At 56.8% G+C, this 113,324-nt stretch carries 113 protein-coding genes and 1 pseudogene (1 of these 114 running past the window's edge); 53 read left to right on the top strand and 61 right to left on the bottom strand.

The genetic code is table 11. The features are described from left to right. From gluQRS to U5K34_RS11670, 6 genes are all read left to right on the top strand, one after another. Window positions 1–967 carry the 3' portion of a tRNA glutamyl-Q(34) synthetase GluQRS gene (gene gluQRS / locus U5K34_RS11695; protein ID WP_322568576.1) on the top strand. It extends 17 nt beyond the left edge of the window, so the window shows 967 of its 984 coding nt (coding positions 18–984); its start codon lies off the left edge, out of view; the stop codon is at window positions 965–967. 67 nt (window positions 968–1,034) lie between these two features. After that, the gene (locus U5K34_RS11690; protein ID WP_322568575.1) at window positions 1,035–1,490 is read left to right on the top strand and encodes a hypothetical protein; all 456 of its coding nucleotides are present in this window, start codon (window positions 1,035–1,037) and stop codon (window positions 1,488–1,490) included. Between the two features lie 23 nt (window positions 1,491–1,513). After that, the gene (locus U5K34_RS11685) at window positions 1,514–2,275 is read left to right on the top strand and encodes a flagellar brake protein (protein ID WP_322568574.1); all 762 of its coding nucleotides are present in this window, start codon (window positions 1,514–1,516) and stop codon (window positions 2,273–2,275) included. Window positions 2,276–2,389: 114 nt separating this feature from the next. Next, window positions 2,390–2,629 (top strand): hypothetical protein, encoded by a 240-nt coding sequence (locus U5K34_RS11680; RefSeq protein WP_322568573.1) that lies wholly within the window; start codon window positions 2,390–2,392, stop codon window positions 2,627–2,629. A gap of 130 nt (window positions 2,630–2,759) precedes the next feature. After that, on the top strand, window positions 2,760–3,062 hold the full coding sequence (locus U5K34_RS11675) for a hypothetical protein (protein WP_322568572.1): 303 nt from the start codon (window positions 2,760–2,762) through the stop codon (window positions 3,060–3,062). A 122-nt stretch (window positions 3,063–3,184) separates the two neighbouring features. Next, entirely contained in the window at window positions 3,185–3,307 is a 123-nt protein-coding gene (locus U5K34_RS11670) for a hypothetical protein (protein ID WP_322568571.1), read from the top strand. Window positions 3,308–3,367: 60 nt separating this feature from the next. Here the strand turns inward: U5K34_RS11670 and U5K34_RS11665 are convergent, their stop codons facing one another. Next, the gene (locus tag U5K34_RS11665) at window positions 3,368–3,532 is read right to left on the bottom strand and encodes a hypothetical protein (RefSeq protein WP_310692466.1); all 165 of its coding nucleotides are present in this window, start codon (window positions 3,530–3,532) and stop codon (window positions 3,368–3,370) included. Between the two features lie 247 nt (window positions 3,533–3,779). On the opposite strand from U5K34_RS11665, the gene U5K34_RS11660 reads away from it, so the two are divergent. From U5K34_RS11660 to U5K34_RS11645, 4 genes are all read left to right on the top strand, one after another. After that, entirely contained in the window at window positions 3,780–4,097 is a 318-nt protein-coding gene (locus tag U5K34_RS11660) for a hypothetical protein (RefSeq protein WP_322568570.1), read from the top strand. 95 nt (window positions 4,098–4,192) lie between these two features. Continuing rightward, window positions 4,193–4,489 (top strand): hypothetical protein, encoded by a 297-nt coding sequence (locus tag U5K34_RS11655; RefSeq protein ID WP_322568569.1) that lies wholly within the window; start codon window positions 4,193–4,195, stop codon window positions 4,487–4,489. A gap of 43 nt (window positions 4,490–4,532) precedes the next feature. Then, on the top strand, window positions 4,533–6,485 hold the full coding sequence (gene acs, locus U5K34_RS11650) for an acetate--CoA ligase (RefSeq protein ID WP_322568568.1): 1,953 nt from the start codon (window positions 4,533–4,535) through the stop codon (window positions 6,483–6,485). A gap of 116 nt (window positions 6,486–6,601) precedes the next feature. Continuing rightward, entirely contained in the window at window positions 6,602–7,945 is a 1,344-nt protein-coding gene (locus tag U5K34_RS11645) for a YihY/virulence factor BrkB family protein (protein WP_322568567.1), read from the top strand. A 308-nt stretch (window positions 7,946–8,253) separates the two neighbouring features. On the opposite strand, the gene U5K34_RS11640 is transcribed toward U5K34_RS11645, so the two are convergent. The 9 genes from U5K34_RS11640 to U5K34_RS11600 form a co-directional block, all read right to left on the bottom strand. Beyond that, on the bottom strand, window positions 8,254–8,796 hold the full coding sequence (locus U5K34_RS11640) for a hypothetical protein (protein WP_322568566.1): 543 nt from the start codon (window positions 8,794–8,796) through the stop codon (window positions 8,254–8,256). Window positions 8,797–9,120: 324 nt separating this feature from the next. After that, window positions 9,121–11,205, bottom strand: coding sequence for a polyribonucleotide nucleotidyltransferase (gene pnp, locus U5K34_RS11635; protein ID WP_322568565.1), 2,085 nt, complete (start codon window positions 11,203–11,205; stop codon window positions 9,121–9,123). A gap of 24 nt (window positions 11,206–11,229) precedes the next feature. Beyond that, window positions 11,230–11,499 carry a 30S ribosomal protein S15 gene (rpsO, locus tag U5K34_RS11630; protein ID WP_310692457.1) on the bottom strand — a complete coding sequence of 90 codons (270 nt, stop codon included), beginning with the start codon at window positions 11,497–11,499 and terminating at the stop codon, window positions 11,230–11,232. A gap of 125 nt (window positions 11,500–11,624) precedes the next feature. Next, window positions 11,625–12,551 (bottom strand): tRNA pseudouridine(55) synthase TruB, encoded by a 927-nt coding sequence (gene truB, locus U5K34_RS11625; protein ID WP_322568564.1) that lies wholly within the window; start codon window positions 12,549–12,551, stop codon window positions 11,625–11,627. A gap of 12 nt (window positions 12,552–12,563) precedes the next feature. Then, the gene (gene rbfA, locus U5K34_RS11620) at window positions 12,564–12,935 is read right to left on the bottom strand and encodes a 30S ribosome-binding factor RbfA (protein ID WP_322568563.1); all 372 of its coding nucleotides are present in this window, start codon (window positions 12,933–12,935) and stop codon (window positions 12,564–12,566) included. Window positions 12,936–12,973: 38 nt separating this feature from the next. Continuing rightward, window positions 12,974–15,499 carry a translation initiation factor IF-2 gene (gene infB, locus U5K34_RS11615; RefSeq protein ID WP_322568562.1) on the bottom strand — a complete coding sequence of 842 codons (2,526 nt, stop codon included), beginning with the start codon at window positions 15,497–15,499 and terminating at the stop codon, window positions 12,974–12,976. Window positions 15,500–15,538: 39 nt separating this feature from the next. Beyond that, on the bottom strand, window positions 15,539–17,035 hold the full coding sequence (nusA, locus tag U5K34_RS11610; RefSeq protein WP_322568561.1) for a transcription termination factor NusA: 1,497 nt from the start codon (window positions 17,033–17,035) through the stop codon (window positions 15,539–15,541). Between the two features lie 74 nt (window positions 17,036–17,109). Next, entirely contained in the window at window positions 17,110–17,589 is a 480-nt protein-coding gene (rimP, locus tag U5K34_RS11605; RefSeq protein ID WP_322568560.1) for a ribosome maturation factor RimP, read from the bottom strand. Between the two features lie 162 nt (window positions 17,590–17,751). Beyond that, window positions 17,752–18,264: a hypothetical protein gene (locus tag U5K34_RS11600; protein ID WP_322568559.1), complete on the bottom strand. Its 513-nt coding sequence runs from the start codon at window positions 18,262–18,264 to the stop codon at window positions 17,752–17,754. 298 nt (window positions 18,265–18,562) lie between these two features. Between U5K34_RS11600 and U5K34_RS11595 the strand changes: the two genes are divergently transcribed. From U5K34_RS11595 to zwf, 3 genes are all read left to right on the top strand, one after another. Next, window positions 18,563–19,960, top strand: coding sequence for an MBL fold metallo-hydrolase (locus U5K34_RS11595; RefSeq protein WP_322568558.1), 1,398 nt, complete (start codon window positions 18,563–18,565; stop codon window positions 19,958–19,960). Between the two features lie 314 nt (window positions 19,961–20,274). Continuing rightward, a complete protein-coding gene (gene gnd, locus U5K34_RS11590; RefSeq protein ID WP_322568557.1) occupies window positions 20,275–21,183 on the top strand; it encodes a phosphogluconate dehydrogenase (NAD(+)-dependent, decarboxylating) in 909 nt (302 codons plus the stop codon). Continuing rightward, on the top strand, window positions 21,180–22,664 hold the full coding sequence (gene zwf, locus U5K34_RS11585; RefSeq protein WP_322568556.1) for a glucose-6-phosphate dehydrogenase: 1,485 nt from the start codon (window positions 21,180–21,182) through the stop codon (window positions 22,662–22,664). The genes gnd and zwf overlap by 4 nt, the downstream gene beginning before the upstream one ends. 290 nt (window positions 22,665–22,954) lie before the next feature. Here zwf and glk read toward each other — a convergent pair whose 3' ends face one another. Beyond that, on the bottom strand, window positions 22,955–23,926 hold the full coding sequence (gene glk, locus U5K34_RS11580) for a glucokinase (protein WP_322568555.1): 972 nt from the start codon (window positions 23,924–23,926) through the stop codon (window positions 22,955–22,957). Further along, the gene (gene pgl / locus U5K34_RS11575; protein WP_322568554.1) at window positions 23,923–24,654 is read right to left on the bottom strand and encodes a 6-phosphogluconolactonase; all 732 of its coding nucleotides are present in this window, start codon (window positions 24,652–24,654) and stop codon (window positions 23,923–23,925) included. The genes glk and pgl overlap by 4 nt, the downstream gene beginning before the upstream one ends. Window positions 24,655–24,740: 86 nt before the next feature. On the opposite strand from pgl, the gene U5K34_RS11570 reads away from it, so the two are divergent. Together U5K34_RS11570 and U5K34_RS11565 are read left to right on the top strand one after the other, a co-directional pair. Continuing rightward, window positions 24,741–26,003: an amylo-alpha-1,6-glucosidase gene (locus U5K34_RS11570; protein WP_322568553.1), complete on the top strand. Its 1,263-nt coding sequence runs from the start codon at window positions 24,741–24,743 to the stop codon at window positions 26,001–26,003. After that, window positions 25,996–26,865, top strand: coding sequence for an HAD-IIB family hydrolase (locus U5K34_RS11565; RefSeq protein WP_322568552.1), 870 nt, complete (start codon window positions 25,996–25,998; stop codon window positions 26,863–26,865). Before U5K34_RS11570 ends, U5K34_RS11565 begins: the two co-directional genes overlap by 8 nt. Before the next feature lie 159 nt (window positions 26,866–27,024). On the opposite strand, the gene U5K34_RS11560 is transcribed toward U5K34_RS11565, so the two are convergent. Then, the gene (locus tag U5K34_RS11560; protein WP_322568551.1) at window positions 27,025–29,187 is read right to left on the bottom strand and encodes an HAD-IIB family hydrolase; all 2,163 of its coding nucleotides are present in this window, start codon (window positions 29,185–29,187) and stop codon (window positions 27,025–27,027) included. Continuing rightward, window positions 29,184–30,095 (bottom strand): carbohydrate kinase, encoded by a 912-nt coding sequence (locus U5K34_RS11555; RefSeq protein ID WP_322568550.1) that lies wholly within the window; start codon window positions 30,093–30,095, stop codon window positions 29,184–29,186. Before U5K34_RS11555 ends, U5K34_RS11560 begins: the two co-directional genes overlap by 4 nt. A 174-nt stretch (window positions 30,096–30,269) precedes the next feature. Between U5K34_RS11555 and U5K34_RS11550 the strand changes: the two genes are divergently transcribed. Both U5K34_RS11550 and U5K34_RS11545 read left to right on the top strand, forming a co-directional pair. Continuing rightward, window positions 30,270–31,637: a glycoside hydrolase 100 family protein gene (locus U5K34_RS11550; protein WP_322568549.1), complete on the top strand. Its 1,368-nt coding sequence runs from the start codon at window positions 30,270–30,272 to the stop codon at window positions 31,635–31,637. A 73-nt stretch (window positions 31,638–31,710) separates the two neighbouring features. Further along, entirely contained in the window at window positions 31,711–32,031 is a 321-nt protein-coding gene (locus U5K34_RS11545) for a DUF2288 domain-containing protein (RefSeq protein WP_322568548.1), read from the top strand. Window positions 32,032–32,052: 21 nt separating this feature from the next. Here the strand turns inward: U5K34_RS11545 and U5K34_RS11540 are convergent, their stop codons facing one another. Together U5K34_RS11540 and U5K34_RS11535 are read right to left on the bottom strand one after the other, a co-directional pair. Beyond that, entirely contained in the window at window positions 32,053–32,475 is a 423-nt protein-coding gene (locus U5K34_RS11540; protein WP_322568547.1) for an HIT domain-containing protein, read from the bottom strand. After that, window positions 32,472–32,774 carry a GIY-YIG nuclease family protein gene (locus tag U5K34_RS11535; RefSeq protein WP_322568546.1) on the bottom strand — a complete coding sequence of 101 codons (303 nt, stop codon included), beginning with the start codon at window positions 32,772–32,774 and terminating at the stop codon, window positions 32,472–32,474. Before U5K34_RS11535 ends, U5K34_RS11540 begins: the two co-directional genes overlap by 4 nt. A gap of 56 nt (window positions 32,775–32,830) precedes the next feature. Between U5K34_RS11535 and U5K34_RS11530 the strand changes: the two genes are divergently transcribed. Next, window positions 32,831–33,868 carry a hypothetical protein gene (locus tag U5K34_RS11530; protein WP_322568545.1) on the top strand — a complete coding sequence of 346 codons (1,038 nt, stop codon included), beginning with the start codon at window positions 32,831–32,833 and terminating at the stop codon, window positions 33,866–33,868. Window positions 33,869–33,954: 86 nt separating this feature from the next. Here the strand turns inward: U5K34_RS11530 and U5K34_RS11525 are convergent. The 4 genes and pseudogenes from U5K34_RS11525 to U5K34_RS11510 form a co-directional block, all read right to left on the bottom strand. Further along, window positions 33,955–35,155: pseudogene (locus tag U5K34_RS11525) on the bottom strand (fatty acid desaturase). 34 nt (window positions 35,156–35,189) lie between these two features. Further along, the gene (locus U5K34_RS11520; protein WP_322568543.1) at window positions 35,190–36,779 is read right to left on the bottom strand and encodes a GNAT family N-acetyltransferase; all 1,590 of its coding nucleotides are present in this window, start codon (window positions 36,777–36,779) and stop codon (window positions 35,190–35,192) included. A 91-nt stretch (window positions 36,780–36,870) separates the two neighbouring features. After that, entirely contained in the window at window positions 36,871–37,344 is a 474-nt protein-coding gene (locus U5K34_RS11515; protein ID WP_322568542.1) for a hypothetical protein, read from the bottom strand. Window positions 37,345–37,530: 186 nt separating this feature from the next. Further along, window positions 37,531–37,962, bottom strand: a complete 432-nt coding sequence (locus U5K34_RS11510; RefSeq protein WP_322568541.1) for a hypothetical protein — start codon at window positions 37,960–37,962, stop codon at window positions 37,531–37,533. Between the two features lie 210 nt (window positions 37,963–38,172). On the opposite strand from U5K34_RS11510, the gene rlmKL reads away from it, so the two are divergent. Beyond that, window positions 38,173–40,359 carry a bifunctional 23S rRNA (guanine(2069)-N(7))-methyltransferase RlmK/23S rRNA (guanine(2445)-N(2))-methyltransferase RlmL gene (gene rlmKL / locus U5K34_RS11505; protein WP_322568540.1) on the top strand — a complete coding sequence of 729 codons (2,187 nt, stop codon included), beginning with the start codon at window positions 38,173–38,175 and terminating at the stop codon, window positions 40,357–40,359. 76 nt (window positions 40,360–40,435) lie between these two features. Here rlmKL and U5K34_RS11500 read toward each other — a convergent pair whose 3' ends face one another. Further along, window positions 40,436–40,849: a hypothetical protein gene (locus U5K34_RS11500; protein ID WP_322568539.1), complete on the bottom strand. Its 414-nt coding sequence runs from the start codon at window positions 40,847–40,849 to the stop codon at window positions 40,436–40,438. An 84-nt stretch (window positions 40,850–40,933) separates the two neighbouring features. On the opposite strand from U5K34_RS11500, the gene U5K34_RS11495 reads away from it, so the two are divergent. Further along, complete coding sequence (locus tag U5K34_RS11495) at window positions 40,934–42,307, top strand: nodulation protein NfeD (RefSeq protein WP_322568538.1); 1,374 nt, start codon at window positions 40,934–40,936, stop codon at window positions 42,305–42,307. Further along, complete coding sequence (locus U5K34_RS11490) at window positions 42,304–43,056, top strand: slipin family protein (RefSeq protein WP_322568537.1); 753 nt, start codon at window positions 42,304–42,306, stop codon at window positions 43,054–43,056. Before U5K34_RS11495 ends, U5K34_RS11490 begins: the two co-directional genes overlap by 4 nt. Before the next feature lie 106 nt (window positions 43,057–43,162). Here the strand turns inward: U5K34_RS11490 and U5K34_RS11485 are convergent, their stop codons facing one another. The 6 genes from U5K34_RS11485 to U5K34_RS11460 form a co-directional block, all read right to left on the bottom strand. Next, window positions 43,163–43,759, bottom strand: a complete 597-nt coding sequence (locus U5K34_RS11485; RefSeq protein ID WP_322568536.1) for a DNA-J related domain-containing protein — start codon at window positions 43,757–43,759, stop codon at window positions 43,163–43,165. A gap of 22 nt (window positions 43,760–43,781) precedes the next feature. Beyond that, a complete protein-coding gene (locus U5K34_RS11480) occupies window positions 43,782–44,120 on the bottom strand; it encodes a hypothetical protein (RefSeq protein ID WP_322568535.1) in 339 nt (112 codons plus the stop codon). A 53-nt stretch (window positions 44,121–44,173) separates the two neighbouring features. Further along, complete coding sequence (locus U5K34_RS11475) at window positions 44,174–45,073, bottom strand: PDC sensor domain-containing protein (protein WP_416224094.1); 900 nt, start codon at window positions 45,071–45,073, stop codon at window positions 44,174–44,176. Window positions 45,074–45,213: 140 nt separating this feature from the next. Next, complete coding sequence (locus U5K34_RS11470) at window positions 45,214–45,531, bottom strand: chaperone modulator CbpM (RefSeq protein WP_322568533.1); 318 nt, start codon at window positions 45,529–45,531, stop codon at window positions 45,214–45,216. A 3-nt stretch (window positions 45,532–45,534) separates the two neighbouring features. Continuing rightward, window positions 45,535–46,473: a DnaJ C-terminal domain-containing protein gene (locus U5K34_RS11465; protein WP_322568532.1), complete on the bottom strand. Its 939-nt coding sequence runs from the start codon at window positions 46,471–46,473 to the stop codon at window positions 45,535–45,537. A 264-nt stretch (window positions 46,474–46,737) separates the two neighbouring features. After that, window positions 46,738–49,056 carry a Tex family protein gene (locus U5K34_RS11460; protein ID WP_322568531.1) on the bottom strand — a complete coding sequence of 773 codons (2,319 nt, stop codon included), beginning with the start codon at window positions 49,054–49,056 and terminating at the stop codon, window positions 46,738–46,740. A gap of 407 nt (window positions 49,057–49,463) precedes the next feature. Here U5K34_RS11460 and U5K34_RS11455 point away from each other — a divergent pair, with 407 nt between their 5' ends. Next, window positions 49,464–49,670: a hypothetical protein gene (locus U5K34_RS11455; protein WP_322568530.1), complete on the top strand. Its 207-nt coding sequence runs from the start codon at window positions 49,464–49,466 to the stop codon at window positions 49,668–49,670. Window positions 49,671–49,718: 48 nt separating this feature from the next. Here U5K34_RS11455 and U5K34_RS11450 read toward each other — a convergent pair whose 3' ends face one another. The 4 genes from U5K34_RS11450 to U5K34_RS11435 all read right to left on the bottom strand — a co-directional run bounded on the left by U5K34_RS11450 (window position 49,719) and on the right by U5K34_RS11435 (window position 54,035). Beyond that, entirely contained in the window at window positions 49,719–50,663 is a 945-nt protein-coding gene (locus tag U5K34_RS11450; protein WP_322568529.1) for an aldo/keto reductase, read from the bottom strand. Between the two features lie 19 nt (window positions 50,664–50,682). Then, the gene (locus U5K34_RS11445; RefSeq protein ID WP_322568528.1) at window positions 50,683–51,888 is read right to left on the bottom strand and encodes a methionine adenosyltransferase; all 1,206 of its coding nucleotides are present in this window, start codon (window positions 51,886–51,888) and stop codon (window positions 50,683–50,685) included. A 125-nt stretch (window positions 51,889–52,013) separates the two neighbouring features. Continuing rightward, the gene (locus U5K34_RS11440) at window positions 52,014–52,967 is read right to left on the bottom strand and encodes a hypothetical protein (protein WP_322568527.1); all 954 of its coding nucleotides are present in this window, start codon (window positions 52,965–52,967) and stop codon (window positions 52,014–52,016) included. Window positions 52,968–52,982: 15 nt separating this feature from the next. Beyond that, a complete protein-coding gene (locus U5K34_RS11435; protein ID WP_322568526.1) occupies window positions 52,983–54,035 on the bottom strand; it encodes an MBL fold metallo-hydrolase in 1,053 nt (350 codons plus the stop codon). A gap of 237 nt (window positions 54,036–54,272) precedes the next feature. On the opposite strand from U5K34_RS11435, the gene U5K34_RS11430 reads away from it, so the two are divergent. From U5K34_RS11430 to U5K34_RS11410, 5 genes are all read left to right on the top strand, one after another. Next, entirely contained in the window at window positions 54,273–54,638 is a 366-nt protein-coding gene (locus tag U5K34_RS11430) for a pilin assembly protein (RefSeq protein ID WP_322568525.1), read from the top strand. Between the two features lie 95 nt (window positions 54,639–54,733). Next, on the top strand, window positions 54,734–55,396 hold the full coding sequence (locus U5K34_RS11425) for a site-2 protease family protein (RefSeq protein ID WP_322568524.1): 663 nt from the start codon (window positions 54,734–54,736) through the stop codon (window positions 55,394–55,396). Window positions 55,397–55,555: 159 nt separating this feature from the next. Beyond that, window positions 55,556–55,870 (top strand): heat shock protein HspQ, encoded by a 315-nt coding sequence (gene hspQ / locus U5K34_RS11420; RefSeq protein ID WP_416224093.1) that lies wholly within the window; start codon window positions 55,556–55,558, stop codon window positions 55,868–55,870. A 22-nt stretch (window positions 55,871–55,892) separates the two neighbouring features. Further along, window positions 55,893–56,426, top strand: a complete 534-nt coding sequence (locus tag U5K34_RS11415; protein ID WP_322568522.1) for a GNAT family N-acetyltransferase — start codon at window positions 55,893–55,895, stop codon at window positions 56,424–56,426. 119 nt (window positions 56,427–56,545) lie between these two features. Further along, on the top strand, window positions 56,546–56,932 hold the full coding sequence (locus U5K34_RS11410) for a glutathione S-transferase N-terminal domain-containing protein (RefSeq protein WP_322568521.1): 387 nt from the start codon (window positions 56,546–56,548) through the stop codon (window positions 56,930–56,932). Window positions 56,933–56,954: 22 nt separating this feature from the next. On the opposite strand, the gene U5K34_RS11405 is transcribed toward U5K34_RS11410, so the two are convergent. Next, complete coding sequence (locus U5K34_RS11405) at window positions 56,955–57,635, bottom strand: protein-L-isoaspartate(D-aspartate) O-methyltransferase (RefSeq protein WP_322568520.1); 681 nt, start codon at window positions 57,633–57,635, stop codon at window positions 56,955–56,957. A gap of 9 nt (window positions 57,636–57,644) precedes the next feature. Continuing rightward, window positions 57,645–58,898: an adenosylhomocysteinase gene (locus U5K34_RS11400; protein WP_322568519.1), complete on the bottom strand. Its 1,254-nt coding sequence runs from the start codon at window positions 58,896–58,898 to the stop codon at window positions 57,645–57,647. A gap of 146 nt (window positions 58,899–59,044) precedes the next feature. On the opposite strand from U5K34_RS11400, the gene relA reads away from it, so the two are divergent. Next, window positions 59,045–61,258, top strand: a complete 2,214-nt coding sequence (gene relA / locus U5K34_RS11395; RefSeq protein ID WP_322568518.1) for a GTP diphosphokinase — start codon at window positions 59,045–59,047, stop codon at window positions 61,256–61,258. Window positions 61,259–61,510: 252 nt separating this feature from the next. On the opposite strand, the gene U5K34_RS11390 is transcribed toward relA, so the two are convergent. The 3 genes from U5K34_RS11390 to U5K34_RS11380 are packed head-to-tail and all read right to left on the bottom strand — an operon-like array spanning window position 61,511 to window position 63,610. Continuing rightward, a complete protein-coding gene (locus U5K34_RS11390) occupies window positions 61,511–62,581 on the bottom strand; it encodes a PA0069 family radical SAM protein (protein WP_322568517.1) in 1,071 nt (356 codons plus the stop codon). A 36-nt stretch (window positions 62,582–62,617) separates the two neighbouring features. Continuing rightward, the gene (locus U5K34_RS11385; RefSeq protein WP_322568516.1) at window positions 62,618–63,118 is read right to left on the bottom strand and encodes a GNAT family N-acetyltransferase; all 501 of its coding nucleotides are present in this window, start codon (window positions 63,116–63,118) and stop codon (window positions 62,618–62,620) included. A 27-nt stretch (window positions 63,119–63,145) separates the two neighbouring features. Next, a complete protein-coding gene (locus U5K34_RS11380; protein ID WP_322568515.1) occupies window positions 63,146–63,610 on the bottom strand; it encodes a TerB family tellurite resistance protein in 465 nt (154 codons plus the stop codon). A 190-nt stretch (window positions 63,611–63,800) separates the two neighbouring features. Here U5K34_RS11380 and U5K34_RS11375 point away from each other — a divergent pair, with 190 nt between their 5' ends. Both U5K34_RS11375 and U5K34_RS11370 read left to right on the top strand, forming a co-directional pair. Beyond that, complete coding sequence (locus U5K34_RS11375; protein WP_322568514.1) at window positions 63,801–64,262, top strand: YbaK/EbsC family protein; 462 nt, start codon at window positions 63,801–63,803, stop codon at window positions 64,260–64,262. Window positions 64,263–64,672: 410 nt separating this feature from the next. Then, entirely contained in the window at window positions 64,673–64,885 is a 213-nt protein-coding gene (locus U5K34_RS11370; protein WP_322568513.1) for a DUF2892 domain-containing protein, read from the top strand. A gap of 60 nt (window positions 64,886–64,945) precedes the next feature. On the opposite strand, the gene U5K34_RS11365 is transcribed toward U5K34_RS11370, so the two are convergent. Then, window positions 64,946–65,650, bottom strand: a complete 705-nt coding sequence (locus U5K34_RS11365; RefSeq protein ID WP_322568512.1) for an SIMPL domain-containing protein — start codon at window positions 65,648–65,650, stop codon at window positions 64,946–64,948. 153 nt (window positions 65,651–65,803) lie between these two features. Here U5K34_RS11365 and U5K34_RS11360 point away from each other — a divergent pair, with 153 nt between their 5' ends. Continuing rightward, window positions 65,804–66,382 carry an NAD(P)H-dependent oxidoreductase gene (locus tag U5K34_RS11360; protein ID WP_322568511.1) on the top strand — a complete coding sequence of 193 codons (579 nt, stop codon included), beginning with the start codon at window positions 65,804–65,806 and terminating at the stop codon, window positions 66,380–66,382. 95 nt (window positions 66,383–66,477) lie between these two features. Beyond that, window positions 66,478–68,100 carry an ABC-F family ATPase gene (locus tag U5K34_RS11355; RefSeq protein ID WP_322568510.1) on the top strand — a complete coding sequence of 541 codons (1,623 nt, stop codon included), beginning with the start codon at window positions 66,478–66,480 and terminating at the stop codon, window positions 68,098–68,100. 204 nt (window positions 68,101–68,304) lie between these two features. Here the strand turns inward: U5K34_RS11355 and U5K34_RS11350 are convergent, their stop codons facing one another. From U5K34_RS11350 to U5K34_RS11310, 9 genes are all read right to left on the bottom strand, one after another. Further along, window positions 68,305–68,556, bottom strand: coding sequence for a GlsB/YeaQ/YmgE family stress response membrane protein (locus U5K34_RS11350; protein WP_322568509.1), 252 nt, complete (start codon window positions 68,554–68,556; stop codon window positions 68,305–68,307). Window positions 68,557–68,569: 13 nt separating this feature from the next. After that, window positions 68,570–68,761, bottom strand: coding sequence for a DUF3185 family protein (locus U5K34_RS11345; protein WP_416224092.1), 192 nt, complete (start codon window positions 68,759–68,761; stop codon window positions 68,570–68,572). A 158-nt stretch (window positions 68,762–68,919) separates the two neighbouring features. After that, window positions 68,920–69,162, bottom strand: a complete 243-nt coding sequence (locus U5K34_RS11340) for a hypothetical protein (RefSeq protein WP_322568507.1) — start codon at window positions 69,160–69,162, stop codon at window positions 68,920–68,922. A gap of 52 nt (window positions 69,163–69,214) precedes the next feature. Further along, entirely contained in the window at window positions 69,215–69,871 is a 657-nt protein-coding gene (locus U5K34_RS11335; protein ID WP_322568506.1) for a DUF4145 domain-containing protein, read from the bottom strand. A 95-nt stretch (window positions 69,872–69,966) separates the two neighbouring features. Then, on the bottom strand, window positions 69,967–70,395 hold the full coding sequence (locus tag U5K34_RS11330) for a hypothetical protein (RefSeq protein WP_322568505.1): 429 nt from the start codon (window positions 70,393–70,395) through the stop codon (window positions 69,967–69,969). 500 nt (window positions 70,396–70,895) lie between these two features. Further along, entirely contained in the window at window positions 70,896–71,915 is a 1,020-nt protein-coding gene (locus U5K34_RS11325; protein ID WP_322568504.1) for an IS110 family transposase, read from the bottom strand. 668 nt (window positions 71,916–72,583) lie between these two features. After that, window positions 72,584–73,276: an MnmC family methyltransferase gene (locus tag U5K34_RS11320; RefSeq protein ID WP_322568503.1), complete on the bottom strand. Its 693-nt coding sequence runs from the start codon at window positions 73,274–73,276 to the stop codon at window positions 72,584–72,586. A 43-nt stretch (window positions 73,277–73,319) separates the two neighbouring features. Continuing rightward, window positions 73,320–73,688, bottom strand: coding sequence for a YajD family HNH nuclease (locus U5K34_RS11315; protein ID WP_322568502.1), 369 nt, complete (start codon window positions 73,686–73,688; stop codon window positions 73,320–73,322). 59 nt (window positions 73,689–73,747) lie between these two features. Then, window positions 73,748–74,776: a metal-dependent hydrolase gene (locus U5K34_RS11310; protein WP_322568501.1), complete on the bottom strand. Its 1,029-nt coding sequence runs from the start codon at window positions 74,774–74,776 to the stop codon at window positions 73,748–73,750. A 72-nt stretch (window positions 74,777–74,848) separates the two neighbouring features. On the opposite strand from U5K34_RS11310, the gene U5K34_RS11305 reads away from it, so the two are divergent. After that, window positions 74,849–76,027 (top strand): NAD(P)/FAD-dependent oxidoreductase, encoded by a 1,179-nt coding sequence (locus tag U5K34_RS11305; RefSeq protein WP_416224091.1) that lies wholly within the window; start codon window positions 74,849–74,851, stop codon window positions 76,025–76,027. A 328-nt stretch (window positions 76,028–76,355) separates the two neighbouring features. Here U5K34_RS11305 and U5K34_RS11300 read toward each other — a convergent pair whose 3' ends face one another. Together U5K34_RS11300 and U5K34_RS11295 are read right to left on the bottom strand one after the other, a co-directional pair. Continuing rightward, window positions 76,356–78,878: an ABC transporter permease gene (locus U5K34_RS11300; RefSeq protein WP_322568499.1), complete on the bottom strand. Its 2,523-nt coding sequence runs from the start codon at window positions 78,876–78,878 to the stop codon at window positions 76,356–76,358. Next, window positions 78,871–79,578, bottom strand: a complete 708-nt coding sequence (locus U5K34_RS11295; protein WP_322568498.1) for an ABC transporter ATP-binding protein — start codon at window positions 79,576–79,578, stop codon at window positions 78,871–78,873. Before U5K34_RS11295 ends, U5K34_RS11300 begins: the two co-directional genes overlap by 8 nt. Between U5K34_RS11295 and U5K34_RS11290 the strand changes: the two genes are divergently transcribed. After that, complete coding sequence (locus tag U5K34_RS11290; protein ID WP_322568497.1) at window positions 79,577–80,224, top strand: arylesterase; 648 nt, start codon at window positions 79,577–79,579, stop codon at window positions 80,222–80,224. The genes U5K34_RS11295 and U5K34_RS11290 overlap by 2 nt on opposite strands. Before the next feature lie 62 nt (window positions 80,225–80,286). Further along, complete coding sequence (locus tag U5K34_RS11285) at window positions 80,287–81,258, top strand: calcium/sodium antiporter (RefSeq protein ID WP_322568496.1); 972 nt, start codon at window positions 80,287–80,289, stop codon at window positions 81,256–81,258. A 47-nt stretch (window positions 81,259–81,305) separates the two neighbouring features. Here U5K34_RS11285 and U5K34_RS11280 read toward each other — a convergent pair whose 3' ends face one another. Beyond that, a complete protein-coding gene (locus tag U5K34_RS11280) occupies window positions 81,306–82,451 on the bottom strand; it encodes a GGDEF domain-containing protein (RefSeq protein WP_322568495.1) in 1,146 nt (381 codons plus the stop codon). Between the two features lie 208 nt (window positions 82,452–82,659). Here U5K34_RS11280 and U5K34_RS11275 point away from each other — a divergent pair, with 208 nt between their 5' ends. The 3 genes from U5K34_RS11275 (at window position 82,660) to U5K34_RS11265 (ending at window position 83,708) form a co-directional block, all read left to right on the top strand. Then, on the top strand, window positions 82,660–82,920 hold the full coding sequence (locus U5K34_RS11275; protein WP_322568494.1) for a hypothetical protein: 261 nt from the start codon (window positions 82,660–82,662) through the stop codon (window positions 82,918–82,920). A 247-nt stretch (window positions 82,921–83,167) separates the two neighbouring features. Then, window positions 83,168–83,323, top strand: coding sequence for a hypothetical protein (locus tag U5K34_RS11270; RefSeq protein WP_322568493.1), 156 nt, complete (start codon window positions 83,168–83,170; stop codon window positions 83,321–83,323). Window positions 83,324–83,504: 181 nt separating this feature from the next. Next, window positions 83,505–83,708, top strand: a complete 204-nt coding sequence (locus tag U5K34_RS11265; RefSeq protein WP_322568492.1) for a hypothetical protein — start codon at window positions 83,505–83,507, stop codon at window positions 83,706–83,708. 9 nt (window positions 83,709–83,717) lie between these two features. Here the strand turns inward: U5K34_RS11265 and glgA are convergent, their stop codons facing one another. Together glgA and glgB are read right to left on the bottom strand one after the other, a co-directional pair. Further along, window positions 83,718–85,202 (bottom strand): glycogen synthase GlgA, encoded by a 1,485-nt coding sequence (glgA, locus tag U5K34_RS11260; RefSeq protein WP_322568491.1) that lies wholly within the window; start codon window positions 85,200–85,202, stop codon window positions 83,718–83,720. Continuing rightward, a complete protein-coding gene (gene glgB / locus U5K34_RS11255) occupies window positions 85,199–87,400 on the bottom strand; it encodes a 1,4-alpha-glucan branching protein GlgB (protein WP_322568490.1) in 2,202 nt (733 codons plus the stop codon). Before glgB ends, glgA begins: the two co-directional genes overlap by 4 nt. 422 nt (window positions 87,401–87,822) lie before the next feature. On the opposite strand from glgB, the gene glgC reads away from it, so the two are divergent. From glgC to malQ, 3 genes are read left to right on the top strand one after another with little or no spacing between them, the layout of a single operon-like run. Then, a complete protein-coding gene (gene glgC, locus U5K34_RS11250) occupies window positions 87,823–89,091 on the top strand; it encodes a glucose-1-phosphate adenylyltransferase (protein WP_322568489.1) in 1,269 nt (422 codons plus the stop codon). Beyond that, complete coding sequence (locus U5K34_RS11245) at window positions 89,081–90,775, top strand: glycoside hydrolase family 57 protein (protein ID WP_322568488.1); 1,695 nt, start codon at window positions 89,081–89,083, stop codon at window positions 90,773–90,775. The genes glgC and U5K34_RS11245 overlap by 11 nt, the downstream gene beginning before the upstream one ends. Continuing rightward, window positions 90,776–92,239, top strand: coding sequence for a 4-alpha-glucanotransferase (malQ, locus tag U5K34_RS11240; protein ID WP_322568487.1), 1,464 nt, complete (start codon window positions 90,776–90,778; stop codon window positions 92,237–92,239). Window positions 92,240–92,493: 254 nt separating this feature from the next. On the opposite strand, the gene glgP is transcribed toward malQ, so the two are convergent. Both glgP and U5K34_RS11230 read right to left on the bottom strand, forming a co-directional pair. Continuing rightward, window positions 92,494–95,046, bottom strand: coding sequence for an alpha-glucan family phosphorylase (glgP, locus tag U5K34_RS11235; protein WP_322568486.1), 2,553 nt, complete (start codon window positions 95,044–95,046; stop codon window positions 92,494–92,496). A 52-nt stretch (window positions 95,047–95,098) separates the two neighbouring features. Further along, window positions 95,099–96,736 carry an alpha-D-glucose phosphate-specific phosphoglucomutase gene (locus U5K34_RS11230; RefSeq protein WP_322568485.1) on the bottom strand — a complete coding sequence of 546 codons (1,638 nt, stop codon included), beginning with the start codon at window positions 96,734–96,736 and terminating at the stop codon, window positions 95,099–95,101. 381 nt (window positions 96,737–97,117) lie between these two features. Here U5K34_RS11230 and U5K34_RS11225 point away from each other — a divergent pair, with 381 nt between their 5' ends. Continuing rightward, entirely contained in the window at window positions 97,118–97,603 is a 486-nt protein-coding gene (locus tag U5K34_RS11225) for a peptidylprolyl isomerase (RefSeq protein ID WP_322568484.1), read from the top strand. A gap of 212 nt (window positions 97,604–97,815) precedes the next feature. Here U5K34_RS11225 and U5K34_RS11220 read toward each other — a convergent pair whose 3' ends face one another. The 8 genes from U5K34_RS11220 to U5K34_RS11185 form a co-directional block, all read right to left on the bottom strand. After that, the gene (locus U5K34_RS11220) at window positions 97,816–98,250 is read right to left on the bottom strand and encodes a SufE family protein (RefSeq protein WP_322568483.1); all 435 of its coding nucleotides are present in this window, start codon (window positions 98,248–98,250) and stop codon (window positions 97,816–97,818) included. Between the two features lie 24 nt (window positions 98,251–98,274). Then, on the bottom strand, window positions 98,275–98,601 hold the full coding sequence (locus U5K34_RS11215; protein ID WP_322568482.1) for an iron-sulfur cluster assembly accessory protein: 327 nt from the start codon (window positions 98,599–98,601) through the stop codon (window positions 98,275–98,277). A 15-nt stretch (window positions 98,602–98,616) separates the two neighbouring features. Then, on the bottom strand, window positions 98,617–98,997 hold the full coding sequence (locus U5K34_RS11210) for an SUF system Fe-S cluster assembly protein (protein WP_322568481.1): 381 nt from the start codon (window positions 98,995–98,997) through the stop codon (window positions 98,617–98,619). Continuing rightward, on the bottom strand, window positions 98,994–100,355 hold the full coding sequence (gene sufD, locus U5K34_RS11205; protein WP_322568480.1) for a Fe-S cluster assembly protein SufD: 1,362 nt from the start codon (window positions 100,353–100,355) through the stop codon (window positions 98,994–98,996). The genes U5K34_RS11210 and sufD overlap by 4 nt, the downstream gene beginning before the upstream one ends. Further along, window positions 100,352–101,104 carry a Fe-S cluster assembly ATPase SufC gene (sufC, locus tag U5K34_RS11200; RefSeq protein WP_322568479.1) on the bottom strand — a complete coding sequence of 251 codons (753 nt, stop codon included), beginning with the start codon at window positions 101,102–101,104 and terminating at the stop codon, window positions 100,352–100,354. Before sufC ends, sufD begins: the two co-directional genes overlap by 4 nt. Before the next feature lie 27 nt (window positions 101,105–101,131). After that, a complete protein-coding gene (gene sufB / locus U5K34_RS11195; protein WP_322568478.1) occupies window positions 101,132–102,580 on the bottom strand; it encodes a Fe-S cluster assembly protein SufB in 1,449 nt (482 codons plus the stop codon). Window positions 102,581–102,945: 365 nt separating this feature from the next. Next, complete coding sequence (locus tag U5K34_RS11190) at window positions 102,946–103,497, bottom strand: glutathione peroxidase (protein ID WP_322568477.1); 552 nt, start codon at window positions 103,495–103,497, stop codon at window positions 102,946–102,948. Next, window positions 103,494–103,790: a hypothetical protein gene (locus U5K34_RS11185; protein ID WP_322568476.1), complete on the bottom strand. Its 297-nt coding sequence runs from the start codon at window positions 103,788–103,790 to the stop codon at window positions 103,494–103,496. The genes U5K34_RS11190 and U5K34_RS11185 overlap by 4 nt, the downstream gene beginning before the upstream one ends. A 156-nt stretch (window positions 103,791–103,946) precedes the next feature. On the opposite strand from U5K34_RS11185, the gene U5K34_RS11180 reads away from it, so the two are divergent. From U5K34_RS11180 to U5K34_RS11130, 11 genes are read left to right on the top strand one after another with little or no spacing between them, the layout of a single operon-like run. Next, window positions 103,947–104,867, top strand: a complete 921-nt coding sequence (locus U5K34_RS11180; protein ID WP_322568475.1) for a MerR family transcriptional regulator — start codon at window positions 103,947–103,949, stop codon at window positions 104,865–104,867. Between the two features lie 26 nt (window positions 104,868–104,893). Continuing rightward, the gene (locus U5K34_RS11175; RefSeq protein WP_322568474.1) at window positions 104,894–105,937 is read left to right on the top strand and encodes a cyclopropane-fatty-acyl-phospholipid synthase family protein; all 1,044 of its coding nucleotides are present in this window, start codon (window positions 104,894–104,896) and stop codon (window positions 105,935–105,937) included. Window positions 105,938–105,941: 4 nt separating this feature from the next. Next, window positions 105,942–106,484 carry a DUF2878 domain-containing protein gene (locus tag U5K34_RS11170; protein ID WP_322568473.1) on the top strand — a complete coding sequence of 181 codons (543 nt, stop codon included), beginning with the start codon at window positions 105,942–105,944 and terminating at the stop codon, window positions 106,482–106,484. Next, entirely contained in the window at window positions 106,484–107,263 is a 780-nt protein-coding gene (locus tag U5K34_RS11165; protein WP_322568472.1) for a DUF1295 domain-containing protein, read from the top strand. The genes U5K34_RS11170 and U5K34_RS11165 overlap by 1 nt, the downstream gene beginning before the upstream one ends. Beyond that, on the top strand, window positions 107,260–107,907 hold the full coding sequence (locus U5K34_RS11160) for a DUF6134 family protein (RefSeq protein ID WP_322568471.1): 648 nt from the start codon (window positions 107,260–107,262) through the stop codon (window positions 107,905–107,907). The genes U5K34_RS11165 and U5K34_RS11160 overlap by 4 nt, the downstream gene beginning before the upstream one ends. Before the next feature lie 14 nt (window positions 107,908–107,921). Continuing rightward, window positions 107,922–108,491, top strand: a complete 570-nt coding sequence (locus U5K34_RS11155; RefSeq protein ID WP_322568470.1) for a lipocalin family protein — start codon at window positions 107,922–107,924, stop codon at window positions 108,489–108,491. Further along, window positions 108,484–109,473 (top strand): acyl-CoA desaturase, encoded by a 990-nt coding sequence (locus tag U5K34_RS11150; RefSeq protein WP_322568469.1) that lies wholly within the window; start codon window positions 108,484–108,486, stop codon window positions 109,471–109,473. The genes U5K34_RS11155 and U5K34_RS11150 overlap by 8 nt, the downstream gene beginning before the upstream one ends. After that, window positions 109,470–110,744 (top strand): NAD(P)/FAD-dependent oxidoreductase, encoded by a 1,275-nt coding sequence (locus U5K34_RS11145; RefSeq protein WP_322568468.1) that lies wholly within the window; start codon window positions 109,470–109,472, stop codon window positions 110,742–110,744. Before U5K34_RS11150 ends, U5K34_RS11145 begins: the two co-directional genes overlap by 4 nt. After that, complete coding sequence (locus tag U5K34_RS11140) at window positions 110,713–111,492, top strand: DUF1365 domain-containing protein (RefSeq protein ID WP_322568467.1); 780 nt, start codon at window positions 110,713–110,715, stop codon at window positions 111,490–111,492. Before U5K34_RS11145 ends, U5K34_RS11140 begins: the two co-directional genes overlap by 32 nt. Further along, the gene (locus U5K34_RS11135) at window positions 111,489–112,778 is read left to right on the top strand and encodes a cyclopropane-fatty-acyl-phospholipid synthase family protein (protein WP_322568466.1); all 1,290 of its coding nucleotides are present in this window, start codon (window positions 111,489–111,491) and stop codon (window positions 112,776–112,778) included. The genes U5K34_RS11140 and U5K34_RS11135 overlap by 4 nt, the downstream gene beginning before the upstream one ends. After that, window positions 112,775–113,167: a DUF393 domain-containing protein gene (locus U5K34_RS11130; protein WP_322568465.1), complete on the top strand. Its 393-nt coding sequence runs from the start codon at window positions 112,775–112,777 to the stop codon at window positions 113,165–113,167. Before U5K34_RS11135 ends, U5K34_RS11130 begins: the two co-directional genes overlap by 4 nt. Window positions 113,168–113,324 lie beyond the last annotated feature (157 nt).

Below are 113,324 nucleotides of genomic sequence, written 5' to 3'. Positions count from 1 at the left end.
TTTCTCTTCCCCTCGTCACTCGTCCCTCGGCCCTCGTCCCTTTTTTTATAGAGGTCGCTTCGCCCCCTCCCCCACCGGCCCGCTCCATTTTGGCTCGCTGATCGCGGCTGTGGGCAGTTATCTGCAGGCCCGGCATCAGGGTGGGCAGTGGTGGCTGCGGATCGAGGATATTGATCCGCCACGCGAGGTGGAAGGGGCGAGCGAGGCGATCATGGCGTTACTCGCCGCGTATGGCTTCGAGTGGGATGACCTCAGTTATCAAAGCCGGCGGCACTCACACTACGCCGAGGCGCTGGCGCAGTTACAACATCAACATCTCACCTATCCCTGTACCTGCACGCGGCGCCGGTTGCGCGAGCAGCAGGGGGATAACCCGGGGCCGTTGATTTATCCCGGTACCTGCCGTTCGCACCGCTTTCCCTGTACGGATCGGCATGCGATTCGCGTGCTGACGACGGATGCCGTGATCGAGTTTACCGATCGCCTGCAGGGCAAACAGATCTGCGATCTGGAAAAAGAGGTCGGCGATTTTGTCCTGCGCCGGGCCGATGGCTATATCTCCTATCAGCTGGCGGTCGCGCTGGATGATGCGGAACAGGGCATGACCGAGGTCGTGCGTGGCTGCGATTTGCTCGATTCCACACCCCGCCAGATCCACGTGCAACAGCAACTGGGCCTGGACTCGCCGCAGTATGCACATCTGCCGGTGGTACTGGGCCCGGATGGACAAAAACTGAGCAAACAAACCGGCGCCCGCCCGCTATCTCCCGAACAACCGCTTGTCCCGCTGACCCACGCCATGCAGTTTCTCGGTCATCCGGTCCCCGAAGAGCTGCAACACGGCAGTTTACAGGGGTTCTGGGACTGGGCGATCGACAACTGGGCGGCGGATCGGATCCCCCCGAACGGGACCGGCCACAACGAACCGAATGTACCTGTATCGGCAGCCGCTGGTGAATCCGGGTAAGGATTACGGCCGCCAAGCGTCTGATTTAATGTTAAAATTCCATCCGTAATGCCGATAAAGGAAACGTATGACACAAGCACAGCCCACATATCTGCAGGCCTTTCGTGGCAGCTTCACCAGCATGCTGCGCTGGCCCCAGCTGGATGCGCTCTGGCAAACCCTGCGCGAACAGGACAAGGCCTGGTATATCTATGCGGTGGGTGAACCCCCGCCGGAACAACCTGTCGATCGGGAGCAACTGGATACCTTCATCACCGAAATCGACAAATTGCTTCGCCAGGAACACGATGAGGACTATTGTGGTATTGTCTATGTCGATGAGCCCGGGGATCCGGCTTTTATAAAAATATACGATCCCAACAACCTCGGCGTATCCTGCGGGTTCAGTACCAACCCGCCATTGCCTGGCTGGGTATTGTCATTAATCAAACCGGTCGATTTGCAAACCGAACTGCCGCTACCGGGTAACCGTCGGCGCTGGTGGCAAAAACTGTTCAAAGCCCGTGAAAATGCCCACAACTAAGATAAAAATCTCGCTGTAACACTATGACCAACCATCAGGACAAACCGGGAGCCCCGGAGCAGGAACAGCGCGATAATATCGAGAATGTCGATCAGTATCTTTTGTATAGCAAGGCGGGGATTGTTCAAAAACTCCGCCAGTTAAGTAAAAGCAAGAATATGATTACCGCCCATTTCAACCAGGGAAAGTATTCATTGCTCACGCTGATTGTTGATATCCTGCCCGAGAAAAACCTGCTGGTGCTGGACTATGGTTCTGATGAAAAAGTAACCCGCAAGTTGCTCGAGGCCGAGCGCGCGGTATTCAAAACCTCCTACGAGGGTATTACGGCGCAGTTCAACGCGACCGGCTTTCAACGTGCCAAGCGCCATGGTAAACCGGCCATCGCCTGCCAGCTGCCCGACACCCTGTTATGGGTCCAGCGGCGAGAATTTTATCGTATCCGGTTACCAATGAGCTCCACCGTGACCTGTGAACTGATAAACCAGGACGAGGAGAATGTTCAGCTTCCCAGCCTGGATCTGAGTGTCGGCGGGCTGGCACTGCACCATACGGATCAGCCGATCGCGTTCGAGGAAGGCCAGATCTACGAAAACTGCACGCTGGCCATTCCCGACACCCAGCCTGTAGCGGTCAACCTGGAAATCCGCAATATCATCCCGATCGGCACCATGGAAAACGGTGGATACCGCATCGGTGCCCAGTTTCTCAACCCGGGAATGGATACCAGCAGCCTGATTCAACGTTACATCCAGACGGTGGAAACCCAGATCACCCGTAACTGAACACCCGACGCCCTTCCCTCTCAGTCAGACGATGCGGGCCAGTTTCCCGGGCCCTGAAGCTGATTCCTGACTTTAATAAGGCATCGGTAACATTGGCCCAGTCTATTCACCGGGGTGCTGTTCCTCAAGCGGCAATGGATCCTTGGCAAGCGCTTTGGCTTTGTGACACCGGGGGACATGTTCGCGAACTATTTCAAGACCGATTCGATCCGATTACTTGTTGTACTGGTCGCCCTGATCTTCTCGGTGCCCTACCTGGGTCTGCAGCTGCGCGCTTCCGGCTTCCTGTTCAACGTGCTGACCGACGGTATGCTCGGGGTCGAGGTTGGCATGTGGCTGTTGTCCGCATTGTGATACCCGGCGTGATTCAGTTCGTCTCCGGACTCGGGGTGGAAAACCCGGTCGGCGGCGCCTGGACCGCGATTGTGGTGCTGACCTACATGTTCGCCCTGATGGGGATCCAGTCCTCGCCGGCGTTCTCCATGTGGGCCTTCTCCAAAGCTTCCTGCGCGAGCATGCCACCATCCCGGCCGCCAAGAAGAAGCTGGTACCGACGGCCTGGATCATCACCCTGGTCTGGTTCTTCTTCGGCATCGGCCCGGGTGCGGTGATCGGCAACACCATCTTCGGCAACCCGAACGATCCCAGCACCTGGCTGTTTGGCATGCCCTCTATCTGGTTCTGGCAACTGCTGTGGTGGGCACTGGGCGTGTTCATGATGTGGGTACCTGGCTTACAAGATGGCAATGTCGACAGTTCCCGAGAAGGAAGTCGAAGTCCTGCATGAAGATATCGGCGATATTCATATGGACGTGGATAAACCGTAACCTTCATTACAGGCAACAGACAAAGGGAGGGCTTCAGCCCTCCCTTTTCTTTCCCCTCTCTGAAATTTGTAATACGATACTGATGCCGGAGCTGGCTGACGGGCCGAGCTGGATTACCCGCTTTCTGCACCTGCAACCGGAGAAGCCACCGACCATCGACGATCGTGCGAGATACCTGAAAGAACAGCTGGCCCTGCCCGAATAAGAACGTCAATTGTGCGATCCGGAGCAGGATAAACAGCAGCGCAGCTACAAGATGTGAGGGTCAGACGACGCCGATAATATCGACCATCAAAACGCGGATACAAAACAGCAGCGCAATCGAACCGAACAACAGATGGCCGATTTCCGTCTCGCCGCTGTCATCCCGGTAAGTCAGCCCGTGATAGGCAATCGCCGCGGTAATCAGGACAAACACCCAGTCAAGCATACCGACGTCCCCCAAGTTATTATTGTCTGGCGGTATCCATCAACCATACACCGAACCTTCGCGGGCGACCAGTCCCTGTTACCCGTCACGAAAAACCATCCGGCATTGATTAGCAAAGAGCAAAACGCTTTTCCGCCCTCGCTCAATATCGCGTGACGAATGCCTGTTCAATAACACGACGGGAATCGGTTTGGTCTTGCTTCTGCCAGTATAGTATAGTCATCTGAAACTTCCCGGGATCGATGCCATGGCGCCATCCGCCGATCCACAACTCAACGCGCTGCCATTGGCGCGTGACCTGCCCGCCGACGATCGCCGCGCCCTGTTGGCCGCGGCAAACGAGCGCCATCTCAAGGCCGGAGAAATTGTGCTTCATCAGGGTGAAACCTACATCGGCAGAATTTACCTGATCGTGACCGAAGACGAGCGGCCGCTCGGGCTGGTCTCGCAAACCGATCTGCTGCGTTCGCTGATCAGCGGCACACGGCCCGCGGCGACGCACGCACCGCCGCCGGGATTTTCGAAGTGCTGGCCGGACGCCTGGTCGACCCGAAGGCGCCTGTAAAATCACTTATTAATCAGCAGATTAGCGATAAATAATCGGCCCTGTGCCGGGTTGAAATGCTTGAAGCGCCGGGACAGTCCTGTTAAAAAGAGTGCATGAGAACCCCGCTTGCCGATACCCTGTTGCACCACCCGTTGAGCCGTCGAATCGGCTGGGTTGTGTACGCCATCGTGTTCTATATCAGTGGCGAAAGTTTCGTCATCTGGCTGCTGGAGCCGCACAATTTCAGCGGCGGCGCCCGCTGGCTGGGCGTGGCGGCTTTCCCGGCGTTGTTCATTGCCTTCTTTTTCATTCAACGCCATCTGGGCTGTGCCGGCGGTCAGTGCCCGGTGGACGGAGCCGGCACCGATCGCTCGAAAGACAGCCGCTACCAGCCGCCGCCCGGAATTTAAAATCACCGACTTTATTTCGAATAACAATTATCAGGAGTCACTCATGTCCCAAGAGAAGATATATGACATCCCCGCGGATTTCGCTGCCCAGGCCAACATCAGCGAAGCCGACTATCAGGCCATGTATCAACGCTCGATTGATGATCCGGAGGGCTTCTGGGCCGAACAGGCGGAAAAATTCCTCAGCTGGGACAAGCCCTGGGACAGGGTACTGGACTGGAGCTACGACGCCGACAACCTGTACGTCAAATGGTTCGAAGGCGGCAAACTGAATGTCGCCTACAATTGCATCGATCGTCACCTGGAGGAACGGGGCGATCAAACGGCGATCATCTGGGAAGGTGACGATCCGAACGACGCCAAACACATCACCTATCGGGAACTGCATGAACAGGTCTCCCGACTCGCCAACGTGCTGAAAGAGCGCGGCGTCAAAAAAGGCGATCGGGTCTGCATCTACATGCCCATGATTCCCGAAGCCGGCTATGCCATGCTGGCCTGTGCCCGTATCGGTGCCGTGCATTCGGTGGTGTTCGGCGGCTTCTCGCCCGAGTCACTCAAGGATCGGATCCTGGATTCCGATTGCCGGGTCGTGATCACCGCCGATGAGGGGGTGCGCGGTGGCAAGGCCGTCCCGCTCAAGGCCAATACCGACAAGGCACTGGAAGCGTGCCCGAATGTCCACACGGTCCTGACCGTGCGGCGCACCGGCGGCAAAACCGACTGGCACGAGCAACGGGACATCTGGTATCACGATGCCGTTGAAAAGGCCTCGGCGGACTGCCCGCCGGAAGAAATGGATGCCGAGGATCCCTTGTTTATTCTGTACACCTCCGGCTCCACCGGCAAACCCAAGGGCGTGTTGCACACCACTGGTGGCTATTTACTGTTTACTGCCATCACTACCAGGTACACCTTCGATCTGCACGAGGGAGACATCTACTGGTGCTCCGCCGACGTCGGCTGGATCACTGGCCACAGCTATCTGGTCTACGGACCGCTGGCCAACGGCACCACCACCCTGTTTTTCGAGGGGGTCCCCAATTATCCCGATGCCTCCCGCTTCTGGCAGGTGGTCGACAAACACCAGGTGAGTATCTTTTATACCGCCCCGACGGCAATTCGGGCCCTGATGCGCGAAGGCGATGAGCCGGTCAAAAAGACCTCGCGCCAGTCCCTGCGGCTGCTGGGCACCGTGGGCGAGCCGATCAACCCCGAGGCCTGGGAGTGGTATCACAAGGTGGTGGGCGATGGGCGCTGCCCGATCGTCGATACCTGGTGGCAGACCGAAACCGGCGGCCACCTGATCACTCCGCTGCCGGGCGCCATCCGCCTCAAGCCCGGCTCGGCCACCCGCCCCTTCTTCGGCGTCAAACCCGGCATTATCGATACCGAAACCAACCAGTTGATCGAGGGCGAAGGCGAAGCGACCGGCGCACTGGTCATTACCCAACCCTGGCCATCGCAAATGCGAACCGTCTATGGCGATCACCAGCGTTTTGTGGACACCTATTTCAAGACCTATCCCGGTTATTATTTCAGCGGTGACGGCGCCCGGCGTGACGCCGACGGCTATTACTGGATTACCGGGCGCATGGATGACGTCCTCAACGTCTCCGGCCATCGCATGGGCACCGCCGAGGTCGAATCGGCGCTGGTCCTGCATGAAAAAGTTGCCGAGGCGGCCGTGGTCGGCTATCCGCATGACATCAAGGGCCAGGGGATCTATGCCTATGTCACCACCGTCAAAGGGGTGGAACCCAGTGACGAACTCAAGGCGGAACTGCTGGATCTGGTCCGCCAGGAAATCGGCCCCATCGCCAAGCCCGATGTCATCCAGTGGGCGCCCGGCCTGCCCAAAACCCGCTCCGGCAAGATCATGCGCCGGATTCTGCGCAAGATCGCCGAAAACGATCTGGATAACCTGGGCGATACCTCAACCCTGGCCGATCCGGCCGTGGTCGATAATCTGATCGAAAACCGGGCCAACAAATAACCGGAGCACGATTATTTGAGCCCGCACCCAATCGCCGATCAATACCGGACGGATAAGCCCGGCGTCGACAGCGATTCTCTGGCACGGGCCCGTTATCGGGCCCAAAGCGGGGCACAATGAAAGCGCTGAATCAGCTTCGCAATTACCTGCTCAATACGCTCTGGGAAACCGACACCCGGCAACTGTCACCCTGGCGAGCGCGCGGTATCGGGGTGCTGCGGGTGATGTATCTGATCGGCCGGGATCTGGCCACTGGCGAGCTGAATCTGCGTGCCATGAGCCTGGTCTACACCACGCTGCTGGCGATGGTGCCCTTGCTGGCGGTCAGTTTTTCGGTCCTCAAGGGCTTTGGTGTCCACAACCAGCTGGAACCCATCCTCCTGAACCTGCTCTCGCCCCTGGGAGAACGGGGTGCCGAAGTGACCCGTCAGATCATCGATTTTGTCGAAAACGTCAAGGCCGGGGTGCTCGGATCCGTTGGCCTGATCCTGCTGTTATATACCGTGATCTCGTTGACGCAGAAAGTCGAACGGGCCTTCAATTACACCTGGCAGGTCAGTCAACACCGCTCCATGGCACGCCGCTTCAGTGACTATTTCAGTGTCATTCTGATTGGTCCCCTGCTCATCTTCGCCGCCATCAGCGTTACCGCCTCCATCTCCAGCAGCACCCTGTATACGCGCCTTGAAGACACCGCCATGATTGGCTGGTTGTTGCAAAGCTTCAACCAGACACTTCCCTATGTGCTGGTGATTCTCGCGTTTGCATTCATTTATGTGCTGGTGCCCAACACCCGCGTGCGAGTTCGCTCGGCACTGATCGGCGCTGTCGTGGCCGGTATTCTCTGGCAAACCGTTGGCTGGGGTTTTGCTGAACTGGTGGCCTCCTCGCCCCGCACCATTGCCATCTACTCGGCCTTTGCCGCATTATTTCTGTTTATCATCTGGCTCTATATCAGCTGGCTGATTCTGCTGATCGGCGCCACTATCGCCTTTTATCACCAGTATCCGGAGCGTCGCTGGCGCGAGTCCCGACATCTGCGCCTGAGCAACCGGCTCAAGGAAAAACTGGCCCTGGCGGCCATGGTGGCCATCGGGCGCCGTTATTATCAGCAACAGGCCGAATGGACCCTGCCGGAACTGGCGCATCACCTGAACCTGGTCGAGCAGAGCCTGCATCCGATTCTCGATAAACTGGTCGAGGCGCAATTGCTGGTGCGCACCGAACACGATCCGCCCCGCTATCTGCCCGGCCGCGCGCCGGAAAAACTCGGTTTATTAAGCATTATTGAGTGCATCCGCCAGGCCGATGAAGATGAGATTGCCAACCCCGGGCGCCTGCCCGCCGATCCGGTGGTCGATGAGGCTTTCGATAACTATCAGCAGGCCGCCAGCGATCAGCTCAAGCACATCAGCCTGCGCGATCTGGTCGCCGGCGAGCCAATCGACACGGATCAATAACACGCCGAAGGCATTCTACCCGGCTATAATACTCTCGCAGAGGTGCAGAGTGCGCGGAGAATGAATAAACGCGTTCAGTTTCTCTGCGCCGTGGCGTTTCTGCGAGAGAACAGCGTTTTCCTTCTGCGACACATCAGATCCAAACAGGTATAACCACCGAAACACCGAACATATTGAACCGCACTGAAAAAACGGAGAATGAATCGTCGCTGGATTCGGTGTTACATGTTCCTTGACCCCGGAAAATTCCGGAAAGGTTCTGTTTCAGTGCCGGCTGGCGGACACTCGTCCACCTGCGAATGCCTTGCCTACATGCGCAGTTCTTTCAACCGCCGATCGATCCTGGCCTGCCAGCCGGTGCCCTGGGTGAACTCGTACATGTTGCGCAAAACATCCCGCTCGGCCGGTTTGCGTACCTTGCGCAGGACGACATTGCGCCGAAAACGGGAGGTATCGGTCAGTTCATGGATGACAAATGAACCGGCAAATTTTACTTCCCCTGGCCGGACATGGATCATGTTCTGGTAGGCCGTGCGGTTATCTTTAACAAAGGTGTAATCCTTGAACCGGGAATAGACCGCGGCAATGTAATATTTACCGGGTTTAATATTCTCGACCATGAAATCGCCGTTTTCGAACACCAGCACCCGCGGTGGAATCTTGAACGGCGGCAGATAGAATTTGCCGTATTCCCGAAATTCGATTTTGGTGATCTCCTGTGGCGCCACAACGTGTCCGAACACCACGGCATTGTCCGGCGATTGCACCGGATCCGGCGGCGCCGGCAGCGCACAGCCCGCCAGCGCGCCACACAGCAACAGCAAACCGCCCAGTTTCCTCATGGCTCTCATCCTCTCTCCTCGCAGCCCGTGCCGCCCCGGGGCGGCAAACATTCACCTCTGCCAGGAAATATGCATAGACCGGGCCAACCTGGACAAGCCACCTCTTAAAGTCAGAGGAAAAAACGCAAAGGACGCAAAGACGCAGAGAGCGCAAAGAAAAAGAAAACACTAATACTTAATTTTAATATGGATTGAAGCCGCGAAAGATTCAAAGGAAGACATCTTTGCGTCCTTCGCGTCTTGGCGTTCTCTGCGTTATTCACAGAGGAATAACTACCGATAAAAAAAGGGCCCCGAAGGGCCCTTTTTTATCAAGCACTTGGCGGGTTCGGCTTACTGGCCGACGGCCTTCATGCTGAGGCGGATACGGCCCTGTTTGTCGATCTCCAGGACCTTGACCTTGACCATCTCGCCTTCCTTGAGCTTGTCGCTGACGTTCTCGACGCGCTCTTCGCAGATCTGCGAGACGTGGACCAGGCCGTCCTTGCCGGGCAGGATGGTGACAAAGGCACCGAAATCCATCAGCTTGGCGACCTTGCCTTCGTAGACCTTGCCCACTTCGACATCGGCGGTGAGTTGCTCGACCTGGCGGCGGGCTTCCTCCGCGGCGGTCTGGTCATTGGAGGCGATTTTGACCACGCCGTCATCGGTGATGTCGATGCTGGTGCCGGTCTCCTCGGTGATGGCCCGGATGGTGGCGCCGCCCTTGCCGATCACGTCGCGGATCTTGTCCGGGTTGATCTTCATGGTGATAAAGCGCGGCGCGTAGCTGGAGAGCTCCTGACGGGGCTTGTCGAGCACGGCATTCATCTTGCCCAGAATGTGCAGACGGCCTTCTTTGGCCTGGTCGAGGGCGGCCTGCATGATTTCACGGGTAATGCCGTCGATCTTGATGTCCATCTGCAGGGCGGTGACGCCGTCTTCGCTGCCAGCCACCTTGAAGTCCATGTCGCCCAGGTGATCCTCGTCCCCCAGGATGTCGGTCAGCACCGCAAACTTGTTCTCTTCCTTGATCAGGCCCATGGCGATGCCGGCCACGGGAGCCTTGAGCGGCACGCCGGCGTCCATCATGGAGAGGCTGGAGCCGCACACGGAAGCCATGGAGCTGGAGCCGTTGGACTCGGTGATCTCGGAAACGACCCGCAATGAATAGGGATACTCGTCCATATCCGGCATCACGCCCATGACGCCCCGTTTGGCGAGACGCCCGTGGCCGATTTCACGTCGACCGGGCGTGCCGGTACGGCCGGTTTCGCCCACGCAGTAGGGCGGGAAGTTATACTGCAGCATGAAGGGCTCACGATAGGTGCCTTCCAGCGCGTCAACGACCTGGGAATCGCGATCGGTCCCCAGCGTGGTCACCACCAGCGCCTGGGTTTCGCCACGGGTAAACAGGGCCGAGCCGTGGGTACGCGGCAGGACGCCGGTTTTCACGGTAATATCGCGCACGGTGCGGGTATCGCGGCCGTCGATCCGCGGCTCGCCGTTGATGATACGGCTGCGAACGACTTTTTTCTCCAGCTTGCCAATGGCGCCCTGGACATCCGATTCGCTGTAACCGCCCGCCTCGTCGGAGACCAGTTTTTCCAGGATCTCGTTGCGAATTTCACCCAGGCGATCATAACGGGCCATCTTTTCCTTGATGGTATAGGCTTCGTTGATCTTCGCCTCGCCCAGTTCGGCGACGGCCTGATGCAGAGCCTCGTTCACGGCCGGCGGCTGCCAGTCCCAGGCGGGATTACCGCCTTCGGCGGCAAAAGCCTTGATGGCATCGATCGCGGTCTGCATCTGTTCGTGACCGTACATGACGGCACCCAGCATGACCTCTTCACTGAGCAGCTGGGCCTCGGATTCCACCATCAGCACGGCGTTTTCGGTGCCGGCGACCACCAGATCCAGCTCGGAGGTTTCCAGCGCCTCGCTCCCCGGGTTCAGCAGGTAGTTACCGTCCTTGTAGCCGACGCGAGCGGCGCCGATCGGACCGTTAAACGGTACACCGGAAACCGCCAGCGCGGCCGAGGTACCCAGCAGGGCGACGATATCGGGGTTCACTTCCGGATCCAGCGAGAGGACCGTGGCGATAACCTGGACTTCGTTGGCAAAACTTTTGGGGAACAGCGGACGGATGGGGCGATCGATGAGGCGGCAGGTGAGGGTTTCGGTTTCCGACGGTCGCCCTTCTCGCTTGAGAAAGCCGCCCGGAATGCGTCCTACCGCGTAGGTTTTTTCCTGGTAATTGACCGTGAGCGGGAAAAAGTCGCGGCCTTCAACCGCCTCTTTTTGCGCCACCACTGTCACCAGCACCACCGTCTCGCCCATGCGGATTTTGACAGCGCCGGTCGCCTGGCGGGCAATTTCGCCGGTTTCCAGCGTGACGGTGTGATCCCCGTATTTGAATTCTTTTGTTGTAACTGCCATGAATTGTCCTTCTACCGGCGTGAATTACTTGCGCAGACCCAGACTGGTAATCAGCTGGCGATAACGCTCCAGATCCCGGTTTTTCAGGTAATCGAGCAATTTCCGCCGTTTGCTGACCATGCGCAGCAGCCCCTGACGGGAATGGTGATCCTGCTTGTGGGTCTTGAAGTGATCGGACAGTTCGGTAATCCGAGCAGTCAGCAACGCAACCTGGACTTCCGCGGAACCGGTATCACCGGTAGAGCGGGCATATTCGTTCACAATCGTTGACTTATGTTCGGCGCTTAAGGCCATTCGCAAGCTCCTGTTCTGCAATCATTTTACCTGAAAATCAGAGCGCGTATTTTACCCGCGCCCCGGTCGGTTATACAAGCATTCCGTGAGGAAATGCCCGCTTTTTTCGCTTTGTGGCGCCCGCCTCAGCCGGCGCCGCTCACCAGTCGCTGGGGGGCCACCCGGCCGTCACCCAGAATTCGCCCCACCCCGATAAAACGGTGCTCGTCGCCGACAAACAGGCGCACCAGACCGCTGGTCGGGGCCCGGGTGATCTGCACCGCCTGCCCCTGACGCAGGTAATAGGCCGTGTTGTCCGTCAGCACCAGCTCGGGCCAGTCATCCAGTGCCGCCTCGACCGGCAGCAGGGCCCGATCCAGGGCCGCCAGGTCGCCATTCTCGGCCCGTTGTTCCAGCTCGGACAGGGTGACCGCGTCCGCCACGGAAAAGGGGCCGGCGGCCGTGCGCCGCAGGGCCGACAGATGGGCGCCACAGCCCAGCTGGTGGCCGATATCCTCGGCCAGCGTGCGGACATACGTCCCCTTGGAACAATGCACTTCCAGCACCATCTGATCGCCCTCCAGGCTGACCAGCTCCAGGCGATGGATGGTAATCCGGCGCGGCTGCCGCTCGATTTCCTTGCCCTGATGGGCGAGCTTGTACAGCGGCTGGCCGTTGACCTTGATGGCCGAGTGCATCGGCGGGATCTGCTCAATCTCACCGAGAAACCGCGCCAGAATCGCCTCGACCTCGGCCCGGCTGTAATCCCCCACCGGCTTGCGTTCCAGTACCTCGCCCTCGGCGTCGGCACTGGTGGTGGTGACCCCCAGCTGGCAGGTGGCCAGATAGCGCTTGTCCGAATCGAGCAAAAAGCCGGAAAACTTGGTCGCCTCGCCGAAACAGAGCGGCAACAGCCCGCTGGCCAGCGGATCCAGATTGCCGGTATGGCCGGCCTTGGCGGCCTTGAACAGCCGCTTGACCTGCTGCAATGCGGCATTGGAGGTCAAGCCGATCGGTTTGTCGAGTAACAGAATGCCGTTAACGGGACGGCCTTTGGGACGACGCCTTGCCACTGACTGACTACCTCACTCGTCGCGTTGCTTGTCGGATTTGACCGCGGCATCGATCAGTTGCGACAGGGCGTTGCCCCGCGCCATGGATTCGTCGTACACGAAACGTAACGCCGGGACGGTACGCAGGGTCATGCGCCGCCCCAGTTCATGACGCAGAAAACCGCCGGCCCGGTTAAGCACATCCAGGCTGGCGGCAATATCCTGTTGTTGATCGTCGAGCACGGTAATAAAGACCTTGGCATGTGCCAGGTCGCGGGAGACCTCCACGGCGGAAACGGTCACCATGCCCAGGCGCGGATCCTGGATCTCCTGCTGAATCAGGGTCGCCAGTTCGCGCTGCATCTGTTCGCCGATACGCCGGGTGCGACTGAAGTCTTTGGCCATGAGCCTGCCGTTGGGTAATAAACGCTGTCTGTGGCGGATCAGATCTGACGAGCGACCTGGAACCGTTCATAGACTTCAATTTGATCGCCGACCTTGACGTCATTGTAGTTCTTGACGCCGATGCCGCATTCCATACCCTGCTTCACTTCGTTCACATCGTCCTTGTAACGGCGCAGGGACTCCAGTTCCCCTTCGTAAATCACCACGTTCTCGCGCAATACGCGAATCGGGTTATGCCGCTTGACCACGCCCTCGGTGACCATGCAACCGGCGATGGCGCCCAGTTTGGGGGAACGGAAGACATCCCGAACTTCGGCCAGGCCAATGATCTGTTCGCGGGTCTCGGGCGAAAGCAGACCGCTCATCGCGGCTTTCACTTCATCGATCAAATCGTAAATGACGCTGTAGTAATGCAGGTCGACCTCTTCCTCGTCGATCAGGCGCTTGGCCACCGCATCGGCACGCACGTTAAAGCCGATCAAAATCGCGTTGGAAGCCACGGCCAGGTTGACGTCAGACTCGGTAATGCCGCCCACGCCACTGGCGACGATCTTGACCTTGACCTCGTCGGTGGAAAGTTTTTCCAGCGCGTCGGTAATGGCTTCGACCGAACCCTGCACATCGCCCTTGAGCACGACGTTGACCACGCCGACCTCGCCCTCTTCCATTTGCGAGAACATGTTTTCCAGCTTGGCGGCCTGCTGACGGGCCAGTTTCACATCGCGGAATTTGCCCTGACGGTACATGGCCACTTCACGCGCCTTACGTTCGTTGGGCACAACCACCGCATCGTCACCGGCATTGGGCGTGCCGGAAAGACCCAGGATCTCGACCGGAATCGAGGGACCGGCCTCTTCCACCTGTTCGGCCTTTTCATTGAGCATGGCGCGCACGCGGCCGTACTCAAGACCGGCCAGCAGGATATCGCCCTTGCGCAGAGTACCTTTCTGAACCAGAACCGTGGCCACCGGGCCGCGCCCCTTATCCAGACGCGATTCGATCACCACGCCCTGAGCATTGCCCTCGCAGGTCGCCTTGAGTTCCTGCACTTCGGAAACCAGCAGGATCGCCTCCAGCAGTGACTCGATACCCTCGCCGGTTTCGGCGGAAACATGCACAAACATGGTATCGCCACCCCACTCCTCGGGAATGACATCCAGCTGTGCCAGTTCATTCTTGACCCGATCCGGATCGGCTTCGGGTTTATCCATCTTGTTGACCGCCACGATCAACGGCACACCGGCCGCCTTGGCGTGCTGCACGGCTTCCTTGGTCTGGGGCATAACGCCATCGTCGGCAGCGACCACCAGAATCACGATGTCCGTTGCCTGTGCACCACGGGCACGCATGGCCGTAAATGCCGCATGGCCCGGGGTATCCAGAAAGGTAATATCGCCGTTTTCCTGTTCGACATGGTAGGCGCCGATATGCTGGGTAATACCACCGGCTTCACCAGACGCCACCTTGCTGCGGCGGATGTAATCCAGCAGCGAGGTTTTGCCATGGTCGACATGGCCCATTATGGTCACAACCGGCGCACGGTGAACCGCTTCACCGACTTCATCCTCGACGACCAGATCTTCTTCAATCGCATCGGCCTTGAGCAGCTTGACGTTATGCCCCATTTCATCAACAACGAGCGCCGCGGTATCCTGATCCAGCACCTGGTTTATCGTCACCATGGAGCCCATTCCCATCATGACCTTGATGACTTCGGCCGCCTTGACGGACATCTTCTGTGCCAGTTCGGAGACGGTAATGGTTTCAGGCAGCGCCACTTCATGCACGATCGGCGCATTGGGCCGCTTAAAACCGTGCTCCCCGGATGAACCGGCTGCCGCAGGGCGCGGTTTGCCCGAGGAACGCTTGCGACGCTTGCCCGACTTGTCGGCGGTAACGTGCAACTCCTGGCGGCCGTAACGGGTAGCCCGATCCTCTTCTTCACGGGTGCGTTCCTTACCCTTTTTGGCCTTGCTCGGACGCGCGCCCGGCTTGGTTTCCTTGGCTTCCTCGGCCTGTTTGCGTGCGATCTCTTCCTGCTGCTGTTTGGCGGCGGCCGCGTCTTCTTCGGCCTTGCGCTTGGCTTCGAGTTCGACTTCGCGCGCCTTGCGTTCTTCTTCCTCGGCGCTGCGTTTGGCCTGCAGTTCCGCCTCGCGCTGCTTGGCCGCTTCCTCGGCCTGACGTCGCTCTTCTTCCAGCTTGGCCTTTTCAGCCAGCACTTTTTCGGCCTTCTCCTGTTCCTGCTCCATCACCGTACTGCGCTTGACGTAGGTCCGTTTCTTGCGCACTTCGACGGTGACTGATTTACCTTTGCTCTGCCCACCGGTCTGGCGAAGCTCGCTGGTTGACTTGCGGCTCAAGGTGATTTTTTTCGGTTCCTTGAGACCACTGCCATCCGCGCCATGTTTATTGCGCAGGAACGACAGCAATTCCATCTTTTCGGCATCCGTAATCATCGCATCAGCGTCGGACACCGGCAGGCCTGCTTCCTTGAATTGTTCCAGCAGCCGATCTACCGATATACCTACCACTTCTGCGAACTGTCGGACGGTTACATCTGCCATATACTCTCTCTCCTGCTTCCTCAGCGTTCTGGTTTGTCGTTACTGACTCTGTTCTTCGGCAAACCAGGGTTCACGCGCTTTCATAATCAGTTGCGCGGCTTTCTCTTCATCCATCTCATCAATTTCCATCAGCTCGTCGACAGATTGCTCGGCCAGATCTTCCATGCTGCAGATTCCCTTGCCGGCCAGTTTGTAGGCCAGGTTCTGATCCATACCTTCCATGTTGAGCAAGTCTTCGGCCGGCTCGGTGCTGTCGACGGTTTCCTCGCTGCTGATGGCCCGGGTCAACAGGACATCCTTGGCCCGGCCACGTAATTCTTCAGCAATCGACTCGTCGAATTCCTCAATCGCCAGCAGTTCATCCATGGGGACGTAGGCAACCTCATCAATGGTTGTGAAGCCTTCCTGTACCAGGATCGAAGCCACTTCTTCATCCACGTCCAGTGAGTGCATGAACTGTTTTTGAACCCGCTCGGATTCCTCTTCGCTCTTGGACTCCATATCCGCGACGGACATGACATTCAATGTCCAGCGGGTCAGCTCACTGGCCAGCTTGACGTTCTGGCCACCCCGACCGATGGCCTGGGACAGCTGCTCCTCGGCCACGGCGATATCCATGGTGTTGGTATCTTCATCCACTACGATGGATTCAACATCCGCCGGTGACATGGCGTTGATCACAAACTGGGCGGGGTTCTCGTCCCACAGGACTATATCGATACGCTCGCCGGACAGCTCGTTGGACACGGCCTGGACCCGCGAACCGCGCATGCCTACACAGGCACCGACCGGATCGATGCGCGAATCATTACTGCGTACCGCAATCTTGGCACGGGAGCCGGGATCGCGCGAGGCACCGAGAATATCGATCAGACCTTCACCGACTTCAGGGACTTCAATCTTGAACAGTTCAATCAAAAACTCGGGCGCGGTGCGGCTGACAAACAGCTGCGGGCCACGCGCTTCGGGACGAATCTCCTTGAGATAGCCGCGAACCCGATCACCGGGGCGTACCGATTCACGCGGAATCATGTCTTCGCGCGGGATAATCGCATCGGCGTTTCCGCCCAGGTCAAGATAGACATTGCCCCGTTCAACCCGTTTGACCACACCCATCACCAGCTGGCCGACCTTGCTTTCATATTCTTCAATAATCTGCGCGCGCTCGGCTTCGCGGACTTTCTGCACGATAACCTGTTTGGCGGTCTGGGCGGCAATACGACCGAACTCGATCGACTCGACCTCTTCCTCGACAAACTCGCCAACCTGAATATCCGGCTCTTCAACCTGGGCCGCGCTTACTGTGGTTTCGCGCTCCGGGTGCTCCATGCCATCATCTTCCACCACTTCCCAGCGACGAAAGGTTTGATAGTCACCATTGTCTCTGTCGATACTGACGCGCAGATCGACATCGGTGTTGTAACGCTTTTTGGTCGCCGTGGCCAGCGCACCCTCGATGGCGCCAAAAATGGTATCCTTCTCCACGCCTTTCTCGTTGGATACCGCATCAACCACCATCAAAATTTCTTTGTTCATAACCCGGCCTCTGAAAGCAAAATCAAATGCAAGCTAACTGTTTAAATCCGTTGTCGCTTCGTTTCACAAAGCGATTAATGACTCTGCATAATCGCATCGTAATCGGGGATCAGATTGGCTTTTTCAACCTGATCCACGTTTAATTCATACGCCTCACCAGCGTCATCGATAATCCGGACGACATTGTCATCCACGCTCTCGATACGTCCCGCCAGCTTGCGCCGCCCGTCAACCGCATGGCGCAGGCGCAGTCTGACTTTCTCACCGATAAAGCGGGTGTAATGTTCAGACGTAAACAGGGGTCGATCCAGTCCCGGCGAGGAGACCTCGAGATTATACTGCCCCCGGATCGGATCCTCGACATCCAGCACACCGCTGATCTGGTGACTGGCCTGCTCGCAATCTTCCAGGGTGATACCCTCTGGCGAATCAATAAAGACCCGAACCACTGTATGCCTGCCCTGGGACTGGTGCTCAACGCCCACCAGCTCGTAACCCAGCGCCTGTACGGCCGAGGCGATCAGTGTGGTCAGCCTGTCTGTTGCCCGTCCCATTTTTCGGTACACCCCTAAACAAAAAGTGGGCGCGAGGCCCACTTCCTGAATAACACCAAATTCGTGCCGGATTGTAACACCTTATATATAGACCCGGCAATCCTGCGGAGTGAAATTTACCGCCTTACCCCGCAGCATGCAAGGCCTGCAACTACCATCGGCTCAGGGAAATGCCGGAATGGTCGGATCGACATCACGCACATCGGCTTCGGGGTGGTGCTGTTTGACCCGCTTCGAGAGCGTTTCCACCTGTTCCACCGGCACATCGACCATCATCAACAGGCGCCCCTGTTCGATCTGGGCCCAGAAGCCCTTCAGCCGGGTATTGGGAATGTTGACCGCCACCATGGTCGAGGCAAACAGCCCGATCAGGGCCCCGCCGACGGTGATCGAGCCGACCGACCAGACCTCCAGTCCGGAAACGATATAGCCCATCATGACGGCCAGACTGCCGAGCAACACACCGGCAAAGGCCCCGACAATTGCCCCGAGCTGGGCGCCATGCACCAGATCGCTGCGCTGCAGCAGGGACGCTTCGGGCAGATCGCCCAGATCCCTATCGGAACGGGCCAGCACATGAATATGCCGCTCCTCAACTTTCGCCAGCAACAATTCGTCATGAATCGCCTGGGCCGATTTGACATCGGGAAGCACAAAATATAACCGCCTTCTCATCACTGACCTCCTTCCTCATGATTGAGGGTTGGTCGGGCCGAGGCCCGAGCGTTGGAGAAGGATATCGTCCTGTTATTTTCAGTATAGTTGACAAAAACAGTTTGAATAGTGCGATCCACCCCGCAACGGCTCAGACTGAAACGCTTCCCCGTGGCCATATGCTGACTCATCCCTTGTGGCCGACACGCCCGACAGTCGCCGCGGAACATCTCGCATTTCTACCTGTATTACAGACATCTGTTTTGCGTGTAGAGTGTCAGCACAGAACCCGGCACTGACGGCCACACAGGAGGCACGTATGGCAAGTCTGCAGTTTCTCGGGGCCATCGGCGAAGTCACCGGTTCGGCCTATCTGATACGCACCGCTCGCAGCACCCTGTTGCTCGAGTGTGGTTTGCATCAGGGCCGCGGCGCCGATCAGGCCAATGAAGCGCCCTTCGAGTTCAGCGTGGCCGAGATCGACGCGGTGGTGCTCTCGCACGCTCATCTGGATCACAGCGGCCTGTTACCCAAACTGGTGAAGGAGGGCTATCGGGGGCCAATATACATGACCCGGGCCACCCACGATCTCCTCGATATCATGCTGCACGATGCGGCCTTTTTACAGATGAAAGATACCGAATGGGAAAACAAACAGCGCCATCGTGCCGGCAAGGCCCCGCTCGAGCCGCTGTATACCGACCAGGATGTCGAGACCACACTGCAACAACGCCAGACCCTCGATTACCGGCAACGTATCCCGATTTGCCCGGATGTACAGCTTCAGTATCATGATGCCGGTCATATCCTCGGCTCGGGGATTGTGGAACTGACACTCGAGGATAGCGACCCGCCCCGGCGACTCGTCTTCTCCGGCGATCTCGGCAATATGCACCATCCATTGTTGCAGGATCCCGCGTTCCTGCAACAGGCCGATACCCTGTTGCTCGAATCCACGTACGGGGATCGCAATCATCGCGCTTACCCCAATACCGTGGAAGAATTTCATCAGGCCCTGCAGGCCGCCAGTGAGGCCGGTGGCAATGTCCTGATCCCCGCCTTCGCCGTGGGCCGCACCCAGGAGATCCTGTTCTGGCTGGGCAAGTTTTATCGCCAGGGACGCCTGCCCCAGCGTCAGATCTTTCTCGACAGCCCCATGGCGATTGCCGCCAGCGAACTCTATTTTCGCTATCTGCATCTGTTCAACGACGACGATGCCCAGGCCTTCGTCGAGACGGTCAAACATCGCTGGGAGGAGTGGTTACCCGGTCTGCGTTGTACCCGCACGGTCGAGGAGTCGATGCAGATTAACCAGATTCACGGTGGCGCGATTATCATCGCCGGCAGCGGCATGTGTACCGGCGGACGCATCAGTCACCACCTGAAAAACAATCTCTGGAAAAACAATACACATCTGATCATCGTCGGCTTTCAGGCCGCCGGGACCCCCGGCCGCGCCCTGGTCGACGGGACAGAACGGCTCAGGCTGTTCGGTCACGACGTCAGTGTCAAAGCCCATCTCCATACCCTTGGCGGGTTCAGCGCTCATGCCGACCAGCAACATCTGCTCGAGTGGGCCGGCCACTTCCAACCCCGACCGAAACTCTATCTGGTGCACGGCGAACAGGATAAACGCGAAATCCTGCAGGAACAGTTCCGCCAGCAACACGACTGGAACGCCCACCTCCCCGCCTACAAGGAAAAAATCGAACTGTAGGAAACTTCTCTCTTCTCATATCTCTGGAAATTGACGCAGAGAACGCAAAGACGCAAAGGACGCTGAGAAAATAATTCAGAAAAGTTTGTACAACGTGATTTTTCACCATCCTGGCAGTGCCGGAATTTGCCTGGTACCTTGTTCGATTCTTTAAGGCAAAAACCTTTGCGTTCTTTGCGTCTTTGCGTCCTTTGCGTTGTTTCCATAGTACTGAAAAGTAGTACTGAAAAGCGGGATCATCAGGCGGGCGATTCTCATTCCCGGCCCGGCTGTGCTAAGTTAATAACATCATTTTCAAACGGACAGGAATACTCATGCGCATTGCACTGATTGGTCTGGGCAAGATGGGGGCCAATATGGCCCGGCGGCTGTTGCGCCAGGATATCGAGGTGGTGGGCTATAACCGCTCACCCGATATCGTCAACCAGCTGGCGGAAGAGGAGAAGCTGATCCCCGCCGAAAATCTGGAAGCGGCCATCACGCAACTGCCAACACCACGTATCGTCTGGCTGATGCTGCCGGCCGGCGAGGTCACCGAACAAACCCTGCAGTCCCTGCCCGGCCTGTTGCAAGCGGGCGATATCGTGGTCGACGGGGGCAATGCCAATTATCACGACAGCCAGCGCCGCGCGGCCATGCTGGCCGAACACCAGATTGGGTTTGTCGATGCCGGGACCTCCGGCGGGGTCTGGGGCCTGAGTGAAGGCTACTGCATGATGGTCGGCGGCGAACGGGCTCACGTGGAACCCCTGCTGCCGGTCCTCAAGGCGCTGGCGCCGTCCCCCGATCATGGCTGGGCCCATGTCGGCCCGCCCGGTGCCGGCCACTTCACCAAGATGATTCACAACGGCATCGAATACGGCATGATGCAGGCCTATGCCGAAGGCTTTGCCCTGCTGCAGGGCAAACAGGAGTTTGAGCTGGATCTGGGGCAGATCAGCGAACTGTGGCGTCACGGTTCGGTGGTGCGCAGCTGGCTGCTGGATCTCTCCGCCGAATTCTTGCAACAGGATCAGCAGCTGGCCAATATCAGCCCTTATGTCGCCGACTCCGGCGAGGGGCGCTGGACGGTGATGGAGAGTATCGATCAGGGCACCGCCGCGCCAGTGCTGGCGCTGGCCCTGCACATGCGCTTTGCCAGCCAGGATGAGACGGCCTACGCCAACCGGATTCTGGCCAAAATGCGCGAAGCCTTTGGCGGCCATGCGGTAAAATCCGAATGATTGAACTGGAACCCTGCACCTTTATTGTCTTCGGCGCGACCGGCAACCTGGCACGTAACAAGCTGCTGCCCGCCCTCTACCATCTGGAAGAAGCGAACCGGCTTCCGGATGAGATGTGCGTGGTCGGTTTTACCCGCCAGGCAATGAGCGAAACCCAGTGGCATGACGAGATCACCGAACTGTTACGCGAGCGCGCCCGGGATGGCCTGAATGATAACGTTATGCAGCGCCTATTACAGCGCCTGCATGTGTTCAGTGGGGATATGACCCGGGGCGAGTCATTACAGGACCTCAAGGCCTATCTGGAATCCAATACCAGTATCCCGACGAACCTGGTGTTTTACATGGCGATTCCGCCTTCCTACTACTCGGCGGTCAGCCAGGCCATTGCCAGCGCGGGGCTGAATAACGAGGATCAGGGCTGGCGGCGTCTGGTGATCGAAAAACCGTTCGGCTACGACGTGCAAAGCGCCACCCGGCTGGACGAAAACCTGCAAAAAACCTTCCGTGAAAAACAGATTTTTCGTATCGATCATTACCTTGGCAAGGGTATGGTGCAAAACGTTCTGGTGTTCCGTTTTGCCAACCTGATGCTGGAACCGTTGTGGAACCGCAATTACATTGACCACGTGCAGATCACCCATTCGGAGACCCAGGGGATCGCCGGGCGTGCCGCATTCTATGATCAGGTTGGCGCCATGCGCGACATGATCCAGAGCCATCTGTTGCAGATGCTGACGCTGGTTGCCATGGAGCCCCCGGCCAATCTGGATGCCGAGTCCCTGCGTGACGAGAAGGTCAAAGTGCTCAAATCGATCCGCCCCATTCCCCGGCGCGCCATCAACGCGCACGCCTATCGAGCCCAGTATACCCGCGGCAAGATAGACGGCCGTAATGTGACCGGGTATGTCGATGAAGACGGCGTCCCTCCCGACAGTACGACCGAAACCTATTCGTCACTGAAATTGTATATCGATAACTGGCGCTGGCGCGGTGTGCCTTTCTATTTGCGTACCGGCAAGCGGCTGGCCCAGAACAGCTCCATGATCAGCATCCGCTTCAAGCATCCGCCGCAACAGCTGTTTCGCAAGACCCAGATTGAAAAACTCAAACCCAACTGGATCCTGCTGGGTATCCAGCCCCAGGAATGCCTGCGCATGGAACTGCAGGTCAAGGAACCGGGACTGGAGATGCAGACCCACACCACCCGCATGGACGCCAGTTATTGCGGCATCAACGCCTATCCGCTCGATGCCTACGAAACCCTGCTGCTGGATGTCATCGAAAACGACCGCTCGCTGTTTTTACGTTATGATGAAATCCAGCTGGCCTGGGAAGTCGTTGATCCCGTCGTCAAGGCCTGGGACAGCGACAACGAATTCATCCACACCTACCCCGCCGGCAGCTGGGGCCCGCCCGAAGACACCCGCCTGTTCGACCACGAAGACCACTACTGGCGCAACTCGCTCGACGAAGAATGAAACGCAGTATTAGCTATACACTGTAAATAACGCAAAGAACGCAGAGACGCAAAGTTCGCAAAGGAATAATTTATTACTTAATTTATTCCACAACCCGCAGAGATAACAGTACTGATCCGCATGCCTTGCTCTTCGTTCCTCTGCACTGCTCAAATGATGGCGCGTAGTATGGCATCCTACCCGGTTTTAATTGCGGCACAGTCGCGTCTATCTCTGCTAACTGTTATCTGCCAATTTTTACAATATTTTCTTTGCGTTCTCAGCGCCTTTGCGTTCTTTGCGTTAAATATCTATTTATCTATATTCCCCGCATACCACGCGGCGCCGAGCAGGCCGGCGCGGGGGGTGGTGATGGCCTTGATCGGCATACTTTCCAGCAGTTCGTTCATGGGCGGTTTGTTGTTGAAGGTGGCCAGAAAATCGCTCTCGCCCAGCGCCCCAAGCAGATGGGCCGTGATACCGCCGACCAGATAAACGCCGCCGGTGGCCAGGCCCACCAGGGCCAGGTTGGCGGCACAACTGCCATAGATACGAAAAAACAGATCCAGTGCCTGCGAAGTCTGCAAATCCTCCCCCGCCAGGGCCAGGCGGCTGATGGTCGCCGGTGGGTTCTCAGTCTGTAATACCCGTTCGGCATCCGTGCCGTTGCGCCAGGCATAATAGCGATACAAGCGTACCAGTCCGGGGCCCGACAGGATCTGCTCGTAACTGACGCGCCTATCCGCGTGGCGTAAAAACCGCAGCAGATCGGCCTGTTCGTCATCCAGCGGGGCGAAGTCCATATGCCCCCCTTCCGAGGGTATCACTATCGGCTCTGCCTGGTACGTACTGACCAGGGCCATACCCAGACCGGTGCCCGGCCCCAGCACGGCCCGATTGCCGCCGATCGTCTCGCCGGTCTGCAGAATGTGATAATCGCGCTCATTGAGTATCGCCAGGCTGTAGGCATTGGCGACAAAATCATTGATCAGGCTCACCTGCCGGATGGCAAAGCGCTGTTCCAGTCGCTCGCTATCCAGTGTCCAGGGCAGATTGGTCAGGCTAACACGGCGCTCCCGCACCGGCCCGGCCACCGCAAAACAGGCCGAGACGATGTCATGCTGACAGTCATGTTCATCCAGAAAACGTTCCAGAATCGTCTCAAAACCGGCAAACTCGCGGGCCGGATAATGTTGTTCGCCATGAATGACGAGCTGCTCCGCCTGCACCTCGGCCAGCAGGAGCCGACAATTTGTCCCCCCGAGATCCCCGGCAATAATCACGTCGACTCCGGCAATTCACTGGCGGCGGCCTGATCCAGATACCATTCAATGCGCCCCTGTGGAGCCAGTTTCTGGACCGGAAATTTGCGTTCGGTTTCGGAGCCAAACACCCGGGCGATCACCGCTGCCTTTGTCTCGCCACTGACCAGCAGCATAAGATAACGGGCCGTATTGAGCACCGGATAGGTCAGGGTGACACGCCAGCTGTTCAGCTTTTCCACATAGACACTGACTACCGGACTATCGTTGACAGTCAGTGCCGAACTCTCAGGAAACAGTGATGCGATGTGTCCATCATCACCGACCCCCAGCATAATCAGATCAAAACAGGGCTGTCCATTGGCACCCCGATTGACATTTTCCAGCTCCTGGCGATACGCCACCACCGTGGTTTCAATATCCGGCTGGACATGGATGGGATGCACGTTGGTCTCCGGAATCGGGACATGATCGATCAGGGCTTCACGGACCATCCGGTAGTTACTGTCGGGATGATCGGCCGGAACATCCCGCTCATCCCCCCAGTAAAGATGGATCTTGTCCCAGTCGAGATTCTCCCGCTGTAACAATTCGTAAACCGGTTTCGGTGTCGAACCACCGGCCAGCGCAACATGAAAACTGTTGCGGGCACGGATCGACTCATTGGCCAGTTCCACCCAGCGTTGCACGGCAGCATGAACCAGCTGCTCGCGGTCGAGATAAACCTGATACGGTTGCTGAGATTTCAAGCACGGACTCCTGCGTTGATTCGCTGTTCAAATCAACATACACTGCTTTGTGTACTGATTCTATAACTTGGCGAGTTCCCGTTCCCATGTCAAGACATGCAGCCTCCAATCACATTGAGGAAAACGGTTACCAGAAAGCCTGCGATCTCCTGCATGAATGCCGGACGCGGGTCGGTTTTCTTGCCAGCCCGACAGACAGCAACAATTATCGGCGCATCTGGTCGCGTGACGGGGTCATCCTCTCTCTGGCCGCCCTGCTGACCGAGGAACCCGAACTGCTCGAGGCGGCCAGGGAAACATTGCACACCCTGGCGCGCTATCAGGGCCCCCATGGCGAAATTCCCAGTAATGTGGACCCGGCCGCGAAACGTGTCAGTTACGGCGGTACCACCGGGCGGGTAGATGCCTGTCTCTGGTTTGTCATTGGCTGTGGTGAATACTGGAAAGCCAGCGGCGATCGCGAATTCATCGAGAAAATGGTGCCGGTACTGGAGAAGATCCGGTTCCTGCTCGGCGCCTGGGAGTTCAACAACCGCGGGCTCATTTATGTACCGCAAGCCGGAGACTGGGCCGATGAATATCTGCATTCCGGTTATGTACTGTATGATCAGCTGCTCTATCTCCAGGCACTGCGCACCCTGCGAACCGTCCATCAGGATCTGCAGGGCACCAGCGATCATACTCTCAAGGAACGCATCGCTCATCTAAAACACCTGATTCAGGCCAACTACTGGTTTCATAACGGGGACGGCATCCCCGACGATGCCTATCACGAAATTCTTTATCGCAAGGGGCGGGAAGCGGAATCCGGCTGTGCCGGACGCTACTGGATGCCCTTTTTCTCTCCCACCGGCTATGGCTATCGATTCGATGCCTTTGCCAATATTCTTGCGTCGCTGCTGGATGTGGCCGAGGAAACACAGAGTGAAGCGGTAGACGATTTTATTCACACCATTACACCGAAAAAACTGTCCCTGATTCCGGCATTTCACCCGGTCATTCATCCCCCGGATCGGGACTGGAAGGATCTGCAAATGACCTTCTCCTATACGTTCAAGAACAAACCGCATGAATATCATAACGGGGGCTTATGGCCGATGCTGACCGGCTTTTATGTCGCCGACCTGGCCCGCCGCGGCAAAACGGCGCTTGCACAGCAGTACCTGGCCGGCATTCATCAGGCCAACGCCCTGGACAGTGATGAAACACCCTGGAGCTTCCCCGAGTTTGTCCACGGCAGCAAACTCACTCCCGGCGGTACCCGCAAACAGGGCTGGAGTGCCGCTGCCGCGTTAATTGGCCACTGGGCCATCAAGGGCAAAAGCCCGTTTCGTATCGACCATGACTGAGCGTGTTCTGATCTGTACCGATCTGGATCGAACCCTGATCCCCAACGGCCATCCGTCCGAATCGACCCTGGCCCGCCCGCTTTTGCGTCGACTGGTTGAACGGGATGAGGTCTATCTGGCCTATGTATCCGGGCGTGACAAAGTGTTATTGAACGAAGCGATCCGGGAATGGGATTTACCACTGCCCGATTATGCTATCGGGGACGTGGGCACCACGTTATACACCATTAACGGAGGTCACTGGCAGCTGATGAGTTCGTGGCAGGAAGAGATCAGCCGGGACTGGGGCGATTACCAGCGCACCGATATCGCCGACTGGTTGCAGGATATTGACGCACTGACCCTGCAGGAAGCGCACAAGCAAAACGATTACAAACTCAGTTATTATGCTCCTGTCGATATATCTGTCGAAACGCTGTTGAGAGACATCCGACAGCGGCTGGATGCCCGACACCTGCGCTACAACCTCATCTGGAGTATCGATGATCTCAAGCAGATCGGGCTGCTGGATATTCTTCCGCAACGGGCCAACAAGCTGGAGGCGATCCGGTTTTTAATGCAGTCGCAGGCGTTCCCCGTCGATACCACTGTTTTCTCCGGCGACAGCGGCAATGATCTTGAAGTACTGACCAGTGAAATCCAGGCCACCCTGGTCAACAACGCCAGCGAAGCCATCAAGCAACAGGCCACAGAAATGGCCGAACAAAACGGCTATGTGAATCGACTGTATATCGCCCGAGGGGATTTTCTGGACATGAACGGCAACTACGCCGCCGGCATCCTCGAAGGCCTGGCCCACTATATCCCCCATACCAGAAAATGGATGACAGAGACGGAAACTAGTCGGGATGGTGGAAGTTAACGCAGAGGAACGCAAAGACGCAGAGTTCGCAAAGAAATCCATTTTATCGTACTGTCTATTTCAACTCCCGGATAAACTGAATATTAACTTATTTTCAAAATAACACTTCGCGTTCTTGGCGTCTTAGCGTCCTTTGCGTTATTACCAGACAATCAGCTGCTAGTCATTCGGAATCCGGGTTTTATCCAGGAAGTTGTAGTATTCGATCCCCTCGATAATCCCGTCGGCATAGCTTTTTTCCGTGAAATAGATCCGGGGTTTGTCATGTAGCTTGTCCAGTTCCGGGCTGTGGTTGGCAACGACCACACCGAGAGTGCTGCCCTGCAGCATTTCCTCGTCGTTACCCGAGTCACCGACAACCAGGATACGGTCCAGTGGAATTCCCCATTTCATCGACAAGTAACGTATCGCCAGCCCCTTGGAGGCACGAATAGGTAATAAATCCAGGTGGGTTTTCTCCGAAAGAATTGCCTTGGCGTGCAGATCGTGGCGCCGCAAATGGCGCTTTATCTCCCGGACGCTCGGCGCTTTTTCGGGATCGAGCTTGTAGCTTATCTTGTGTTCGCGTTGTTCACTTTCCGGCGCCAGTTCAACGCCCGGACATTTATCCATGGCCTTGCGCAAGACTCGCGGCTCCCATCGATAATCCAGATTTCGTCTCCAGAGATTATCTTCCACAATACGTTCGTCCTGATGCGCGTAATGAATTTCCGTACCGACCGACGTCACGAGAATGTCCGGGGTTGGCAGATTATAACGCTTGAGAAAATTCAGAGTTGAGTCCAGAGTTCGTCCGGTAGCCAGTCCAAAGCCAATATCCTTGCCGTTTTCTTTCAGATAGCTCAACAGACGTTTGAGCGCGGCCTTATCGCCAAACAGGGCATTATCGATGGCGGTAAATCCAATCCGGTCCAGCGAAACCAGACGCGTTTTACCTGTCGGCACAAAAGGCGCACGGTAATGGTCCGCACGAAAGCCACTGATTTTCTCCAGATAGGTTTTGGCATGGCCTTCCCAGCTGTAATGCCGATGAGCGCCTTCATAACCCTGCTTTGACCAGAGTCGCCATTGCTTGCGATCCGAAAGGGCCGTGAGCAGTGCATCGGCAATCCCCTCACTATCATGGGGATCGATCAAAATGCCATTCTGACAATTGGCAATGATCTCACTCGGACCACCGTCATTGGTTGCCACAATGGGCAGACCACTGGCCGCGGCTTCTATCAGGGTCAGCCCGAACGGCTCGGTCCATGCCGGATTAACAAACACCCCGCATGTTTGTGCCGCCAGGCGGTAAAGCGCCGGCACATCGTCACTATTATGGTGTTTGGGATAGGCAACCTTGCCATAAAGATCATATTTATCGAACTGTAACAGCAGCTCCTTGAGCACCTCTCTTGGACCTTTTTCCATCTGGGTAATATCATCCCGGTTACCGGCGATGAGTACCAGATTGGCTTTTTTCTGCAGCTCGGAAGACTCGCCATACGCTTTGACCAGAGTCGTGATATTTTTACGTTCGTCGGCGCGGGAAAGCGCCAGTATCATTGGCTTTTCCGGTTTCTGGATAAAACGCTGAAGCTCTGTGGCAATTTCCGCCGGCTTTTCATCTTGCTCCGGCGGTCGGTAACGACCGATATCGACGCCCGGCGGGATGACCTCCATACGTGAGGGATGATAATTATCGTATTTGGCGTATTGCTCCTCGACCTCCTGATGGGTGCTGGCGACAATCATGGCCGCCGTGCCAAGCGCGATCTCTTCGGCTTCGATACGCTGGCTCAGATTATACTGTGACTCCAGTTTTTCTTTTTTGATTCCCTTGGTAAGCAACTGACGCTGTTTTTCCCGGCCGAGTGAGTGGCCGGTAAATATCATCGGCGATCCCAGCAGGCCCGCCACGCGGGCGGCAACCAGTCCGGCATCGGCATAGTGTCCATGAATAAAATCCGGCACCTGGCCAACCGAGCGAATATGCTGCAGGGCATGATCGATAAATTCATCCAGATGGGGCCACAGGACTTCCTTGCGCAGATAACGGCGGGGTCCGCAGCGCAAACGGATCAGATTGGCTTTTGGGGAGAGCTCTTCCTGTGGGCGGCTGTAGTCAGAATCGACCTTGGGATCTTCCACCAGCCGGGTCAGCAGATCGACACGGGCAACATCGTCCCGTTCTGCAAGCGCTCTGGCCAGTTCCACTACATACAGGGTTTGACCGCCGGTATCAGCATCACGCCCGAGTTCGAGGTTTTTGGCCCGGATCAGACCATGTACGCTGATTAAAACTATATACAGTTTGTCTTCACCGTTATTATTTTTCATAGCGTCCAGAGATAGCGGTAATGGCGATAGAACTCCTCGTCCTGGCTGATAGCGCCGCGCAAGCGGCAGATCGCCGAAGCGAATTCCACGGCCCGTTGCAGTTTAACTTCATCCGGCCACTCTCTGAGCAGCCCCGCGAGCCAGACGGCACTGAAGCCATCGCCGGCCCCGACCGTATCGACCAGACGCCCAACCTCGACGGGCGCGATCTGGCGGGTTTCCTCCGGGTTCACCAGCATGGCCCCCTCACTACCGCGCGTCACAATGGCCGCCTGCCAGCCGTAATGTTCAAGCATGCCACGCGCGGTCTTCTCAATACTTTGATTATTATCAATCCGGCAATCGCTCAGCGTGGCCAGTTCGTTGTCGTTCAGCTTGATCCAGTTTATATCCTGTAATAGCTCAGCAAGTTGCGCCCTGTTCCACCATGGGGCACGCAGGTTAATATCCACGAAAATCGAAGGTGCGCTCTGGCGCAACACAGAGAGGGTCTGCGCCGAATCCGGCAGACGACTGATCAATGAGCCGTGATACAGTGTGCCATAGGCAGGATGATCATACAGATGATTGACCATATCGGGCATGACATGGTCATAGGCGACATCCGGGACAATATCGAAATCGGGCTGGCCGTTTTCCAGGCTGACCTGGACCTGGCCGGTGCGATGGTCGGGGTCCTGAAATACGGCCGAGGTATCCATTTCCCACTGATCCATGGCGTGCAGAATCCGGTCCCCCAGTCGGTCATGGCCAACCCGGCTGACGAACAGCGGCGCCAGTCCCAGTCCCTGCAGGTGCCAGGCGACATTAAACGGTGCACCGCCGAGAACTTCGGTGCCATCCGGGAAAATATCATACAATACTTCGCCAAAGACCACCGGTCGCATCTGCGTTGACCATCCTGTCATACCCGTCTCCTTCGGGCGCCATTCAGCCTATCTGTCATACAAGCGATGCCTGTGGTCACACAGACCGCTTTCAAACTTTTCTGGCATAAAATTTGTAAGGTATTTATGATAACTGAACATATGTTTATAATCGTCATCGACCCAATTCCTGACCAATCAGGTTAAGCATTTATTATGTCCGTAGAACACATCATAGAACGCGCTTACGAGATTCTCAATCAATCGATTGTCCATTATCGCGGCAAACCGGTGGGCACCGTTGCCGCACTGAAACACACGCACCTTGCGGCAGCGAACTATGAAGAATGCTTTATTCGCGACTTTGTCCCCTCCGCGCTGGTATTTCTGGCGGACGGCAAGCCTGAAATTGTGCGCAATTTTCTGGAGGCGGTTCTGGAATTGCGAACCAGCGAACGCACGGTTGCCGGTCACGAAATCCAGCCGGGTGTCATGCCGGCCAGTTTTACCGTCGCCACCGATTTCGACGGTAACGAGCGACTGCAGGCCGACTTTGGCGAAAAAGCCATAGGCCGGGTGGCCCCGGTGGATTCCATGATGTGGTGGTTGATTCTGCTGTTCATCTACACTCGCAGTACCGGCGATGATTCACTGGCCAAACGGGCCGACTTTCAGCAGGCCATGCGACAGATCCTGCATCTGTGTCTCAAGGATACCTTTGAGGTCACCCCGGCCCTGCTGGTGCCCGACGCCTGCAGCATGATCGATCGACGCATGGGGATATATGGCCATCCCCTGGAGATTCAGGCCCTGTTCTACGGGGTGTTGCGCATCACCCATTCCCTGCTCGAGGACAAGGATCCCCAGGGCGATCACTCCCTGGTCGACACCGCCATGACCCGTGAACAGGCCCTGCAGAGCTACGTGCGTTTGTTCTACTGGCTTGATCTGAGCCGATTGAATGAAATTCACCGCTATACCACCGAGGAATTCGGCCACGACAGTGTCAATGTCCTCAATGTCTATCCCGAGTCGATTCCCGACTGGGTGATTGAGTGGATGCCCAACGACTGCGGATATCTGGTTGGCAATGTGGGTCCCGGACGTATCGATTTTCGATATTTCACCCTGGGCAATATGCTGGCCATCATGTTCGGTCTGGCCTCCGATGAACAGTCCGAGCGGATTATTCGCCTGTATGAACTGCGCTGGCCGGACCTGGTCGGCGCCATGCCATTGAAAATCATCTATCCGGCCATGGAAGGACTGGAATGGCAGGTTCGCACCGGTAGTGATCCGAAAAACGCAGCCTGGTCGTATCAAAATGGCGGGAACTGGCCCGTATTGCTATGGCCTTTCGTAGCCGCGGCGCAGAAAACCGGCCGTGGGGACCTGGCCGAACGCGCCTTCCAGATCGCCCTGAACAAACTGCCGCTGGATGAATGGCCGGAGTATTATGACGGCCGTTCCGGGCGCCTGATCGGTCGGCGCTCGAACAGTCATCAGGTCTGGACCGCGGCCTCGTTGATCTTTTCCTACAAACTGCTGGAAAATCCCGAATTGATTGATCTGCTCCCCCATTAAAGGGGAGCCGGCCATGGCCCCGCAGCGGCCATATTCGGTATAATTTCGACGTCTATCTAACAAGCCCTCTGTCATGTCAGACGAACCTGTTGAACTCAATGCCGCCGAACTGCGGCAAAAGCTGAATCTGGAAACCGGACAACTCGCCTGGTCCGAAGTGCAACGCCACTTTGCTCGCGGGGTCGTCGTGGTCGTCGGTCCACAGCTGGATCTGATTGACGTTGCCGCGGCATTCGCCGAGGATGACAGGCGTCGAATCGAACAGTGGATTCAGCAAGAGCAGCTTGTCCGCGCGCATGACGAGCATGCGTTGAAATGGACCGAACAGGAACCCGATTTCTGGAGCGTGGTGGTCGCCCCCTGGGTAATCGTGCAGGAAATCACTCCTCACTGATAACTTTCGATTGACCCGGTATTACACCCGGTATTCGATATCCTCGCTCAGCACCTGTTTCAGTAGCCTTATTACCTGCTCGCGGGATTTATCATCATAGGGCCGGGCCGCCACCTTGCCCCATACCGGGGCCGGCCAGGCCGGATCATCATGGTGTCGCACGATATGGTGGATATGCAGCTGCGGAACCACATTGCCCAGCGCCGCTACATTGAGTTTATCCCCGTTAAACCCGCTCATGATCGCCTCCCCGAAGCTTGAAGACTCATTCATTAGCTGGCGTTGTTCCGCCGGTGACAACTGGTAAATCTCCTCGATACCCTCGCGATCGGGCACCAGAATAAACCAGGGGTAGTTGGCATCCTGCATTAACAATACATGACACAACGGCATTTTACCGAGCAAAAGACAGTCCTTCAGCAGCTTTGAATGGATCTCCGTCAAGAGACAGCCTCCTCATATGTCGCTATAAAATCTTCTGCCAGCGCGAGCTTTTGCCGGCGAGTCAGCTTGCGGATTTCGGCTTCGCGTTTGGCGGCCGCCGAGCGGCTGGCGCAGGATTCCCGGTAGACCAGCTTCACCGGGCGCCGGGCACGCGTATACCGGGCACCCAGTTTGTTATCCTGGTTATGCTCAACAACCCGGCGCTCGGGATCGACGGTAATACCGGTATAAAGGCTGTTATCGCTGCATTGCAGCATATAGACATACCAGGCATTCGATTTTTTGACCATTTCGTGCATAATCAAACAAGCATTATAGTAATAGCTAACCCGACCGGCTAATTATGAAGTAAATCATGGCATCCGGCATCTTTCAATTTTCCCTGCCACTTGGCATCCTGATCTTCCTGGCTGCCGCCGTTGTGATCGCCATCTTCGGCGTCAGGATGACCCATGTGGCCCGTCAGCTGGCCATCCGGACCCGTATGGGCGAGGCCCTGATGGGGACCGTCTTTATCGGCGCCTCCACTTCCCTCTCGGGTATTATGACTTCCGTGACGACGGCCAGCTATGGCTATGCGGAATTGTCGGTCAGCAATGCGCTTGGCGGCATCGCGGCCCAGATGCTGTTTCTCGCCATTGCCGATATGTTTTATCGCAAGGTCAATCTGGAGCATGCAGCCGCTTCCGCGGAAAACCTGATAATGACGGCCTTTCTGATTATCCTGTTGAGCTTTCTGTTATTTGCCACCACGGTTCCCCATACCAGTATTTATGGAGTACATCCTGCCAGTCCGGTGCTGATCATTATCTACCTGTTCGGTATCCATATCCTCTCCAGAACACACCAGATGCCGATGTGGACGCCGAAAAATACACGCGATACCCGGCATGAGTCGACGCAAAAACCGAGTCGCCACTCCCCCTCGCTCGGGAAACTGTGGTACCAGTTTGCCATTTGTGCCGCAATGGTGGCCGCGGCCGGCTGGGTATTGGCCCAGACCGGCATGCTTATCGCCCGGGAAACCGGTTTGAGTGAGGGTGTGGTCGGAGGTATCTTTACCGCCGTTTCCACTTCACTACCGGAACTGGTGATTGCGGTGGCGGCAGTGAGAATGAAATCATTGACGCTGGCGGTCGGCGATATTATCGGCGGGAATCTGTTCGATACACTGTTTATCGCGGTTTCGGATTTCGCTTACCGCGACGGTTCGATCTACGCGGCCATATCGACGGCGGAATCAACATGGCTGGCGATCACCCTGATAATGAGCGGCATACTGATGGTGGGTTTACTGCACCGGGAACGTCATGGCCCGGGCAATATCGGCTGGGAGAGTGTCTTGCTGATAATAACTTATCTACTGGGAGTGCTGACCCTGCTGCTCATATAAAACCGGGCCGCAGGCGCGCAGAATACCAGCCCGCATCACGCCAAACATGCGATATTTGCCCCAAAGAGGCTGGGCACAGTAACCACTTAATGATTCTGCAAAGTGTAGCCTCTGAGGTTCCTTGCAAAGTCCTCCAGCGCCGCGATGCCCGTGCGCTCGGCATCACTGCACCACTGTTGCAACCATTGCAGACGCAGGGCGGAGTTGGTCGCCGAGCGGGCCCACAAGTCCTTGAGCTGCTGTTTGAAGCGATAAACCGTTTCCAGGGTCTGGTTCTGGCTCAATGTCTCGTTCAGAATCCGATTCTCCTGATGGTCGAGCTTGAGATCCTCGCGCGTCATCCATTTGCGTAAACGACGGTAAAACCGGCGGTAGCTCATCATCCAGGGCATGTCGTTCTGCCTGTAAAACCGGTATGACAACCTGTCGACCATACAATTTGAGCACATGGAAGCGGTTACGCATCACCGCCCGCAGGGTTTCCATATCCAGCACTTGCTTGTCGGCCAGTCGTCGGATGCGCGGGGCGACGGAACGAACCCGGGCCAGTCCGAGCAGGCTTAGCAGGCGAATATAGACCCAGCCGATATCCAGCTCCCACCACTTGTTGGCCAGCCTGGCCGACACCGCATGCGCATGATGATTATTGTGCAATTCCTCACCGCCGATCAGAATCCCCCAGGGGACAATGTTGCGCGATGCATCGCGGGTTTCGTAATTACGATAGCCCCAGTAATGACCAATGCCGTTGATCACCCCCGCCGCCCAGATCGGAATCCAGAGCATTTGCACCGCAAAGATGGTAATCCCGATGGGACCGAACAGGAGCACATTCATCCCCAGTAACAGCATGATGCCGACAAAGGGATGGGGTGTATAAACATGGCGCTCCAGCCAGTCATCCGGGGTACCCTTGCCATACTGTTCCAGCGTTTCCTGATTGACCGATTCGGCGCGATACAGCTCGCTGCCCTGCAACAACACCTTGCGAATTCCCCTGACCTGCGGGCTGTGAGGATCCTCCTCGGTTTCGCATTTGGCGTGATGCTTGCGATGGATCGCCACCCACTGGCGGGTCACCATGCCGGTGGTCAGCCACAGCCAGAAACGGAAAAAATGACTGATGATCGGGTGCAGTTTGACACTGTTGTGCGCCTGGGCCCGGTGTAGAAAAATGGTCACACTGGCAATGGTGATATGGGTCACAACCAGCGTCCATACAACCAGTTGCCAGGGTGTCAGGGGCCAGAGGCCTTCAAGATAAGTCGTCATTAATATTCTCGCCAAATCCGTGTTCGTTTAAAAATAGAAGTTAAAACGATTATTTTCCACGCCACTGAACATTATAAAGATCGTGACGGCGATCATGCAGATTCTGGACCGTGCCGCTGTTACGGGCCACCTGCAGGGTTTCCGGGCGTAAATCGGCAATCGCAACCGTTTCGGCATTCGGCGTGGTATCGGCCGCGATCCCGTCACGCGCGAAGGGAAAGTCACAGGGCGTCAGGATGCAGCTCTGGGCATACTGAATATCCATATTGTGGACATTCGGCAGGTTGCCGACATTCCCTGACATAACGACATAAAGCTGGTTTTCAACCGCCCGGGCCTGGCAACAGTAACGGACCCGCAGGTAACTCTGGCGTTCGTCCGTACAAAACGGGACAAACAGAATCTGAATTCCCTGATCCACCAGGTGCCGCCCCAGCTCGGGGAATTCCGAGTCGTAGCAGATCAACACCCCGATAGGACCGCAGTCGGTTTCGATGGCATTGACCGCGCGGCCGCCCTCGATATTCCACCAGTAAACCTCGTTGGGCGTGGGATGGATTTTGGCCTGCTCGTGGACCCGCCCGTCGCGCAAAAACACGTAGGAAATATTCTCTACCCGGCCGCTCTCGACCCGGGTCGGATGCGAGCCGCCGATAATATTGATATTGTAGCGCAGCGCCATCTCCCGCAAGGCTTCGACAAAATGAGGGGTGTACTTGGTTAATGCTTCAATCGACTCGGACGGACGCAGCTGCTGATCCTCGATGGACAGTAGCTGGAGGGTGAACATCTCCGGGAAAACCACAAAGTCACCCTGATAGTCAGCCACCACATCAACAAAGTATTCGACAATGCCAAGGAATTCGTCGAAGGATCGTACCCGGCGCTGCATATACTGCACCGTGCCGATACGCACCGTATCCGGCAAGCGTTCGCCATAGCGCTTGCTGCGTTCCTGCTCCTCCTCCTGCGGCACCTTGGGGTTGTGCCAGACCAGATGTACCGCATAGCCCAGCGATTCCCGATCGGAATCCAGGTAGTCCTCGATGATGCCGATAATCTCGAAACCATTGCGCAACTGGAAGGAGAGCACCGGATCACGCAGTTTTTTCTGCTTGACCTGTTCGATGTACTCCTCGACCGAGCTGAAACGTTTAATCCGCTTGGCCAGGGTCGGCAGACGGCCGGCAAACACAATTCCCTTGAGCCCGAGTGATTCGCACAATTTCTTGCGTTCGTTATACAAGCGGTTGCCGATGCGATAACCGCGGTACTCGGGATCGACCACCACTTCCATGCCGTACAGCCACTCGCCTTCCGGATCATGCCGGGACGCATAGCCATTACCGGTAATTTCCGCCCAGGTGTGGGGGCGCAGTGCCACCTTGCCGGCGATACGGAACGTGGCGCAGTAGCCGACCACCTGGTCGTCCACCAGCACCACGAACTGACCGGCCGGATAATTGTTAATCTGACCGCGAATCGAGCCTTCCGAATAACCCGACTGACCGCTGCTGTTGCGATACGCCCGGTCCGTCAAGGCGGCGATGGCCGGAACATCCTGGTTGGTGGCGTTACGGACTGTCAGATGACTGCGCGGGTTTTTAAACGGCGTTGAACCGCTCTGTTGTTTCGCCATGGGGTCAGTGCCTGTCAAAACCGGTTAAACTATACCGGCAAGTTAATACAAAATTCATTCAAATTGCTCTGTTTTTGTCCGGATAACCGGGTTATTGCATGTAGGCGTAGTCTTCCTCGCGCTGCAGACGGATAATTTCCGCATCGGCCATCGGGACCATCTGGACGAACCCGTGGATATCTTCCGGGTCATAACCATGGCCCCGGGCGGCAATCCGGCACATGCGAATGTCGATCACATCGCCCACTGTCAGGCTCCGGGCCCGGGTGACCAGCTCCTTGTACTTGAGATAGTTCTTGATACCGAAAAAGGGGATTTCATCGCCATGTAAGACCAGCACGATCGAGGCGGCAAACGGATCGGCGTGATAGACCTGGCTCAGATAACTGGCCCGGTCCAGCACCTGCTCGAACTGCTTGCGACTCGATACCGCCACATCATAGACCACCTTCCGGGGTTGATAATCATACGGTTGCGACTCGGCACTGCCCCAGGGCGCCTGGTCGGCGGCAACAACACCCCGGCTGCTTAAAAGCAATACGATTAACGGTAGCATTCGATTCATAACAGCTTCCTTATCGGATATAGCATGAATGATTCTAGCATCTTGCGAAAGTCACGGAACATGGGAGGATAGGGATTTCAATCGTCGCTCAGAGCCTGGGGCAACGCCTGCCTGTTCATGCGCGGCAAAACGGCATTACCTTACCAGGCCGCTTCAGAGGCAGGCCCTGAGCGCGACGTTGCAAGGCTAGCCGTACCAGGGGGCACATTCAGCCGACGACCGATCGACGGCGAGTTCCTGCAGACGGGCCTGCCAGTCTTCCAGACCCGCTTTCCAGTCGGCTACAAACTGTTCCAGCGATTCGACAAATTCGGGCTCGGGCTGTTGCCGGTTGATCGTGCAATGAACCACGACCTGCCCCGGGCCCCGATCCGCGTCGGCGGTCACGCTCCATTGCACGGCATTGGGACAGCCCGGCAGGGTAAAACGTACCCCGTCCCGCAGTATTTCCTGGTGTATGGCAAACTCGCCCCACAGGCAATAAATGCGTCCCCGCTCGCCCTGATGGGATAATACGGTTTCGATCGACGCACACCATGATGGCAGGTTGTCGATGCGCAAATAGCGTTGCAATTCGTTGGGGGTAAACGGCAGGCGGGCAGTCGCGTAAAATTCCATAATACTGTATCGGCAGAGTCGAAAGTGTCGTTCTTGTTATCCGGTTCAGGCGACCGCCATCATCATAACAAAGCGGCTCCCGAATACCAGCCTGCCCGGGGCACCGGGCGCGAATTTGCCGTGAAATAAATCCCGCACAAACGGTCGGGGACTGCCCGCAACCGGGCATTAAAGGGTAAACTACCCGCTTTTTCCGCGGTTCAACCCATCATGTCCGATTACGCCCTGTTTGTCACCGCCCCCCTCCACCTGGAGTCGCTCCTGGCCGAAGAACTGCATGCGCTGGGCATCGAGCAGGCGCAGGAAACCCGTGGCGGGGTCCGTTTTCGCGGCACCCTCGAGGAGGCTTACCGGGTCTGTCTCTGGAGCCGGGTGGCCAATCGGGTCCTGCTGGAACTGGCCAGTTTCACGGCCGATTCGTCCGAGGCCCTTTACCGGGGCGTGCAACAGATCGACTGGCGCGACCATTTCGGCGTCACCGATACCTTTGCCGTCCAGTTTCAAAGCAGCCAGTCCACCATCACACACAGCCAGTACGGTGCGCTCAAGGCCAAGGATGCCGTGGTGGATCAATTCCGCGATCGCGACGGCGAGCGGCCGTCGATCGACACCGGCTGGCCCGATGTGCGGATCAATGTCTATGTGCATCGCAACCAGGCCAGCATCAGCCTGGATCTCGCCGGCGATTCCCTGCATCGGCGGGGTTATCGGCGGGCCGGCGGCGCCGCGCCACTGAAAGAGAATCTGGCCGCCGCCATCTTGCTGCGCGCCGGCTGGCCGGCGATTGCGCGTGAACAGGGGACGCTGCTGGACCCCATGTGTGGCTCGGGGACCCTGCTCATTGAAGGTGCCTGGATTGCCGGGGACATTGCTCCGGGGCTGCTGCGGGAGTACTGGGGTTTCAGCGGCTGGCGGCAGCATCAACCGGCCCTGTGGCAAACGCTGTATGACGAAGCCCAACAGCGCCGTGAGCAGGGTCTGAGCCGCCTGCCGGCCATCCACGGCTATGATATCGATGAACGGGCCATCGACGGCGCCCGGCAAAATGTCCAGGCCGCCGATCTGGAGGACACCATTGAACTGCACTGCCAGTCGCTGCAGCAGCTGCAACCCGCCCCCGACCTGCAACCCGGCCTGGTCATCGTCAATCCCCCCTACGGCGAGCGACTGGGCAGCGACTCCGATCTGCCATTGGTGTATCAACAACTCGGTCAGTTACTCAAACAACAGTTCAGCGGCTGGCAGGTGGCCCTGTTCACCGGCAACCCGGAACTCACCGGTCAGCTGCAACTGCGCAGTCTGCGCCGTCACAGCCTGTATAATGGCCCCATCGAATGCAAGCTGTTCCACTACACGGTAGATAACCGGCACGACATCACCCCGCGCGGTTATCCCCGGCCGTTGACGCCGGCGGAGTTCACCGATAATGCCCGGATGCTGGCCAACCGGCTGCAGAAAAACCGCAAACAGCTGTCGCGCTGGCTGGCACGGGAAAACATTCACTGTTATCGACTGTATGACGCCGACATGCCCGAATACGCACTGGCCATCGATGTCTATGAGGGAGACCAGCGCCGGGTTCATGTCCAGGAATACGCACCGCCGCGCAGCGTGGACAGCGCCAGGGCCCGGCAACGGTTGCGTGAAGCCCTCGGCGTGATTCTCGATACCCTGCAGATCGACGAACAGCAACTCTTTTTCAAGGTCCGTCAGCGACAAAAAGGTACGGCCCAGTACGAAAAGCTGGCCGAGCAACGCCACTTTCACCCGGTGACGGAAGACGGCTGTCGTTTCTGGGTCAATTTCGAGGATTATCTCGACACCGGACTGTTTCTGGATCATCGCCTGGTGCGCGCCCGTCTCGGCGAGCTGGCCACGGGCGGCGATTTTCTTAACCTGTTTGCCTATACCGGCACCGCCACGGTCTATGCCGCCCATGGCGGTGCCCGCAGTACCACCACGATCGATATGTCAAAAACCTATCTCGACTGGGCGCGGCGCAATATGCAACTCAACGACCTGAACGGCAGCGAGCATCGCTTTATCCAGCGCGATTGTGTGGAATGGCTGCAACAGGAGGTTACTGCCCCACAGTACGATCTGATATTTCTCGATCCGCCCAGCTTTTCCACTTCCAAGCGAATGCAGACGAATCTGGATATCCAGCGCGATCACGTCTGGCTCATTCGCCAGTGCATGAAGCGGTTACGCAAGGACGGCGTCTTGCTGTTTTCCACCAACCTGCGCAATTTCAAACTGGACGAGCAGGCGCTGACAGCGCTGGATATCACGGATATTCATCATCAGACACTGCCGCGCGATTTTGAACGCAATCCAAAAATTCATCACTGCTGGGAATTTCGACACCGACAAAAAGCGGTTCTGTCCCTGAAATAAGCCGCATTGAGACCGGCATCGCGGAGACCGGCCCGATTTGATTTGATTTGACTCCGGGGAACAGAGGGAACGCCGCTCAGCGCAGACCGGCGCGATTTTCACACTGGCCGATCTCCTCGCTGCTCATGCCGAAGGTTTCCTGCAGTCCACCGAAGACACAGCTGGCATAATCATCCGCAACCGTGTCGAAATTCTTTGTGGTGATGATCGCGGGTAACTTGCGACTGCAATCCCTGACCAGCTGGTTGACCTGCCGCAGGCATTGCGCTTCTGTCGTGCCCAGGCATTTGACGAATGCCGGACTCTTGCAGGGCCCCAGTAAATCCTCGTGGGACTGGGCCACATATTCTTCACGACTGATTTGTTCTTCAGCCGGCAGCCATACCGGTTGCAAAACCAGAACCAGAAACAGCATGGCAGCATGGCCCGCCCGGGAACCGGCCCGGCGGCCGACAACCGCCAGAACAAGCCTGTTGATCTTGAAATTCATTATTCTCCCCGATGTCATACTGACTCCCTCGAAAAGCACCCGGGCAACGGCTATGCTTGTTGGAAACCCTGGCGAGTGAGTTTAATGACGTTGAAATTATCCCGGTTATTATTGTTATCCCTGACATTGTTCAGTTTTTCCGCTCCGGCCGTCAGCGCGGACAACGCCTCATCCCCCGGTGTGTTACAGCTGAGCATTGAAGAGGTTATCGGTCCGGCGACGGAGGATTATATCACCCGGGCCATCAACCAGGCGCGTGGTGAGCAGATCGGCCTGATAATCATTCGTATGGACACGCCCGGCGGGCTCGACAGCGCCATGCGCGGCATTATCAAAACTATCACCAATTCCCCGATTCCGGTTGTGACCTATGTCGCACCCACCGGCTCCCGCGCGGCCAGTGCCGGCACATACATTCTTTATGCCAGTCATATTGCCGCCATGGCGCCAGGCACCAACCTGGGGGCCGCTACCCCGGTCAAACTCGGGAGCCCGGGTCAACCGGACAAACAGCCCGACAGCGAGTCTGACAAGACCGGGGACGCCAAATCGGCCAGCGAACGCAAAGCCATCAACGATGCAGTGGCCTATATCCAGGGCCTGGCAGCGTTACACGGACGCAATGCCGAATGGGCCGAACAGGCCGTACGCCAGGCCGCGAGTCTCTCTGCCGGTGAAGCCCTGGAGAAGAACGTCATCGACCTGGTCGCACGCAGCACGGCCGATCTGCTGCAACAGCTCGACGGGCGGAAGCTGGAAGTACTGGGCCAGACAGTCATCCTCAATACCCTGGAGATGGATGTTAAAACCGCCAATCCCGACTGGCGAAGTCGTTTGCTTAGCGTGATCACCAATCCCAATATTGCCTATATCCTGATGTTAATCGGGATTTATGGCCTGATATTCGAATTCTCCAGTCCCGGCGCCATTGTTCCCGGCACCATCGGTGCCATCTGCCTGTTACTCGGGCTATACGCCCTGCAATTACTACCGATCAATTATGCCGGCATGGCACTGCTGCTGCTTGGCATTGCCCTGATGATCGGCGAAGCCTATCAGCCCAGCTTCGGCATTCTCGGTATCGGCGGGCTGATCGCCTTCGTTTTCGGTTCAATCATTCTGATCGACACCAGTGCGCCCGGATACGGCATTAACCCGGGGGTCATCACCGCGTTTGCCCTCAGCAGTCTTCTGATGTTTATCGTAGTCATCGGCCTGGCCCTCAAAGCACGACGACGACCGGTGGCAAGCGGCATGGAGCAACTGCTCGCGGACACCGGCACGGTTATCACCGCCGGCGATCATCGGGCCACCATTTTGATTCACAGTGAACACTGGCAGGCCACCTGCGATCAGCCGCTACAGCCGGGACAACGGGTCCGGGTGATCGCGGCCGATGGACTGACCCTGCAGGTGGAACTGCTGGACGAGCCGACCAACCAAGGAGAAGTAACATGAGCGATTACACTTTATATATTATTATCATTCTGATAGTCGCGTTTTTACTCAGCGCCATCCGCATTCTGCGAGAATACGAACGCGGCGTCATTTTCACACTCGGTCGCTTCTGGAAGGTCAAGGGTCCCGGCTTCATCATCGTCATCCCGTTAATCCAGCAAATGGTCAGGGTGGACCTGCGGATTATCGTCATGGATGTTCCCAGCCAGGATGTGATTTCCCAGGACAATGTCTCGGTGCATGTCAATGCCGTGCTCTATTTCCGGGTCGTCGATCCGGAGCGGGCCATCATTCAGGTAGAGGATTACTATTCGGCCACCAGCCAGCTGGCGCAGACGACCCTGCGTTCCGTGCTGGGACAACATGAGCTGGATGAAATGCTCTCCGAGCGCGACAAGCTCAACGCCGATATTCAGAAGATTCTCGACGAACAAACCGATGCCTGGGGCATCAAGGTCAGCAACGTGGAAATCAAGCACGTCGATCTCGATGACAGCATGATTCGCGCCATCGCCAAACAGGCCGAAGCCGAGCGGGTGCGGCGCGCCAAGATCATACATGCCGAAGGCGAACGCCAGGCCGCCGGCGAACTGTCCAATGCCGCAGAAATCCTCGCCCGGCAGGGTTCCGCCCTGCAACTGCGTTATCTGCAGACCCTGACGGAAATCGCCAACGACAAGACCAACACCATCGTCTTCCCCCTGCCGATGGATATGCTGGAAACCCTGACCAACAACCTGAAAAAATAACCAGAACGTCAGGTAGCGCAGTGTGCAACCAGACCTGCGCTTCCTGACTCCTGAATCTTGAATCCTGACTTATGACTGCCAACTGCCAACTGCCAACTTTATTCTCCTACCGTGACTTGCACAGCATCTCATAGGCGGCATTGATGGCCTGCAAACGCCAGGCTTCGCCGCCTCTGTCGGGATGATGCTGCATCGCCAAACGGCGATAAGTCTGTTTGATCACCTCATCATCGACCGGATCACTCAGACCCAGCTCCGCAAGCGCTTCTGCCCGACCATCAAAACGGACAAACTCGCGCCAGAAGGCATCCAGTAACTGATTGACGTCAGCTTCGGTCATCGTCTGCAAATTGCCCATATCCAGATAATAGTCGCGTAGCGGATCGGTTTCGGTCAGTGCATATTCTCCCGACTGCCAGGGCCACATACGTATTTTCAGGGCTGATATCTCGATAATGGCCTGCTGCCGTTGTAGCAACTCCCGTTGCAGTCTGTAGAGACCATGCATCAGCAGAAAGTGCATCTGGAACAGTTCCAGCGGTGGTGCCGGGCGGACTTTGGAAAAGCTGAAGTAACCCTGCTCTTTCAATGCCTGCAGCAGCGTGTATTCATCCATACCCCGGGGATGTTGAGCCAGCAATTGCTCGATATCCTGGTAGAAGCTGTCGGGTAGAGAACGGGATTGGTCAGCCTGGCGGGACATGTATTTTAATCAGACACCGGGATTACTGATCGAGTATCAGCTGCAGCCGTGCCTGATCCCCCCTGTTGCGAACCTCGATGGTATTTAATGCCGGCACCCGTTGCACAAGATAGGCACAGCTTGCGCTGATCATGGCCTGATTATCGTCATCAAACGCCTTGAGCAGATGCATGGCAACATAGCGGGCGCGCTGCAAACTGTCCGGCTCGGCAATATGCTCATCGGCCAGCTGGATACCCCGGTCCATGTCCTCATCCATCTTATCGAGAAAATCTCGCTGGCGACCCGGCAGGCGGGTATTGCGGTCGAATTCGAACACTACCTCGCCATCGATAGTCAGCTTCAACAGATTGTGCATCATTCCCCCTGACATCAAGGCCGGCGAGTACGACAAACCACCACGGTGTCGCCGTTTCAGTTGGCGACCTGCATGGACCAGAAGGCGTGCTCCTTGTCCAGAAACTCATCATAGGGAATATAGTGCGAACCGTCGCAGGAGAAAGTCAGGCCCACCAGGCCGTTGAAAATATTCAACGTGCCGGAGCGCAGATAGAAGGTTTCATCCATAAAACGCAGCTGGCGGAAAGCCTCGAGCACTTCATGAATCTGTCCGGCCGGGACCGCCGCCTCGCGTGAATAGGCCTGGTGCGGATAGGCCAGGCAGATATCCGGATCGATCAAAGAATCGATATCCAGCAGACGATAACGATAGGGATCTTCCATTTGCCAGATAATCGCGCGGCTGCTGGAGAAATGCAGGATGACATGATACACCCCGTGCTTGGTCATCAATTCCTCGAGCACGGAAAGCACGGTATCCAGCTGCTTATCCATGTCACTATCCACCCGTGACTGGTGAAACACCGTGCCACGAATGGACGGATCGCCCTTGATCTGTCGCCAGTAGCACGGCTCTTCGTAAAGTTCACGTGTCAGCGGCAGATCGCGCAAATCAAAATCAGCACCGACGAAGCCCTGCGCCTTGCCGTCACTGTCACGTACCAGCTGAATGGCGGTCAGCGACGGACGGTGAGCACGCAGGCTGATATAGGTATCGGAGAGAAGAAACCCGGAACTGGGCACCACCTCGGACATATACGGGCGCTGTGAGCGATCCCGGCCATAATCATTCGAGATAACCCCGTCGCGGGAGATATTGTCACTGATCTGAACGGCCTCGGTGTTCAACACATACAGATACTTGCAGTTGGGCACCAGTTCCAGTTTTTCCTGCAATACGTCATTGAGTGCCGGGCGATCCGGCCAGACACGACTGCAGGCTTCGGCGATCTCGTACAGAGGCGATTGCAGCATTTTTGTCAGCGACTCACGCTGACGAACGATACTCTCTTTCAGGGCGGCTTTGGGATCAGTCACGAATACTATCCGGTTTGTCTGTCTCGATTATCGGTTATATCCCGAGCCTCTATACAGGCGTTTCGGGCCAATGCGACTTAAAACGACGACTCCAGCTGACGCAGGCGGGAACGCAATTCACCGACTTCATCGAGCAACTCCAGAGCCAGTGCCACGCCGGCCAGATTGAGTTCCAGATCATGATACAGATGCATGGCGGTTCGCACCCGGGGTAACTGACTGGCGACAAATTGCCACTCGGCCGTTTCCTGGCCGAACGGTTCAACAATACCCTCCTCGACCAGTGCCACGATGACATCGCGTTCGACCCGGCAGGCACCACTGAGTTCATCCAGTGTCAGCGTGGTCGTTTCATCGAGAATAATACCGGAAAGCGGTTCCTGCTGCCCCGTCATAATTCACACTCCCATCCCGGCACGCGGGTTAAAATCGAACTCCTCGGCCATTTGCTGGTAAAAGGCCTTCGCCTTGTCACTGTCGGCCGGGGGCTGGATGATTTTCAGGATGACATAAAGATCCCCCGGCGTTTTGCCCGGAATCCCCCGGCCCTTGAGGCGCAACTTGCTGCCACTTTGCGAATTGGCCGGAATCCGCATGTCCACCGCTCCGTCCGGCGTGGGCACCTTGACCCGCGCGCCCAGGGCCGCTTCCCAGGGCGCCAGGGGCAGATCCAGATAGAGATCCCGACCCTCGACCCGATACAACGGGTGCGGCTTGAAGTCCACCTCCAGATAGAGATCCCCCGCCTGGCCGCCTCCCATACCGGGATGGCCCTGCCCGCTCAACCGGATATGCTGGCCCTGACGTACCCCTCTGGGGATGCGCACATTCAGGTTGCGCTCGCGGGTACGCACGTGGCCCTGTTCATCCACCTCCGGCGCATGCAGGGTCAGATTACGCACCGTACCCGCAAAGGCGTCCTCCACATCGATCAATACCCGGGCATGGTGATCCTCGCCGCGGCTACGAAAGCCGCCGCCGCCCATTCCGCCCTGCTGGCCGAACAGGGTTTCAAAAAAGTCGCTGAAGGAGGCGGCACCGGCGCCGCCACCGCCGAAGCCACCGCTGAATTCAAAGCCGGCATCCCAGTCCGGCGGCGGGCGAAAATCCTGGCCGCCCTGCCAGTTGGCGCCCAGCTGATCGTAGGCCGCGCGTTTTTCGGGATCCTTGAGCACTTCATAGGCTTCCGCCATCTCCTTGAAACGTTCCTCGGCATCCGCTTCCTTGCTCACATCGGGATGGTACTTGCGTGCCAGCTTGCGATAGGCGCGTTTGATCTCATCCTGTGTGGCGTCCCGCTCGACGCCCAGTATCTGATAATAATCCTTATATTCCACCTTCGGCTCCCGTTAAATAAGCGTTCCAAATGCCAGTCCAGGCATGAGGTACTGCCGTGCCTTCCAGGACCGTCGGCCACAGGGATGTGGCCGTCGAGCCTGCAAGGATGCATTCACGGCGTGTCCTGGAAGGCGCGGCAGTACCGATTGAAACCAAATTGATCGGCATTCGAAGCACCTGATTTAAATAGCTTCCTTATGACTAGGGGGCGCAGAGTGATATTTCAAGCAGTTTTCGTCATCCATGTCGCGGCTATTGGCCCATCAGGACGACTTCTTCACTCTGGCAAACGCGGCAGCCATCGCGGTATTGGCCTGATTGCTGTCCGCTTTGGCAGGCTTTTTAGCGGACGCGGACTTGCCCCGGGGTTTGCTCTGCCGCGGCTTTGGTGTCGCCGGTTTGCCGGGCTCATCGGTCAGGCGCATCGACAATCCCACCCGCTTGCGGTCAATGTCCACCTCCATCACCTTGACCTTGACCACCTGACCGGCTTTGACGACCTCGCGGGGATCGCGCACGAAGCGATCGGCCAGGGCCGAGATGTGGACCAGGCCGTCCTGGTGCACACCGATATCGACAAAGGCCCCGAAGTTGGTCACGTTGCTGATCACGCCTTCGAGCAGCATGCCCGGTTGCAGATCCCTGAGGGTCTCCACCCCCTCCCTGAAGCTGGCGGTTTTGAACTCGGGGCGCGGATCCCGTCCCGGCTTGTCCAGCTCGGCGATAATATCGCGCACCGTCGGTTCGCCAAACTGATCATCGGTATAGTCATTGGCCGCCAGCGTGTTGAGAAAAGCACTGTCGCCGATCAGCGAGTGAATATCCCGGCCGCTGTTCTGCAGGATGCGTTCAACCAGCGGATAGGCTTCGGGGTGCACCGCCGAAGCATCCAGCGGATTGCTGCCGTCGCGAATCCGCAAAAACCCGGCGGCCTGCTGAAATGCCCTGGGACCCAGACGCGCCACCTCGAGTAACTGCTGGCGATGCGCGAATGCGCCGTGCTGTTCGCGGTACGCGACGATATTGGCCGCCAGCGACTCACTCAGCCCGGCCACTTGCGACAGCAGCGGTGCCGAGGCGGTATTGATCTCCACCCCCACCGCGTTGACACAATCTTCCACCACGGCCTCGAGCTGGCGGGCCAGCTTGCTCTGGTTCACATCATGCTGGTACTGGCCCACGCCGATCGATTTGGCGTCGATCTTGACCAGCTCCGCCAGCGGATCCTGCAGGCGCCGGGCAATGGAGACCGCGCCGCGATAGGAGACATCCAGCTCGGGAAATTCCCGGGCCGCCAGCTCCGAGGCCGAGTAGACCGAGGCACCGGCTTCACTGACCATCAGCGAATGGACGGCGGGTTGAGGATACTGGCGCACCAGTTCCTGTACCAGCCGGTCGGTTTCCCGCGAGGCGGTGCCGTTGCCGATACTGATCAGCTCCACCTGATGGTCCCGGATCAGGCCGGCCAGGGTCTCGATCGCGGCCTGCCATTGCTTTTGGGGCGGATGCGGGAAAATCGTGGTCCAGGCGACCAGTTTGCCGGTCTGATCCACTACCACCACCTTGACGCCGGTGCGCAGACCGGGATCCAGCCCCAGGGTGGTGCGCGTGCCAGCCGGTGCGGCCAGCAACAGATCGCGCAGGTTTTCGCCGAAGACGCGGATCGCCTCTTGCTCGGCGCTCTGGCGCAGGCGCATGAACAGTTCACTCTCCATCTGCAACGCCAGCTTGACCCGCCAGGCCCAGCGGGCCGACTCCAGCAGCCAGCCGTCGGCGGCCCGCCCGCCATCGCGCAATCCGAAGTGACTCGCCACCATGGCATCGCACAGCCCCATGGCACTGACCTGCTCCAGATCGTCCTGGCCGGGCACCATTAACTTCAGGCGCAACACGCCCTCACTGCGACCGCGAAACAGCGCCAGCGCCCGGTGCGAGGGGATCTTCTGCAGCGCTTCGCTGTAGTCGAAGTAGTCGGCGAACTTGGCGCCGTTTTGTTCCTCGCCCGGCACCACACTGGCCACCAGCCGGCCCCTGTCCCAGAGCCATTCGCGCAGTTGCCCGACCAGATCCGCCTGCTCGGCAGCACGCTCCATGAAGATCTGCCGGGCGCCTTCCAGTGCGGCCTCGGCCTCCGCCACCCCGGCCTCGGGATTGAGATACTCGCCGGCCAGGGGCAACGGATCCCGCGTGGGATCCTCGAGCAGTGCCTCGAGCAACGGCTCGAGTCCGGCTTCGCGCGCGATCTGTGCCCGGGTCCGGCGTTTGGGTTTGTAGGGCGCGTAAAGATCTTCCAGCCGGGTCTTGGTCTCGGCCTGCGCCAGGGCCGCCTGCAACTCCCCGGTCAGCTTGCCCTGTTCGCGAATCGATTCGATGACGCTGGCACGGCGATCCTCGAGTTCCCGCAAATAACCCAGCCGCTCGTCGAGTTGGCGCAACTGGGTATCGTCGAGGCCGGCAGTGGCCTCCTTGCGATAGCGGGCAATAAACGGCACCGTCGCCCCGTCGTCCAGTAAACGTACCGTGGCCTCGATCTGGGCCGGCCTGACGCCGAGCTCTTCGGCAAGTCGTTGGATAATGTTCATACAGCAGACAACCCTGGTGAGATCAGTGAAACAACACACGTCGATCTTAACAAAGCCACCTGCGGTGCAGGTTTTTAAATCCGCTTGATCTGATACCCCAAACACGCTAATCAAAAGTTCCCAATCCCCGCTCACCCCCCGTAGGGTGGAACAAGCGAAGCGGTTCCACCTGAACTCCGGCTTTGCCAAGAAGGTGTAAAAAGGCTTTCCAGGACACGCAGTGAATGTATCTCTGCAAGCTCGACGGCCGCCTCCCTGCGGCCGACGGTCCTGGAAAGCCTTTTTACATCACCAAACTGCAGTGGATTTGGAACAGCCATATTGCCGTCACATGGCTTGAAAGACGCCGGATGTTGATCTAGATCCGGGATACTGGCGTTACACAGTGCCAACCAAGGAGGTGCACCATGACCGAAGAAACCAATAGCCTAACGCTGCGTCCCGGAAAACATGACAAGCTGGGCCTGTATCATTGTGGCGTAACTTATGAGGGTTTTATTGTTGCCGGTGGCGAGCCGCGTAACATCGAAGACGGCGAGGAGCTCACCATCCAGCGCGTGCCGCTCAAGGTGGAACGCAACGGCAGTGACTACACCTTCAAGCGCGCGGCCTGATCGGATCCGCCACACCGCGCTGCCGGGCGAGGTTACCAATATTGCGGATTACAGGCCGCGAATATACTCACTCATCCGCCGGCGTAACTTCGCATCCGGCAGACGTCCGTAACCGGCTCCCATGTTCTCGCGCATATGGGCCACCTTCGAGGTGGCCGGAATCGCGCAGGTGACGGCCGGGTGCGAAATAATAAATTTAAGGAAAAACTGGGCCCAGTTCTCGCAATCGATCGCTTCCGCCCACTTTGGCAACGGTTGGGACGCAAACCGGCGGAACAATCCGCCACCCTGAAACGGCCGGTTGGCCAGCACCGCAATCCCGCGCTCCTTTGCCAGCGGCAACAGACGTTGTTCCGCCTCCCGGTCCAGCAGATTGTAGGTCAGCTGGACAAAATCGAGCGGCTCCGTTTCCATGATCCTGGCCAGTTCCGAATGTCGCCGCCCGTGCGACGTGGTGACACCCAGATAACGAATGCGCCCCGCCGCTTTCCACTCCTTGAGGGTCGCCAGATGCGTCTTCCAGTCGAGCAAATTATGCACCTGCATCAGATCGAAGCGTTCCACGTTCCATAACAGCCTGGAGCGCTCCATCTGCCTTACGCCGGCGCGCCAGCCCGAGGTCCAGACCTTGGTGGCGGCAAACAGATCGGGCGTCGAATCAAGCCGGGCCAGACAGTTTCCAACGACCTCCTCCGCCGAACCGTACATGGGCGAGGAGTCGATCACCGATCCGCCCAGTTCGAAGAAAGTTTCAAGAATGGCCGAGCGGGTCCGCAGCGCGGATTCATCATCGAGGTCGATCCCAAAAGTGAGCCAGGTTCCCATACCGATGGCCGGAAGCGTTTCACCAGTGGCGGGAATTTTTCTGAGAATTTTTTGCGGCTTGTCACCCGCCCAACCGGCACGCGGCAGATTCAGACTCAGGGCCAGAGCCAACGCCTGTTGCAACAGGCGTCGCCGACTCAAAGAGACATTCCGATTTCGTTTCGACATGGATCGTTCACCTGACGGATTAATAAACCGGAATCACGGCCTGTAACAACTCGTGCTGCAGTTGATCAATTTTATCCAGGCGGGAGCGGGCGATCGCTTCCACCCGGGATCGGATCGGTTCCAGCCCGGCGCCCTCTGCCAGTTGCAGGCGCAATTCCAGCACCCAGGGCTCACGGATCGGCTGGCCGATCCGGCTGACCAGAAAACACTGCGCCGCCCGCACCTCGGTCAATTCCGCAATCAGATCTTCCGCCAGGCGCTGGGCGGTGAGATTGTATAACTTGCCAACATGGGTTACCGGGTTCTTGCCCGCGGCCGCTTCCATGTTCATGGGACGATAGGGTGTAATCAGACCGTTGGTGCGATTGCCACGGCCCACTTCGCCGTCATCCCCGGCCTCTGCCGAGGTACCTGTCACAGTCAGATAGAAACTGCCCTGTTCGGGGACATCGGCGGTATTCACGCTGATCTGCAAGGGATGGTCAGTGATTCCTGCCGTCTGCTGTTGCACCAGTTCGACGATCTGCTGTTTGTGCGCCATATAATCTTCGGCATCACGCACATACCGATCCACCAGTGCGCAGGCGACCGTCAATTCAATCCCACCGGCGCGACGCACGCCCATGACCTTGATATCCTCGCCAATAACCGGATGGCGCTGCTTCACCTGTGGCGCATTCAGTTGTTGTTCGGTGGTGTAAACGATTTGTTCCAGTTCATCCAGCGGGGCATAACCCACGCCGCAGGAAGTGTCGTTGGCCAGCGCGATCCCGGTCTGTTGCTGGCGCTCATAAAGTTCAACCAGATCCTGCGAACCATGGCGAACCAGGTGATGAACCACCGGTGCGGGGGTCTCCTGCAAGGCATGCAGATTATCCTGCAGCCAGCGGTGCACCGTCTCCTCGACCAGCTCGCCAATCGGGACATCAACACCTTTATAACGGGACGTAGCGCGACCGGCCAGGAAGATCTCCATTGGCATGATGATCTCGCCACCCCCGAATGCCGGGTTGGATTCGCCGCCCCACAGTAGCGCCTTGTCAACATTGTGATGCAGGATCAATCCGAACCGATCCCGGTAATAGCGACATAACGCCAGGCTCAGGTTCTCGGCCAGGGCATCGCAGATGGTGTCGGGATGTCCGAGACCCTTGCGCTCGACGATCTCCATCGGCGAAGCGGACGGATCCAGATTCGGATGTACCGTAATCAGCGTATCAACCATGACATCCTCCGGCCCTGGATTTTAAACAGAAGTTGAGAAGAACCCATCACTTTACGTTCATTATCTCTCTATCCGGAGTATTGGAAACGCGATCCAGGGACCTCGGTTCAGAGAAACCGGACGTTTCAGAATGCAGCCCGGAAAGCCGCAACAAATGCATCATAGTCCCGGATCGGTAAATGATTAATGCCCGCCGCGGCCTGACGTCCACCGCCGGTTTCGAACTGTCTGCAGAGTTCGTCGGCGCCGCGCTTGTTATTCAGGGGGGCCCGCACACTGACCAAATAGCCGCCTTCCGGGCGGGTGGTCAACATGGCATGGGCCCGCTGCGGATAATCTTGTGCCAGCTGGTTGGCATAGACGCCGCTAACCCGCCGCGCCCAGCGGGCATCGGGCAGCACATACAGGGCATGCCCGTCATCGGCATAGTCGGGCGTAATAGCCGCCACATTGTCGAAATCGGTCTGATAGGCCTCCTTCAATCGTGTATAACCCGGCTCCTCATGAATAAAAGCAAACGGATCGGCATACGGCGACAGCAGTCGATACAAGGCATCCGGATGATAGATCAGATCATCCAGACTCGACCCATAACCGTTATAGTTGAGACAGGTCCCCAGCAGCTTGAGTTGATCCAGTTGTTCATCATTCAAACCGAGCGGGACAGCCGCCTGCTCGGCCGCGGTATACAGGTTATCGCCAAATGCCGCTGCCACCGCCCAGGGCAGATAGGCATCCTCCAGATAGCGACTGACCAGCAAACTGCTGCAGACGTTGGCATCGGTATCGATATGCGCTTCCAGCGCCGCATGCGGCGGGATCTCACCGGCATAATGGTGATCGAAATAGCGTATCTGTGCACCGGCCTCCAGCAGGCGGAGCAAATCGGCGCGGTTTTTATCCAGTGAAATATCCAGCACCGTTACCTGATCCCCGCTACCGGCCTGCACGTTTTGTAACAGGCTGATATCCCGTTTGATGCCGGTGACCAGCTGGCTCTCCTGCGGATCGGCCTGGCGTAACTGGTGCAATGCACACAGGCCGTCGGCGTCGCCATTGAAAACATCGATGTAGCTCATACAGTTCCCTATTTATTATTCAAAAAATGCTTTTTCCATTTCACGGTAGAGAAAATTGGCGTTGGCACGATGGTTTTCCTCATACAACCGGGTATCCTCCCAGTCCTCAAACTGGCTGGATTCGACCGCCTCCAGCATGGGCACGCCCTGTTCCACGGCCTCGCGCATTTCCCGGCGCAGGCGCCTGACATAGTCACCGGTCTTTTTGACCATCGGGAAAGGCTCGGTTTGCGGGCTACCATGTCCCGGCACCATCAACTGAACATCGGAAAAGTTGTTCATTAGCCATTCATGGCCTTCCAGGATCTGCTCGCTGTCACCGTCCCCCATATAGGTCGTACGCTGATTGAAAGCCAGATCGGAAATCCAGAGTATCTTTTGCTCCGGCTGGTAAACCACCAGATCGCCATAGGAATGATGACGCCCGGTATTATAAATCTCAAAGCGCTGATTACCCGGTTCGATCACACTTTTTGAAAATCGCTCGTCCTCGACATACACAGCCGGTTGCGGTGGCTCAAAACCCTGCATATCTTCGGGCAGCAGTTCACGCCGATAGGCCACCGACTCTTCCAGAGTCGAGGAGTTGTTGTACTGCCGGGTGCCGGGATGACCGATAATCGTGACATCCTCGAGATTTTCAAAGGCGGCCGCGCCGTATGCATGGTCGGGATGATTGTGGGTAATGATGAGATATTTGATGGGTTTGTCCGTCACGCTGCGCACGCTGCTGATCAATCGCTCGCCCAGCCGGGGTGTACCCAGGGTGTCGATGACCACGACCCCTTCTTCGGTCACGATGAAACCGGCATTACCGTTCCAGCCCCGGTTAGCTTCATTCAACGTCGAGATGGTGCCAAACAGGAAATAGGTGTTATCACTCAACTGATACAACGGCAACGGTTTGTCGGCAACATTATTCCCCTTGAGTGAAAAGCGGGGCAATGTGTTTGTGTCGATCACGTTATCGGGTAGTACCCATTCGCTGTCGATCACTTCCGGATTGACCAGCTGACCATCCGGGGTCGCGGCCGTCACGGCGGCAAGGCCCCCTGTTATCAGCCACATCCCGACAAATGCTTGAAATGCTCTGTAAAAGCCCCTGAACATAATCGATACCAATATGTAATGCATAGACAGGTTTACGCTGAATGCTGATTTCAAGTGTAACAAGGGGCGCCCGTCATCGCTATGTTCGCCGGACAATGTCACCGACAAGCCCTTTTCCGGCTGGCCGCAAGACTGCCATTTGTCGAGGAATGTTCTATGCTGTTAGCAGAGACAACCGTTGCAGCAGGAGTGCCCATGCAGATAAAACAACTACTCAATGAATGGGCGGGCAGCGCCCGCCATGATGAACCGGTCACCCGCACCACCCTCGACCTGCCCCTGGAAGAAGCCGCACGGCTTCTGGCCCTGCAGGAAATGTATCCGGGCCGTACCCGGGAGCAGCTACTGCTGGATCTGCTGACCAGCGCTCTCGATGAACTGGAAGCGGCTCTGCCCTATGTCCCCGGTGATAAGATCATCAGTGAAGACGATTACGGCGATCCCATCTATGAGGATGCAGGCCCTACCCCCCGCTTTCTGGCGCTGACACGCAAATACCGGGAACAGCTGCAACAACAGGCAAACGAACCGCTCGCAAGCGAAGCCGAACCGGCCCGCTGAGTCATAACCGCGGCGGCGACTGATAGGCCGCTCACTGCGGACACGCTTTATATAGTATAGTGTGGATTCGCCCTGCTTAATATTTATACTCCCGCATGTTTGGTCACGAGCTCAGTACCGCGCAAATCATTGCCATCGCCATTTTGCCGACTCTGTTCGGTATCGTGGTCCATGAAGTGGCGCACGGCTGGATGGCCAACCGGCTCGGCGATCCGACCGCCGCCATGCTGGGCCGACTGACGCTCAACCCCTTCAAGCATATCGATCCGGTCGGCACCGTCCTGGTGCCGCTGATTCTGATCCTGACGGTCGGTTTTGCGTTTGGCTGGGCCAAACCCGTACCGATCAACTGGGACAACCTGCGTCACCCCCGCCGTGACAGCGCCTGGGTGGCGGCCGCCGGCCCCGGTGCCAATTTTCTCATGGCCATCGGCTGGGGCATGATTGGCAAAATCGCCAGTCTGCTACCGGCGGGCCTGGAAACTATCGCAATGCCCTTAATGTACATGGGGATGTTCGGCATGTTCATTAACATTCTATTGATGGTGTTGAATCTGATCCCCCTGCCACCGACTGACGGGGGACGTATTGCCACCAGTCTGTTGCCGCCCCCGCTGGGGCAGGCGCTGAGCCGCGTGGAACCTTTCGGCATCCCCATTCTGCTGGTGTTGCTGCTAACCGGTCTGCTGTGGCGCATTATGACCCCGTTGATCGCCGGCACGCTGGGGCTGATTCGCCAGCTCATCGGCTTCGGTTAAGCTCTGGCATTACCGGCATAACCCGTCGGTGTTCCACGCCTCTCCCGTTTTTGGCTGTAACCCCTTGTCTTCGGTGTTACCGTCCCCATCACTGTCACAAACACATTGTGGATACACGCGGTATCCCGCTGCTAACAGGAGAATGCCATGACAGATCAGATGACCACCCGGGCTCGCTTTACCATCGGTCAGGTCGTCCATCACCAGAAGTTCGACTATCGAGGTGTCATCGTGGACGTCGATCCGATCTTTGAGGGCAGTGACGAATGGTATGAACAGGTCGCACGGAGTCGGCCGCCCAGGGACCAGCCCTGGTATCATGTGCTGGTCGATAACGCCGATCAGATGACCTACGTGGCCGAACGACATCTCGAAGCCGACGACAGCGGCGATCCGATTCGCCACCCGGCACTGGAAAATTACTTCAGTGACTTCAACGGCAGCAATTACCAGTCCCGCCAGGCACTCAACTGAATCCGTATGCGCTGAGTCCTCTATGGTGACGCCGCGGGAGCCTCAATTACGCCAGGCTAACAGCCGCGATCTGCCAGAGCTCAATGCCGTCATCGAGGCCGCCGTCATGGGCTGGAATCTCCCCGAACGGGTCAAACGCCTGGCCCTGCCCAGCTATCGTTACGACGAGCACGATCTGGATCATCTTGATTTATGGGTCGCACAAATCCCGCCGGCGCTCGTTGGCGTCGTCGCGCTCGAGCCCGCTGACCGGCGGGAATTGCCCAACGGTCAATGCGGCCTGCTGCTACACGGTCTCTACGTCCATCCCGAGTATCAGCATCAGGGGATCGGCCGCCAGCTGTTGCAGCTTGCCGAACAACAGGTGCGTGAGCGCCAGCTCGATGGTTTGCTGGTCCGCGCCCAGAGCGGCGCCGGAGAGTTTTTCGCAGCTCAGGGCATGCAGACGCTGGAAACCCGGGATGAGGGACGTGACTATCAATATCGCTACTGGAAAACCGTAACGCCGCAAGCAGAGTCCACCATGAATGAAACGCCCCCGCCCACCGGTAAATAAAACGGTCAGCGTCGCGGCGTCGTTTGGGGTCCCCGCTCTTTTCCCTGTTATCCCCTTCAATTTCGTATCTGTCCGGGATTTGCTATGCTGTACGCCCTTTCTGTCAAAAAGTCGTCATTATGAAGTGGTTGATACGTTATTTTTTTAAAGGCCTGCGCGCACTGCTCGGGCCATTTATGCTGCTGGGGGACAAACTCACCACGCCCCGTAGCATCAAACGCTCAGCGCAAGAGCAACAACAGGTTGACGAACAGACCCGCAAGCTGGCGCTTTACCAGTTCCGCACCTGCCCGTTTTGTATCAAGGTCCGCCGGGCCGCCAAACGACTGTCTCTGGATATCGAAAAACGCGATGCCCTGGGTAACCCGGCGCACCGCCAGGAACTGCTCAAAGGCGGCGGTGAAATCAAGGTCCCCTGCCTGCGTATCACCGAGGATGACGGCCAGGTGCGCTGGCTGTATGAATCGGACGATATCATCGACTATCTGCAGCAGCGCTTCGCCTGAATGACGAACCGGCAATCACGGTTCAGCGTCTGGTGGCGTCATCCGTGTCTTGCTCGTTGATCAGAGGAACAAAGGCAACGCCGAGAATCTTGCGCGTGTGGATATCACCCGACGGTTTGCGCGTGACCTGCAATAATTCCTGATAGCCGTAGGGCGGGCCGACCGGGATCACCAGCCGCCCGCCCGGCCCGAGTTGTTCGATCAATGCCGGTGGAATCTCACTGGCCGCCGCGGTCACAATAATCCCGTCAAACGGCGCCCTGTCCTGCCAGCCGTCATACCCATTGGCACAACGTACCTCGATATTGGTATAACCGAACTTTGCAAAGCGTTTTCGGGCGGCCTCCGCCAGTTCCCTGATCCGCTCCAGGCTGTAAACCTGCCGGGCCAGCTGCGCCAGGATTGCCGCCTGATAGCCCGAGCCGGTTCCCACTTCCAGCACCACGCTGTCGGGCGTCAATTCGAGCAAATCCGTCATCAAGGCCACGATATAGGGCTGGGAAATGGTCTGGCCGTTGCCAATGGGTAACGGTCCGTTGTCATAGGCCTGCTCCCGGTAGGCCGGTGGAACAAACGCGCCACGATCCACCGCGGACAATGCCCGCATCACGCCCTCGCTGAACTGCGCACGCCCGGTCATGCCAGCCGTGTAACGGGCTTCGGCCGCGATGGTGTCGAGCATCTGTTGCGGTTTATCGCCCATACTGCGGCCTCAGGTTCCTTCCTGCCAGCTGGTCAGATAGGCCTCTTGCACGTCGGTCAGAGTATCGATATCGATCGCCATGGCCGCCAGCTTCAGTCGGGCGACCTGTTGATCGATTTCCTGCGGTACACTATGCACACCCGGGCCAAGTTGCGCCTGTTGTTGCGCCAGGTGAATCACACCCAGCACCTGATTGGTAAAACTCATGTCCATCACCGCCGAGGGGTGACCTTCCGCCGCCGCCAGGTTGACCAGACGGCCCTCGGCCAGCAAGCGAATACGACGGCCATCCTGTAATAGATACTCTGTTACATGCTCCCGCGGCTGCTGTTTGTCGCGACTCATCGCCTGCAACGCATCCAGGTTGATCTCCACATTGAAATGACCGGCATTGGCGATGACGCAGCCATCCTTCATGACTTCCAGATGCGCGCGATCGATCACATGCTTGTCACCGGTCACCGTCAGCATGAAATCCGACTGGCGGGCTGCCTCCAGCAAGGGCATCACCCGGTAACCGTCCATGGCCGCCTCCAGAGCCCGTAGCGGTTCGACTTCACAGACGATGACGTTCGCCCCATGGCCGGCCACGCGCCGGGCCACACCCCGTCCGCACCAGCCATAACCGATGACGGTGAAGGTCTTGCCGGCCAGCAGAATATTGGTCGCCCGGATAATCCCGTCGAGCGCGCTTTGCCCGGTGCCGTAACGGTTATCGAACAGATGTTTGGTCATGGCATCGTTCACCGCCAGCACCGGCACCCGCAGGGCGCCGTCGGCCGCCATGGCGCGCAGGCGGATCACGCCGGTGGTGGTCTCTTCGGTACCGCCCAGCATCTGCGGCAGCAGATCCGCACGATTTTTATGCAGCTCGCTGATCAGATCGGCCCCGTCATCCAGCGTGATATGCGGCTGATGATCCAGGGCGGCCCCCAGATGCCGGTAATAGACCTCGGTCGACTCGCCCCGCCGTGCAAACACCGGAATGCCGTGCCGCTCCACCAGCGCGGCCGCCACATCATCCTGCGTGCTGAGCGGATTACTGGCACACAACACCAGATCAGCCCCGGCAGCCCTGAGCGTGCGCGCCAGATTGGCGGTTTCAGTGGTAATATGCAGACAGCCACTGAGGCGCAACCCTTCCAGCGGCCGCTCTTCGGCCAGATGCTGCATCAGATCACGCATTACCGGCATCTCTGCCAGTGCCCAGTCGATACGCTTGCTGCCCTGGTCCGCCAGGGCCGGATTGGTAATATCCGACATGGATACTCCTGTTGTTAATGGTTGTATTCAGCCGGATGTTGCCACTGGCTTGAACTGCCAGAAAAACCACCCAGATAGATAATTATAGGAATATATCCTTTAATGTAAGTGTAGTGGCAAAATCCGCCGCGTAACATGAGTCAAGCATGGTCAGTGTCAGTCGCAAACATCCCGAAATCGCCGCCGACAGCCCGGTGGATATCGATGCCTGGCTGAACAGCCTGCAAACCAACTACAGCCCTGATGATCTGACACTGATTCGTCGCGCCGCCGCCCTGTCCCGCGAGGCCCATGAGGGCCAGCAACGCGCCTCGGGCGAACCCTATTTTATGCACAGCCTGGCGGTGGCGCAGATCCTGACCGAACTCAATCTGGATGCCAACAGCATCAGCGCCGCCATGCTGCACGATGTGGTGGAAGACACCCGGTTTACCCTCGAAGATCTGCAGGGCCAGTTCGGCGAGGATGTCGCACACCTGGTCGACGGCGTCACCAAGATGGACATTATCGCCACCCTGCGCGGCGAGGATCCGCAACAGCAAAAGGAACATCTGCAGGCGGAAAACCTGCGCAAGATGTTGCTGGCCATGGCCGAGGACGTTCGCGTGGTGCTGATCAAACTGGCCGATCGCCTGCATAACATGCGCACCCTCTCCGCCCTGCCTGGCGAAAAACAGCGCCGCATCGCCCGCGAGACCATGGACATCTTCGCGCCGCTGGCCAACCGCCTCGGCATCTGGCAACTCAAGTGGGAACTGGAAGACCTGGCTTTTCGTTATCTGCGGCCGGCCGATTACAAGCAGATCGCCGAACATCTGGCCGAGCGCCGCAATGAACGGGAACACTACCTGACCCGCTTTGTGGATCAGTTGCAGAGTGAACTGGACAAGGCCGGGATTCAGGCCGAGGTCAAGGGCCGGGTCAAGCACATCTACGGCATCTGGAAAAAGATGCAGCGCAAGCAGCAGGCCTTTCACCAGATTTATGATGTGCGTGCGGTACGCATTTATGTGGAGACCATTCCCGCCTGTTATGCCGCACTGGGGATTGTCCATACCCTGTGGAATTATCTACCCGGCGAATTCGACGATTACATCGCCACGCCCAAGGAAAACAACTACCGCTCGATCCACACGGCCGTAATCGGTCCGGAGGGCAAAACCGTGGAAGTCCAGATCCGTACCTGGGATATGCACCAGGAATCGGAGTATGGCGTGGCGGCGCACTGGCGCTACAAGGAAGGCATCCGGAGCAATCAGGCCTTCGATGAGAAAATCGCCTGGCTGCGTCAGTTGCTGGAATGGAAGGAAGACATCGCCGAGGCCGGTGAGTTTGTCGACCAGTTCAAGTCCGAAGTGTTTGCCGATCGGGTGTATGTCTTCACCCCCAGGGGCAACATCATCGATCTGCCCGCCGGCGCTACCCCGCTGGACTTCGCCTATCGGATTCATACCGAAGTGGGCCATCACTGCCGCGGGGCCAAGGTCAACGGTCGCATGGTCTCCCTGACCCAGCCGCTGCATACCGGCGATCAGGTGGAAATACTCAGTGTTAAAAAAGGCGGGCCAAGTCGCGACTGGATGAATCCGCAGCTGGGCTACCTGGTGACCAGCAAGGCACGTCAGCAGGTGCAACGCTGGTTCCGGCTGCAGAATCTCGATCAGAATATTGCCGATGGGCGCAGTATTGTCGAGCGGGAGCTCAAACGGCTCGGATTCAGCGACATCGGTTATGAAAAACTGGCCAACCAGATGGGTTGCAAACAGGTGGATGAGTTTCTCGCCGCGCTGGGGCGGGGAGATATCAAACCCGGACGCATCGCCACCGCGGCCCACCACCTCAGCGAACCGGCACCACAAAGCGAGGCCGAAGCCCCGCTGCTGCGCAAACCCCGCGCGCGTCCCGCCACCTCGGACATCGAAGTCCACGGGGTCGGCGATCTGCTGACCAAGTTCGCCCGCTGCTGCAAACCGGTTCCCGGTGACGCCATTGTCGGCTTCATTACCCAGGGACAGGGCGTCTCCATACACCGACGTGACTGTCACAACGTACTGCGCGCCATCGCCGAACATCCCGAACGCTTCGTCGAAGTGGAATGGGGACGACGCTCCAGTGGCAGCTACCCGGTGGATATCGAAATCCAGGCTTTCGATCGTCAGGGACTGTTGCGCGACATCACCACGTTGCTGGCCAATTCCGGCATCGATGTGACCGCGGTCAACACCCAGTCACACAAACAGAGCCACACCGCCACCTTGACCCTCACCGCCGAAGTCCCCGACATCGACGCCCTGAGCACCGTGCTGGCCCGCATCAACCAGCTCAGCAACGTCACCGAAGTCCGGCGCAAGACAAAATAAAAAACATTCAACGCAGAGGCGCAAAGGGTCGCTCCCGTCATCCTGACTTCCGCGACACTAGTACTTCCCTGTACGTCGCGCAGAGAACCGCAAAGAAAAGCTTAACCACGAAGGCACAAAGACACGAAGAAAAGATTGTTAAAGTGAAAGTCCTTTTCAAATTTTTGATGTTACAGGTGCCTTACCTCGCCCCTCGTAACTCGTCCCTCGTACCTGCCCGAAGGGCATCGCCTCTGCGGTGAATATTTTTTTTCAGAACAACCCCATCTGATCCCCGCTTCTGGGTGGAACCCGGAACTGTGAGCAATCGAGTTCCCGTGTACGTCGATTCAGGCTGTGTTTTTTGCAGGCCAGCGCGAACCGTTTCGCGATCAGGTCGGCATACTGCCCGCTGCCGCGCATGCGCTCGCCGAATTCGCTGCGATACGCCTGCCCGCCGCGCAGATCGCGAATGCGGTTCATCACATGTTCGGCCTTGAGGGGATAGTGCTCCTGCAACCACTGGACAAAAAGATCTTTGATCTCATGCGGTAAACGCAGAATGACATAACCGGCTGATTCGGCGCCGGCCGCGGCACACTCGCCCAGTAACTGTTCGATTTCGTTGTCGTTAAGCACCGGGATAATCGGCGCCATCAACACCCCGACCGGGATGCCGGCCTGGTGCAAGCGGCGCACGGTCTCCAGGCGACGTTGCGGCGCCGCGGCACGGGGTTCCAGTCGCCGCCCCAAATCCCGATCCAGTGTGGTCACGGACACAAACACCCGAACCAGTCTGGCCTCGGCCATGGGTGTCAGCAGATCAATATCCCGTTCCACCAGCGCCGACTTGGTGATGATCGCGACAGGATGGTGATGGGACTTCAGGACTTCGAGGATCGCCCGGGTGATCTTCATTTCCCGTTCAACCGGTTGATAAGCATCGGTATTGGCGCCCAGCGCGATCACCTGCGGCGAATAACGTGGTCGGAACAGTTCGGTCTGCAGTAATTGTGCGGCACCGGGTTTGCAATAGATCTTGCTTTCAAAATCCAGTCCGGCGGAAAGATCCAGATAGGTATGCGTCGGACGGGCGAAACAGTAACTGCAGCCGTGCTCGCAACCCTTGTAAGGGTTAATGGAGGCGGTGAACGGGACATCCGGCGAGTTGTTATGACTGATAATCGTGCGACTGTTATCGGTAAAAATCTCGGTACGCAGCGGCGTGCGCTCTGTCGGTTCCCAGCCATCATCGACAACCTCGCGTTTGTGTTCAACAAAGCGGGAAACGACATTGCTGCCGGCGCCGCGGCCTTTGGTATATGGGGAGCTGTTCGATGCCATTGTTGAGCGGATTGTATCTTGACGCTGCAATCTGACTCAATGCTGAATTTTATCCGCCAGAGACTGCAATGGTTCGCCACGCAGACGGAATATCTGCCATTCCTCCTTGGCAGTGGCACCCAGCGCTTCATAAAAGGCAATCGCTTTTTCATCCTCCCCCAGTACCCACCACTCCAGGCGACTGCAACCGCGCTGCAAGGTCAGCCAGGCCAGATACGAAAGCAGACGCTTGCCGATGCCATGCGCGCGCCACCTCGGCCGCACATACAAATCTTCCAGATGCAGGCCACAGCGTCCGCGAAAAGTGGAGTAATTGTTATAAAACAGGGCAAATCCGGTCGCCGCCTCACCGACATACGCCAGGATAACTTCCGCCTGGGGTTGCGGACCAAACAGCGCGTTATGCAGATCCTGCTCGGTTGCCACCCGTTCGTGGCCCAGTTGTAAATGCATCGCCAGATCGTCGATCATGGCGTGGATAATGGAAATATGCTCCGGCCTGGCCTCTACAATCTGTATGTCTGTGCCATGAGTCATAACTGAGTCCTGCCGGCCGCTGAAGCGTCAATCGCCGTCACTTTCCTGAGCGGCCTGGACCTTGTGCTTGGTCTTCAGCATATCCTTGTGCGAGACATACAACAGGTCGGAGATTTTACGGATCAGATGCTCTTCATGGGCATCCAGTTCATTATCCGCATAGGCAATCGTCCAGAGATATTCCACCACCTTGATCTTTTTTTCTTCCGGAAAATGACTGTGAATCAGACGGGTGAACTGATGAAAGTCCGTCGCCTGCTTCGCCTCTTCCCGCGCCAGTTCAAACAGGGTCCGGGTTTCCGACTCGCTCAGTTCGAATTTGGTCCGTAGCGCGGATTTGACTGCCTGAATCTCATCTTCGGTCGTTTTACCGTCCTGCTGCATCATTTCGATCAGCAGTGCGGCGGTTGCCAGCTTTAATGTGTGCTCGTTATCTTCTGTCTGCTCGGGCGACAGATTTTGTTCAAAAAACTTTTTAATTGTATTTAGCATGATTCATCAACTGGTTTAATAACCCGGAAAAAATTTGAAGATTTTAGGCACGCTGGCAGTTTATCAAATACCTTGCAGGGGTAAAACCCGGTATTGCACTATGATTCGTGCATACTGGGATTCGTGCATACTGGCGATACTCGACTATACTGTTTATATCACACATTGGCTGTATACACGGAGGTGTATCATGGCTATCGCACTTACCCTGCAAACCTATCTGGCCCACAAGGGCATTGCTTACGACCTGTTACCTCACCGCCATACCGATACCAGCGTTAACAGCGCCAACAGTGCGCATATTCCGCCGGATCGGCTGGCCAAGTCGGTGATTCTGGAAGACGAGAACGGGTATGTGATGGCGGTGATTCCCGCCAACCGCCACGTCCGGATCGGGCGTCTCAACCAGGTGTTGAATCGACGCATGGGCCTGGCGACCGAAGCCGAGTTATCCCCGCTGTTCAACGATTGTGATCCCGGCGCGCTGCCCCCCCTGGGTGACGCCTACGGGATTGCCACAGTAGTGGATGAAAGCCTCGAGGAGTGCCCGGAGGTATACCTGGAAGCCGGCGATCACGAGGATCTGATTCACCTGAAGGGAACGGCATTTCGCCGACTCATGCGCGGCTCACAACATGCCCGTATTTGCTAGGGACAATGGCGGGAAACAGTGACTGACGCTGGCAACGCGCGAAACGCCGCCAGCCGATCCGCCTTGAGGTTAATAGACGATGCTGCGGGCCAGTACGATCATCAATACAAAAAAGCCAAACAGGCTGGCAAACAGGTAGCCCAGGGTTCGTTTAACAGCTTTATCTTCCATTTACCGTTCCTTATTATTGAGAAAGAATTCGTGGCTGTTGTCGGGAAACGCGCTGCCCGGTAACCACGCCAATACCGGGCCAGTGTAGTGACAGGGTACGCAAAGCGACACTTCAGATATTTAATTCATGTATAAGTTAATTTTTGAGTAAAATACTGGGGTATTTTTCAGGGAATTGCATCTGTCGCTGAAAACACTACACTGAAGAAACACAACACAAATCGATTCCAGGAGGAAACATGAATCAGAATATGGGCACTGCCGATCGCGCCATTCGCATTATCATTGCGATTATCATTGCCGCGCTGTATCTCACGAACGTAATTTCGGGCACGCTGGCCATTGTGCTGGGGATTATTGCCCTGGTATTCCTGCTCACCAGTATTATCGGCTTTTGTCCGGCCTATGCGCCCCTGAAGATTTCAACCAAGGGCAAAGGTCCCGGCCAGTAACCCTTTCCACGGCTGTAACGATTGCGCGGGGTGTACAAACCACCCCGCCTTTACCCCTGCCTATTTTACTGTTAACTCGATGGTTGCATTGAGGGTCACCTGCAGGGTCTGTGTCCCCGGCTCAACAACAGGGGCAGTTACCGCACTTTCCGACATGGCGGAAACACTTTGCATTGCCCTGAGATGCGCCGCTTGCCCTTCGGTATTGATCTGCATTTCCACCAGGCGAAACTCCTGGCGTCCCAGCTGACGGGTCACATGTTCGGCGCGCTGCTGAAATTGCTCGATGGCCCGGCTGATCAGGGTCTGTTCCATGGCCTCGCGCCGGGCGGGTGAAATCGTATAACCCAGCGAGTCGATCGCCATCGTTTTCTGCAGACGGCCCAGCAACGTGCTCAGCACCTTGATATCCCCGCTTTTCAGTTCGATGGCCTGACGCACCTGCCAGCCGATCAAACGTTGTTTTTGATATCGCGGGCGGGTTTGATACGCCAGGGTACGGACCTCGACCTCCGGTACCTGCTTGCTCTGCGCGATAGCCTGTTTTACCGTCCGGTTAACCGCATCGGCAAGCGCCGGCAATTCCTCCCCCTCCTCACGCGCCGACAAGACGGCCCGCAGCGTATCGTTATCGACCTCTTCCTGGGCAGAGACGGAGAGATGAATCCGATCATAATGGCTGTTGTCGCTCGCCTCGGCCGCTACACACAGCCAGAATAATAACAGTGACAATCCGGCAACCATCAGGCTTCGTTGTCCCACCATCACTTCCCCCCTGTTACTGTCGTTGACGTTACAGCGCCGACCCGGCGTCGTATCAAATAATTGCTATCGGGTATTCACTGCAAAATGTATGTTGAACAACTACTATTATCGTTAGCAAAATACCACAACTTGCGTCATCCTCAGGAGCCGGATTTGAAAATTCTGGTCATTCAGGGTCACCCGGACCCCGATACATCCCATTACGGTCATGCGCTGGCAATGACCTATAGCGACGCCGCGAAGGCGGCCGGTCATGAGGTTGAGACCATCCAGGTGGCGGCCCTGGATTTCCCCCTGTTAAAAAACTTCGCTGAATTTCACGCAGGCGAGACGCCGGCGGTGATTCGTGACTGTCAGGAACAGGTCCGCCAGGCTGATCACCTGGTCATCGTTTATCCCCTGTGGCTGGGGGGAATGCCGGCATTGTTAAAAGGTTTTTTCGAGCAGCTGTTTCGCCCCGGCTTTGCCATGCAACCGCTGGATGGCGGCCAGCGCTGGATAAAGCTGCTCAAGGGAAAATCGGCACGGATTGTTGTCACCATGGGTATGCCGGCCCTGGCCTATCGCTGGATATTTCGCGCGCATAGCCTCAAAAGCCTGGAGCGCAATATTCTCAAGTTCACCGGCATCAGCCCGGTACGCGAAAGCATCATTGGCATGGTGGAAGGCAGTGCCGACCACCGCCAACGCTGGCTGCAAAAAATGGCCCGCCTCGGCCGGGCTGCCCGCTAACGGGCTCAATATATCGCCCGGCCCCCTCTTTTCGGACAGCGGGGTGTGTTATTATCACGAGCTTCTTTACACACTCCTTACCCCGGAAGTCTCCCTTGATTACAACCGCCAATATCACCATGCAGTTTGGGGCCAAACCCCTGTTTGAAAACATCTCTGTCAAATTCGGCAACGGCAATCGCTACGGCCTGATTGGCGCCAACGGCTGTGGCAAATCCACGCTGATGAAAATACTCGGCAACGATCTGGCTCCCAGCTCCGGCAACGTCTCGGTGGATGAAAACGAGCGGGTCGGCAAACTGCGCCAGGACCAGTTCGCGTTTGAAGAATATACCGTACTGGATACCGTCATCATGGGCCATGATCGCCTGTGGCAGGTGAAGCAGGAGCGGGATCGCATCTATTCCCAGGCGGAGATGAGCGAAGCGGACGGCATGCAGGTGGCCGAGCTGGAGGTCGAATTCGCCGAACTGGACGGCTATACCGCCGAGGCCCGGGCCGGCGAGTTGCTGCTGGGGCTGGAGATTCCCGAACAACAGCACACCGGCCCGATGAGCGCCGTGGCCCCCGGCTGGAAACTGCGCGTCCTGCTGGCCCAGGCCCTGTTTGCCGATCCGGACATCATGCTGCTGGACGAGCCGACCAATAACCTGGATATCAACACCATTCGCTGGCTGGAGCGCGTGCTCAACGAACGCAACAGCACCATGGTCATCATCTCCCATGATCGTCACTTTCTTAACAGCGTCTGCACCCACATGGCCGATCTGGACTACGGTGAACTGCGCGTCTATCCCGGCAATTACGACGAGTACATGACCGCCGCCACCCAGGCCCGCGAGCGGCTGTTGAACGAAAACGCCAAGAAAAAGGCGCAGATCGCCGAACTGCAGACCTTCGTCAGTCGCTTCTCGGCCAATGCCTCCAAGGCCAAACAGGCCACCTCGCGGGCCAGACAGATCGAAAAGATCGAACTCGAAGAGGTCAAACCCTCCTCTCGACAAAGCCCGTTCATCCGCTTTGACCAGGCCAAGAAACTCTATCGCAATGCGCTGGAAGTCACTGAGCTGAGCAAGGGTTTCGACGGCGAGACCCTGTTCGAAAACCTGAATCTGCTGATTGAAGTGGGCGAACGCATTGCCATCATCGGCCCCAACGGCATCGGCAAGACCACGCTGCTGCGCACTCTGGTCAATGATCTGGAACCGGACAGCGGCCATGTGAAATGGTCGGAGAACATCAACATTGGTTACTATGCCCAGGATCACGCCAGTGACTTCAGTCACGACCTGTCGCTGTTTGACTGGATGAGTCAGTGGAAACAGCCCGGTGATGACGAGCAGGCCGTACGCGCGGTACTGGGCCGGATGCTGTTCTCCCAGGACGAGATCAAAAAATCGGTCAATGCCCTCTCCGGGGGCGAACAGGGTCGCATGCTGTTCGGCAAGCTGATGCTGCAAAAACCCAATGTCCTGGTGATGGACGAGCCCACCAACCATCTGGATATGGAATCCATCGAAGCACTGAATCTGGCGCTGGAGAACTATCCCGGCACGCTGATCTTCGTCAGCCACGACACCGAGTTCGTCTCCTCGCTGGCGACCCGGATCATCGAACTGTCCGCCACTGGCGTGACAAATTTCAGTGGTACTTACGACGAATACCTGCGTGATCAGGCTGATGCCGGGGTAGCGCCCCGGCTAGGGGCCAGGGGCTAACCTTGTCGATCACGCTGGCGATAGCCTGCGTGACACCCCTGCCGATGCGGAGAATGTCAGGTAGCACTGTGCGCAACCTGACATTCTAAATCGAGTCACACATGATCTCTGGGTTTTATAACGCCCAAATAATCTGTGAATATTTCAGTGGGAAAATTTTTCCCACTGAAATATTTATCAGGTTGATTTACATGTTAGCTGGAGCTAGGCCTTCTTAATAACACCAATTAAAACTAACAAAATAACAGCGCCAATAGTGGCCATAATGATAGAGCCTAAAAACCCGCCTGTTGTTATGCCGAGCAAGCCGAATACAAAGCCGCCCACTATGGCACCAACAATTCCTACGATAATATTTCCTATGACACCAAATCCTGTTCCCTTCACGATGGTGCCAGCAAGCCACCCAACCAGCGCGCCAACAGCTAGAAATATTAATAAGCTAATAATATCCATGTTTCCTCCAGTATTATTTTTTAGCAAATAGGTAGATGCCAACAACAAAACTGATGGCGCCAACAATGTAGAAAGTCATTACCTTGTCTGTATCTGAACCTGTAACTGCTTGTGTTATTTGTGATCCGACAGAACCAGATAATTGATACCCCCATATTGCAAGGCCAATTCCTAAAACTACCAGGACAATACCAATAATTTTCATTGTGGTTCCTGAATGCATTTCCATGTTGATCTCTAGTAACTGAAGAGGTGTTTTTAGTATTACCACATTCCTGGGCAGGTCTTGCGTTTTGCCTTTCATGAAGCAAAACGCAAGACCTGACCCCGATGGGCTTGTTATATGCATTTTAGCAATAAATACTAGATCGGCCCTGCGACTGAGTGTTTGTATTTGCCGCAAAAATAACCCTTTTGCAGAGGGTAATGCGCATCTTTATTTGACCACTGCTCAACACTAGCAGAAAGGGTTAATTGTTTTTCAATTTCAATAAAGTGCAGTTTGTTTTTAAAATTAACAGCATAAGGACACTTTAACCCTGCGGGTGAATCAATACTTTCTACTTCATTGCCTAAGGCAATTTCAAGATCATAGATTGGTTTCAATGAGTCACAAAGTTCCATATTGACGATTATTTTATTGCATATAACGCCGCGTTCACCGGCTTGACCGGTGCAACGCTTTGTTAAGCGCTGCCATTATTTTCATCCCGTTTTTGGACAGCCTTGAGAGCTCCTCGGGCAGTTTTCCATACAAATCAGCTATTTTTTTGGGCCGGGATATTCTGTCCTCTACAATAAAATTGATCATCTCGAAAATACTATGCGCAATCCCAGGGTCATCAGACAGTTCTATCTCTCCGGGATGTACGCCATTGTTCCCGATTACTCTACAATAATCCAAAGCCTGTTGAACTTCGACAGGCAGGCCTTTCTTCACGAGAGAGCCAATATCATCATTTATATTCTTACCTTTTTCCCCAAGCTCTATCATCAACATTTGAACACACAGCCTTAGCAAAGCTGCTGCTGCGCGCGGAGACCTTGCAACGATATCTCTCGCCTCTTCATATTCTTCTTGGCAATTTTCAGGAAGATCAATATGAGCCGGAGGGACTGGTGCTTCAGATGGAACGATCATTCTATCTTGATACCAAAAGCAGAATTCCCAGCAGTGATGACACTTTGATGCCATAAACTCACTTCTGCCATGTCCTACGATAGCCAGTTGGTGCCAAGATTGCTCGGCATATACACCGCACTTTATGCAATGAAAGTTTTCTTCTTCAAAAGTTGGAGGATAGTATTTGCTCATTCCATATCTCAATTCTTATTGACGCTTAACGTCCTGCCTCACAGGAGAGAAACCGAAGGGAGCGAATTCTGTGGTGGCGATTGTTAAGCCTTAATTTAACCATTTGGAAAAACTCTATCTTTCATAAGCCTAACCAACTTATCTATGTATGAGAAATAAATTGGCGCATCTTGTTTGGCTTTTTCTGCCTGGGCTATGCTATGAACTATTGGATTCTTCGCTATTACAGCCTGCACAGGAATTCCAGGCACTATACCCTCAGAATTAATTTTTGCACTTTGCACGGAGACCGAAGTGTTTCCAAACGTTTTTTCCTTGTCTGCATGAGAATATGCGTTTCTGAATTCATCGCGAAACTCATTTAGCACTTTCCTTTCTTCTTCGTGGATTAGTCCACTAGAGTACGCCGCCTTAATAGCCTGACTCAGAGTTAAGTGCCCATATTTTTTTATACCTGATTCAGTGTACGCTTCCATTATTTCTACAAGATCAGCACCTGAATTGAATGGTTTTTCATTATTCACTGAATGATGATAAATAAGCGAGTATTTTAGGAGACTTTCCATCAAGTGATTACAGATAGTTATTGCCGATTGACTTAGCCCAAACGCTATACATAAACATGCTTCGTGGCGAAGTGTGTCCATTTCTGGCCACCCATAATGATTCTCATATGCTTCTAAAATAACAGGATAGTTCGATTCGAACACTTCCTGAAACTTTAGAAATTCAATTTTAGAATCAGTTTCCAATATTCTACCTATTAGGCATAACAGTGATTATATGGACTCCCCCTGTTTTGCCAGAAAAGAGCCTACAAAAAACATAGAGTAAGACTGCACAAATATATCCGGCCTATTCATTGGCTTAGTCATGCCATGGCCCTGATGGAAATTCGCACGCAAGCTCCTCATTATTAGAGCGGCCTTTGATGGCCAACACTGTTATCAGGTTCTGCTCACGTCGGTCTTACCTGTTCACCATCACTCTCTTTTCCGCGCAAACCTGTGATATTTTAATTTAACTACGCTGCTCGGCGATAGGGTTCATCACGTGACAACATCGCCCACATAATCCGTGCATTTTTTGCAGCAAGCGCCACCGCCGCCACATTCTGATTCCGCCGCTCTTTCAAAGACTCAACCCAACGGCTCTTCGCATCATCTCGCTTGGATGTCTGTAACATGGCAGAACGACTCCCGTGGATGATAAGGGTACGTAGATATGTATCACCCCGTTTACTGATTCGTCCTAAACGGCTCCGTCCGCCCGACGACTTTTGTCGTGGAGTCAGGCCTAACCAGGCCGCAAACTGCCTACCATTCGCAAAGGTTTTGGCTTCACCCACGCTCGCAACCACAGCCGTTGCCGTAATCGGTCCCACCCCTTCTATTTGCATGATCCGCTGTGCCAGGTGATTATCCTTGGCTATTTGTGCAATTCGACAGTCATACTCATTTATCCTCTGATCGAGCTGTCTCAGTCTTGTATAATTATCTGCAAATACTTCACGTGCTATATCCGGCAATCCATTCTCTGCATCTTCGAGCACCCGAGGCATCTCCTGCCGAACTTTCTTTGCTCCCTGCGGCAACACAATCCCAAATTCACCTAACAAGCCACGCAGATGGTTAATTAACGCGGTCCGTTCTCCAATCAATAGAGTGCGAGATCGGTGTACGCTCAATATGGCCTGTTGTTCAACTGTTTTCACTGGTACAAATCGCATCGTCGGGCGCGATACCGCTTCGCAGATCGCCTCGGCATCATTACGATCATTCTTGCCGCTCTTGCGATAGGGCGTGACAAATTGTGCCGCCATGAGGCGCACTTCGTGTCCTAATACCGTCAATTCACGTGCCCAGTGATGCGCGCTACCACAGGCTTCCATGCCAACCAGGCAGGGCTCACACTGCGCAAAAAATTCCAATAGCTTGGCACGTTTTAGGCTTTTGCTAACGATAACTTCACCTGTTGTTGTAACGGCATGAACCTGGAATACATTTTTTGCAAGATCCAATCCAATACGTGCTATCTTTTTCATGACTCCCCCTCTCTATGATTGGCTGACTATCATCTCCAATCTGGCACATGCGATGCCGTTGGAGAAGGGGGAGTCCATACCATTATTAGACAGAATCTGCCTTTTCCAGGATATAGACAGATTCTGTCTATTCCGGACCCGGGTCCTGATATTACAGAAATTAACCATAATCGTAGCAGGGATGCAGCGGCTTTTCGAGGTTGGCAATGTACCGTTTTGCCGAGATATTGGGGTTTTCCCTACTCCATCTAGTTTGTTTGTGGTCCCGTCAGACGCCGCCGAGCATCGCAGAGGAAGGAGGAATAGCCCGTCAGGGTGGCGGCAGGGATGCCGCCACTCGACAGTCGGGCCATGGAAGGCCCGTCTGGCGAGCCCGACTGGAGCGAGAAGCGCAGGGAACCGGTATAGCAATTTATAAATTGCTATACCGGCGGCGTCTTTCGGGCGCGGTTTTTGGTGACTTTTTGCCGCTTCAAAAAGTCACTCGCCGCGCGGGCGCGAAAGCCCGCTTTCAAGATTCAGCCCGCCCGGAGGGCGAACATTTTAGTGAGGACTCGGCGATCAGCATCGGGAGATTGCTTCGCTTTGCTCGCAATGACCGAAAATAGTGTACGTCATTGCGAGGAAGCTAGACCCTGACGAAGCAATGTCAGATTATTGGACGGATACTATGGAGTCGTCTTGTTCAAGCCAAGACGTCGGGCAAACCAGAGGATGTGCCGCGCGCCCTTCTTTCCATGGGCGCGCACGGTCACTTCCTCAACCTCGAAGCCAACTTTTTGCAGTCGCTGCGAAAACTCCGGCGCTGCGCCGGCCGACCAGACCGCCAGCACCCCGCCCGGGCGTAATGCGCCGTACATCGCATTCAGGCCATCCATGCCATACAGCCAGTTATTCTTTTTATGGGTCAGTCCTTCCGGGCCGTTATCCACGTCCAGCACGATCGCGTCATAATACTGCTCGCCACGCGTTATCTGTTGCGCCACATCCCCTTCCTGCACGCTGACCCGGGGATCCTGCAAGGGGTAGCCGGCACAGACACCCAGCGGCCCGCGATTCCAGGCCACCACCGCCGGCACCAGCTCGGCCACCGTGATCGCGGCCTGCTCGCCGCAATGGGCCAGTGCCGCGGCCAGGGTAAAACCCATGCCCAGACCACCAATGAGTAAACGGGGGTGGGTCGTCCCCAGGCGGGAACAGGTCTGTTCGGCCAGCGCCTCTTCGGAGCCGTGGACCCGGCTGCTCATCAGCTCACCGCGACCGGCAAGCTTGATCGAGAATTCATCGCCGCGCTGATACAGCTGCAACTCGCCGCCATCACCGGGCACGGTGGCGCTGTCGAGCAGCTTCCAGGGCGTCACAGGAAACGTGTCAGGTCAAAGGCACGGGGCCGAAACCCGCCACTCACTTTTTATCGTCCAGCAAGGACTTGAGATCGGCGAAGGGATTGTATGTGGCACCGGCAGTCTTGTTACTCGAACCGGAGCCGGTGCCCTGTTGCGCCTCCAGCTGCCGCTGATGTTCATTATCGTGGCAATACAGGCACAACAACTCCCAGTTGCTGCCATCGGGCGGGTTATTGTCATGATTGTGGTCGCGGTGATGGACTGTCAGCTCGCGCAGGTTTTTGCCGCTGAACTCGCGACCGCAACGGCCGCAAACATGCGGGTACATTTTCAGCGCCTGCTCGCGATAACCCTGCTCGCGCTGTTCGCTGGCGCGCCGGGCGTCGGCCACGACCTGATCCAGTTTACTGCTATCGGATTTTGCCATATCGTTCTCCGCCTGCCGGGCAAGCCTTGCCCGGCCAGCTTTCTGTTATTCGACTATAGTCAGGGTACCTGCAAACAATCAACCTTGCCACAGCGCCCTAATAGCATGTTCACAAATGTCTCGCGCACCTCGGGACGACTGTCGCGAAAAAACCGGTAATCCGCGTGCTGTTGTGGCCGGGCCGGGTCGATCACAATCCCCCATAACGGCCGCACGCCGGCCGGTAACATGCTGTAACGCATATCCCCCAGGACAGCCGGCTGTTCCGGGTCGAAGGCCACGAAGCCCCGGGAGAAACGTTCAAACCGCCGAATATCCCCGAACAAGGTTGAGTCCGGATCCAGCCCGGGCAAGTCGCTGTGCCGATCAAAACGGGGCACCGAGTCACCGGGATAGACACGGTTATCGGCCAGCAGGCCAACCCGCACCGCATCCACCTGGATCCGCCCGGCATGGACATAGACCGAGCGCCATAATAGCAAATTCCCCAGGGTGGGTTTGACCACGTGTTGCGACGGTGTATGCGAACGTTCGGCAACCACCTCGGCCATGAGCGCCTGCGCACGCTGCTGTTGTATCCCCGCAAAACCCAGATAGCCGGCACATAGCAGCAGTGCCCCCAGCGCCATGCGCCGCGCCGGCAAGCCGAGCCCCAGCAACAGCCCCGCCAGCAGGATCGCGGTAAAGAGGGGATCGATGATCGCGATAAGGTTCAGCGCCACGCGTTGCTCAAAAAACGGCCAGAACAACAGGGTGCCGTAACTGGTCAACGCATCCAGCACGCCGCTCAGACTGAACCCGGCCAGACAGAAGAGATAGAGTCGCCCGGCGGGTAAATGACGACGTAGCCACGGCCAGAGGATCAGACAGGCAATCGCCGCGCCAAAGGGAATAAACACCAGCGAATGGGTAAAGTGGCGGTGGTATTCGATCGCCAGCAGCGGATCGTCCGCCGAACGGATCAGGATATCCAGATCCGCCAGCAGTCCGGCAAACAGGCCGGCCAGCGTGGCGGTCTTTTTCTCCTGCGGGCGGGCCACGGCCTGGGCCAGTACGCCGCCCAGCAACCCCTGGGTCAAAATATCCATAGCGGCGACTATACCCGAAAGTCCCTCTCCCGGTAACATGAGCACTGCGCAGCCACCCTCTTTGACCGATCAATCATGCAAACAGACGTTATCATCATCGGCGCCAGCGCCGCGGGCCTGATGTGCGCTATCGAAGCGGGCAAGCGCGGGCGCAGGGTGATCGTGCTGGATCATGCCAACAAACCGGGCAAGAAGATCCTCATGTCCGGTGGCGGGCGGTGTAATTTCACCAATTACCAGATCGGCGCCGAGAACTATCTCTCGCATAATCCCCATTTTTGCAAATCGGCACTGAGTCGCTACACCCAGTGGGATTTCATCGCTCTGGTCGACAAACACGGCATCCCCTGGCATGAAAAAGCGCATGGCCAGCTGTTCTGCGATCACAGTGCCAAAGATATTCTCAACCTGCTGCTGGAGGAATGCCGCCAGTACCGTGTCGAGATTCAACTTGACTGCATGATCGAGCGCGTGGAAAAACCGGACACGCAATTCGAGCTGACCACCAGCCGGGGGCATTACCAGGGCGCTTCGCTGGTCATCGCCAGCGGCGGTCTGTCGATCCCGAAGATGTGCGCCAGCCCGTTTGGCTATCGGATCGCGGAACAATTCGGCCATCCGCTCCAGCCGACCCGTGCCGCGCTGGTACCCTTCACCCTGCAACCGCAGGACAAGGCACGCTTCGCCGATCTGACCGGAGTCTCGGTGGACAGTCTGGTCAGTTTCCGCCATACCGCGTTTCGTGAGAATATCCTGTTCACCCATCGTGGTCTGAGCGGACCGGCCATTTTGCAAATCTCCAGTTACTGGCAAGCCGGCGAGCCGATCACCATTGACCTGTTACCGGATCAGGATTTGATTGCGTACCTGACCGAGCGGCAACGCCGACAACCACAAAGCAAACTGAAAACCGTGCTGGGCCAGTTACTGCCCAGACGACTGGTCGCGGCGCTGTTCGAACCGGCCCTGCTCGATTCCCCGTTACAGCATCTCTCGCGCCGTCAATTTCAAACCATCGGCGAACAGCTACAGCACTGGCAGCTGACGCCCGGCGGTACCGAAGGTTACCGAACGGCCGAGGTGACGCTGGGCGGTGTCGATTGCGACGCGCTCTCTTCCCGAACCATGGAATCCCGGCTTGTCCCCGGGCTCTATTTTATCGGTGAGGTTGTCGATGTTACCGGCTGGCTGGGGGGGTACAATTTTCAGTGGGCCTGGTCTTCCGGCTGGGTCGCCGGGCAGGTGGTATAAATAATAACTTTCCTGGAAGGTACGCAGAGGCGTAGATACAGGTTGCGCGCAGCGCTACCTGACACTCTGCATAGCGGCAGAGATGTCACGCAGGCTAACGCCGCCAGCGTGACCTACAGAATCAACCAGAGTATAAGTCGTGCACGAATTTGGAACATTGCCAGGGTTCAGGTGGAACCGCTTCGCTTGTTCCACCCTACAGGAGCGAGATCGGGTATGGGGAACGTTTATTTAGACAGACATACCCCATTATGCGACACAGGGGAGACCTCGGCTTGAAAGTAAGGCCTGTTCCGGTTCGGCAATTCGGGGGCAATGCACAAGGCATTCAACCGGCGCCCTCGCGCAGGGTTTCCATCGGGGGATGCGTCAATACCCGCCGCGTACCCAGCAGGCCGGCAATCGTTACTATCACGATCCCGCTGACCAGACCCAGCAGTATCACGCCCGGAGCAAACTCATAGTCGAATTCGAACAGGTGCTCGGCCAGTAACCAGGCGAGCGATGTGGCGGACAATCCCGCCAGCAGGCCGGCCAGGGAACCCAGCAGGACAAACTCGGCAACCAGTCCGAGCAACAGGGTCTGTTTTTTTGCGCCCAGCGTTCGCAGCACTGCATTTTCAAAACGGCGCTCATCCTGATTGGCCTGAATGGCCGCGTACAACACGGCCAGACCGGCCAGGATCGTAAACAGAAATATAAACTCCACCGCCAGTGAGACGCGATCCATGATCTGACGCACGCGCTGCATCAGCGTCTCCACATCAATCAGGGTGACATTCGGAAAGGTACTGACCAGATCCGCCAGATGCCGGCGCTGTTCACTATCCAGATAGACGCTGGTCAGCCAGTTTGCCGGCCACTGTTCCAGCACCCCGGGCGGCACTACTGTAAAGAAGTTGATATTGAAACTGTCCCATTCCACCGTGCGCAGATTATGCACGGTGAAATCCGTGACTGTGCCGTTGATATTGAAACTGACCACATCACCGACCCCAAGCCCCAGGGTTTCTGCCAGGCCGGCTTCCAGCGACAACAGGGGTTTGCCGTGATCTGCTTGCGTCCACCACCTGCCCTCGACCAGCGTGTTGTCCCGTTGCATGACCTCGGCCCAGGAGAGATTGAATTCCCGGGTAACCATGCGTCGGGCGCGATCCTCTTCATAATCGGTAGCACGCACCGGCTCAGCGTTAATTTCGACCAGGCGCGCACGCACCATGGGATACAGCCGGGTATTTTCCACTCCCAGCTGCGAGAAAAATTGACGCATCTCCTCTACCTGATCCGGTTGCACGTTGATCACAAAATGATTCGGGGCATCCGGCGGCAGACTGTTTTGCCAGTCCGCCAACAGATCCGATCGCACCGTGGATAGCAGCAGTAATACCATAAGGCCGAGACCAATGGCGACAACCTGTATCATGCTGGTCATCGAACGCCGCGCAATATTGGACAGCCCAAACCGCCATGCCATACCGACCCGGGTACGCATCCGGTTCAACAACCGAATCATGCCGTAAGCCACGACAGCCAGTAACGCCAGTGTTCCCAGCATCCCGGCCAGCACCAGCGAAACCAGTCGAACGTTTCCGATTTGCCAGTAAAGCAGCAATGCCATGCAACCCAGCACGGCCAGATACAACAGGCCGTTGCTGACCGGCGGCGTGGCAATATCCTTGCGCAAGACACGCAGGGGTGGCACGCGACGCAGCGCAAGCAAAGGCGGTAACGCGAAGCCGAGTAACAGCACGATGCCGGTGGCATAACCGAGCAACAGTGGCCTGGCGGAAGGCGCCGGAAGGCGAACCAGCAACAGCTGATCCAGTAACTGGGCAATAACCTGTTGCGTAACCAGGCCGAGCAGGCAACCAGCGGTACTGGCAAGCAGGGCAAGCCACAGCATTTCCAGTGTAAACAGGCGGATAATAATCGTCTGCGTGGTACCCAGACAGCGCAACATGGCACTGGTATCCAGATGACGCCGCGTAAAACGGTAAGCGACCGTGGCGATCGCCACTCCGGCGAGCAAAACACTGATCAGCGCCGCCAGGCCGAGAAACTGTCGCGCCCGCTCCAACGCGGTATTCAGTTCGGGCCGCCCTTCCTCAACACTCTGAATCTGTTCGCCCGGTTGTAATTGGTCCTTGAGCGTCGCGCGATAGGACTCGACAGTTTCCCGGGCACCGGCGATCAGAACCCGGTAGGTCACGCGCGATCCCTGCCCCAGCAAGCCGGTTGCCGCCAGATCGGCCTGATTCATTAAAACACGGGGCGCCATCGAGAACAGATCACCGGCCCGATCCGGTTCATAGCGCAGTACCCTGCGCAGCGTAAACGCTTTCTCCCCCAGGCTGACGGTCTGACCGATCTCGGCATCCAGTAAATACAACAAGCGGGCATCGACCCAGATCGTCCCGGTTTCGGGAATGTTGTCGGTCGGCGTATCCTCGGCAAAAGGGGACTCGCTGACACGCAATGTGCCACGCAGGGGGTAACCGTTTGAGACGGCCTTGACCTCGACCAGATGGGGCTGTGCCTCGCCGAGCACAACACTGCGAAACTGCGTGGTCGTCGCCACCTGCAAAGGGAGTTCCTGTATGGCATCGGCATGCTGAAGCACTGACGCATTTCGGGATTTGACAACCAGATCGGCTCCCATCAGTTCGGCGGACTGTTCCTGCAGGCCGCGTTCAATCCGGTCCGTAAAAAATCCCACGGCCGTGATACTGGTCACGGCAATCACCAGCCCCAATGCCAGAATGCCCAGCTCGTTGGCGCGCCAGTCACGCCATAACATGCGCCAGGAATTTATCCAGAGAAAGGCGAGATTATGCAAATGGCGCTCAGCCATAACGGACACCGGGCTGCGGTTCAATCAAATGCCCGGCATCCAGATACAGCCGCTGTTGACACAACTGTGACAAATGGGAATCGTGGGTTGCCATAACCAGGGTCGTGTCCTGTTCGGCATTGAGCTCAAACAGCAATTCAATGATGCGTCTGCCGGTCTCGCTATCCAGATTACCGGTGGGCTCATCGGCAAACAGGACTCGCGGCTGTGTGGCAAAGGCGCGGGCAATGGCACAACGTTGTTGCTCGCCACCGGATAACTGGTTGGGATAATGATGGCAGCGTTGTCCCAGGCCGACCCGGTTCAGGACCTGTTCGGCCATCTGGCGTGGCCGCGCGGCACGGGCCAGTTCCAGTGGCAGCATCACGTTCTCCACGGCGGTCAGTCCCGGCAACAGCTGAAAATTCTGGAACACAAAGCCTACCCGTTCGGCACGTAATTGCGCGCGACCATCTTCGTCGAAGGCATTCAATCCGTAACCATCCAGAATCACCTCACCCTCGGTTGGCAGATCCAGCCCCGCCAGCAAACCCAGCAAGGTGGTCTTGCCCGAACCCGAGGCACCGAGAATCGCCAGTGACATCCCCGCCTCGACACCAAAATTGATATCATGCAACAGGGTCAGGACGCCGTCGCGGGTATTGACCTGTTTGCCCAGATGACGGGCTTCGACAAAAAAACGGGAACTGACTTTGTTCATGCTAAAAACCTTTTATCGACAAGTTATACCGATCCTGCTGGGGCTGGTTATCAGCATTAACCATACCGTGTCCGCCACGGATGAAACACAGGCAAATATTCTGGTCTTGGGTGACAGTCTCAGTGGCGCATACGGCATCGATCGGGATCAGGGCTGGGTCAGCCTGTTGCAACAGCAACTGACAGAAAAAGGTTATGGTTATCACGTGATCAATGCCAGTGTTAGCGGTGACACCACGCGTACCGCACTCAGTCGACTCGAACCGGCCCTGCGCTCACATCAACCGGCGATTGTCATCGTTGCCCTGGGCGGCAACGACGGTCTGCGCGGTCTCGCCTTGACTGAAATCGAATCCAGCCTGGCGAGCATTATCGAGCGCAGCCAGCAATACCATGCCCGGGTCCTGCTGGCCGGTGTCCGCCTGCCCCCCAACTACGGGGCGGCGTATAATGCCCGCTTCGCGGCGGTGTACCAGGCGCTTGCGCGCCGCTATGCTATTCCCCTGGTTCCGAAAATCCTGGATCAGGTCGCCGACAATCCGGCGCTGATGCAAAGCGATGGCATTCATCCGAACGTCAAAGCCCAGCCCCGCATCATGCAAAATATCTGGGAGAAACTCCTCCCCATGCTGAAGCCGGCCCAATAACAGGTTATTCGCCGGGATAACCTTCCGGACACAACTGACTGTATCATTAATTGGAGAATATCATGGCTCTGACCCTGCTGATCGTCATCCTCAGTCTGGCGCTTTTGATCTGGAGCGCGGATCGGTTTGTGGAGGGTTCGGCGGTCGCCGCCCGCCATCTGGGTATGCCGCCATTGCTGATCGGCATGGTGGTCGTCGGTTTCGGCACCTCCGCGCCCGAGATGGTGGTGTCCGTTCTGGCCGCCTGGCAGGGCAACCCGGGCCTGGCGCTGGGCAACGCCTATGGTTCCAATATCACCAATATCGCGCTGATTCTGGGGCTGACCGCCCTGCTCAGTCCGATCGCCGTACACTCGCAAATCCTGCGCAAGGAGCTGCCGGTGCTGGCCCTGGTGACCCTGCTGGCCGCATGGCAATTACGCGATGGCAGCCTGGAACGAATCGATGCCGCGGGTCTGTTACTGGTCTTTATGGCCCTGATCGGCTGGTCGATCCGGGAAGGCATGCGCGGACGCACAGACGCACTGGCCGGTGAGATGGAGGCCGAGCTGGACAGCCATGCCATGCCGCTGGGCCGCGCCCTGTGGTGGCTGGGAATCGGTCTGCTGCTGTTAATTATCAGCTCGCGCGCGCTGGTCTGGGGGGCGGTCAGTATTGCCCAGGGGTTCGGGGTCAGCGATCTGATCATCGGCCTGACGGTCGTGGCCATCGGCACCTCCCTGCCGGAGCTGGCCTCGTCACTGGCGGCCATTCGCAAGGGGGAACACGATCTGGCACTGGGCAATATACTCGGCTCCAATCTGTTCAACACCCTGGCCGTGGTCGGCCTGGCCGGTATTATCCAGCCCATGGCAGTGCCCCCCGAGGTGTTGACCCGCGACATGCTGGTGATGGGCGCCCTGACCTTCTCCCTGTTTGTGCTGGGTTACGGGTTTCGCCGGCCGGGGCGGATCAACCGGGTCGAGGGCGCCATCCTGCTGGCGGTGTTCCTGGGTTATACCGGCTATCTCGTCACCCGGGTTGTGGGAACCTGAATCGCCGTTGTGAATTTCCAATCACCGAGGTCCATGAATTCGGCAAATTATTCCGGTTCGCAACGGTCCAGGATAACCCGGTTCTTGCCCGCGGTTTTACCGCGATACATGGCCCGATCCGCCGCCTGGATGGTTTGATCGATGCCCCGCTCGTCACTGTACTGGGCGGCGCCAAAGGTAATCGTCACCCTGTGGTCGAGGTTTTTGATCCGCACCGGTTCAGCCAGATATTTTCGCAATTCATTTAAAACGGATTCTGCTTCTGTCAGGGAGACATCCGCCAACAGGATCAAGAACTCCTCCCCGCCCCAGCGGCTGATGACATCGTGTCGCCGTAACCGTTGCTGCATGCGGGAAGCGATTTCCTTCAACAGGACATCCCCGGCGTGATGACCGAAACGATCGTTGATCTGCTTGAAGTCATCGATATCACCCAGTGCCAGGACAAACGGCTTGTCATCGCGCCGAAACCGACTGACTTCGTCCTCGATCGCCTGGGTCATGGCATGACGATTGAGTAACCGGGTCAACGAATCGTAGGTCGCCAGTTGCTCATAGGCCTCTGTCAATTTCTGTAATTGTCGCGCCGAATCGTTAACGCCCTTGGAATAATAATGCGCCAGGTAAGCGACCAGTGCCACGGTAGCCACCAGATTACCGAGGTGCAATAAATGAATAATATCCAGATTCAGATAATACAGCGGGGAACCCCGCAGAGACTGGCTATAGAGCATTATCAGTAAAATGACCGGCACGGCCGACAGCAGAAGTTTTTCCAGTAGCGGCCGCCCGGGATTGATAAATAACATCGGGCCAATCGCCATCATGTAGTAATAAAAACCGCTGTTCCAGCCCAGCAGCCAGATAGCCAGGCTGGCATGCAGCATGACCTCGAGGTAGGCCAGCCACAGGGCCAGATTATGCCGGCCATTGCGATTGAGATAAAGCGCCAGGGAAAAGGCGGCCAGGCTGAAAACATTGAACAGATAAAGCTCGCGTATGTTCAACCAGAAAAACAGGACAAGAAACAGCGCGTGCAGCAACAGGCTCGCCAGATAGACATGTTCGGCCGCGTAGGCTAAACGGAACTGCTCGTGGCTAACCCGTGCGTTACCAAAGGTTCGATGTTGCGAGGATTCCTTTCTGTGCGGCGAACTTCCCGGTTCAGTGGCCGTGTGGTCATCTGGCGGCATGGCGGAATTCTGTGTTTTTTCAAGATTAGAACATTTTCGCCGCTGACGACAGCGGGCAGAGATAATTACTTACAAAAAAAGGTTGCAATTCGGTTCAGAATTGCAAACCAGGCACTCTGAAAGTGGGTGAGAGTCACACAATGTTCATGTTTTCCTGGCAGACTGCTGACCAGCGCCCGGCCCGTAAAATTAGGTAAAGATACCGACCATGCTCAAATGGCTCTGGATCGTACTGGGCAGTACCTCGACCCTGGGCGGGTTACTGGTTCTTTGGTCCCCGTTACCGCTCGGCCTCCCCCTGCTGCTGATTGGGATTCCGTTACTTATGAAATACTCCCCGCGCAGCCGAACCACTTTTACCTGGATCGCGGGTCATATTCCGATGCTGCAGCGTCCATTACAGCGCCTGAACAATCCGGCGAAGAAACCGCCCAACATGTCGTCAGAGGAGGAGGAAAAAACGCCCTGATCCAATGAACCCTAATAACCCGCCGCCTGTGCACGAACACTTACAGGAACCGATTCAGTGCAAATGACACCCCACTGTACCGCTTTGGTGCAAGACCAGTAATATCCAACCGGCAGGAATAGCCCCCAGCAGGACAGGAACCCCCTGCTATACAGTGAGTTAGTCGAAGATTGCAGGGAAATCGATGTCTGGCATGATTGTTGTAACTATTCTGATAAAGCCCTTGTGCCAACCGGAGAGCACCGCCATGAATAGCCAGTTCAATTACGCGACATTTGTCGAATTGTTTCTGAAATCGGACGACGAACCCGCTCCCCCTGCATTCAGCCCGTGTCCTGCAATCGATCGGATCGAGACGATCGCAGAGCCTGGCACCGATAACCCGGTTTCTCCTCCTGCCTGAAACAGGGTAGACCTCGATGCGGATACATTCCGCCTTTGGCACAGTCAATCCCGGCTGTGCCTTTCTTTTTCCAGGGGGAGTAAATTGGGTCTATACTTTATGAGCTCCTGCCGGGTTTGCCATAGGTCTGTCATAACCCGGCGCCAGACTTGTCCACGACCCCTTACATGGGAGGTAGATTATGCAAATGCAGGAGATCCGCCAGCTTGCCAAACAGCATGGGTTAAAAACATCACGCCAGAACAAGGTTGATCTGGTGCGACATATCCAGTCGGCCGAAGGCAACTTCGACTGCTTTGCCACGGCTATCGAGGGTGTCTGTGACCAGCAGGGCTGTCTGTGGCAGGCAGACTGTTTCGCCGCGGCAAAAAAAGCGGCGCATTAAACAACAGCCTCAGGTACGGGTATCCGGGCGTTGCTGCAAAAGCTGTTCGTAGAGTTGCACATAGCGCCCGGCACTGCGTTGCCAGGAAAAATCCCGGCCCATGGCAACACGCTGGACCTGTTGCCACAGCGCGGGCCGGGCGTAGAGTTGCACTGCTCTGTGCAGTGCGGCCTCCAGTGCCATTTGACTGACCTCTGACATGACAAAACCGCTGGCCCCGGTCTCCTGCAGGGTCTTGCCCGTGGTATCGAGAGGGGTATCGACAACGGTATCGGCCAATCCTCCGACCGGGGTGACCAGCGGCAATGTGCCGTAGCGCTGGCTGTACAGCTGGTTCAGACCGCAGGGTTCAAAACGCGAGGGCATCACAAACAGATCGGCGCCCGCCTCAATGCGATGCGCCAGGCTCTCGTCATACCCCAGGGTGAGGCCCAGTTGCCGCGGATACTGCCTGACCGCCTGTTGCAGGCGTTGTTCGTAATCTTTGTCGCCACTGCCCAGGATGACCAGTTGCACCGGCAGCTTGACGAGATCGGGCAGACTGTCGAGAACCAGATCGATCCCTTTTTGCTCCGCCAGCCGGGTGACCATCCCCATTAACAGTCGATCATTGTCCTGTGGCAAATCGAACTGTGCCTGAAGCGCCTGTTTATTGATCTGTTTGTCTGACAGGTTCTGACGATTGTAGCGTTTGACAATCAGACGGTCCGTCCCCGGGTTCCAGACGCGGGTGTCGATGCCATTGAGAATGCCACTGAGATCCGCCGCGCGATGGGCCAGTAGCCCTTCCATACCCTGGCCGAAGGCCGGGGTCTGGATCTCCCGCGCATAGGTCGGGCTGACGGTGGTGAGATGATCGGCATACACCAGTCCGCCTTTGATGAACGCCAGCTGGTCGTGGTATTCCAGCGCGGAAAAATGCCAGAGGGATTCGGGCAGGCCCAGTTGATCGAACGTGGCGCGATCGAACAGCCCCTGATAGGCCAGGTTATGAATGGTGAAGACCGTGGCCGGACGACGGTCGAATTCATTGAGATAGACCGGCAGCAGACCGCATTGCCAGTCGTTGCCGTGAGCGATATCCGGTTGCCACTCCAACCCCAGCTGATCGCTCGCGAGCAGAGCAGCCACTTTGTCAAACAGAGCAAAGCGTTGCGCATTATCGGGCCAGGGCTCGCCGTCGGCATCGTGATAGGGATTGCCCGGGCGATCGAAATATTCCGGGCAATCCACCAGCCAGGTTTTTACCCGGCTACCGGGTAAAGTGGTCTGCCACAGGGTAACCGGTTGCCCGTCAATCTGCCATTGCCCCCGCTGACGGGGGCGTTGCGGCAGATTGTTCACCAGATCACGATAAGCCGGCAGTAGCAGGCGCACCTCATGGCCGAGCTGTTGCAGCGCCCGCGGCAGACTGCCGGCCACATCACCGAGCCCACCGGTTTTGATCAGTGGATAGGCTTCGCTGCTGCAATACAGAATCTGTCGGGGCGTCATGTGTCGGCCAGATACTCGAGAACGATCCCGCCCAGTGGCGGCAAGGCGAGTGACAATGAATCGGGACGCCCCATCCAGCTGGTGCCGGTGGTGTATAATTCGCCCTGATTGCCCAGATTACTCCCGGCGTAAAATGCCGAATCGGAGTTATGAATCTCGCGATAACGTCCTGCCTGCGGTACACCGATACGGTAGTCATAACGCGGCACCGGGGTAAAGTTCAAAATCACCACCACGAAGCGATCATCACTTTTGCGCAGAAAGCTGATGATCGATTGCTCCGAATCGTGGCAATCGATCCACTCGAAACCCTGGTAGTCAAAATCGTACTGATGCAGTGCCGGTTCACGGCGGTATAATCCGTTCAGATCGCCCACCAGCTGTTGCAGGCCATGATGTACTGCATACTCCAGGACATACCACTCCAGCCGGGTTTTGGCATTCCATTCGGGACCCTGACCGAACTCGCAGCCCATGAACAGCAGCTTCTTTCCCGGGTAGGTATACATAAAGGTATACAGCAGCCGCAAATTGGCAAATTTTTGCCATTCATCACCCGGCATTTTGTAAAGCAGCGACGACTTTCCATGCACCACTTCATCATGGGAAAACGGCAGAATGAAGTTCTCGGTAAACAGATAGATCAGACCAAAAGTCAGCTTGTCGTGATGATAGCGTCGGTGAACCGGATCCTGGGAAAAATATTCCAGAATGTCATGCATCCAGCCCATGTTCCACTTCATGGAAAATCCCAGGCCCCCCAGCTCCACCGGGCGGGTGACCTGCGGCCAGGCGGTGGACTCCTCGGCCATGATCAGCGTGCCGGGAACCTCGCGATGGGTCACGGTATTCATCTCGCGTAAAAACTCCAGGGCCTCGAGGTTTTCGTTGCCGCCGTGGATATTGGGCAACCACTCATCCTGGCTGTCACGCGAATAGTCCAGATACAACATGGAGGCCACCGCATCCACGCGCAGGCCATCGAGATGGTATTCCTGCAGCCAGAAAATGGCGCTGCTGATTAAAAAATTGCGTACTTCGTTGCGCCCATAGTTATAGATCAGCGTACCCCAGTCAGGATGCGCGCCGCGCCGGGGATCCTCGTGTTCGTACAGGGCGCTGCCATCGTAATACGCCAGGGCGAACTCGTCGCGTGGGAAATGGGCCGGGACCCAGTCGAGCAACACGCCGATATTGTGTTGATGACAATAGTCGACAAAATACCGGAAGTCATCGGGATCGCCGTAACGCGCCGTCGGGGCATAGTAACCGGTGGTCTGATAGCCCCAGGAATCATCGAAGGGGTGTTCGGTGATGGGCATTAACTCGATATGGGTAAAACCCAGTTGAGCGACATACTCGACCAGTCGGTGGGCCAGTTCGCGATAATCGAGCGGCTCCCCCTGCTCATCCCGTTGCCAGGAACCCAGGTGCACCTCGTAAATACTCATTGGCTGGTGCAGCCAGTCTGCGGCCTGACGCTGTGACAGCCAGGACGCATCCTGCCAGGTGTAGTCGCTTTCGAAGATAACCGAGGCGGTGCGTGGTCGCAACTCGCTTCGTCGGGCATAAGGGTCGGACTTTTGCACCACCTTGCCGGTATCGCGATTGCGGATCTCGTACTTGTAGAGCTCTCCCATGGGCAAGCCGGGAATGAACAACTCCCATACCCCGCTGCTGCCACGGGCACGCATGGGATAACAACGGCCGTCCCAGCGATTGAAGTTGCCGATGACGCTGACCCGTTCGGCATTGGGTGCCCAGGTGGCGAAACGAACGCCGTCGATACCGTCGATATTGCAGGCATGGGCGCCAAGCATGCGATACACATGCAGATGTTTGCCGGCGGAAAACAGGTTGAGATCATAGTCGGCCAGTGTCGGACCAAAGGCATAGGCGTCATACAGCTGATGAACGTCACCATCACTGTCGATCCGCCGCAGACGATAATGAGCCGGAAGAGCCTTACCCTGGCCCCGCCACTCGAAAATATCGCTGTTACCGACCCGCTCGAAGGCCTCGCCGGTCTCTTCCAGCGTCACTTCGCGGGTATAGGGCAACAATACCCGGATAAATGTCTCGTCACCGTGCTCATGACGCCCCAGAACCGCGAACGGATCATGGTGCCGGGCCTCCAGCAAGCGTTGCAGGTCCGATTTATTCTGCGTATTGCCGGCAGATAAAGGGGGTTGTGACATATCAGGCATCAGATTAATTCCAGATTTTTCCGGGTAAAGCGGGCAGCCAGACCATCAAGTACATCATAAGTGATTCGGGCGCAACATGAAATGAGCAAAATGGCGTGCGAAATACCGGTACCTTGATTGTCATCTTTTTGTCACCCCCTCCTGCTGAAATGACACTGTACAGTCACAGACTGTCCACACAAAATAACCTCCACGATGCTTTGCAAGCCGGTGATTCACGATTATGCTTGATAGTGTGTCACGAATGTGGTGTCGTGCGACAAAAGGGCAACGTCCCTTTCGCGGTCCGGGTCCGCATCGCCGGTTTGCGCAATTTGCGACTGGCATGCCTGTTGCTACAGGCACTATCGACCTGCGGAACCTCCGGCACAAAAAACAACCAATGCACTCAACTACTGAATAAGGAAATCACTATGCGTCATGGCCGTTCGCCCCGTTTTGTCAGCCGCCTGACGCGCGACACCCTGGCCCTGATCATGGCCGGGGGACGCGGCAGCCGACTCAAGCAGTTGACCCTGTGGCGCGCCAAGCCCTCGGTGCCCTTCGGCGGCAAATTCCGGATTATCGATTTCCCCCTCTCCAACTGTATCAATTCGGGTATCCGGCGCATCGGGGTACTGACCCAGTACAAGGCCCATTCCCTGATTGTCCATATCCAGCAGGGCTGGGGCATGTTGCGCGGGGAATTCGGTGAATTTGTCGAATTATTACCCGCCCAGCAGCGCATCGAGACCTCCTGGTACGCCGGTACCGCCGATGCCATTTACCAGAACATCGATATCCTCCGCAATCATAATCCCGAATACGTGCTGATACTGGCCGGGGATCATGTTTACAAGATGGACTACGGCGCCATGCTCGCCTTTCATGTAGAGCAGGACGCGGACATTACCGTCGGCTGTCTCGAGGTCCCGACGGAACAGGCCTCCGCCTTCGGGGTCATGGATATCGACGAATCGCATCGTATCCGCCGGTTTGTGGAAAAACCGGAACAGCCCCCCACGCTACCCGACGACCCGACCCTGTCACTCTGCTCCATGGGGATCTATGTCTTTAACAAGGACTTTCTGATTGACCGTCTTCTGGAAGACGCCGATGACAACCAGTCCAGCCACGATTTCGGCAAGGATGTCATCCCCGGCCTGATCGATAATTATCGCGCTCATGCCTATACCTTCCGGGATCCTGTCAGCGGCAACAAGGGTTACTGGCGCGATGTGGGAACCGTGGATGCCTTCTGGGAAGCCAACATGGAACTGATCGGCATCACTCCCGAGCTGAATCTGTATGATTCGGACTGGCCCATCTGGACCTACCAGGAACAGTTGCCCCCGGCCAAATTCATTTTTGACGAAGACGGTCGGCGCGGCGAGGCAATTGATTCCATGGTCTCGGGGGGCTGTATCATCTCCGGTGCCACGGTACGTCATTCACTGCTGTTTTCCAGTGTCTGTATCGAATCCTATTCGCTGGTGGAGGACTCGTTGATTCTGCCAGAGGTCGATATCGGCCAGAACTGCACCATCCGTCACGCGATTATCGAAAAAGGCTGTGAAATCCCGGATGGCACCCAGATAGGCGTTGATGCACAGGAAGATGCCAGGCGCTTTTACATTTCACCCAAAGGGGTGGTACTGGTAACCCCCGAAATGCTCGGTCAGCAGATTCATCATGTCCGCTAAACCACTGAACGTCGTCCTTTACTGGCATATGCATCAGCCCGAATACCGGGATCGGCGCAGTGGCGACTACCACCTGCCCTGGACCTACCTGCATGCCATCAAGGACTATGTCGACATGGCCGCGCACCTGGAAGCCAACCCGGCCGCGCGCGCCGTTGTCAACTTCACACCGACGCTGCTGGAACAGATCGACGACTATGCGCAACAAATAAAGGCGTTTTTTTTACAGGGCACGGAAATCCACGATCCCCTGCTCGATGCCCTGGCCCGTCCGGTGATGCCCGGCGAACCCAAGCAGCGTCTGGCCCTGATTAAACAGTGCCTGCGGGCCAACGAAACGCGTCTGATTCAGCGCTATCCCAACTATCAACGACTGGCCGAGTTCGCCAGCTGGCTGGATGAACACCCCGATGCCATTATCTATCTGCATGATCGCTTTTTAACCGACCTGTTGACCTGGTTTCACCTGGCCTGGCTGGGCGAAACCGTGCGCAGGGAAAATCCCCAGATTCAGGCATTAATCGACAAGGGCATCAATTTCAATCAGCATGACCGCCATACCCTGCTGCGCCTGATTGGCGAATTGTGTGACAACGTGATTGGCCGCTATCGCGCGCTGGCCGAACAGGGGCGTATCGAGTTGTCGGTCACCCCCTATGCCCATCCCATCATGCCGTTATTACTGGATATTCACTCGGCCCGTGAGGCCTTGCCCGAAACCAGCCTGCCGCTGGCGGATCACTATCCCGGCGGTGAAGATCGGGTCGTCTGGCATATCGAAAAAGGGCTGGCGGTGTTCGAACAACACTTCGGCTTTCGTCCCGCCGGCTGCTGGCCGTCGGAAGGCAGTATCAGCGAGGCGACGGTCCGCCTGCTTGGAGAGCACGGCTTTACCTGGCTGGCCAGTGGCGATACGGTGCTGCGTAACAGCCTCAACGCCAGCCACCATGACAGCGATTGTCTTCACACCGGCTACCGTTATGCCGACACCACGGCCTGCTGTTTTTTCCGCGATGATGGATTATCGGACCTGATCGGCTTTGATTACGCCACCTGGCACGCCGATGATGCGGTGGCCAATCTGCTTCATCATCTGGAGAATATCGCCGAGGCCTGTCGGGAACAGTCCAATCCGGTGGTTTCCATTATTCTGGATGGCGAAAATGCCTGGGAATTTTATCCCAAGAACGGTTATTACTTTTTAGAGGCGCTGTATGCCGGTCTGGTGGAGCACCCTGATCTCAACCTGACCACCTACAGCGCCTATCTGGCACAACAGCCCGAGACGGTCACGCTGGATCGAATCGTGGCCGGCAGCTGGGTCTACGGCACCTTCTCCACCTGGGTTGGCGATCCCGGCAAAAACCGCGCCTGGGATCTGCTGGTGGAGGCCAAACGCGCCTGTGACCAACAGCTGGCATCACACGAATTCAGCCCTGAGCAGCGCGAGGCAATCCTCACCCAGCTGGCCATTTGCGAAGGCTCCGACTGGTTCTGGTGGTTCGGCGATTACAACCCGGCCGAATCGGTACGCGATTTTGACCAACTCTATCGCCAGCAATTATCCAATCTGTATATGCAACTGGGGCTGGAACCACCGGATGTGCTGGCCGAACCGATTTCCCACGGCGGTGGCCAACCCTCCGCCGGCGGTACCATGCGCCGCGGACAGGACACCCACTGAATGCATCCGTTGTACCGCCAGCGACGCGGCGGTGTCCTGCTACACCCAACCTCGCTTCCCGGCCCGCTGCCCCGGGGGCAGATCTGCCATGATGCCTATCGCTTTATTGAATGGCTGCAACAGTGCGGGATCGGTGTGTGGCAAATGCTGCCACTGGGCCCCACACACCAGGACGGTTCGCCTTATCTGGCCCTCTCGGCTCACGCCGGCGACCCGACCCTGATCAGCCTGGACTGGCTGCAGGATCGTCACCTGTTACCGGATCGTCCGGCAGTGACGGATTTTCAGGCCCATCAACAGCAACTGGAACAGGCCTGGAAACAGTTCAGTCACCAGAAAGACAAAACACTGTTATCTGCCTGGCAGGCGTTTATCGCTAACGAATCTGACTGGCTGGAGGATTACAGCCTGTTTATGGCCTTGCGTGAACAACAGGAGCAGCTTGCGTGGCACCACTGGCCGACGGCATTACGGGATCGGGACACCGCGGCACTGAAAGAGGCCCGCGAGAGCCTGAAAGAACGCATCGAATTTCATCAGTTTTGCCAGTTTATCTTTTTTCAGCAATGGCAGGATCTGAAGGCCTATGCCGCCGAGCATAATGTTTTACTGTTTGGTGACATGCCCATCTATGTCTCCTATGACAGCGCCGATGTCTGGGCCCGACGCGAACTGTTTACCCTCGACAGCCAGGGTTATCCGCAACAGGTCGCCGGCGTGCCACCGGATTATTTTTCCGACACCGGTCAGCGCTGGGGCAATCCGCTCTATCGCTGGAAAATCATGGAGCAGGACGACTTTCAATGGTGGCAACGTCGCCTGCAAACCCAGTTAGAATTATTTGATATCGTGCGCATTGATCACTTTCGCGGCCTGCAGGCCTACTGGTCGATTCCCGCCGAAGCCGAAACCGCGATCGAAGGGCACTGGGTCGACGCGCCCGGCGCAAAATTGCTTGCCGCCCTGCAAAGGACATTCCCCGATCTGCCACTGGTCGCTGAAGACCTGGGGATGATCACCGAGGAGGTCCACGCCCTGCGAGAAAAATTTGAACTGCCGGGGATGAAGATTCTGCAATTCGCCTTCGATGGCGATCCCGACAACAGCTACCTGCCCCACCAACATGAATTCCGTTCACTGGTCTATACCGGCACCCACGACAACGACACCACGCTCGGCTGGTATCAACAACTCGACGCGAAAACGCAAAATCATGTACGGGATTACCTGGGACTGGAAACAGGCCGGAAAATGCCCTGGCCGCTGATCCGCAGCGCCCTCGCCTCGGTCAGCTGCCTGGCAATGATTCCCATGCAGGATCTGCTGGGGCTGGCCAGCGAACATCGCATGAACACACCCGGAACGATGGAAGGCAACTGGCAATGGCGCTTCGACTGGGAACAGGTACCAACCGATCTCACCCGGAAACTCCGCCACTTGCTACAGTTGTACGGACGATTATGACCTGCGAAGAAGAGAATAACGCAGAGGAACGCAAAGATATAATTTTGAATGTTGAATTTTAGATTTTGAGTGTCAGAATTGGAGCTCATTCAAAATTCAACATTTAAAATTCAAAATTATTACTTTCTTTGCGCCTCTGCGTTGATCTTTTTAGATCCAGTCGCAGGCCCGATAAAGCGAAGCGGTATCGGGCAATACCATCGATTGCCGGACACCGCGTTGCTATGTCCGGCCTACCACTATAAGTGAACTACTTAAATCCAGATCATTGACCCCATTTCGAACGGATGTCCGAGCAGTTCGTGCCAGGGATACATTCGTAGTTTGTAGTGATTCAATCCCGGGTTTTCCGGCTCGAGGTTCAATTCAAAGATATGCTCTTCACCTTCCATTCCGGCATGGGAGAACCTGTATTGTTCATGCGGGGTGAATTTGCCATTGTCATCCCGACAGCCCACCACACATTCGACGATCACATCTTCCGCCGACAGACCATTGAGATTGGCATTAATCACAACCGGCAGTGATTCTCCGTTTTTTATCTGCTGACGAATCGAATCGACGCGCCGGATAGTGACGTGTTTCCAGTTAGCCCGGATTTTGCTTTTCCATTCGGCCAGAGATTTCGCCGGAGCGCAATCGCTCGCAGCCAGGCGCTGATAATGCGCGCGAGCCGGGGCATAGAAATGTTTAACATAGTCGATCACCATCCGTTGCGAATTGAAGCGTGGCAGGCAACTTTTCATGGAGGCTTTGGACAGTTTGACCCAGCCCGAAGAATAGCCCTGGCTGCCATACTCATAATAAAGCGGAATGACCTCGTTCTCCAGAATGTCCAGCAGATCGGCCGCTTCTTCCTGATCACGCAGACCGGCGTCATCATGCCGGGCGTGGGGATGAATCGCCCAGCCGTTTTCCCCGTCAAAACCTTCGCCCCACCAGCCGTCGAGCACACTCAGGTTAATGACGCCATTGATGGCGGCTTTCTGTCCGGAAGTTCCGCTGGCTTCCAGCGGATATTCGGGGGTATTCAGCCAGACATCCACACCGGTGACCAGCTTGCGCGCCATAGCCATATCATAGCCCTCGAGCATGATGATCTTGCCGATAAACTCCGGACGCAGGGAATACTCATGAATCCTGCGAATCAGATCCTGGCCGGGAATATCGCGCGGATGGGCCTTGCCGGCAAATACCAGCATCACCGGCCGCTTGGGATTATTGAGCAAGCGGGCCAGGCGTGGCAGATCGGAGAATAACAAGGTCGCCCGCTTGTAGGTGGCAAAACGACGGGCGAAGCCCAGCACCAGGACATTCTGCTCCGGTTCGCTGGTATAGCTGCTCAGCCGTTTGAGCTGGGCCTCACTGAACCCGGCACGCTGAAAGCGACGACGGGTCCGTTTATAGACATCTTCGAGCATTTGCGCCTTGAGTTCCTGGCGCAGGCTCCAGTAGCGGTGATCCGGTATCGAGTCGATACATTCCCAGTACTCGGGTTTATTCAACTCACTGCGCCATTCACGAAAGCGCATATCGAACAGGTTGACCCATTCACGCGCCAGGAAAGTCTGGACATGCACCCCGTTGGTAACATAGGAAATCGGATTTTCGACGTGCGGGATCTGGGGCCAGACATAGCCTTCCATGGCCGAGGCTTCCGAGCCATGAATCCGGCTTACCCCATTGTGATAACGCGAGCCGCGCAACGCCAGCGCGGTCATGTTGAAGCTGCCGTGATTGTTGGGTGACTCGCCCAGGGCATAAAATGCTGCCGGGTCAATATTCAATGATTTGATATAATGTTTGAAATAGCGGGTCATCTGTTCCGGCTGGAACATGTCATGCCCTGCCGCTACCGGTGTATGGGTGGTAAAGACCGTACCGGCGGCTACCAGCTCCAGGGCGCTGTTGAAATCCATGCCCTGTTCCACATATTCACGACAACGCTCCGGTATCTGAAACGCAGCATGGCCTTCATTGATGTGCCAGACTGTGGGCGTAATACCCATTGCCCGCAAGGCCCGTACTCCGCCAATCCCCAGTACGATTTCCTGCTGAATGCGGGTTGTACTGTCACCGCCATACAGTTGAAAAGTGATACTGCGGTCTTCAGTGGTATTCTCTTCCAGGTCACTGTCCAGCAAGAACAGGCGAATGTGCCCGGCGCGCGCTTCCCAGACCTTGAGCTTGACCGGCCGCTCCTCGATTTCGACCTGAACATAAAACGGCTGGCCGTCATTATCGCAGACCGGCTGAACGACGAGCTCATCAAAGTCGGTAGGCGTGTATTGGGATAACTGGTTACCGTTACCGTCGATATACTGAGTAAAGTAACCTTGCCGATACAGCAAACCGACACCGACGAAGGGCACACCCAGGTCACTGGCCGCCTTACAGTGATCGCCGGCAAGAATGCCCAGGCCGCCCGAATAAATCGGAAAACTTTCGTGCAGGCCGAACTCGGCGCAGAAATAGGCCACCAGATCCTGATCGGGATCGAGAAACTCGGTAATATTCGAGCTGATTTCCTTTTCATGATAGGTCCGAAAAGATGACATGACCCGTGAATATTCTTCCATCAACAGGTGATCATTTTCCGCGTCATCCAGTTTTTCCTGGGCGATGCGGCGCAAAAACACCTTGGGATTGTGGTTGCAGTTTTCCCACAGCTCATCATCCAGCCGGTAAAACAAACCGCGCACATCGCGGTCCCAGCTGTAGAGCAGATCATTGGCCAGTGCCTCCAGCCCCTTTAACTTCTCAGGGATATTGGGTCGCACTTCCAGCTGGAATATTGTTTCGCTCATAGAATTCCCTTACCTTTTTCTCAAAGGTGGCTCATCGGCCAAGTATAGAAGATCAGGTGATGACATTCGGCCCGACACGACCGGTTTGGTGACAGATCGGCAACAGACTTTCACTGACTACCAGTAACGGCTGCAAGTAACGCTCGGTGGGCTCGATCAGCTCGCCCCCGGGCGGCTCGTACTGCTCAACATACAGCCGCAGGGTGGCCCCTTCTGTTCCGGTGCCCGACAGACGGACCACAATCCGGGCCTGCTCGCCAAAAATAATACGCAGACCCTGGTGTTCGCTGAGACTGCCGTCTACCGGGTCTTTATAACAGAAATCGTCCGCGGCCGTGATCACAAAGCCGTCAATATTCCGACCCGGTAACGAGCTCAGCTGCGCCCGTAAATCCGCGACCAGTTGTTCGGCGATCCGGCTGTCGAGATTTTCGTAGTCATGCCGGGTGTAATAGTCACGACCGTATTGTTGCCAGTGGGCCATGACAATCTCCGCCACGGATTCATCTCGCGCGGCCAGCAGATTCAACCAGAACAGTACCGCCCACAGACCGTCTTTTTCACGGATATGCGCGGAGCCGGTACCGAAGCTCTCTTCCCCGCAAAAAGTGATGCGCCCGTCATCCAGCAGGTTACCGAAAAATTTCCAGCCGGTGGGCGTCTCGTAGCAGGCCACGCCCAGCTGCGCGGCAACCCGATCCACTGCCCGACTGGTGGGCATGGAACGGGCCACACCGACAATTCCCTCACGATAACCGGGCACCTGCTGCGCATTGGCCGCCAGTATCGCGAGACTGTCACTGGGTGTGACAAAAAATCTCTGGCCGAGAATCATATTGCGATCGCCGTCCCCGTCGGAAGCCGCGCCCAGATCCGGCGCACCACTGGACTGGTTCATGATTGCCTGCAGCGCTCTGGCGTGCGCCAGATTGGGATCCGGATGCGCCTCGCCAAAATCGGGTTTCGGTTCGGCGTTTAACAGGCACTCCGGTGCGGCGCCCAGCCGGTTGACAAAGATCTCCCGGGCATAGGGCCCGGTGATGGCATGCATGGCATCATAGGCGATGCGCAATTGCCCGTCGGCAAAACGCTGACGAATCAGCTCGAAATCAAACAGCTGTTGCATTAAATCGGCATAATCCTGCACCGAATCGATGACCTCGATACGGCTGTCGTCCACCTGCCAGCTCTGGCACACCTGTAATGGCACAGGCTCCATCTCGGCAATCCGGTATTGCGTCAGGTTCGAGGCCAGCTGATGAATCCGGGCGGTCACTTTCTCCGGCGCGGGGCCGCCACTGTGCGTATTGAACTTGACGCCAAAGTCCCCCTCCGGCCCGCCCGGATTGTGACTGGCTGAAAGAATAATCCCGCCATCGAGCTGGTAGCGACGAATCAGTAACGAGGCGGCCGGGGTCGACAAATAGCCGTGCTGGCCCACCAGTATCCGGCGAAAACCGTTTCCCACCGCCAGGCGCAAAATCGTCTGAATCGCCTCGGCATTGAAATATCGCCCGTCGCCGCCCAGCAACAGCGTGCTGCGCCGCGCCGGTTCCAGGCTGTCAAAAATGGCCTGGACGAAATTCTCCAGGTAATGCGGCTGCTGAAAATGCGCGACCCGCTTGCGCAGACCCGATGTGCCGGGTTTTTGATCCGCATAGGGCTGTGTGCTGATTGTCCTGACTGGCATGTCGCTATTTCCGGGCTATGGGGCTGTTAGGGTGAATTCAGGCTGCATGTATAACATGTTTTGGTGACAGACAGTTTATCCGTTGTCGGGAGTTGTTGGCCAATACCATTGCGGATTCATGCCCGGTATGTGGCCGGCCGGTTCCGGCCCCCGGCCCTTTGGCGGCGCCATATTCCGGTGCAATCCGCCGGCCCCCGCACTGTTTACGAACATTGCCCGGGGCAGTCCCTCCCCCCTGAAATCCGGCTTATCCTGTGCTAAGATCGCACATTATTTACGCAATCGGTCTTCTTTCATTCCCGCGCCGCGGGCCCCTGACGCCTGCCAGTGTTTGAACGACAGCACCTCATCAAGCAATCAACAGAACTCCAAGGAATATCTATGCAAATCTCTGAAAACAAGGTCGTCACCATCGACTACACCCTGAAAGACGACACCGGCAACGTCCTGGACTCTTCCCAGGGTGGCCCCGGACTGGCCTATCTGCACGGCGCCAGCAATATTATCCCCGGCCTGGAAAACGCCCTGGCGGGCAAGGCTCAGGGCGAATCCGTCAACGTCAGCGTGCAGCCGGAAGAAGCCTATGGCCAGCGTGACGACAGCATGATTCAGACCGTCCCCAACGACATGTTCGAGGGCACCGAAGTCCAGGTTGGTGCCCAGTACCAGGCCATGACCCCGGAAGGCCAGCCGCTGACCATCACGGTCATGGACATCAAGGATGACGGCGTCGTCATCGACGGGAATCACCCCCTGGCGGGCCAGACCCTGCATTTCGACGTGACCATCGCCGAAGTGCGTGAAGCCACCCAGGAAGAGCTGGACCACGGCCACGTCCACGGTCCGGAAGGCCACGAGCACGAATAAGTCAGCCGACCGCGACCACGAAAAAAAGCCGGGCACTGCCCGGCTTTTTTTATACTATGTGCTGAGTTCCCAGTCCTGAGCACAAACAAGGGGTAAAACCACTGAACACACCGAAAACATGGAGGTCACCGCAGAATGCAACTGCCCATTTCAGTGTGTTCGGTGCTCGCAGTGTGTTCAGTGGCAGGCTTTAATGTACCGGGAAACGCCGATCAGGCGGTAACCTGTTCACTGGCCTTGAGCTGTCGGGCCTGCTGTTTCATCAGATCGACAATGGCGTAGACACCGACATGGCGATTGGGCGAGAGATGTTCGTCCAGCCGCAGTTTTTCGAAAAATTCGTCAACATCGAGTTCCTGAATCTCGTCCACCGTACGATCCTCGACCAGCTGAATCAACAGCGCCAGTACGCCCTTGATAATACTGGTATCACAGTCACCGTGAAAGCGGACCAGCCGGGGGTCATCGGGGTTGGGGTAGGCGTGCACCCAGACCTGGCTCATACAGCCTTTGACCTTGTTGTCCTCGATGCGGGCTTCTTCCGGCAGGGGGGGCAATTTCTCGCCCAGCTCGGTCAGGTATTGATAGCGTTGATCCCAGTCACCCAGTAATTCAAAGGTATCGACGATATCGTCAAGTGACGTCATGCAAGCTCCTGCCGGTTGGTTCTGTCAGACGCTGAAGGATTCGCCGCAACCACACATATCCTTGATGTTAGGGTTACGAAATTCAAAACCTTCATTGATGGCATTGGTCTTCATGTAGTCGACCTCGGTTCCATCGATGTTGGCCAGGCTTTTCCTGTCTACCACGACTTTCACGCCATGGCTTTCGAAAACCACGTCGTCATCGGTCACTTCATCGGCATAGTCGACCACATAGGCAAAGCCGGTGCAACCGGATTTACGCGTACCCAGACGCAGGCCGATACCGTTGCCGCGTTTGCCCAGCATGGACTCAACGTGTTTGGCGGCGCTTTCGGTTAGTTGGATAGCCATACTCATTCCTCCTGCTTACAACATGCCCAGTGTCAAACGTGCTTCGTCGCTCATGCGATCGATGGTCCACGGCGGATCCCAGACCAGTTCGACTTCGGCATCGCTGACCCCTTCCACACTCTTGACCGTTTGTTCCACCTGGCCCGGCATGGAGCCGGCCACCGGGCAACCCGGCGTGGTCAGGGTCATGGTGACAAAAACCTTGTTGTCCTGATCCAGGTTGACATTATAGATCAGACCAAGCTCGTAGATATTCACCGGAATTTCCGGATCATAGACCGTTTTCAGGGCCTCGATGATGCGTTCTTCCAGCGGTGCGTCACTGTTGATAGCCGGCGCATCGCCGCCACCATTGGAATCAGCCTGGGGCTGGAATACAACATGTCTGGCGCTCATGGTGCCACCTCTTCGGTTTGCAACTGTTCGGTTACGACCTGGTCCAGCGTAAAGTGAAGTCTCTCATGGACGTGCTGGCGCAGCGGCTCGATTTCAATGGTATCGATAATCTCCTCAGCGAACCCGAGACACAGCATCTTCTTCGCCATGGGCGTCTCAATGCCCCGTGAACGCATGTAATACACCTGTTCCGGGTCCAGCTGGCCCACAGTCGTGCCATGGCTGCACTTGACGTCATCGGCGTAGATTTCCAGTTGCGGCTTGGTGTCGACCTCGGCACTGCGGGTCAGCATCAGATTGGCGTTGTGCAGGTGCGCATCGCTTTTCTGTGCGTCTTTGGCCACCAGAATCTTGCCATCGAACACGGCGCGGCCCTTGCCGTACAAAATGCCACGGAAGTTCTCCTCGCTGGCGCAGTGGGGTTTGGCATGATCGATATCCAGATGAAAATCGGTCAGCTGTTTCTCCCCGGCCAGGTAGAGACCATTGAGGGTACAGACCGCCTCTTCATCCTGGAAACGGGCCTTGTAGTCGGTCCGCGACCAGGCCCCACCCAGTGCCAGTGCCGTGCCCCGGTACTCGCTCTGTTTCTGTTGTGAGAGAAACAGGCTGCTCAGATGATAGGCCTGCGGACTTTCCTCCTGAACCCGATGATGCGTCAGGGAGGCGGACTCGTTGAGAATGATCTCGTTAAGCACGTTATTGAAATAGACCGAATCCCCGGTGCTGACGAAACGCTCGACCAGGGTCGCCTGACTGCCGTCCTCCATAACCACCAGGTTACGCGGATGAGCGATAACGGCGTCGTCCAGGGCCAGACTCAGGTAAAGCACCTCGATAGGCTTGTCGACCTTGACGCCGGGTGCCACATGCACGAAGACCCCGTCGTTAATCAACGCGGTATTCAGCGCGGTAAACATATGCTGCTGATGATTGGCCGTCTGCCCGAACCAGGTGGCCAGCAGATCCGGATCGGTCGTCAGCGCCGCACGCAGGCTGCCGATACGCACTCCATCGGGTAGCTCTTCGGTGTTCGACAATTGCGGTACACAGCGACCGTTGGCGAACACCAGCCGATAGGCATCCATCTCCGGCAGTAACCAGTCTTCCAGATCGACGGCGTGCAACGCGGTGAACGGTTCATTGACCGGCTTGAATTCCTGCTTGAGCAGTCCATCGATACTGGTATAGCGCCACTCTTCCTGCTTGCGGTAGGGTACCGGCAGGGTATTGATGGCCTGCTGGGCCTGCTGCCGGGCAGCATCCAGCCAGTTCAACTTGTCAGTCGGCAGTGTCACCTGGCCGGATTTGACCAGGTTTTCAAACCATTGACGGGATTGTTCGTTGGCTGCACTCATGCGGCCGCGCCCTCCTCGAGCCAGCTGTAACCTTTCTCTTCCAGTTCATGTGCCAGTTCCTTGCCGCCGGAACGGACAATCTTGCCGTGTGCCAGCACATGCACGTGATCCGGCTGAATGTAGTCCAGCAGCCGCTGGTAGTGGGTCACCAGTACCACGGAGCGCTCCGGACTGCGCAGCGCATTGACGCCTTCGGCGACGATACGCAGTGCATCGATATCCAGGCCGGAGTCGGTTTCATCCAGCAGCGCCAGCTTCGGCTCCAGCATGGCCATTTGCAGAATCTCGTTACGCTTTTTCTCTCCGCCGGAGAAACCGGTGTTGACGCTGCGCTTGAGCAGTTTTTCATCCAGCTTGACCATTTTGGCTTTTTCCTTGATCAGCTGCATGAACTTGACCGAATCCAGCTCATCTTCGCCGCGTGCACGGCGGATGGCGTTCAGTGACTCTTTGAGAAAAATCATGTTATTCACGCCGGGCAGTTCCACCGGATACTGCATGGCCAGGAACATCCCCTTGTGGGCCCGCTCTTCGGGTTCCAGTTCCAGCAGGTCTTGACCTTCATAAAGTATCTGGCCGTCGGTCACTTCATAACCGTCGCGGCCGGACAGCACATAGGCCAGGGTACTCTTGCCGGAACCGTTCGGTCCCATGATGGCGTGAACTTCGCCGGTGCCGATTTCCAGGTTCAGGCCATTCAAAATGGGCTTGCCATCGACATTCACGTGCAGGTTTTTGATCGACAACATGTCGTTATCCTCCAGAACTTGATTGGGTTAACCGACGGCACCTTCGAGGGTGACGTTGAGGAGTTTTTGCGCTTCGACGGCAAACTCCATGGGCAATTCGTTAAAGACTTCCTTGCAGAAACCGTTGACGATCATCGACACGGCATCTTCCTCGGACAGGCCGCGCTGGCGGCAATAGAACAGCTGGTCCTCGCTGATCTTGGAGGTGGTGGCCTCGTGTTCCATCTTGGCGGTCGGGTTGCGCACCTCGATATACGGATAGGTGTGCGCCCCGCAGGTGTCGCCGATCAGCAGCGAGTCACACTGGGTATGATTACGTGCATTTTCCGCCTTGGGGGTCATGCGCACCAGACCGCGATAGGCATTCTGGCCCTGACCGGCGGAGATCCCCTTGGAGACGATCGTGCTTTTGGTATCGCGCCCCATGTGAATCATCTTGGTGCCGGTATCGGCCTGTTGCCGACCGCGGGCCACGGCCACCGAGTAAAACTCACCGGTGGACTCGTCACCGCGTAAAATACAGCTGGGATATTTCCAGGTAATGGCGGAGCCGGTTTCCACCTGGGTCCAGGAGATGTGCGAGCGTTTACCGCGGCAATCCCCGCGCTTGGTCACAAAGTTGTAGATCCCGCCCTTGCCTTCGGCATTGCCGGGATACCAGTTCTGGACGGTCGAATATTTGATCTTGGCATCGTCCATGGCAACCAATTCGACCACGGCGGCATGCAGCTGGTTCTCGTCGCGCATCGGCGCGGTGCAACCTTCCAGGTAACTGACATAGCTGGCTTCTTCGGCCACGATGAGGGTGCGTTCGAACTGGCCGGTGTTGGCCTCGTTAATCCGGAAATAGGTGGACAGCTCCATCGGGCAACGCACGCCCTTCGGGATATACACAAAGGTGCCGTCGGAGAAGACCGCCGCATTCATGCAGGCGAAGAAATTATCCGTATGCGGCACCACAGTACCCAGGTACTGCTTGATCAGATCCGGATAGTCCTGAACGGCTTCAGACATGGAGCAGAAGATCACGCCGGCTTCGGACAGTTTCTCACGGAAGGTGGTCGCCACCGAGACACTGTCAAATACCGCATCGACCGCTACCCCGGCCAGCGCCATCTGCTCTTCCAGGGGAATGCCGAGCTTGTTGTAGGTTTCGATCAGTTCCGGATCGACCTCGTCCAGGCTCTGCGGGCCCTCGCCGGCTTTTTTCGGCGCGGAATAATAAGAGATAGACTGATAGTCGATCGGCGGATAGTCCAGATGAGCCCAGCTGGGCTGCTCCAGGGTCAGCCAGTGGCGATAGGCCTTGAGGCGCCATTCGAGCATCCACTCGGGCTCATTTTTCTTGGCCGACAATGCACGGATGACGTCTTCGTTGAGACCCGGCGGAAACGTATCCGACTCGATCTCGGTGATAAAGCCGTGTTCGTAGCCACGTTTGATGAGTTCATCCACTGTATCGGGTGTTGCCGTCATCCTGGTTAACCTCCGGACTATTTCCGAGTAATTTACTTGGTTTTATACTGACCTGTTCACGAAATTTCAACGCCTTATCTTGTAAGGTTATTTGTTGAGTATTTTACTAGGTTTTTACCCGGAACGCAGCCTTAAATTAGCGCCAATTTGAAAAACATGTGGGCTTTGCGCGTCAGTTTAAAGGTGAATCCACCCTGTTCAATGAGGCATACGGCTGCGGTGACATACTCGGCCCGATAAGGTTATCGGCCCGCTTGGCCCCGGACTTCAAACCCTGGTCGCGAGGGAAGCAACCATTTTACATGGTTATTGCCCGGGGTGCGAGCTAACAAGCCGAAATCCAGCCACCACCCGTGACCGGCCTTTTATTCGCCAAGCAGGGCTTCGACCTGCTCGATCAGCGCCGGGGCATCGGGGCGCACCTGAGCAGGGTAACTGCCCACCAGCCGTCCCTGGCGATCCAGCAGATATTTATGAAAATTCCATTGCGGGAACTCTCCCGCGGCCCGACCCAGATAGGCATAAAGGGGATCGGCATTGGCCTCACGCACCCGGGTCTTGGCAAACATCGGAAACTGCACCCCGTAAGTCAGCCGACAGAAGCTGCGGATCTCGGCCTCACTGCCCGGCTCCTGATGGGCAAAATCGTTGGAAGGAAAACCCAGTACCACCAGCCCCTGCGAACGGTAACGTGCATAGAGCGCTTCCAGCCCTTCATACTGGGGTGTAAAGGCACATTTGCTGGCAGTGTTGACAATCAGCACCACCCTGTGGCGATAGCGCTCGCAGAGGTTGATGGTTTGTTGTTCGTTCAATGTGCGCGCGCTGAAATCCAGCGCGGCGGGACACTCGCCGCCCATCACCGGCAAGGGGATGAGCAACCCCACCCACCCCAATAATCGCAGACAGGATTTCATTGCCAGCGCGCCCCGCTTTGCTGACGCTCGGCTTCGGCAATCTGGGCCGGGCTCATCTGCTGCAACACGATGTGGCGTAAATCCCCGGCATCCCGGTCGCCTCGCGCCAGAGCCCGGGACAGCCAGAGATAGGCCGCCACCAGATCAGGCTCAATGCCCCGCCCTTCGGCATAAATCAGGCCCAGGGCGTACTGGGCATCGATATCGCCGCTTTCGGCCGCCTCGCGGATCGTCTTCACCAGTGCCGGATCGTTGCCGTACAGGACCAGCCGGGAAAGCAAATCAGAATTCATCTGTATACCTCTTGTACAAGTTTTTGTATAATCTCAGTACAGGCTAAATCTGCTATAACTACCTGTTTTTTTAAATATTAGCATAATTTACTGCAATATTGTTGACAAGATAGAAAAGTTTTGTATATATTTTGTATAACTTTTGTCGAGGTCAAGATGAGTCAACTCTCCAGCAATCCCCATGACGCCGCGCCGGCCCTGTATGCCATCAGCACCGTTTCGGCGCTGACCGGCGTCAACAGTGTGACCCTGCGCGCCTGGGAACGACGTTACGGCCTGCTCAATCCCCGGCGCACGCCCAGCGGACACCGTCTCTACTCGGACGAGGATGTCAACCAGATCCGAAGCATCTGTCAGATGCTGGATGAAGGCATTGCCATCAGCCAGGTTGCCCGGGCATTGCAGAGTCCGGAGCACACCCCCACTCAGGCCAGCCGTGAACCCTGGCAGCGCTACATCTCGCAAATGTTACTGGCCACCAGTCAGTTCGACGAGGCCGTCCTGGAAGACATCTATAACGAGGCCATGAGCCTCTATCCGGTCGAGGTGGTCACCCGCCAGTTGCTGTTGCCGCTGTTACGGGAATTCGGCCAGCGCTGGGAGACGAGCGAGTGCGGGATTGCCGAAGAGCATTTTTTCAGTGTCTTCATGCGCAACAAACTGGGCGCCCGCTTCCATCATCGCAATCGCCAGAACAAGGGCCCCCGGCTGGTGATTGCCTGTCTGCCTTCGGAACAGCACGAGTTTGGTCTGTTGCTGCTGGCCCTGTCGCTGCATGCGCGCGGTTATCAGCTGATTATGCTTGGCGCCAACATGCCGCTTTCGGAACTGCCCCAGGTTGCCGGGCGCACGCAGAGCGAGGGCATTATCCTGTCCGGATCAGTCGACATCGGCAGCAATCAACTCCAGCAAGAGCTGAGCGATCTCTCCCGCCAGTGCGACGATATTCCCGTGTTCATCGGCGGTCCGATCGCGACCCGGCACAGCGCCGCCATCGAGCGGAGCCAGGTGATTTCACTCGGCGAGGATCTGGGTGCCGGCATGCACAAACTGTCCCGACATTTTCCCAACGCCTGACCCCCCTAACTGAGGAGTATATTCCCATGTCCCAGGCCGAAAACCTTGCCCTCGAACTGACCGAGCAGGGCTATATCCCGGATCGCCTGATTCGCCACGGCATCCGGCGCCTGTTACGTGAACGTCTGCAGGAGATAGAGGTCGGCGATTGTGAGCGTAATACGCACGCGCTGATGACTTTTATCGAACAAATGCAGCACGCTGAAGTCGCCCCGCTCGCGCATAAAGCCAATGAGCAGCACTATGAAGTACCGGCCAGCTTCTATACCCGCACCCTGGGCAAACACCTCAAGTACAGTAGCTGTTACTGGCCCGAGGGGACAGAGACCCTGGATGAGGCCGAAGCCGCTGCCCTGGAACAAACCTGTGATCACGCGCGCCTGGACAATCACCAGCAAATACTCGAACTGGGTTGCGGCTGGGGTTCGCTGACACTGTGGATGGCCGGCCATTATCCGCAAAGCCGGATCACAGCTGTCTCGAATTCCAGCTCACAACGGGATTTTATTCTGCAGCGCGCTGCCGAACGCGGCCTGGATAATATTGACGTTATCACCGCGGACATGAACGAATTCGAGATCGATCAACAATTCGATCGCATTGTTTCCGTCGAGATGTTCGAACACATGCGCAATTATCCCCTGTTGTTTGAACGTATCAGTCGCTGGCTGAAACCCGACGGACTGTTTTTCATGCACATTTTTGTCCATCGCAGTGTGCCCTATGCGTTTGAAGATAAATCGGATAATGACTGGATGAGCCGGCACTTTTTCAGCGGCGGCATCATGCCCAGCGATGATCTGCCCCTGTATTTTCAACAACACCTGACTCTGCAGGATCGCTGGCGCTGGGACGGACGCCATTATGAAAAAACCGCCAATGCCTGGCTTGAGCGCATGGACAGCAATAAAACTGCGATGAAGAACATATTCGCCGACATCTACGGCGAGCAGGATATCCAGCAATGGTGGATGCGCTGGCGCATGTTCTTCATGGCCTGTGCCGAGCTGTTCGGCTATGACGATGGCCAGCAATGGTGGGTCAGCCATTACCTGTTCAAGAAGCGTTAAGACCATGCCCTACGCCCTGATCAATTTTTTATTGTTTCAAGTTGGCTGGTTCTCCGGCGTACTGGGAGCGGCCTGGAACCTGGCACTGTATGGCAGCCTGACCATGTTGATGATTCTCATCAGTCATCTGTTTGTCAGCCGCAATCCCGCCAGCGAGATTCTGCTGGTCCTGTTCGCCATAGTGCTCGGTACCCTCTGGGATAGCTGGCTGCTGATGCAGGGCTGGCTGAGTTTCAACAACGGTATGTGGCATGCCTATCTTGCACCACACTGGATCATTCTGTTGTGGGCCCTGTTTGCCACGACGATGAACCATTCATTGGGCTGGTTGAAACACCGCTATCTGCTGGCCGGCATGCTTGGCGCCATTGCCGGACCGGCGGCCTATTATGCCGGCGCCCGATTGGGGGCGGTTGAACTGCTGCATCCCGAAGCCGCCCTGCTGGCACTGTCTGTTGGCTGGGCCGCCTGGACACCCCTGCTGGTGTATGTTGCTACTGTTCTCGACAGAAGCATCAGCAAACGTACTCAAAAGGAATTCATCTGATGCTGTCGCTTTATCTCTACGGTCTGGCGGGCATGCTGACGCTGGGTGTCCTCACCTGGCTGTTAAGTCTGTGCCTGCGTGATGTCAGTATTGTCGACAGCATCTGGTCGTTGATGCTTCTGGCGGCCGCAGTGGTGTATGCCTTTGCTGTTCCGCTGGAAACCCGTGGCTGGCTGGTACTGATCCTCGTCAGCCTCTGGGCATTGCGATTGTCCCTGTACCTGACCTGGCGTAACTGGGGAGAACCCGAGGATCGCCGTTACCAGAGCATCAGGGCAAAGTATTCACCCCACTTCGGTCTAAAGAGCCTGTTCATTATTTTCATCTTTCAGATGTTACTGGCCAGTATCGCCGCCCTGCCCCTGCTGCCGGCCATGGTTCAACCGTCGCCCCTGAGCCTGTTCGATGCATTGGGTGTCCTGCTGTGGCTGATCGGGATGAGTTTCGAAACCCTGGGTGACTGGCAACTGGCCCGCTTCAAGGCCGATCCGGCTAACCAGGGCAAGGTGATGCAATCCGGCTTGTGGCGCTATACCCGTCATCCCAATTATTTCGGCGAATGGTGTATCTGGTGGGGTTTCTTTCTGCTCGCCGTCTCCAGCGGTGGCTGGTGGACCATCGTCTCCCCACTGTTGATGACCTTCCTGTTGTTACGCTTCTCCGGAGTCACACTGCTGGAGCAGGACATCGGCGAACGTCGCCCGGCCTACCGCGAGTACATCCGGCAGACCAATGCATTTTTTCCGGGGCCGAGAAAAACCGGGGCGGCATCGTCATGAAAAACCTCGTTTTGACTGTCGCCCTGACGCTGACACTATTTCCCGCTGTTACGCTCGCCAGCACCGGCATGAACAGTGCGGATCGCCACTGGCATTTCACGGTTTACCTGGATGACAGGGAAATCGGCTATCACCGCTTCAGTGTTGCCTATGCGGCGGAACAACAGCGGGTGGTTTCCGAGGCCCGCTTCGATGTCAAATTCTGGTTTATCAATGCCTATGAATACCGGCATTACAACCGGGAGATCTGGCGGGATGGCTGCCTGATCGAGGTGGATGCGGCCACCGATGACAATGGTGAACTGAGCCAGGTCAACGCCCGGCGTGATAATGGCCAGCTGACGTTTTCCCGTCCCGAGAACAAATCCCTTGAGGGCTGCATTCGCAGTTTTGCCTACTGGTCACCCCGATTGCTGGAGGCGCCCCGTCTGCTGAACACCCAGACGGGCGAGTATCAGGACGTGGCGCTCACACGTCTGGGCAAAGACAAGCTGACCGTGGGGGATCAGATCCAGGAAGCCAATCGTTATCGGCTACGCCACGCGGAGTTTGTGATCGACCTGTGGTATTCCGATCAGGATGAGTGGCTGGCACTGGAATCCAGCACCGAAACCGGTGCAACCCTGCGCTATCGCATCCAGTAATCCCGGAGAACCTGATGAAACCCGTCCTGATGATTTCGACTGCGTTACTGACCCTGGCTGTTACGGGCTGCGGCAATTATCCGCCGATCCGTACCGCGGAACAGGTGGATCTCCCGCGTTTTATGGGTGACTGGTATGTAATTGCCAATATCCCCACCTTCATCGAGACCGGCGCCCACAATGCTGTCGAGTCCTATTCATTGAACGAGGATGGCACGATTGCCACCACCTTCAGCTTTCGTAAAGACAGCTTCGAAGGTGAAAAAAAGGTTTATCACCCGACGGGCTATATTTTCGACCGTGACGCCAATGCAGTGTGGGGAATGCAATTTATCTGGCCCATCAAGGCGGATTACCGGATCGTCTACGTCGATGAAGACTACACCCACACCATCATCGGCCGCCTGAAACGGGATTACGTCTGGATCATGGCGCGCACGCCACAGATCGGCGATGCCACCTATAAAAAGCTGATCACGATCTTGCACCAGGAAGGGTACGACACCGGCGAGATACAGCGTGTCCCGCAATCCTGGCCCGAGCCGTCATCGCCCGACTCCGGGAGTTTCCAGTCTGATGAATAATTCCCGTCAACTGAATAGCGTATCCGCTTCCCGCTGGCTGGCCGTGTTGCGCTGGTTTGACAGCAGCCTGGCACAACCGGTCACGCCGCACGGTGAACGCCGGATAGACTGGCTGAGGGCCGTCCCCTTCATCGTCCTGCACGTCGCGGTGCTTGGCGTGTTCTGGACCGGGGCCAGTGCGATCGCGGTGAGTGTTGCGATCGCCCTGTACGCCCTGCGCATGTTTGCGATTACCGGTTTTTATCACCGTTATTTCTCGCATCGCGCCTTCAAGACCTCTCGTGCAACCCAGTTCGTGTTCGCGGTACTGGGCGCCAGTGCCGTTCAGCGCGGCCCGTTATGGTGGGCCGGACATCATCGCCAACACCATGCCCGATCCGATCAACCCCGCGATGTGCATTCACCCCGACAGCAGGGTTTCTGGTGGAGTCATCATGGCTGGTTTCTTTCGCAGGCCAATTTTGCCATCCCCGACGAACGCATACGGGACTTTGCCCGCTATCCCGAGCTGCGCTTTCTGGATCGGTTCGATGCGCTGGTCCCCCTGTTATTGATGGCCGCGCTTTACCTGCTGGGCGAGGTACTGGCTTTTGGCGCCCCGGAATGGGGAACCAATGGTCCGCAGATGGTGATGTGGGGGTTTGTGATTTCCACCGTGGTGCTCTACCACATCACTTTCACCATTAACTCGCTGGCTCATCGGGTCGGCCGGCGTACTTATTCGACCCGGGATGACAGCCGCAACAACTGGTGGCTCGCCCTGCTGACGTTCGGCGAGGGCTGGCATAACAACCACCACTACTATCCCGGCTCCGCCCGACAGGGATTCCGCTGGTGGCAAATCGATCTCACCTATTACCTGCTCCGGCTGCTGGCCGCAACGGGTCTGATCTGGGACCTGCGCCCGGTTCCGCAACGTATCCTCCGTGAAGCAGGCACAACGCCAGCCGGCAAACAACCGACCCGGGAGTCAACAGCATGAAGATCGCCATCATCGGTACCGGGATTGCCGGCAATGTCGCCGCCTATCATCTGTCGAAGGAACATGACATCACGGTGTACGAGGCGAATGATTATATCGGTGGGCATACCCATACCCATGAAATTCAATGGCAAGATCGCCGACTGGCGATCGATACCGGCTTCATCGTGTTCAACTACCGGACCTATCCCGAATTCACCCGTCTGTTAGACGAATTGAATGTTCCCGTGCAGGCCTCGAACATGAGCTTCAGTGTCAAATGCGACAAGACGGGACTGGAATACAACGGCACGACCTTGAACAGCCTGTTTGCCCAACGGCGTAACCTGCTGCGCCCGGGCTTCTACCGGATGATTAATGATATTCTGCGCTTCAACACAGAAGCGCCGCAGTTGCTGGAACAACAGGATGAATCTCTGAGCCTGGGAGACTATCTGTCGCGCGGCGGATACCGGCGAGAGTTTATCGAGCACTATATCCTGCCGATGGGCGCGGCGATCTGGTCCTCCACCAGCGAGATGATGCCGCAGTTCCCGGCGTATTACTTTATCCGCTTTTTCCACAACCACGGCATGCTGAGTGTCAACGACCGGCCGACCTGGTATGTCATACGCGGCGGTTCCAAAGAATATGTCAACCGGCTGATCCGGCCGTATCGCGATCGCATTCGCCTCAACAGCCCGGTCACATCGATCCGACGCTTTGCCAACCACGTGGAAGTGACCAGCGCGGGGCAACCGCCCGAGAACTATGACTCTGTGTTCATCGCTTCGCACAGCGATCAGGCCCTGGCGATGCTCAGGGACCCCTCCTCGCTGGAACGAAGCGTGCTGGGTGCGATTGCCTATCAGGACAACGAGGCGGTGCTGCACACCGATCGCAGCCTGTTACCCCGGCGCAAACTGGCCTGGGCGGCCTGGAATTATCATCTGCTGCGACAACAGCAGGATCGGGTGGCCATCACCTACAACATGAACATCCTGCAGGGCATCCGGCACAGGACCCCGTTTTGCGTGACGTTGAATCACACTGCCGCCATCGACGAGCGCAAGATCCTCAAACGCCTGCAATACCACCATCCGGTATTTACACCGCAGGCGATCGCCGCCCAGCAGCGCCAGGGCGAGATCAACGGGCCGTTACGCACCTTCTATTGCGGTGCCTACTGGCGCTACGGATTTCATGAAGACGGCGTCGTCAGTGCCCTGAACGCCCTGAAACATTTCGAGGAGCGACAGCATGCACAGCTGTATCTATCAAGGGCGAGTTAGACACCGCCGCTTTGTACCGCAGGAACACGCGTTTGATTACCGCCTGTTCATGCTCTACCTGGATCTGGACGAATTACCGGGCTTGTTTGACCGCTTCGGGTTATGGTCGGCCCGGCGCTTCAACCTGGCCTGGTTCCGGCGTGCGGACCATCATGGCGATCCGGCGGTGCCGCTGGCCGACGCCATTCGCCAGCTTGTAGAACAGCAGACCGGCCATCGACCCAACGGGCCGATACGCCTGCTGACCCATCTGCGTTATTTTGGTTACGGCTTTAACCCGGTCAGCTTCTATTACTGTTTCGATCCGGACGATCAGCATCTCGAATACCTGGTCGCCGAGGTCAACAACACCCCCTGGGGCGAACAGCACTGCTATGTGCTTTCAGAACAGGGCAACCGGGGCCGGCAGCAATACAAGCGCTACCGGTTCGGCAAGGAGTTTCACGTTTCCCCCTTTATGCCCATGGAACTGGAGTACGACTGGCGCTTCTCGACCCCGGGCGAACAGCTTGCCGTGCACATGATCAACCGGCAGCAGGAGAGCAAGTTGTTCGATGCCACCCTGCGTCTGGACAAACGTCCCATCAATCATCGCCATCTGGCGCGAGTGCTGGTGAGCTATCCGTTGATGACCGGCAAGGTCATCAGTGCGATCTACTGGCAGGCTCTCAAGTTGTGGCTCAAACGTACCCCCTTTTATCCCCATCCCGACAACAAGGAGGCGCCGCCCTCGGCGAAACCACGATGAAAGCTTCGATTATTCCCCTGAATGTGGCTTCTGCCCGGCCACGCCGAAGCCGCTGGCTGGATCGTCTGGCCCGGCGCGGTGTCATGGCGCGCCTGACGCAATTGCAGGACGGCAGCCTGACCCTGTACGAAGGTGACCGGCAATACCATTTTGGTGACCCACAGGCCACACTGAAGGTATCCGTCAACGTGAAGCATCCGGAGTTCTACAGCGACCTGGCCTTCGGCGGCAGCATCGGGGCCGGCGAGGCCTACATGCGCGGCAGCTGGCAGTGCAGTGACCTGACTCGACTGGTGCGCCTGCTGCTGCGCAACCGTACGGTGCTGGACGGCATGGATGACAGCCTGTCGCGATTGCGCGCACCCCTGTACAGGGCATTCCACTGGCTGAACCGTAATACCCGTCAGGGCAGCCGGCAAAACATCCAGGCCCACTACGATCTGGGTAACGACTTCTTCCGGCTGTTTCTGGATGAGAGCATGATGTACTCCTGCGCCATCTACGATCATGACGACACCAGCCTAGCCCAGGCCTCCCATGCCAAGCTGGAACGGATCTGCCAGAAACTGCAGTTGCGTCCGGACGATCACGTGCTGGAGATCGGCACCGGCTGGGGCGGTTTCGCCATCCACGCGGCCCGCCATTACGGCTGCCGGGTCACCACCACCACCCTCTCGCGGGAACAATACGAGTATGCCAGAGCCCGCATCGAGAAACTGGGTCTGGAAAATCGTATCGAACTGTTATTGCAGGACTACCGGGATCTGCAAGGTCAGTACGACAAGCTGGTCTCGATCGAGATGATCGAGGCGATCGGCCATCAGTACCAGGACACCTATTTCGCCAAATGCAGCGAGCGGCTCAAGCCCGACGGCATCATGTTGCTGCAGGCGATCACCCTCGCCGATCAACGCTATCAGGCCGCCTTACGCTCGGTCGACTTTATCCAGCGCTACATCTTTCCCGGCAGCTTCATCCCGGCGATATCAAGCATGGCCAGCAGTATCGCCCGCAGCAGCGATATGAAGATCACTCACCTGGAGGACATCGGCCCGCATTACGCGCGCACCCTGGCCGACTGGCGCACGCGTTTCTTTGACAACCTGGAACAGGTCAAACAACTCGGTTACCCGGAGAGCTTCATTCGCATGTGGGAGTTCTATCTATGTTATTGCGAAGGCGGCTTCGAAGAGCGGGCCATCGGCGACGTACAGATGCTGTTGAGCAAACCGGACAACCGGCGCCCACCCGTGCTCGGTCAGTTGCAGGAGAATTCACCGTCATGACCCATGATAGACCGATTATGTTCTATGACGGCGGTTGCCCGCTGTGTCGGCGCGAGGTCGCGCACTACCGTCGTCTGGATCGTCAGGCCCGCATCCAGTGGACCGATATCAACCAGCATCCCGAACAACTGAGCCGTCATGGCATCACCCCGCAGGCGGCCATGACCTATCTGCATGTGCGCGGTTCCGGGGGACAGATTTACCAGGGTGCCGAGGCGTTCCTGACGCTGTGGCAGGAACTGCCGTATTACCGCCATCTGGGCCGGTTTGTGACACTGCTGCGCCTGCAGCGTCCGCTGGATTGGGGCTATCGCCGTTTCGCCCGCTGGCGCCTGCAGCGTCGCTGCACCGACGGGGTCTGCACCACGGACAATAAAAAAGGCCGGTAAAAATACCGGCCTTTTTCTTGAGTTGGTAGTCGGGAGAGGATTTGAACCGCTGACCTTCGGCCCATTAGAGAACCAGCGAGACCGACGAGCGCTTAGCGCGTCGGGCTCATGACCCGAAGGCATAAAAAAAGGCCGGAAAACCGGCCTTTTCGTTGTT

Origin of the sequence: Thiohalophilus sp., assembly GCF_034521165.1 — a bacterium.
Taxonomy (GTDB): domain Bacteria; phylum Pseudomonadota; class Gammaproteobacteria; order UBA6429; family Thiohalophilaceae; genus Thiohalophilus.
Note: the sequence above shows the minus strand (reverse complement) of the source record. Positions and strands in the feature narration are given on the sequence as shown.

What these genes read in the sequence shown, in the direction of transcription:
- U5K34_RS11690 (WP_322568575.1), top strand. Translation starts at nt 1,035, where the DNA reads ATGACACAAGCACAGCCCACATATCTGCAGGCCTTTCGTGGCAGCTTC.
- U5K34_RS11685 (WP_322568574.1), top strand. Translation starts at nt 1,514, where the DNA reads ATGACCAACCATCAGGACAAACCGGGAGCCCCGGAGCAGGAACAGCGC.
- U5K34_RS11670 (WP_322568571.1), top strand. Translation starts at nt 3,185, where the DNA reads ATGCCGGAGCTGGCTGACGGGCCGAGCTGGATTACCCGCTTTCTGCAC.
- U5K34_RS11665 (WP_310692466.1), bottom strand. Translation starts at nt 3,532, where the DNA reads ATGCTTGACTGGGTGTTTGTCCTGATTACCGCGGCGATTGCCTATCAC.
- U5K34_RS11660 (WP_322568570.1), top strand. Translation starts at nt 3,780, where the DNA reads ATGGCGCCATCCGCCGATCCACAACTCAACGCGCTGCCATTGGCGCGT.
- U5K34_RS11655 (WP_322568569.1), top strand. Translation starts at nt 4,193, where the DNA reads ATGAGAACCCCGCTTGCCGATACCCTGTTGCACCACCCGTTGAGCCGT.
- acs (WP_322568568.1), top strand. Translation starts at nt 4,533, where the DNA reads ATGTCCCAAGAGAAGATATATGACATCCCCGCGGATTTCGCTGCCCAG.
- U5K34_RS11645 (WP_322568567.1), top strand. Translation starts at nt 6,602, where the DNA reads ATGAAAGCGCTGAATCAGCTTCGCAATTACCTGCTCAATACGCTCTGG.
- U5K34_RS11640 (WP_322568566.1), bottom strand. Translation starts at nt 8,796, where the DNA reads ATGAGAGCCATGAGGAAACTGGGCGGTTTGCTGTTGCTGTGTGGCGCG.
- pnp (WP_322568565.1), bottom strand. Translation starts at nt 11,205, where the DNA reads ATGGCAGTTACAACAAAAGAATTCAAATACGGGGATCACACCGTCACG.
- rpsO (WP_310692457.1), bottom strand. Translation starts at nt 11,499, where the DNA reads ATGGCCTTAAGCGCCGAACATAAGTCAACGATTGTGAACGAATATGCC.
- rbfA (WP_322568563.1), bottom strand. Translation starts at nt 12,935, where the DNA reads ATGGCCAAAGACTTCAGTCGCACCCGGCGTATCGGCGAACAGATGCAG.
- infB (WP_322568562.1), bottom strand. Translation starts at nt 15,499, where the DNA reads ATGGCAGATGTAACCGTCCGACAGTTCGCAGAAGTGGTAGGTATATCG.
- nusA (WP_322568561.1), bottom strand. Translation starts at nt 17,035, where the DNA reads ATGAACAAAGAAATTTTGATGGTGGTTGATGCGGTATCCAACGAGAAA.
- rimP (WP_322568560.1), bottom strand. Translation starts at nt 17,589, where the DNA reads ATGGGACGGGCAACAGACAGGCTGACCACACTGATCGCCTCGGCCGTA.
- U5K34_RS11600 (WP_322568559.1), bottom strand. Translation starts at nt 18,264, where the DNA reads ATGAGAAGGCGGTTATATTTTGTGCTTCCCGATGTCAAATCGGCCCAG.
- U5K34_RS11595 (WP_322568558.1), top strand. Translation starts at nt 18,563, where the DNA reads ATGGCAAGTCTGCAGTTTCTCGGGGCCATCGGCGAAGTCACCGGTTCG.
- gnd (WP_322568557.1), top strand. Translation starts at nt 20,275, where the DNA reads ATGCGCATTGCACTGATTGGTCTGGGCAAGATGGGGGCCAATATGGCC.
- zwf (WP_322568556.1), top strand. Translation starts at nt 21,180, where the DNA reads ATGATTGAACTGGAACCCTGCACCTTTATTGTCTTCGGCGCGACCGGC.
- U5K34_RS11570 (WP_322568553.1), top strand. Translation starts at nt 24,741, where the DNA reads ATGTCAAGACATGCAGCCTCCAATCACATTGAGGAAAACGGTTACCAG.
- U5K34_RS11565 (WP_322568552.1), top strand. Translation starts at nt 25,996, where the DNA reads ATGACTGAGCGTGTTCTGATCTGTACCGATCTGGATCGAACCCTGATC.
- U5K34_RS11560 (WP_322568551.1), bottom strand. Translation starts at nt 29,187, where the DNA reads ATGAAAAATAATAACGGTGAAGACAAACTGTATATAGTTTTAATCAGC.
- U5K34_RS11555 (WP_322568550.1), bottom strand. Translation starts at nt 30,095, where the DNA reads ATGACAGGATGGTCAACGCAGATGCGACCGGTGGTCTTTGGCGAAGTA.
- U5K34_RS11550 (WP_322568549.1), top strand. Translation starts at nt 30,270, where the DNA reads ATGTCCGTAGAACACATCATAGAACGCGCTTACGAGATTCTCAATCAA.
- U5K34_RS11545 (WP_322568548.1), top strand. Translation starts at nt 31,711, where the DNA reads ATGTCAGACGAACCTGTTGAACTCAATGCCGCCGAACTGCGGCAAAAG.
- U5K34_RS11535 (WP_322568546.1), bottom strand. Translation starts at nt 32,774, where the DNA reads ATGCACGAAATGGTCAAAAAATCGAATGCCTGGTATGTCTATATGCTG.
- U5K34_RS11530 (WP_322568545.1), top strand. Translation starts at nt 32,831, where the DNA reads ATGGCATCCGGCATCTTTCAATTTTCCCTGCCACTTGGCATCCTGATC.
- U5K34_RS11520 (WP_322568543.1), bottom strand. Translation starts at nt 36,779, where the DNA reads ATGGCGAAACAACAGAGCGGTTCAACGCCGTTTAAAAACCCGCGCAGT.
- U5K34_RS11515 (WP_322568542.1), bottom strand. Translation starts at nt 37,344, where the DNA reads ATGAATCGAATGCTACCGTTAATCGTATTGCTTTTAAGCAGCCGGGGT.
- U5K34_RS11510 (WP_322568541.1), bottom strand. Translation starts at nt 37,962, where the DNA reads ATGGAATTTTACGCGACTGCCCGCCTGCCGTTTACCCCCAACGAATTG.
- rlmKL (WP_322568540.1), top strand. Translation starts at nt 38,173, where the DNA reads ATGTCCGATTACGCCCTGTTTGTCACCGCCCCCCTCCACCTGGAGTCG.
- U5K34_RS11500 (WP_322568539.1), bottom strand. Translation starts at nt 40,849, where the DNA reads ATGAATTTCAAGATCAACAGGCTTGTTCTGGCGGTTGTCGGCCGCCGG.
- U5K34_RS11495 (WP_322568538.1), top strand. Translation starts at nt 40,934, where the DNA reads ATGACGTTGAAATTATCCCGGTTATTATTGTTATCCCTGACATTGTTC.
- U5K34_RS11490 (WP_322568537.1), top strand. Translation starts at nt 42,304, where the DNA reads ATGAGCGATTACACTTTATATATTATTATCATTCTGATAGTCGCGTTT.
- U5K34_RS11485 (WP_322568536.1), bottom strand. Translation starts at nt 43,759, where the DNA reads ATGTCCCGCCAGGCTGACCAATCCCGTTCTCTACCCGACAGCTTCTAC.
- U5K34_RS11480 (WP_322568535.1), bottom strand. Translation starts at nt 44,120, where the DNA reads ATGATGCACAATCTGTTGAAGCTGACTATCGATGGCGAGGTAGTGTTC.
- U5K34_RS11475 (WP_416224094.1), bottom strand. Translation starts at nt 45,073, where the DNA reads ATGCTGCAATCGCCTCTGTACGAGATCGCCGAAGCCTGCAGTCGTGTC.
- U5K34_RS11470 (WP_322568533.1), bottom strand. Translation starts at nt 45,531, where the DNA reads ATGACGGGGCAGCAGGAACCGCTTTCCGGTATTATTCTCGATGAAACG.
- U5K34_RS11460 (WP_322568531.1), bottom strand. Translation starts at nt 49,056, where the DNA reads ATGAACATTATCCAACGACTTGCCGAAGAGCTCGGCGTCAGGCCGGCC.
- U5K34_RS11455 (WP_322568530.1), top strand. Translation starts at nt 49,464, where the DNA reads ATGACCGAAGAAACCAATAGCCTAACGCTGCGTCCCGGAAAACATGAC.
- U5K34_RS11450 (WP_322568529.1), bottom strand. Translation starts at nt 50,663, where the DNA reads ATGTCGAAACGAAATCGGAATGTCTCTTTGAGTCGGCGACGCCTGTTG.
- U5K34_RS11445 (WP_322568528.1), bottom strand. Translation starts at nt 51,888, where the DNA reads ATGGTTGATACGCTGATTACGGTACATCCGAATCTGGATCCGTCCGCT.
- U5K34_RS11440 (WP_322568527.1), bottom strand. Translation starts at nt 52,967, where the DNA reads ATGAGCTACATCGATGTTTTCAATGGCGACGCCGACGGCCTGTGTGCA.
- U5K34_RS11435 (WP_322568526.1), bottom strand. Translation starts at nt 54,035, where the DNA reads ATGTGGCTGATAACAGGGGGCCTTGCCGCCGTGACGGCCGCGACCCCG.
- U5K34_RS11430 (WP_322568525.1), top strand. Translation starts at nt 54,273, where the DNA reads ATGCAGATAAAACAACTACTCAATGAATGGGCGGGCAGCGCCCGCCAT.
- U5K34_RS11425 (WP_322568524.1), top strand. Translation starts at nt 54,734, where the DNA reads ATGTTTGGTCACGAGCTCAGTACCGCGCAAATCATTGCCATCGCCATT.
- hspQ (WP_416224093.1), top strand. Translation starts at nt 55,556, where the DNA reads ATGACCACCCGGGCTCGCTTTACCATCGGTCAGGTCGTCCATCACCAG.
- U5K34_RS11415 (WP_322568522.1), top strand. Translation starts at nt 55,893, where the DNA reads ATGGTGACGCCGCGGGAGCCTCAATTACGCCAGGCTAACAGCCGCGAT.
- U5K34_RS11410 (WP_322568521.1), top strand. Translation starts at nt 56,546, where the DNA reads ATGAAGTGGTTGATACGTTATTTTTTTAAAGGCCTGCGCGCACTGCTC.
- U5K34_RS11405 (WP_322568520.1), bottom strand. Translation starts at nt 57,635, where the DNA reads ATGGGCGATAAACCGCAACAGATGCTCGACACCATCGCGGCCGAAGCC.
- U5K34_RS11400 (WP_322568519.1), bottom strand. Translation starts at nt 58,898, where the DNA reads ATGTCGGATATTACCAATCCGGCCCTGGCGGACCAGGGCAGCAAGCGT.
- relA (WP_322568518.1), top strand. Translation starts at nt 59,045, where the DNA reads ATGGTCAGTGTCAGTCGCAAACATCCCGAAATCGCCGCCGACAGCCCG.
- U5K34_RS11390 (WP_322568517.1), bottom strand. Translation starts at nt 62,581, where the DNA reads ATGGCATCGAACAGCTCCCCATATACCAAAGGCCGCGGCGCCGGCAGC.
- U5K34_RS11385 (WP_322568516.1), bottom strand. Translation starts at nt 63,118, where the DNA reads ATGACTCATGGCACAGACATACAGATTGTAGAGGCCAGGCCGGAGCAT.
- U5K34_RS11380 (WP_322568515.1), bottom strand. Translation starts at nt 63,610, where the DNA reads ATGCTAAATACAATTAAAAAGTTTTTTGAACAAAATCTGTCGCCCGAG.
- U5K34_RS11375 (WP_322568514.1), top strand. Translation starts at nt 63,801, where the DNA reads ATGGCTATCGCACTTACCCTGCAAACCTATCTGGCCCACAAGGGCATT.
- U5K34_RS11370 (WP_322568513.1), top strand. Translation starts at nt 64,673, where the DNA reads ATGAATCAGAATATGGGCACTGCCGATCGCGCCATTCGCATTATCATT.
- U5K34_RS11365 (WP_322568512.1), bottom strand. Translation starts at nt 65,650, where the DNA reads ATGGTGGGACAACGAAGCCTGATGGTTGCCGGATTGTCACTGTTATTA.
- U5K34_RS11350 (WP_322568509.1), bottom strand. Translation starts at nt 68,556, where the DNA reads ATGGATATTATTAGCTTATTAATATTTCTAGCTGTTGGCGCGCTGGTT.
- U5K34_RS11345 (WP_416224092.1), bottom strand. Translation starts at nt 68,761, where the DNA reads ATGAAAATTATTGGTATTGTCCTGGTAGTTTTAGGAATTGGCCTTGCA.
- U5K34_RS11335 (WP_322568506.1), bottom strand. Translation starts at nt 69,871, where the DNA reads ATGAGCAAATACTATCCTCCAACTTTTGAAGAAGAAAACTTTCATTGC.
- U5K34_RS11325 (WP_322568504.1), bottom strand. Translation starts at nt 71,915, where the DNA reads ATGAAAAAGATAGCACGTATTGGATTGGATCTTGCAAAAAATGTATTC.
- U5K34_RS11315 (WP_322568502.1), bottom strand. Translation starts at nt 73,688, where the DNA reads ATGGCAAAATCCGATAGCAGTAAACTGGATCAGGTCGTGGCCGACGCC.
- U5K34_RS11310 (WP_322568501.1), bottom strand. Translation starts at nt 74,776, where the DNA reads ATGGATATTTTGACCCAGGGGTTGCTGGGCGGCGTACTGGCCCAGGCC.
- U5K34_RS11300 (WP_322568499.1), bottom strand. Translation starts at nt 78,878, where the DNA reads ATGGCTGAGCGCCATTTGCATAATCTCGCCTTTCTCTGGATAAATTCC.
- U5K34_RS11290 (WP_322568497.1), top strand. Translation starts at nt 79,577, where the DNA reads ATGCTAAAAACCTTTTATCGACAAGTTATACCGATCCTGCTGGGGCTG.
- U5K34_RS11295 (WP_322568498.1), bottom strand. Translation starts at nt 79,578, where the DNA reads ATGAACAAAGTCAGTTCCCGTTTTTTTGTCGAAGCCCGTCATCTGGGC.
- U5K34_RS11285 (WP_322568496.1), top strand. Translation starts at nt 80,287, where the DNA reads ATGGCTCTGACCCTGCTGATCGTCATCCTCAGTCTGGCGCTTTTGATC.
- U5K34_RS11280 (WP_322568495.1), bottom strand. Translation starts at nt 82,451, where the DNA reads ATGCCGCCAGATGACCACACGGCCACTGAACCGGGAAGTTCGCCGCAC.
- U5K34_RS11275 (WP_322568494.1), top strand. Translation starts at nt 82,660, where the DNA reads ATGCTCAAATGGCTCTGGATCGTACTGGGCAGTACCTCGACCCTGGGC.
- U5K34_RS11270 (WP_322568493.1), top strand. Translation starts at nt 83,168, where the DNA reads ATGAATAGCCAGTTCAATTACGCGACATTTGTCGAATTGTTTCTGAAA.
- U5K34_RS11265 (WP_322568492.1), top strand. Translation starts at nt 83,505, where the DNA reads ATGCAAATGCAGGAGATCCGCCAGCTTGCCAAACAGCATGGGTTAAAA.
- glgA (WP_322568491.1), bottom strand. Translation starts at nt 85,202, where the DNA reads ATGACGCCCCGACAGATTCTGTATTGCAGCAGCGAAGCCTATCCACTG.
- glgB (WP_322568490.1), bottom strand. Translation starts at nt 87,400, where the DNA reads ATGTCACAACCCCCTTTATCTGCCGGCAATACGCAGAATAAATCGGAC.
- glgC (WP_322568489.1), top strand. Translation starts at nt 87,823, where the DNA reads ATGCGTCATGGCCGTTCGCCCCGTTTTGTCAGCCGCCTGACGCGCGAC.
- U5K34_RS11245 (WP_322568488.1), top strand. Translation starts at nt 89,081, where the DNA reads ATGTCCGCTAAACCACTGAACGTCGTCCTTTACTGGCATATGCATCAG.
- malQ (WP_322568487.1), top strand. Translation starts at nt 90,776, where the DNA reads ATGCATCCGTTGTACCGCCAGCGACGCGGCGGTGTCCTGCTACACCCA.
- glgP (WP_322568486.1), bottom strand. Translation starts at nt 95,046, where the DNA reads ATGAGCGAAACAATATTCCAGCTGGAAGTGCGACCCAATATCCCTGAG.
- U5K34_RS11230 (WP_322568485.1), bottom strand. Translation starts at nt 96,736, where the DNA reads ATGCCAGTCAGGACAATCAGCACACAGCCCTATGCGGATCAAAAACCC.
- U5K34_RS11225 (WP_322568484.1), top strand. Translation starts at nt 97,118, where the DNA reads ATGCAAATCTCTGAAAACAAGGTCGTCACCATCGACTACACCCTGAAA.
- U5K34_RS11220 (WP_322568483.1), bottom strand. Translation starts at nt 98,250, where the DNA reads ATGACGTCACTTGACGATATCGTCGATACCTTTGAATTACTGGGTGAC.
- U5K34_RS11215 (WP_322568482.1), bottom strand. Translation starts at nt 98,601, where the DNA reads ATGGCTATCCAACTAACCGAAAGCGCCGCCAAACACGTTGAGTCCATG.
- U5K34_RS11210 (WP_322568481.1), bottom strand. Translation starts at nt 98,997, where the DNA reads ATGAGCGCCAGACATGTTGTATTCCAGCCCCAGGCTGATTCCAATGGT.
- sufD (WP_322568480.1), bottom strand. Translation starts at nt 100,355, where the DNA reads ATGAGTGCAGCCAACGAACAATCCCGTCAATGGTTTGAAAACCTGGTC.
- sufC (WP_322568479.1), bottom strand. Translation starts at nt 101,104, where the DNA reads ATGTTGTCGATCAAAAACCTGCACGTGAATGTCGATGGCAAGCCCATT.
- sufB (WP_322568478.1), bottom strand. Translation starts at nt 102,580, where the DNA reads ATGACGGCAACACCCGATACAGTGGATGAACTCATCAAACGTGGCTAC.
- U5K34_RS11190 (WP_322568477.1), bottom strand. Translation starts at nt 103,497, where the DNA reads ATGAAATCCTGTCTGCGATTATTGGGGTGGGTGGGGTTGCTCATCCCC.
- U5K34_RS11185 (WP_322568476.1), bottom strand. Translation starts at nt 103,790, where the DNA reads ATGAATTCTGATTTGCTTTCCCGGCTGGTCCTGTACGGCAACGATCCG.
- U5K34_RS11180 (WP_322568475.1), top strand. Translation starts at nt 103,947, where the DNA reads ATGAGTCAACTCTCCAGCAATCCCCATGACGCCGCGCCGGCCCTGTAT.
- U5K34_RS11175 (WP_322568474.1), top strand. Translation starts at nt 104,894, where the DNA reads ATGTCCCAGGCCGAAAACCTTGCCCTCGAACTGACCGAGCAGGGCTAT.
- U5K34_RS11170 (WP_322568473.1), top strand. Translation starts at nt 105,942, where the DNA reads ATGCCCTACGCCCTGATCAATTTTTTATTGTTTCAAGTTGGCTGGTTC.
- U5K34_RS11165 (WP_322568472.1), top strand. Translation starts at nt 106,484, where the DNA reads ATGCTGTCGCTTTATCTCTACGGTCTGGCGGGCATGCTGACGCTGGGT.
- U5K34_RS11160 (WP_322568471.1), top strand. Translation starts at nt 107,260, where the DNA reads ATGAAAAACCTCGTTTTGACTGTCGCCCTGACGCTGACACTATTTCCC.
- U5K34_RS11155 (WP_322568470.1), top strand. Translation starts at nt 107,922, where the DNA reads ATGAAACCCGTCCTGATGATTTCGACTGCGTTACTGACCCTGGCTGTT.
- U5K34_RS11150 (WP_322568469.1), top strand. Translation starts at nt 108,484, where the DNA reads ATGAATAATTCCCGTCAACTGAATAGCGTATCCGCTTCCCGCTGGCTG.
- U5K34_RS11145 (WP_322568468.1), top strand. Translation starts at nt 109,470, where the DNA reads ATGAAGATCGCCATCATCGGTACCGGGATTGCCGGCAATGTCGCCGCC.
- U5K34_RS11140 (WP_322568467.1), top strand. Translation starts at nt 110,713, where the DNA reads ATGCACAGCTGTATCTATCAAGGGCGAGTTAGACACCGCCGCTTTGTA.
- U5K34_RS11135 (WP_322568466.1), top strand. Translation starts at nt 111,489, where the DNA reads ATGAAAGCTTCGATTATTCCCCTGAATGTGGCTTCTGCCCGGCCACGC.
- U5K34_RS11130 (WP_322568465.1), top strand. Translation starts at nt 112,775, where the DNA reads ATGACCCATGATAGACCGATTATGTTCTATGACGGCGGTTGCCCGCTG.